The organism is Flavobacterium sp. (assembly GCF_027483985.1).
GTDB lineage: Bacteria > Bacteroidota > Bacteroidia > Flavobacteriales > Flavobacteriaceae > Flavobacterium.
The window spans coordinates 1-115,343 of record NZ_JAIXTJ010000034.1 but is presented as its reverse complement, the minus strand read 5'-3'; the positions used below and the strand labels follow the sequence as shown (position 1 = coordinate 115,343).

The following is a 115,343-nucleotide window of genomic DNA, read 5'->3' as shown; positions in this document are numbered from 1 at the left end:
TCTCCTTCGGTTACGGAAGCATCGCCAAGAGAACAAACAACAAATGGTTTTTCTTGATTAGTTTCTTGAATTCCTATATTTTCTTTGTACCAAAATCCCATCGCTGCACCTGTAGCCGGAATCGCTTGCATTCCTGTAGCTGATGATTGATGTGGAATTTTAGGTTTATCAGCATCTTTCAAACTCGGATGACAATAATAAGTTCGTCCGCCCGAAAACGGATCGTCTTTTTTTGCCATCAATTGCAACATCAAATCGTAAGGTTGCATTCCGATTCCCAACATCATAGCATCATCACGATAATAAGGAAACGCATAATCTTGTGGTAAAAGTTGCATCGCCATCGCAATTTGAATCGCTTCGTGTCCGCGTGAAGTTGCATGTACGTACTTAGAAACTATTTTGAAATTATCTTCATACAAGGTTGCCATTGCTTTGGCAGTTGCCATTGTTGAAAATGCTTTTTCTAGTATTTTTTTATCTAACATTTTTAAATCTTTTTTGCTAAAAGCTATTAGCTGTCAGCTATTTCGCTTCTACAATCCAACCAAAGTCGTCTTTTATATCTTGCACTTTAATCGCATTCAAAGTATCATTTACCATTACAGAAACTGGATTTTCGTCTGGGAATTTAATAGACAAATCGTTGTTTCCGATTTCTTCTACCATTGCGATTCCAACTGCTGTTCCTGTTCCGAATGCTTCTTCTAGAGTTCCGTTTTTGGATGCTTCAATAATTTCTGAAATGGTGATTGGTCTTTCAGTTACTTCAAAACCTTTACTTCTCAACAAATCGATTACACTCATTCTGGTAATTCCAGATAAAATCGAACCTGTTAAACTTGGAGTAATGAATTTTCCATCAATTTTGAAGAAAATATTCATTGTTCCCACTTCTTGAATGTATTCAAAATCTTGGGCGTCTAACCATAAAACTTGATCAAAACCTTTGGCTTTTGCATATTCTGTTGGACGAATGGCTGCTGCGTAATTTCCGGCTGCTTTGGCTTCTCCAGTTCCACCATTTACAGCACGAACATATTTTTTTTCAGCGTATAATTTGATTTTTCTACTAAAAAATGGTCCGGCTGGCGATGCCATTACGATGAATTTGAAACTCGTTGCGGCACGCATTCCGATAAACGCTTCATCAGCATACATAAACGGACGCAAATACAAAGCGCTTCCTGTTGAAGTTGGAATCCAATTTTTCTCTAAAGCAGTGAATTGTTTTAATGCTTCTACAAACAAATCTTCTGGAAAGGAAGGCATTCCCATTCGGTCAGCACTAAAATTCATTCGTTTTGCGTTTTCATCAGGACGAAATAATAGTGGTGTTCCATCTTTTCCTAAAGTTGCTTTCATTCCTTCAAAAATCGCTTGTCCATAATGTAAAGCCATAGCTGCAGGATGTGTTGGAATCAATGCTAGAGGTTCAATTCTTGGATTTTGCCATTCGCCATTTTCATAATCACAAATAAACATATGATCGGTGAAATTAGTTCCCATTGTGATGTTTTCAAGATTCACTTCTGAAACTCTTGATTGTGAAACTTTAGTTATTTTTATTGCTTGTGTCATTACTGTTTCCATAATGTTATATTGTTGTGTTTGTGTCAAATTGTTCTAAGTAATCGCCTACTTTTCGTAAGAATGAACCTCCTAAAAATCCGTCCACTACTCTATGGTCGAACGACAAAGAAAGATACATCATACTTCTGATGGTAATTTCGTCACCTTTTTCAGTTGTGATGACTTCGGGACGTTTTTTGATAATTCCAAGTGCTAAAATTGCTACTTCAGGTTGGTTGATAATTGGTGTTCCCATCAAACTTCCAAAAGTTCCTACGTTGGAAATCGTGAACGTACTTCCTTGAATTTGTTCGGGTTTTAATTTGTTATTTCTTGAAGCTTCCGCCAAATTATTCACATCTTTTGCTAAAGCAACTAAATCTTTTTCGTTGGCATTTTTCACCACAGGAACTATCAAATTCCCTGATGGTAATGCGGTTGCCATTCCGATATTGATATCGTTGTGAACAATGATGTTTTTCTCATCCACAGAAACATTAATCATTGGAAAATCGGCTACAGCTTTTGCTACAGCTTGAACGAATACTGGCGTAAACGTTAATTTTTCATTGTGCTTTTCTTGAAATTTATCTTTGTTTTCGTTTCTCCAATTTACCAAATTTGTGACATCAACTTCAATGTAAGAAGTTACGTGAGGTGAAGTTTGTTTAGAATACACCATATGATCCGCAATCATTTTGCGCATTCTGTCCATTTCTACAATTCGATCTTTTCCTTCTACAAAATTGATTTTTGGTTTTGGATAGGAAGAAGTCGTCGGTTGTCGGTTGTCAGCTATCGGTTTAGATTGTATAGGATATTTTCGATTCTTTAGATAATTAAAAACATCACTTTTTTGTAATCTTCCTTCGGCTCCTGAACCTGGAATGGTTTGTAATTCTTCAATTGAAAGGTTTTCTTTTTGGGCAATTGAAATGATTAACGGACTTAAAAAGTTGTCGGTTGTCGGTTGTCGGTTGTTGGTTTTTGGTTGTTGTACTTCGACTGTGCTCGGTTTTACACTACTTTTTTCTACAACTTCTTGCTTCTGACTTCTTGCTTCTTGAACTCCTTCAGAATCTATCAAAGCCAAAACGATTCCAACTTCAACGACGTCATCTTTCTGAAAACGAATTTCAGTAATGACACCCGAAACTGGCGCAGGAACATCACTATCGACTTTATCGGTAGCGACTTCTAAAATAGTTTCTTCGGCTTCAACAAAATCACCCACGTTTTTTAACCAACTGATTATTGTTGCTTCGGATATACTTTCACCCATTTTGGGCATTTTGAATTCTGTTATCATTTTTTTGAGATGAAAGAGAATAGAGTATAGAAAATAGACTTACAATCGGTCTATATTCTTTTCTCTATTTTCTATTTTCTTTTAATTTAAATTCTTCTAATGTTTTATAAAATGCTTCTTGCGTTGGTCGATTGGCTGGAATTTCTCGCAAAGGTTCCACTGCTTTTAATGTTTCGTAACATTCTTTTGGCAATTGCTGATATAAAGCAGTTCCTTTGGTTTTCCAATCAATCATTTCATCGGAAACATCTTTTATAATTGTTGCTGGATTTCCCACTACCATTTTTCGGTTTGGAATTTGCATTCCGGCTTTTATGAAACTTAATGCTCCAATAATACATTCATCTCCAACATTTACGTCATCCATAATTACAGCGTTCATTCCGACCAAACAATTTTTCCCAATATTTGCTCCGTGAATAATTGCTCCGTGACCAATGTGTGCACCAGCTTTCAAAACCATTGATTTACCGGGAAACATATGAATCGTACAATTTTCTTGAACGTTACAGCCGTCTTCAATAATGATTTCGCCCCAATCGCCACGAATCGCTGCGCCTGGACCAACGTATACGTTTTTTCCAATAATCACATTACCTGTAACCGCAGCTTGCGGATGGATAAAACTACTTTCGTGTATTACTGGGATGAACCCTTTGAATTCGTATATCATTTTTTTAGATTATAGATGAAAGACCGCTTCGCTGCAAGATGAAAGACAGGCTTATATGAAATTTTTCTTGCCTCTATCTTCTTGCCTCTATCTTCTTACTTAAACTTTTTCAACGTTTCTTTTGTAAAATCAGACAAAACTAATCTTCCGCTTATTGCTGCTCTTTCGGCAAGTAAATTGTCCCAATCTTCTGTTCCTCTCCAAAAAACTTTTTTCATTTCGGTCATCGCTTCTGGATTGTAAGTGCATAAATGTTGGGCGAATTTTTGAACGGCTTCGTCCATTTCTTCTATATTTTCAAATACTTGAGCAAACAATCCTTTTTCCTTTGCCCAATTAGCTTCATAAAATGTGTTGGCGTCGATTGCGATTTGTGACATTGCCGAAACTCCCATTTTTCTCTCGATGGCTGGAGAAACTACAAATGGTCCGATTCCGACGTTTAATTCTGATAATTTTATTGCTGCAAATTTTGTTGCCATACAATAATCGGTTGATGCTGCTATTCCTACTCCGCCACCAACTGTTTTTCCTTGAATTCTTCCGATGATGAATTTTGGACATTTTCGCATTGCGTTGATTACGTTGGCAAATCCTGAGAAAAATACTTTTCCGGTTGCAGCATCGTTGATGGAAATTAGTTCTTGAAAACTGGCTCCGGCGCAAAAAGTTCGGTCACCACCACTTTTTAGGATGATTACTTTTACTTCTGAATTATTTCCAACTTCTGTTATTGTGTTGGCTAATTGTGCTAATATATCGCTTGGCAAGGAGTTTTGTTCTGGATGAAAGAACTCTATGGTGGCGATGTTGTTTTGAATGTTTTGTTTTACGTATGCTTCCATATTTTTATTTAACTGCAAAGTCGCGAGGTTATCGCAAGGTTCGCGATGTTTGTTTCTCGCAAAGACGCTAAGGCGCAAAGCTTTAGTTATTTTTAATATATTTTTTTTCGTTACTACTTATTCCTAGCCCTGATAGTAGCGGCATCCTTTTTCTTTTTTCTTTAAAAAGGAAAAGATATAGCGGATAGCAGGATTAGCTTCTAATCATTATTCTACAAAATATTAAACTGTTCAAAATGATGATTTAAGTGCTTTCTTTCTAATAGATAAGAAGCGTATTTATTCATTTCTCCGAAAACCATATTCTTTAAAACCGCTTCAGGATTTTCTTTGAAAAAGGTTTTATATTGTTCTCTGGCTTCGAAAAATTTGGCCTTGGCAGTTTCAAAATCGGGATGGATTAAATCTTCCAATTCGTCTTTTTTCATCGTTGGAAACTTGGTTCCCATTGGGAATTTATCGTAATTGTATAACGAATTATGAACTTTGTCCAAAATCTTTTCGGGTGTGGCAATTTCGAAATCTTGAATTTCACCTGACATAATTCGGTAGCCTTCTTCCAAATGTTCTAACAAATGTTGTGGCGTTAGAATTCCCCAACTTGGTTTTGAATTTTCAGTTAATTTATTCAGACATTCCGATACTTTTTCATCGGTCATTTCAACGAAAACCTCTTGTTTTTTCTGCACCATTGTTAAAATTGTTGCTACTGCAACCAATTCGTTTTCGGTGTCAAAAACTTCTACAAACCATTTTACAATTCCGCTTGGATGTTCAGCTGAAGCTACATCTCTATCGACTTTTTGTTTGCACGTTAAACGTACATAAACCGTATCATTGTGGTAAATTGGTCGTAAGAAACGACATTCTTCTAATCCGTAATTAGCGGCAACTGGACCTTTATTTGGATATACAAACAAACCAGCAGCAGCAGCTAAAATGAAGTAACCGTGAGCGGTTCTTTTCTTAAAAATACTTCCGTCAAGTGATGTAATATCGGTATGTGCATAAAAATGATCCCAAGTGATATTGGCAAAATTAATGATGTCGGTATCGGTAACCGTTCTGTTGTGCGTTCGTAATGACATTCCGGGTTGGATGTCTTCCCAATGGTATTGGAACGGATGTTGCGTGATTTCTTTGTACGCCGAATTCGCTTGATAAATTCCTGTGATTTCGGTTAAAGTTGTAGGCGAACCTTGAATTGCACAACGTTGCATATAATGTTTGATTCCGCGAACGCCACCCATTTCTTCTCCACCACCAGCACGACCTGGACCACCGTGAACCAATAATGGCAATGGCGAACCGTGGCCTGTGCTTTGCTTGGCATTTTCACGATTTAGAACTAAAATTCTTCCGTGGTGTGATGCTGCGTTTACTACATATTCTTTAGCAATTTCATCTGAATTGGTTACGATAGATGATACTAACGAACCTTTACCCATTTGGGCTAATTCGATTGCTTCGTCTAAATTCTTATAAGGCATTATTGTTGAAACCGGGCCAAATGCTTCGGTTTCGTGTACGGCTATATTTGTAAATGGATTGTCTTCTCGAAGTATTATTGGGCTAATGAAAGCGCCTTTTTCATCGGATCCGATTATGTTGGTTTTTTCTAAATCGCCGTAAACTATTTTGGCAGATTTTGATAATTCTTGAACTCTTCCTTTTAGAACATCGACTTGGTCTTTACTTACCAATGCGCCCATTCGTACTTCTTTTAATCTTGGATCACCAATAGCAACTTTATCTAACGATTTTGAAAGAGCAGTTTGAACATCGTCCATCAATTTTTCTGGGACAATCATACGACGGATTGCTGTACATTTTTGTCCAGCTTTTACGGTGATTTCGCTTCGAGCTTGGTTGATGAATAAATCGAACTCTGGAGTTCCTGGAACGGCATCTTCTCCTAAAATAGATGCGTTTAATGAATCGGCTTCCATCGTAAACGGAACCGATTCTTGGATTAATCTTGGATGTGATTTTAGTAATCTTCCTGTGGTTGCCGAACCTGTAAATGTGATTACGTCTTGACTTTCAACTGTGTCGAAAATGTTTCTAGCTGTTCCAGAAATTAGTTGCAATGCGCCTTCTGGTAAAATATTTGATGCTATGATTTCACGAACAACAGCTTCTGTTAGATAAGCTGTAACTGGCGCTGGTAAAACAACCGCTGGCATTCCTGCCATCCAATTGCAGGCACATTTTTCTAACATTCCCCAAATTGGGAAATTGAAAGCGTTGATGTGAATCGCTACTCCTTTTTTTGGAACCAAAATATGATGCGCCATAAATCGACCGCCTTTCGACAAATCAATAGGATCGCCTTCTACATGATACGGTTGGTTTGGGAATAATTTTCGTAAGGATGCATTGGCATATAAATTTCCGAATCCGCCTTCGATATCAATCCACGAATCGATGCGAGTTGCTCCGGTTCTATAACTGATTTCGTAGAAAGCTTCTTTACGTTTAGTTAAATACATCGCCAAACTTTTTATCATATTACCGCGTTCTTGGAAGGTCATTTTGCGGAGTTTTTCGCCGCCTATTGTTCTTCCGTAATGTAAAATGGCTGGAATATCTAATCCTTCGACAGAGGTTTCTGCGATGAATTCGCCGGTAACTGCATCGTAAGAAGGTTTTCCTTCTCCGGTTGCAGATGTCCATTTTCCTTGTACGTAATGTTGTGTTTTGCTCATAATGATTTGTTTGATTTTTGATTAACGATTTTTGACCCGAGAGCTTTGCTCGAATTGGCGAAGCATTTTTGAACTTCTTAAATCAACAATCAAATATCGTTAATCGTTAATCTATACTCTTTCTATAATTGCTGCGTAGCCTTGACCAACTCCAATGCACATTGTTATTAATGCATATCGTTTTCCCGTTAGTTGTAATTCTAATGCTGCTGAATACGCTATTCTTGCTCCGGTTACCCCTAATGGATGACCAATTGCGATTGCTCCACCGTTTGGATTTATTCTTGGATCGTTGTCTTTTAATCCTAATTCGCGGATGCACGCGATACTTTGTGCTGCGAAGGCTTCGTTTAATTCTATTATGTCGATTTGGTCTAATGTTAAACCTGCTTTTTCTAGTGCTTTTTTGGTGGCTTCTACAGGACCAATTCCCATTATTCTTGGTTCTACTCCTACTACGGATGAACTTACTATTCGAGCTATTGGTTTTAGGTTGTATTTTTTTACAGCTTCTTCTGATGCAATGATTGTTGCACAAGCTCCGTCATTTAATCCTGAAGCGTTTCCTGCAGTTACACTTCCGTCTTTTTTGAAAGCAGGACGTAATTTGGCTAAACCTTCCATTGAAGTGGTTGGCTTTATGAATTCGTCTTTTGAGAATTGAATCGCATCGCCTTTTCTTTGTGGAATTTCTACCGTTACTATTTCTTTGGCTAATCTTCCTGAAGTTTGGGCTGCTGTTGCTTTTTGTTGACTATTTAAAGCAAACGCATCTTGGTCTTCACGAGTAATATTATATTTTTCTACTAGATTTTCGGCAGTTTCACCCATTGCATCCGTACCGTACATTTCGTGTAGTTTTGGATTTATAAAACGCCATCCGAAACTGGTGTCGTACATTTTAGAATCGGTTCCATAAGCTGATGATGGTTTGGAAACCACTAATGGTCCGCGAGTCATATTTTCGATTCCGCCTGCTATAAAAATGTGTCCGTCTCCAGCTTTTATGGCGCGATTGGCGTGGATTATGGCTGATAACCCTGAACTACACAAACGATTTACGGTTTCACCTGGAACTGTGTATGGTAATCCAGCTAATAAAAGAGACATTCTAGCTACATTACGATTGTCTTCTCCGGCTTGATTTGCGCAACCTATGATTACGTCGTCGTAAGCTTCTTTTGGAATGTTTGGATTATTTTCTACTACGGATTTGATAACCAAAGCTCCTAAATCATCTGGACGAACCGATGCTAATGTTCCTTGGTAACTTCCTATTGGAGTTCTTACTCCGTCTATTATGTATGCTTCCATGTTTGATTGTTGATTGTTGATTGTTGATTGTTGATTGTTGATTTAGATTAGTTCTAAAATCAAAAATCGTTAATCTTCAATCGTTAATCCCTTTTTTTATTCTATTTTCTATTCAATACAATTACTATTTAGCCCTGATTGGAGAGGAAAGCTCCCGATTTTTTCGGGACTTGGAACGGAAAGCAGGAATTGCCATTACTGAAAATGCCCGAGCCATTCGCTCATAATGATTTATTTGATTGTTGATTAACGATTTTTGATTGCAGAGCTTTATGAAACTTCAAAAATCAAAAATCTATATTCTTCAATCGTTAATCTTATTCTTCCCAATCTTTTTGTGTGCGATAAACTACGCCTTTGAAAAGTGCTACCAATTCGTTGCCTCGTTTTACTTCTATAATATTGAATGCCAGTTTGTTATTTACTTTTTCTATTACTGATTCGGCGGTTAAATAATCTCCTTCGTTTACGGCTTCGATGTGATTTATTGAGGTTTCGATGGAAACGGAAAATTTACCGTGCGTGTTGGCGGCGAATCCAAAAGCGGTGTCGGCCAACGAATAGGTGATTCCGCCGTGGGCTTTGAACATACTGTTGAGCATTTCTTTGCGAACCGTCATAGCTACTTTGCAACGACCAATTTCGCATTCGAGAATTTCGATGCCGAGCCATTGGCTGTAGGCGTCTTGACTTAACATTTTGTATGGTATTTTTGTTCCTTCCATTTTTTAAACCATTAAGGTATTAAGATTCATTAAGTTTTCTCTCGCAAAGATGCAGAGTCGCAAAGTTTTTGGTTAATAAAAATTTTTATTTTCTTTAGCCATCCTTCTTAATATTGGACTGCAACGGTATCTATCTTCGTGGTATTCGTTGTAGAGTTCGTCTAGTTTTTCTACACACCAATTGATTCCTAGTTCGTCTGCCCAAGCTAGTAATCCTTTTGGGTAATTTACTCCTTTGGTCATGGCGTTGTCGATGTCTTTGGCTGATGCTATGTTTAAAAAGAATGTGTCAGCAGCTTCGTTGATTAGCATTACTACTACTCTTTCGAAAATTGCTTTTGCTAAAGTCAAATCCTCAGTTGGTTTTGGTAATTCTTGATAGTAATTGTAAAATCCGCGACCTGATTTTCTTCCTAAAAACCCTGCTTCCAACAATCTTTTTTGTGTGAATGATGGTTTGAATTTTGGATCGAAATAGAAGGCTGTGAATACGGTTTCAGTAACTATATAATTTACATCGTGACCTATCATATCCATTAATTCGAATGGTCCCATTCTGAATCCGCCGATGGTTTTTAAAGCCCAATCTAATGTTGCAAAATCAGCAACTCCTTCATCATAAATTCGTAAACTTTCGCTGTAAAAAGGTCTTGCTACACGGTTTACTATAAATCCTGGTGTGTCTTTAGCAACGGCTACTACTTTTTTCCAATCGGAGATAATTTGCACTGATTTTTGAAGTACTTCTTCGCTGGTTTGAACCGCTGGAATTACCTCAACCAATTGCATTAATGGCGCTGGATTAAAAAAGTGAATTCCAATGACGCGTTCTGGTTTTTGACAAGAAGCAGCAATGGAAGCTATTGATAAGGAAGATGTATTGGATGCTAAAATGGTTTCGGGCGAGACGTAATTTTCTAATTCAGAAAATAATTTTCGCTTGATTTCCATATTTTCAATTATGGCCTCGATCACTAAATCGGAATGCGATAATTCTCCTAATGTGTGTGCGTAGGAAATATTGTTTTCGATTCGGGATTTTTCGTGCTCGTCTATTTTTGCTTTTTCGACTAATTTAGATAGCGTATTTTCGATATTGGATTTGCTTTTGGCAAGCGCCTCGAGATTGGTGTCGTAAATTTTTACTTCACAACCTGCTGTTGCGGCTACCTGTGCGATGCCACTTCCCATTGTTCCCGAACCTATTATTGCAATATTAATTAACGATTGTTGATTAACGATTGTTGATTTTTGATTTTTTTCGTCCATTTTAAAATACACATCTATTTTTTTGAAGAAGCCGTTTTTACACTTGCAACAAAAATTGAAATTAGCTCATCATTTTCTTTTAACAATTTATTTAATGAATCAATATCGGTGACTAATTCAGCTCCTTTTTGGATTTTCATATTGATAAAACTTTCTCTCAATTCTTTTAAACAAATTTTCATTTTGTTAAGAAAATCATTTGTTGATTCTCCACTTCTAGCCTCTCCATAATTTAAAGCAGAAGAAGTTGCAGAACGAATTAATTGTTTTGCTAAATGTTCAGAAGCAAAAGATTTATCAATTTTCTTACACATTATAATCACATCAACTGCAAACTGAATTAATCTATCTTCAATTTATTTGTTTCATAATGATTTATTTGATTGTTTTTGATTAACGATTGCTGATTTTTGAACTTTATTATCTTTAAAATCAAAAATCGTTACTTAATGTTTATAGTTAAATATTTTCTATTTTTTTTATTGTTCTTTTCTAAAATCAACAATCAAAATTCGTTAATCGTTAATCAATTCCCTTTGAATTCGGGTTTTCTTTTTTCTACGAAAGCGGTTACTCCTTCTTTGTAATCGTTGGATGAACTTGCTTCGATTTGTAAATCTGATTCTAAAGCTAGTTGTTGTTCTAGATTATTTGTCATTGATTGATTTAATAATCTTTTGGTTAAACCGATTGCTTTTGTTGGCATTTGAGCTAAAGTTGTTGCTAAAGTCATTACTTCTTCTTCAAATAATCCGGTAGGGAAAATTTTGTAAATCATTCCCATATTTAAGGCTTCTACTGCAGAAACCTTATCGCCTAACATCATTAATGCTGATGCTTTTTGGAAACCAATTAAACGAGGTAAAAAGAATGTTCCTGCGCTGTCTGGAATTAATCCAATTTTGCTGAAGGCTTGAATGAACGCTGCGCTTTCGGAAGCTACAACTATATCACAAGCTAAAGCGATGTTTGCTCCTGCTCCAGCAGCAACACCATTTACAGCTCCAATAATTGGTTTTTCTATGTTTCTGATTTTTTGGATAATTGGATTATAGTGTTCTTCCAATATTTTTCTGAAACCTGGATTTAATTCAGGATCGGTTACTTCTTTTAGGTCTTGTCCGGCGCAAAATGCTTTTCCGTTTCCTGTGATTACTATTGCTCGTATATTTGTATCGTTCTCACAATTATCTAGAGTTTCTTGTAACAGAAACGCCATTTCACGATTGAAACTATTGAAAACTTCGGGTCTGTTGAGTGAAATCCACGCGATATTGTTTTCAATTTTTAGTTCTATTGAATTATTGCTCATACCTTATTTATTGAAGATTGAAGAATAACGATTTTTGATTTTAGAACTTTTAAACTTCATAAATCAAAAATCAACATTCAGCAATCGTTAATCTTATTATTTTAAACATTTAAAGTAGTCGAATGGTTCTAAACAATCTTCACATTGGAAAAATGCTTTGCACGCTGTGGAACCAAATTGACTTACTAATTTTGTGTTGAATGAACCGCATTGCGGACATTTTACAACTTTTTTATTTCCAAGAAGTGCTTCTTTATCAGCTGATTCTGATAATGGTGAAGCAATTCCGTATTTTTCTAATGCTAATCGGCCTTTTGGAGTAATCCAATCGGTTGTCCACGCTGGCGAAAGAATTAGCTCTATTTTGGCTTCGTAGCCTTTTTGTTTGAATGCTGCTTTTATATCATCTCCAATTACATCCATTGCTGGGCAACCGCTGTAGGTTGGAGTGATTTGAACTTCAACAATTCCGTTTATTATTTTGGCAGAACGCACTACTCCCATTTCCATTATTGATAATACTGGAATTTCTGGATCGGATACTGTTTCTAGTATTTCGAAGAGATTTTGGTCGATATTTGTAAATTGTTCTGTCATATAGATTTATTTGATTGAAGATTAACGATTTTTGATTTTTGAAGTGAAAAAATTCAGAAATCAAAATTCAGAAATCGACAATCGTTAATCATTTACCAATTCATATTTGGATAAGCTAATTGCATGTATTGCATTTGTGCTAAAAGATATCCCATATGTTCGCTGTGAATTCCTTGTTTTCCTCCTTTTTGGAAGTATTCTATTGTTGGAATTTGCAATGTTGCTTCTTCTAAAACTTCATTTACTTTTTTAAAATAATTTGCTTTTAAAAGTGTTACGTCTACTCCAATTCCTTCAATTACCATTGCTTTATCTGCATCGGTTTGGTGGAAAAGTTCGTCTGTGAAAATCCATAAATCGTTGATTGCTGTTTGGATTCTGTTATGGCTTTCTTCGGTTCCGTCGCCTAATCTTCTAATCCAATCGGAAGAAAATCTTGTGTGATAAGAAACTTCTTTGATGCTTTTTTTGGCTATAGCTGATAAGGTTTCGTCTTTACTATTTTGCAATTCTTCTAATACTAATAAATGATAGACATCGAATAGAAATTGTCTTGCTATTGAATTGGCAAAATCTTGATTGGGTTGTTCAACCAACAAAACGTTTTTATAATCTCTTTCTTTTCTCAAGAAAGCGATTGTATCTTCTGTGGCATCGCCTCCGATTAATTTGGCTGCATATTGAAAGTAACTACGCACTTGACCGAATAAATCTAGAGAAATATTGGTCATAGCAATATCGGTTTCTAGACTTGGTCCATGACCGCATAGTTCACCGAGACGTTGTCCTAGAATTAGAGAATTATCTGCAATTCCGTATATGTATTGAATTAAATTGTTGTTCATTTTGAAAAGGTTGTAGGTTGATAGGTTGTAGGTTGTAGGTTGTAGGAAATTCATTTTTTCCTAATACCAAAAACCAAATACCTATCACCTAATTACATATGTTTTAACTCGTCAGGCAATTCATAGAATGTTGGATGACGGTAGGCTTTGTCCTTTGCAGGATCGAAAAGTTCGGCGCTGTCGTCCGGATTTGAGGCTGTGATTTGTGCTGATGGAACTACCCAAATACTTACACCTTCCATTCGTCTTGTGTAAACATCGCGTGCATTTTCTAATGCCATTGTTGCATCGCTTGCGTGTAAACTTCCGCAATGGCGGTGTTCTAATCCGTTTTTACTTCTTATAAATACTTCCCAAAGTGGCCAGTTTTTCATAGTTTTAAGGTTGTAGGTTGTAGGTTGTAGGTTGTAGGAAACTTCTAAGACCTACCACCCAATACCTAACACCTAATTTATATTGCTTGTTTTACTTCTTTGTTTGCTTGTTTTTCGGCGTAAGCCATTGCAGCGTCACGAACCCATTTTCCTTTTTCCCAAGCGTTTACTCTTGCTGAGATTCGTTGTTTGTTACACGGTCCGTGGCCTTTTACAACTTGCCAAAATTCGTCCCAATTCATTTCGCCAAAATCATAAGATTGCTTTTCTTCGTTCCATTTTAAATCTGGATCTGGAATGGTTAAGCCAATCATTTTTGCTTGAGGAACGGTTTGGTCTACAAATTGTTGACGCAAATCGTCGTTACTTTTACGCTTTAGTTTCCATTTCATTGATTGCTCGGTGTGAACTGATTCGGCATCTAATGGTCCGAGCATCATTAATGCTGGCCACCACCAACGGTTTAATGCATCTTGTGCCATTTCTTTTTGCTCTGGAGTTCCTTCTGCTAAGGTCATCATAATTTGAAAACCTTGTCTTTGATGAAAACTTTCTTCTTTGCAAACACGAACCATTGCTCTCGCGTATGGTCCGAAAGATGTTGAACATAAAGGCACTTGATTGATAATAGCAGCGCCATCAACTAGCCAGCCAATTGCGCCCATATCAGCCCAAGTTAATGTTGGATAATTGAAAATACTGGAATATTTTGCTTTTCCTGAATGTAATTGTTCGTATAATTCTTCGCGTGATACGCCTAAAGTTTCACAAGCAGAATATAGGTATAATCCGTGTCCGGCTTCGTCTTGGATTTTAGCCAAAAGCGCTACTTTACGTTTTAACGACGGTGCACGTGTTATCCAATTTCCTTCGGGTAGCATTCCTACGATTTCGGAATGTGCGTGTTGGGAAATTTGACGAATGTGTGTTTGACGGTATTTTTCTGGCATCCAATCTTTGGGCTCGATTTTTTCGTCTCTTGCAATTCGTGCATCGAAGATTTCTTCTAAATTTTTTACTTCTTTTTCTGACATACTTTTTTGAATTAGTGTTCAGTGTTCAGTCGCCGTAATATTCTACTTTGCAGTAACTTTGAACGATTATTATTTTTTTTCTTTTGAACCATTAAGTTATTAAGGTTCATTAAGATTTTGTTGTTTTATATTTCTAAATTTTATTCAACTCGTTTGCTTTCTAGCCCTGATTGGAGCAAGTATCCTTTTTTGCAAAAAAAGATACTGCGGAAAGCAGGAAAATGGATTGCAAAAATGCCCAAACCATTCGCTCCTGACTTCGACAAGCTCAGCCTGACATTACACGCCAAAATCGACTACTACTTTGTCGGTTGTTGGAACGGCTTGACAGCTTAAAACCAATCCTTTGGCGACTTCGTGTGCGTCGAGTGCGTAATTGACTTTCATTTCGACTTCGCCTTCTAAAACTTTGCATTTGCACGTGCTGCATACACCGCCTTTGCAGGCAAATGGTAAATCGGCTCCGGCTGCTAATGCGCCATCTAGAATGTTGTCGTAGGCTTCGTCCATCACGAAATGGAATTCTTTTCCGCCGTCGATGATGGTGATGTCGGTTCCGTTTACTTTATTTTCAACTATTCTTTGAATTCGTTTTTTGTCTTCTTCGGAAATTCCGGAGGTGAACAACTCGTAATGTATTTTATCGCTATCTAATCCGGCAGCTGTTAATTCGTCGCGTAATAGGAAAATCATATCTTCTGGTCCGCAGATGAAACAATCGTCGGTTGCTGGAATGTCGATTATTTTTTCGGTCAACACCTGAATTTTTTCTTGGGTAAATCTTCCATTAAACAATTCGGATGCTCGATGTTCTTTGGTTAGGAAATGAAAAATTTCTAAACGATTGAAGTACAAGTTTTTAAGCTGTTCAATTTCTTCCTTAAAGATAATGGATTTTACGGAACGATTTAAATAAAATAATTTAAATGTGCTGTTTGGCTCTGATTTTAAATGTGTTTTTATGATAGACAGAATTGGCGTAATTCCGCTTCCTGCTGCGAATGCTATGTAATTTTTGGCTTTTTGGGTATCGATTTCTACGTTGAACTTTCCGCTTGGTGGCATTATTTCTAAGACATCACCTCTTTTTAGCGTTTCGTTTACATAGGTTGAAAACAATCCGCCATTGATTTTTTTAACGGCTACTTTCCATTTGTCTTCGATTGGAGACGAACATAATGAATAAGAACGACGGACATCTTCACCATCAATCATCGCTTTTAGCGTGAGATGTTGTCCTGGTTTGTATTGAAATTCTTGCTTTAATTCTTGTGGGATTTCAAAAGAAAGTACGGAACAATCTTTGGTTTCCTTGTAAATATCGGCAATTTTTATGCTGTGAAATTTTGACATAACCACTGAATAATTTTTAACTAACACTTGTTAGTTTGTTATGCAAATTTAGTGAAAATTTTGATATGTTACGAAAACGTTATATTTTTTTTGTTCTAAACCATTAAGGCATTAAGGTTCATTAAGTTTTAGGTTTGGAACACAAATTTGAGAAATCTAAGAAATTATACAATTCCATTGAGTAAAACTTGAATCATAGTTGCTTTTAGTACTTCGGGTTTGATTGTTTTTTTCTTTCCGTACCAAAGGTAAAGCGTTCTTAATGTTGAAAGAGTTGAGAAAATTATTACTTCGATGTTTAGGTTTTTTATTTCGCCGTTGGCTATTCCAGTTTTGATTATTTGTCGGAAACTTTCTTCGTAGTCGTTTCGCATTTTGATGAAATATATTAAATCATCGTCGGTTAAGTGCATCCAATCGTTGTTTAGACAAGCTAATGCATCGGAATTTCTTAATGTGATATCGATGTGAAGTTGGATAACTCGTTCGATTTTTTGGATAGTTGTGACATTCGAAGCAAGGATTTCATCGATTACAGAAGTAAATTCTTCGGCAATTTCGATGATGATTAAAACTAAAATTTCTTGTTTGGACTTGATGTGATTGTACAAACTTGCGGCTTTGATATCCATAGCCTGAGCGATGTCACGCATTGTCACAGCGCTATATCCTTTTTCTTTGAAAAGTTGTGCTGCTACGTTTATAATTTCGGTTTTTCTATCGGTAATCTTCATTGGTGTCAAATATATAGAATATTTTTAGTTGGGTAACTTTTGTTACAAATTTGTGTTTGAGATTAGATTAGTTTTGTGGTGTTCTTTGTTTTTGGGAACACAGATATAAGCCCTTCGACTAAGCTCAGGGTAAAAAATTTAAAAAATACAATTATGGGATTATTAAGTATGTTGGTTTTTGGTGGGAAATCGGAAAATATTAAAAATTTCGTTGAAAAAGGAGCCGTTATTATTGACGTTAGAACTCCTGGCGAATTTCAAGGCGGTCATATTAAAGGTTCTAAAAATATTCCGTTGAATACTATTGGAAATCAAATTGAAAGCATTAAAAAATTGAATAAACCTGTGATCGCTTGTTGTGCAAGTGGAATGCGAAGTGCGCAAGCGACATCAATTTTGAAAAGCAATGGAATTGATGCAATGAATGGTGGCGGTTGGAGTAGCTTGGAAAATAAATTGTAGTTTTTGGATTTTGGAAAATAAAAAAACCATCTCGAATTAACGAGATGGTTTCAAAAAACTAAACTATAAAAACTACTTACTACTTTTTAATTACTTTAAAGATTTTAACCTTATCATCAACTAAAACTCTAACAATATAAGAACCCGAAGAATATCTTGACATTTCTATTGTTGTTTCATTTTCGTTTACCGATTTTGAAAAGACAATTTGACCAAGTATATTCACAACTTCTAAATTCGTCATCATTTCTGTTGAGGAAATAGTCACAATATCAACTACTGGATTTGGGTATAATTTGATAACATTTGTTATAAATTCCTCAGTTCCTAAACATCCACCTAATGTCATTGTAACTGCCAATCTTGTTGGACTTTCACATCCTGTAACTGTTTGCGAAGCATAATAAGTTGTTCCCGAAACTAAAGCTGTTCCTGGTGGAATTACATTTCCGCTTGACGGTGCATCATACCAAATTATGTTTGAACCTGTGACAGATATTAATCCGACAGTTTCGCCTGCGCAAAACGTTTGATTTGCAAATCCGGTTGGTGCAGCTGTTGGACTTATTGAAGCCGTAACAGCAACTCTCGATGTTGTACAATCACCATTTGTTGCTTCAACATAATACGTTGTAGAAACCGAAATACTTGGCGTTGTAAAACTTGAACCTGTTGCTAATAGTGTTCCGCCAGAAGCATTTGCATACCAATTTAATGTTCCGAAACCTTGTGTTGTTGCACTTAAAGTTAGCGTTCCTGCATCGCATCTACTTGCTGGAGTTGTTGAAAGAACTGTTACTGCTGTAAAAATAGTTGCAGTAATTGGAGTTCTTGCCGAAGTACACGTTCCGTTTGTCACCTCAACATAATACGTTGTTGAAGTTGCTAAACTTGGTGTGTTGAATATTCCACCAGTAGTTAATGCTGTTCCTCCACTTGCATTAGCAAACCAACTTATAGTTCCCACATTTGATGTTGCTTGTAATTGAACACTTCCAGTTCCGCATCTACTTGCTGGAGTTGTTGATGTTATTGTTGGAATATCAAAAACAGTAGCCGTAATTGCAGTTCTGATTGAAGAAATACATCCGTTGTTTACTGCTTCAACATAATAAGTTGTAGTTGTTGCAATACTTGGAGTTGTAAAACTTGAACCTGTTGCAATTGCAGTTCCACCACTTGGAACACTATACCAATTGATTGTTCCAATAGTATAAGTCGCGCCTAATGTTACTGTTCCTGTTCCGCAACGACTTGCAGGAGTTAGCGTCGTATTGAATGGTCTATCATTAACAGTCACAACAACAGGAATTCTTGCTGATTGACAACTTCCATCAGTTGCTTGAACATAAAACGTTGTTGTAGCTGCCCAATTACTTAACGAAAAGCTGTTTCCTGTTCCTTGAACAATTCCTCCTGTTGGAACATTGTACCAAGCTAAAGTTCCTGCACTTGCAGTTGCCGATATTGTAAATGTATCGCCACCACAAATGGTTGTTGGAGTTGTTGAAGTTATAGTTGGACTAGGATTAATTGTTGCAATAACTGCCGTTCTTGTTCCAGTTGCACAACTTCCGTTTACTGCTTCTACATAATAAGTTGTAGTTGTTGAAATACTTGGTGTTGTAAAACTATTGGTCGTTGCCAAAGCTGTTCCACCAGATGCATTTGCATACCAAACTACATTTCCTGCACTTGAAGCAGCTGATAAAGTTACCGATCCAGCATCGCATCTACTACTTGGTGTAGTTGAAGTTATTGTTGGAGTAACATTTATAGTTGCAGTAACAGCAGTTCTTGAAGAAGTACAACTTCCGTTAGAAGCTTCAACATAATAGGTTGTAGAAACTGAAATACTTGGAGTTGTAAAACTTGTTCCAGTTGCTAAACTTGTTCCGCCAGTTGGCGTTGCAAACCAATTAATAGTTCCAGAATTGGCTGTTGCAGCTAATATTACTGTTCCAGCATCACAACGACTGTTTGGTGTAGTTGCTGTAATAATTGGTGTTGTATTTACAGTTGCAATTACCGCTGTTCTTGGCGACGTACAACTTCCTGTCGACGCTTCTACATAGTAAGTTGTTGTTGCACTTATACTTGGAGTTACAAAACTATTTGTTGTTGCCAAAGGAGTTCCACCTGTTGGATTTGCATACCATATTGTATTTCCTGCACTTGATGTAGCATTTAATGTTACACTTCCTGCATCACAACGACTTGCTGGTGTTGTTGATGTTATTGTTGGTGTAGTATTTACTGTAGCAATTACTGGAACTCTTGTAGAAGTACAAACTCCGTTAATAGATTCAACATAATACGTTGTATTTGTTGAAATACTTGGCGTTGTAAAACTCACTCCAGTTGCAATAGCAGTTCCACCAGTTGGATTAGCATACCAATTTAATGTTCCAACATTAGTTGTAGCTTGTAAAGTTACTGTTCCTGCATCACATCTACTTGCAGGCGTTGTGCTTGTAACAGATGGATTTGCATAAACGGTTATGTAAGAATTTAAAGTTACTGTACCAGTTCCGTTGTAGTTTGCAGCTACTAATGTCACTGCGTAACTTCCGGCTGTATTATATGTTATTACAGGATTTTGAACCGTTGAACTGTTTGGAGTTCCACCAGTAAATGTCCACGTCCAAGCCGATGGAATATTGGTTGATGTATCTGTAAATGTTACTGATTGACCAATACAAATTTCGGTAGCCGAAGCTGTAAAACTTGCAACTGGTGGTGCTGTTGGACAAATTTGAGGCGTTGCATCAACAACTGCACCATCATTATCTCCACCAAAATAAGCATAAAATGATGGAGGAAAAGGACATACTCCTACAATCGTTTCATCTGTTGCTGCTCCGTCGTTATCGCCACCCATATAGGCAAAGAACGAAGGAGGAATTCCGCAAGTTGTAGCCGACAATTCATCGACTGCTGTACCATCATTGTCGCCACCTAAGTAGGCAAAATACGATGGTGGAATTCCACACGCTGTATTACTTAATTCATCTACTGTTGCTCCGTCATTATTTCCTCCAAAATATGCGTTAAAATGCGCAGGTATTCCGCAGGATGTTAAACTCAATTCTTCCGAAAAAGATCCAGAGGAACTTCCTCCATTGTATTGAGCAAACGATGACAAATGAGACAAAAAGATTATTAAGAATACAACTATATAATTTTTAGTTGTTTTCATCTAATTTGATTTTAAAATTGTTAAATAATTTTGATTTAGAAACGAACTTTTTTGATTTCATTTCTTTCAAATTAGATTATTATCTCACGCCACGACCACCAAAAGTGTAATTTCTTGTAGTGTTAACTGTTGTGATATTTGCTCTATCAGATACTTTTACTCTATCTACAACATTTACATAATCACCACCTCTAAAACCTACGCCAACTGCTGTTGTTGGATCTGGCCAAGTTGCTTGATTTGCAAGACCATTTGCCGCAATTGTTCCGTCACCTAAAGTTCCATTGAATGCTGTTCCTGTAGCATTTGAAGTTGTAATACAACGTTCTGATACATTTCCACCAAGTTCCATTGCACCATAATAAGAAGCTCCAGCAGAAGCTCTTCCAGAAGTACCTGTTGCAAAAGCACCAACTTTAACCGGACCATAAATTCCAGATGCAGATCCAATTCCGGCAGCACAAGTTCCGTTAGTTGCTGGTGTCCAAGTTTCATTTGCTAAATAATCATTTATTAATCCCGGTAATTGCGTGTAAATTGCGTTCATTTCGGTTGTTCCCCAAGGATATTCATTTGCAACACGATTTACAGGTCCGCGACATACTTTTTCAAATTCCATTTCGGTCATTGGACGTAAAGCTGCCCAATCTAAATAAGCCGAAACATCGCTCCAGCTAAGATTATTCATTGCCGTTCCTTGTCCATCATCACTATTATTTTCTACACCTGCCGTTGCATCACAAACATAAACTGCTGGAATTGCACCGTTATTTCCTGGAGTTGAAATTCTGATTCCGTTTCTATAGATGAAACCGGTAAACATTGCATAAGTTCCTATAGCGCTGATTGGATCATTAGCAACGTGTGCCGCTTGTTGATCGTAAGTTAAAGAATTCAAATATTCTACATATTGTAATTGAGAAATTTCATATTTCATACAATAAAAAGCGTTGTATCCCATTGGGAAAGTTGCAGGAACATTCGTTGCTGCACCACCTAATGTAGCAGAAGTTAGCCCAGAAGATTGCGTTGCTGCTGTAATATTAATGCTGTTAAAAGTTGAAACGCTATTTCCATCTCCTATTTGAAAATTGCTTTGAGGCACATTAACCATTTCGATTCCAAAAACTTTATAATTGAAAGTTCCAGCTGGAATAGTCATTTTTAAGGTTACTGATGTTGGTGCTACTGTTCCTCCACCAACTGCGCTTCTGCGAATAAAAACGCCACGTCCGTCAGCAACTGGATCTACTTGCAAAGGTGATGCTGTTGAATGATCAGTTGCTAGTGTACTCAAACCTGCGTGTGCCCAAAGTCTTGTATTACAATCTTGATATTTGATAAAAACCCAAACGGCATCCCAATTGTTTGGAGCGACTGACGCATTCCAACTGTTGTCCCAAGAAATATTAAAAGTAATATTAGAACCCGAAACTGATGTTCCTGTAATTTGTACATTATTTGCAGAAGCATTAATTGCAAATAATAAAAATAATGCCGAAGCAATTTTAGTAAAATAATTTTTTGATTTCATCGTATTGATTGTTAAAGTTATAAGGCAAACTTAGTTCACAACAAAACATAAAAAAATACGCTAAAATGCGTATTTTTAAGAATTCAATAATCTGATTTTCAAAATATTATATTAATTTATTGCTTTTTGCTTTTTGAATAGCTTCTAGTTTATTGTGGACTTGCAGTTTATTGTAAATATTCTCAACGTGTTTTCGAATTGTTCCCACAGATAAAAATAAATTATCGGCTATGGCATTGTATTTTAATCCTTTGCTTAACTGTTCTAAGACTTCAACTTCTCTGTTGGTTAAATTGATTTCTTCGCAAGGTTCACAATTATCAAAGACCATTGGCTCTCGTAATAATTTTAGAGTTTTTAATGCAATTGATGGCGTCATTGCTGCTCCACCATTTAGAGTTTCAATAATAGCATTGTATAAATCTTGCGGATTTACTTCTTTTAGAAAATAACCATCGGCACCAGCTTTTATCGATTTAAAGATGTTTTCGTCATTATCAAAAACGGTAAGCATAATGATTTTGATTTGCGGATATTTATTTTTTACTGCCTCAGTTGCTTCGATGCCGTTCATTTTTGGCATTTCGATATCCATCAAAATTAAATCTAAGTTGTGATTTTTTTCTAATTTTTCTAATAAATCTTGACCGTGATTGGCTTTGAATTTTATGTCAATATCATCAAAAAAAGCAAGCTTATCTTGAATGGCTTTTTGTAAAAAAGTGTTATCGTCAACTATGGCTACTTTTATCATAATTTTAAATTTTTGGAATTTCAAATCTAATTTTGGTTCCTCTATCAATTAAAGAATTGATTTCAAAAGTTCCATCAATTTCTTCTATTCGTTTTTTCATATTGTGTAATCCGTTTCCGAAGTCGGTGTTTTCTATGTCAAATCCTTTTCCGTTGTCTTGAATTTCTATTTGAATTTTATTAGAAACATTTTTAACCTCAACGAGTATTTCATTTGCATCAGCATATTTAACGGCATTATTTACTGATTCTTGAATGGTTCTATAAAGATTTATCCCTACAATTGAAGAAAATTTTAAATCTTGTAACGATTCGTAAACATTGAATTTAAAGTCCACATCTTCTTTGGCTGATTTTGCTTTTTCGATAAAATTAAAAATTCGTGAACGCAAATCTTCAAATGAAAATTCATTATTGTTCATCGCCCAAATAGTGTCGCGAAGTTCGATGATGGTTGACTTAGTAAAATCGCTAATTTTGGTTAATTGATTGGTTATCTTGTTATCTGTAATTTGATTTCCGTGTTTTAAATTGTCTACTGATGAAATTACAAATGTTAGTTGCGCTCCGATATTATCGTGCAAATCTCGTGAAATTGAAAGTCGTTGTTCTTGCAATTGATTTTGAGATTCAATTTCTTTGATGGCCGATTTTAATTGGAATTCTTGTTCTTGTTGTTTGTTTTTAAGTTTTTGTTGACGGTAAATTAAAAATCCTATTAAACCTATGAATAGTGCTAATGATGAAACGGCTATTAGTTTATCTCGGGTGTTTTTTACTTCGATTTCTTTTTGAAGTAAAAGTTTTTCTTTTTCATTAGTTTCAAATTTTACTTCAAGTTCGGCTATTGCTGCATTGGTTTCTTTATTGATAATACTGTCTTTAAATTGAGCATAATTTTTAAAATTCTTTAATGCTAAATTAGTATTTCCTTGCAATTCATAGCATTCTGAAAGTTTTTTGTAACTGTATTGAAGCAAATCAACATAATTAGATTTCAAAGTGTTATCAGCGGTTTTTTGATAGAAATTTATGGCTTGATTGTATTGTTTTTGAGCTAAATATAAATCACCAAAATAAGAGAGATTTTCTGAAACACCTATTTGATCTTTCAATTTTTGACGAATATCTAATGCTTTCTGATAGTTAATCTTAGCTTTTTCATATTGTTTTCTAATTAGATAAACTCCTGCAATATTATTTAGACTATAAGGAATTCCGAGACTATCTCTAATTTTTTCTTTTAACTCTAATCCTTCATTATAAAAAAACAACGCACTATCCAATTGATTTTGCATTTCTTTTAGAACGCCATAATTGTTATAAATACTTAAAAGTGGTTTTTGTAAATTATTTTTTTGTGCAATGCTCATTCCTTTTTGAAGATATTTCTGCGCTTTTAGAAGGTCTCTTTTCTTCATTCTATAACCCAATTCTCCGAATTCGATGGCTAATTTTTCTTTATCATTCATTTTTTCAAATGCTGCAATGGCCTTCAAAGAATAAAAAAGATCTTTTTCATATTTGCCTTGGTAATAATAAACAAGACTCAAGTTACTATAACTCTGAGCTTCGCCTAAAGAATAATTACATTTTTTAGCATCCTCACTATTTTTAAGAAATACCTCAACTAAAAGCGATGCCTTTTGCTGTTTTTGCTCAAACGGAATTGCATTAATCGAATCAATACTTTTTTTATTTTGTGAAAAACATAAAAGTGGAACTATAATCAATGTTAATAAAATTCTGATCCTCATTTTATTTATCAATATTTATATTAATTACCGTTCCTTTACCTACTATGGAATTAACTTCAAATTCACCATCAATTTCTTCTATTCGCTTTTTCATATTATTTAAACCATTGCCGAAATCAACGTTTTCTATATCAAATCCTTTTCCGTTATCTTGAATATTGATTTGAATTTTATCCTGAAAACTTTTTACATCAACACTAATTTTTGAACTTTCAGAATATTTAATTGCATTATTGAGTGCTTCTTGAATGGTTCTGTAAATATTTATTCCGACCAAAGACGAAAGTTTAATTGACACTAAATTTTCATCAATATTAAACTCAAATTGTATGTTTTCTTTTGCAATTTTAGCTTTTTCGATAAAATTAAAAATTCGTGAACGCAAATCTTCAAATGAAAATTCGTTGTTGTTCATTGCCCAAATCGTGTCTCGCAACTCGATAATCGTTGACTTTGTAAAATCGCTAATTTTTGTAAGTTGGTTTTCAATTTTAGCATCATTAATTTGATTTCCGAACTTTAAATTGTCTACAGACGAAATTACAAAGGTTAGTTGTGCGCCAATATTGTCGTGTAAATCTCTTGAAATTGAAAGTCGTTGTTCTTGCAATTGATTTTGGGTTTCTATTTCTTTTATTGCTGATTTTAGTTCAAACTCTTGTTCGCGTTGTTTATTTTTAAGTTTTTGTTGACGGTAAATTAAATATCCAATTGTAATTAATGCGATTAAAATTAAAGCCAAAATTTGAAACTGGGTGTTTTTCTTTTTTATTTGAAGCTCGTTTTTTGCGATTTCAACTTTGGATAGAAGAAGTTCTTTTTCTTTTTTTTCAACTTCATATTTTGTTTCAATTTCTGTAATTGCTTTTTGAACATCAAGACTGTTTAAATTGGCTTGAATAGAATCTTTTGCTTTAGAATAAGTGTAGGCTTTTTCAAAATCTTTTTCTAATAGAGCGATTTTTTCGTAGTATTTGATGCAATTTAATTTGGAAATAGCTTCATTTAATTCGGTTGCAATAGAAAAAGTAAGCGCATTAAATTCCTTTGCTTTTTTTAAATTATTTGTTTTTATAAAATAATCTGTAAAACCACTGTAAGCATAAATCAAATTGGTTTTAGAATCTAATTTTTTAGCAATAGCAACCGATTCATTTAAACATTGCAAAGCCTCAGCATAATTTTTATCTTTTATTAAAACAGACGCTAAATTATTATTGACGGTTGACAATCCGTTTTGGTCATCAATTTTTCTTTTTATGGCAATAGCTTTTTTATAATTTTCAATTGATTTATTTCTATCCAATTGATTCTCGTACAAATTACCAAGATTAACATAGCAAACAGAAACGCCATAGTCGTCTTTTATTTCTTTTCGTATTTTGAGCGACTGCATTATATAATTATACGAATTTTTAAAATCGTGTAAACGTTCATAAACCAAACTAATATTGCTTAATGCGTTGGCTTGGCCTTCTTTATCATCAATTTTTTCAAAGATTTTTAATGCTTTAATATAGTAATTTATGGCATTAGTATATTTACCCGAATTGTAATCAAGTAAACCCAAATTATTATTTATCGATGCTTCTGTTATGGGTAATTTTACTTTTTTGACGTGATATTGTGCTTTGTAATAGCAATAATAGGAACTATCAATATTACCATTAATATCGTGAATAATGCCGCGAAGGTTGTAGCTTTTTGCGAGTCCGAAATCGAGTTTGCTTTTGCGAGATAACGCGTAACATTCTTTATTAAAACGAAGTGTTTTCTTCAAATCGCTATTTAAAAAACTTACACCAAGTTTGTGCAGTGCATCAATTTTTACAGAATCGCTAGCTTTTCCGTAAGCAATAGTTTTTAAACTGTCGATGTTTTGAGCCGAAAGAATATTAGGAAACAAAAAGACAAGCAAAAGTATTTTTTTAATCATAAAAAAGATAATTGTTTGGTCTAAAGTTACTTATAATTTCTATTGGAAATGATATCGATAAAAACTTTTTGAAGTTTTACAACCTCATCACCCAATGATTTCATATCTTTTGAATAATTGGAGCTGTATTCGTTAGAAATTATAACTTTTTCGTTCAGCATTTTTTGTTTGTGATGCAATGAATAAATTATCTCTTTAAGTACTTGAATGTTTTGCGCGTGTTTTTCTCTAATCTTTTTATTTTCTAAAAACAAAAAGATGATTGTAGCAAGCATCATCAGAATTAATAAAACTAGAATATAAATCATAAAAAAAGTCATTAAACCATTTACAAAAATGACTTAATGACTGCTTTAAAACAATACGTATTTATGCGTATTTATCCTTTTATTTTTTGAGTAAATTCTTTATCCGAATTCACCGTTTCTCCGTTGTATTGTAATTTCCAACCCATTGAATTTGTGAGAATTAAAATTTTAGACAATTCACTAATTAATCTATTTTTGGCATTTGATTTTAGAGTTGATTTATCTATTTTCTTTTTCAAATTTTCTCTAGCTAACTTATTGATTTTGTTATAATCATCACCTGTAAATTCATTAAAAGTAGAGGATTCAGTATTGTAATATTTAATATCGGGACTAATTTTTATTTCTTCTTGTGGAATGGTTAAAATGGTTACCGTTTTATTTTTGGCATCAATATCATATTGTACTTTGCTTAAATCAAAAGCCACGGTAACATCAGCATTAATAACAACCAATGCTTTTTTATCAAAACTCAAACCTGGAATGTAGGTTTCTTTTTTGTCCTTGTAGGTTAAAATTTCAGCAAAATGACCTTCGGTTACAACCAATTTCCCAACATTCTTAATTTGCTCTTGAATTAAATTGGTATCATATTCTATTGAAGATGTTTCGCTTTTGGTAGTAAAAAATTTGTATCCAAAAAACAAAACTAAAGCAATTAATATAAGAACTGCCCATTTTCTGAATTCAGACAAAGCGCCAAAAAAGCCAACTCGTGTCGAAGTATGTTGTGTCATAAATAATTATTTGACAACGAAGATATAAAATCAATTCTTTTTAAATAGTAGCTCTTTAGAAATTTTAATTTTATTGATTTGATTAATGCCATCAACAGCGGTTAAATAGTATAAAATTTCATTAGTTTCATCATAAAAAGGTTGTCCGTCAAACTCTGGAGTATTGATTTTTGTGCCCAAATTAATTGGTTCGCTCCAGTTTTTCCAAGTATCATCCTGACGATAGGAAAGAAATAAATCATAATTTCCAAGTGTACTAAATCCGTTGGAAGCAAATAAAAGTGTTTTTCCGTCAGACAATAACTGCGGCGTAAATTCATCGGATGCACTATTCAAAGTCTTACCCATATTTTGAAGCATTCCATAAGTTCCGTCTTCTTTTTTAGTGGTAAAATATAGATCAACGCCACCTTGAGTGAAGTCGGTTTCTATAGCAACAATTAAAATCTTACCATCATTAGTGCAAGTAATATCAGCAAAATCACCATAATTGCTATACGCCGGAATTTTAATTTGACCTTCTAATTGATACCTTTCATTTGAAAATTTAAAAAGTTCAAATCCCGTTTCATTAGAACCTAGTTTATAATTAGAACCACCTTTAATTAAAAAATCCGGATTAATAACGTCAATAAAATTATAGTAATCACCTGTATTTAAACCAGTTTCAATTGTTTTATTTGTCCAATTTCCATTTTGATTTGTGAAAGAAATAATTTCTTCTTTATCATTAACATTGATAGATGTAAACAACTTCTTCCCATCTTCTGAAATACAAATGGAAGACGGAATTAAATCTTGTAATTCTACTTTTTGGGAAACCGATAAATTTTCAAATTCGGATTTTGAATTAATAGTAACTTCTATAGGAGTTTCAGTATCGGAAATTCCAATAGCATCCACTTGCTTTTGTCCTGGAAGAAGAGCAAAATTAAATTCTACTTTGACCGCTATCACTCCAGAAACTGCAGTATCAAGAATAATATGTTCAATTCCTGGATTAAAAACATTTGGAACCTCTTGTATTTTTCTTCTTTTTCTTCCAAAATAATAAGCTCTGTCTAAGTTTAGCGTATGTTTATAAACAGGAGTTTTATAATCAAGCTTTCTAAACCAAACCGATTGAAATTTTTCACCATCTGTAGAAACTGAAATAGCAACGACACAACCAGCATTTAGGTTTTCGAATACTGCAATTTGTTTGACCAACTGTGCTTTTTCAAACCCAACAATGATAACTTCTCTTCCGTCAAGGGCTTTTTTGGGTGACCAAGCATTAGCACTATAACCACCTTGCGGAAAAACATCAGGCTTACCTAAAATTCTTTTTATTCCGAATTGTTTTCCACCTAAATCAGAGGAATATTTAATTAATTTTGATGCCCATTGCACTTGTTGTGCCTCAATAGAATTTAGAATAATAAAGAATAGAATTATAAATCGAAATTTTTTCATTACTTAAAATTGTTATTGTTTAAACATATAAAAGCAAAGGTTTTATTTAACAAAAAAATCATTTTGCTTCAGATAAATTTCAGTGATAAAAGAGGTAAGTTAGCAGTACTTCTTAAAATTTGTTTACTTTGAAATACTAAAAAAATGGGCTGCAACAACGTCACAGCCCAAGCAACAAAGTGTAATAACCTCTAATTATTTACTTTGATTTTTTCTACTTTTTTTCCTTTAAAAGCAAAGATAAATTCGCCATCGGTTGTGATGTCAATTCCTGCGCCATATTTTGGACTTCCACCTTTACCTTTAGATTGCACCGAACCTTTGGTTTCACCATTAGTCATATCGATTCCGTATATGATATTTTTGCTATTTCTTTGGTCTCTTAGATAGTAATTTCCTTCTATTTCATAAAAGAAATCAACTCCTCTAATTTTATCAGTTGCATAAGCTCGAGTGCCATCTTTTTTATTGTAGGATGCCAAACCTTTTTCAGAAAGAACTACTACTCTATCTCCAAAATCAATTACATCAGATGCTTTTCCGACTCCAGCATCATTGTGTTTTACATCAAATAATTGTTTGCCCGACGCTATATCATATCCGTAAAATTCATCGCCATCACCAACAAAAGCGGTTTTATCTTGATCGATAATTATATCAGTAATTCTCTTGTCAAATTTTTCAGAACGCCAAGATGTTAAACCTGTTTTGTCATCAATAGCCAAAACACCATTTTTTTGCGCTTTATAATCCCAATAGATATAAGGAACGCTCTCTCGATAAGTTCCACCCATTGGTGAAGATCTTGTTTCCATTCTGTACTCTTGGACTTGCACTTTACCTCCAATTTGTAACACTATTTTATCACCTGCTTTGTAAAGATTCGGCATACTAAAAGCTCCAGTAATTTTTTCGGATGCCCACAATAATTTACCTGATTCTAAATCGTGTTTTTCAATATATTTAGTTCGATCTCTAGTTCCTAACATTACCAAATAAACAGCATTTTCCTCAAAAATTGGGTCGGCAATTGTTCTGTAATATTTTTTGTTTTTAGTATTAGAGAACAAACCTTTTCCGCCATCCATATCGTTTTCATAGATGGCTTCCCAAAGTTTTTGACCATTATTAATATTGTAAACTTGCAATCCATTTAAATACATATAAATTTTATCACCTTTGATCCATAAATCTAAGATTGCTCTTCTGGTTACTAATTCTTTTTCAACAGTTCCCATAAAAGTTGCATCCCACAAAACTTCACCATTAAGCGCATTGATTTTTACTAGTTGATTTTTAAATCCTGCAAAAAGTGCACCCAATGCGGTTGGCTTAAAATTCACCATTATGATTTCATTTCTTTTGGCATCATAAATATATTTTCCAACGCCACCTTTAAAGCGATTGGTTTCCCAAACTTTCTCTCCAGTATTAGCTTTTACTAAAATAACAGAAGCTCTTTGTGAAATTAAAAAAGCGTCTAATTCGGTGATGTATTTTACGGTTTCCAACTCGCCTTCGTCGGCACCATCTTCAGATTTTGTTCCTTTTGGCATCAAATTTTGATATTCTTCAGAATTCCATAATTCTTTTCCATTTGCAATATCAATTACCGCAACTCTATCGGTTCCCATTTTTCTTTCGTCGAATAAAAACAAGTATCCACCTTTTGGTTTCCAAATTACATATTGATATTCACACTTATTGGTTTTATTGGTAGTGATTTTTTTGTAGTCACCACTCCAAACCATTTTTCCGTTGGCATCTAAAACGGTTGCTGAATTGTCGTCGGTTCCCAAAATATAAGTTCCATCGCCATCATTAACGGCTAAACGAGTAGCTTTGTTATCGAATTCAGATTCCCAAACGGTTGTGAAATTTCCTGATTTTTTACCTGCCGATTTTCCGCCGCCAGTAACTTTGCCTAATAATTTTCCAAATTGAGCATTGGATTGTAATGTTCCCATCAAACAAATGGAAAGCATTAAAATGGATAATTTTTTCATTTAAATAATGTTTAGAGGTTTATTAAAAAGTAATAGTGTAACGAATTTTGTAGCGCTGTTGCTTTTGCAATTTGAACTGAAACTTGTGGTCTAGAATGTAAGAAGACATAAAATTGATAAAATCGATGTTCTTGATATCACTATCGACTTTGAAAAAAGTGGATACTTTACCGTTTTGAACAACACCAATATCAATGACCATCGTGCCTTTTACATCAGAAAATTTTTTGTTCTTCTTTTTAGAAAACTCTTGAGATTTGAAGACTTCATCAATTTCTTTAGTTACTGTTTCAGCCACGACTTCTTCGTCGGTTAAAACCGGTTTTTGAGCATTGATTACTGGAGAAATTAGTAGTAAAAATGTTAATCCTAAAACTAGCCTAATAATTCGCATTATAAATTTGTTTACTGTTACAAGGCAAACTTATAACTTAAACTAAGCGAAGGAAATACGACAAAATACGTATTTTAAGAAAATGTAATAAAAGGATGTTTACTTTGAACTTGAGTTATCTTATCTTTTAAATTAGATAAAAACTTTAAATGACTTGGCGACTCAGGATTAAATGGTCGGTGTTTCAAAGCGCGTTGTATTTCACAAACTTGATTCATAAGTCCAAATTGTGATTCTGAAATATAGTTTTCAAAGAATTTAATCCAGATATAATCAATAGCTGTTTGACTTGGATGCAACATATCATCAGCATAATACCGATAATCGCGAAGTTCATCCATCATTATTTCATAGGAAGGAAAATAATTTACAGATTGTTCATAATCAATAACTGCTTGAACTGCTGAAATTAAATGTGCTTTACTCCTTTGATTTTCAATAAATCCGTCTTTAATATGTCGCACCGGAGAAACCGTGAAAATAAAATTGCAATTTGGATTTAGCTGACGAATTAAATTGATAGTATTTTGAATTGATTTTTCAATTATCGCTGCAGAAAGTATTTGTTTATCAAATTGATTTTGTGGCACTTTATGACAATTTGCAACAATAGCATTGGCATTAGATTGAAACTCTCGTTGTTTATAAACCCAACTTGTTCCATAAGTCAAAATAAAATGAGTTGCTTCCGTTAATTGATTGTGAGTTAGACGCAAAACCTCATTTAAACTATGTAAAAATTCTTCTTTATTAGGATTTGATAATTGAGAATGCACCTCAAAACAATGCCACAAATCGTGGTGAAAAAAGATATCGTTTTCAGTAAATGCAACTTTATTTACTACTCGATCAATCAACTTTTCTATTGATACTGGATTGAAAATAATCCCAAAAGGATTGACTACGTTTTGAAATTTAAAATAACTAAATTTCTCACCCATATTATCGGCAAAACAAGAACCAAAAGATACAATTTTAGAATTATAATCTATCGGGTTTTGGTATTTACCTATCGGAACTTTGGTAGAGAAATTCATTATTTATTTTAATTTTTATCAAAAATACGAAATGATTAATTAACCTTAAAATCATTCTATTCTTATATATAGTAATACAATCAAAATTTAATCTTCGACGCCATTTTATTTTCTACTTTTGCACTTCAACAAATACATTTAAATGAAACTACTATATTCCTATCTTAAAAAACATAAACTTTTGCTATTTTTCGCCTTATTGATGGCTGCTATAAACATCTGTTTTAGTTTATCAGACTCTATTATTACTGGTAAATTGATGCAAGATTGTGGCGTCGGAATTGGCAAGTATAAAGGCAACGAAGTGGGTTTTATAAAATCGGTTGCTTTTTGGTTAGGATTATCACTTGGCGCTGCAATGATTTCTCGAATTACCAAAAATTTTCAAGATTATTTCACCAATATTGTCATCCAAAGAACTGGTGCTGAAATGTATACTGATGGAATCAAAAAGTCTTTAGATTTACCTTATGAAGAATTTGAAGACCAAAGAAGCGGTGAAACATTGAGCAAATTAACAAAAGTTCGAATTGATTCTGAAAAATTGATTACGCTTTCCATTTCATTGATTTTTCAAACCGTAATCGGATTTGTTTTTGTCATTGTTTATGTCTCTCGCATTGATTATCGCATATCGATTATTTTCTTAATTACGGCACCAATTATTGCCTTGGTTAGTTCCTATCTTGGAAAGAAAATAAAAGTCGTTTCACGAAAAATCGTTACCCAAACCAACGCATTGGCGGGTTCAACGACTGAAAGTTTGAGAAATATTGAATTGGTAAAAAGTTTAGGATTGACTTATCAAGAAGAAAAACGTTTGAACTTAAATACTTTCAAAATCCTTCAATTGGAATTACAAAAAATTCGTTTCATTAGAAGTTTGAGTTTTATTCAAGGAACAACCGTTCATTTTTTAAGAACTTGCGTGGTATTTACTTTGTATTACTTTTTATTTGGAGGCAAAATTATCGTTGGTGATTTATTGACAATGGTCTTTTTTACCTTCTTTATTTTTGGTCCATTACAAGAATTAGGTTCTTTTATCATTGCATTGAATGAAACCAAAGTTTCTATGGAAAACTTTAAAGAATTATTGAATGCTCCTAAAGAATTCCGTCCTAAAAATGCCAGAAATATTGGCGCGATTAAATCGTTACATTTTTCTAATGTAAGCTTCAAACATAAATCAGCGAAACACAATGCAGTTGAAAATATCGCTTTTGATATTAAACAAGGCGAAACCGTTGCTTTTGTTGGACCATCGGGCGCAGGAAAAACAACCTTAGTAAAACTACTTGTTGGATTATATCCGCCAGCAAAAGGAAACGTAAAATACAATGAAATTGATTCTACAGAAATTGATTTATTAGATTTGAGAAAACAACTCGGATTTGTAACTCAAGATGCCCAATTATTTAGTGGAACAATTCGTGAAAATTTACTTTTTGTAAAACCATCTGCGACCGATGAAGAACTGCTTGAAGTATTGCACAAAGCAAGTTGTGATAGATTACTAGAACGTGCAGAAGACGGATTAAATTCAACTATTGGTGAAGGCGGAATAAAAGTTTCTGGTGGAGAAAAACAACGTTTATCGATTGCAAGAGCCATTTTAAGAAATCCAAATTTATTAATTTTTGATGAAGCTACTTCGGCTTTAGATTCTATTACCGAAGAAGAAATTAATGCGACCATCAGAAACATTTCTGATAAAAATAGAATTACAGTTTTAATTGCGCACCGATTATCAACCGTAATGCACGCTGACAAAATCTTTGTCTTAGAGCAAGGCAAAATCATCGAACAAGGCAAACATGAAGCATTGTTAAATGAAAAAGGTTTGTATTATGCTATGTGGAGACAACAAATTGGGGAACGCAAAAAAGAATAATGATGTTACAAAAAGAATACATTCAACCTAACGAAGGTTTCTCTCAAGTTGTTGTAGTTGAAACTGAAACGACTAAAACACTGCATATTTCAGGACAAATTGGAGCAGGAAACGATTTAGAATCGCAAACAATTGCAACCTTTAAAAATTTGGGAGAAATGTTGCAAGAAGGTAATGCAACTTTTAATGATGTTGTAAAAATGAATACTTATATCGTAAACTTTAATCCCGAAGTTGATTTACCAATTTTCAGAAAAGTACGAAAAGATTTTCTTGGAGAACAAAATTATCCAGCCAGTACTTTAGTTGGTGTCACTGTTTTAGGCAATAGAAATTGGCTTATTGAAATTGATGCTGTGGCTGTTATTGAGAAGAAATAGCATAAAAAAACTGTCAAGTTATAATTTGACAGTTTTTTTGAAACGATTTTTAACGCAATTTAAAATTCAAAAAGCATTCTTGATTGACTGTTTTTCGAGGCTTCAATAGGGAAATCATTAGTACCATATTGATAGTTAATAGAATTACTGATTCCTTCTGATGCCAAATAACCATTATAAAATAGTTTAATTTGCAACGTTGTTAAATTATTTTTTCCTCCTGGATAAATTCCAAAACCTTCAAAATTGTAAAATTGTCCAAAATAAAAAGCATTATAAAGATTCAAGTTTCTGAATCCGATGACATCAGAAAAAATATGTTTTTTTGAATCATAATTCATATAATTTTCTTCTGCTGAACTATTGTAATTAGGATTAAAATTGTTTTTTACTAGTTTAGTAACATTATTTTGATCAAATGTTATAGTGCCATTATAATTCTCAAATAAAGAAGCGTAATTGAAATTTGCATTATTGTTATTAGTATAGGAAAAATCGACCGTAATATCAATTCCGGGTTGAGATGCCGGATTTTGATCAGCTTCAAACTTGACTAATCTCTCTTGCGCATCATAGAAAAAATCTACACTCAAATAAAAAGTTGGTTGTTGGTTTACCCTAATATACTTATCAACGCGTGAAATTAAATTATTAGTATAAAAAAAATCAACTTTAAGACCTGTTCCATCTGAATAACTAGTTAATTTTCCATTTTCATATTGAAAATTAATTTCGTGATTTTCAAAATCATTATTCCAATTTGCACCAACAAACTTCATTTTTTTCACAATAGTTCCAGGAACATTTATAGAACTATTTTCTTCATTACTACAACTTGAAAAAAATAATGTCAATGAAAGTATTATTACTAAAAGGGAACGATTTTTCATAACTTATGTTGTTGAGCTATTTTTATTTTACTTCACAAAATCAACAGCTTTTTCCAAAGCTTCTTTAATTCCATCTACATTTTTACCTTTTCCTGATGCGAAAAATGGTTGTCCACCGCCATTTCCATCAATATATTTTCCTAATTCTCTAATTACATTTCCTGCGTTTAAAGATTTTTCAGCAACTAATTCTTTTGAAATATAACAGTGCATATTTGGAGCATTATCTTCAATAGAAGCTAAAAACACGAATGCATTTGGTTTAGATGTTCCGATAGCTTGTGCTAAATCTTTAGTAGAACTCATTGACAAATCAACTTGTTTAGCTAAAAAGTTGATACCATTTATTTCCTGAAAATCGGAAGCTAACGAATGCTTCAAGCCGTCGATTTTTTCTTTTAATAATTGCTCAATTTGTTTTTTTAATTTAGCATTATCATCTTGTAAACTTGAAACCGATTTTAAAATATCCTGAGGATTTTTCAAAGTTTCTTTGATTTCAGCTAAAGTATTTTCTTGATTTTTATAGAAATCTTTAACAGCATCGCCTGTAATTGCTTCGATACGACGAATTCCAGCAGCCACTGCACCTTCAGAAATGATCTTAAAATGCCAAATTTCTGCGGTGTTTTTCACGTGAATTCCACCACAAAGCTCCTTGCTTTCGCCAAATTCTATCATTCGAACTGCATCGCCATATTTCTCTCCAAATAAAGCCATCGCTCCTTTATCCAATGCTTCTTGAATTGGAATATTTCTATGTTCAACCAATTGCAATTGAGCTTCGATTTGTGCATTGACACTTGCTTCAACTTGACGTAATTCTTCATCAGAAACTTTACTAAAATGCGAAAAGTCAAAACGCAAATAATTTGGATTCACCAGCGAACCTTTTTGCTCTACGTGTGTTCCTAAAACAGTTCTCAGAGCCAAATGCATTAAATGCGTAGCCGAGTGATTTTTGGAGGTTGAAGTTCTTAAATCGGTGTTTACTTTGGCTACAAATCCAGCTTCAATATTTTCTGGAAGTTGTTTTGCAAAATGTAATATTAAGTTGTTTTCTTTCTTGGTATCAATAATAGCAATCGTTTCGTTAGCAGAAACCAAAGTTCCTTTATCGCCAACTTGTCCGCCACCTTCTGGATAAAATGGTGTATTGTCTAAAACAATTTGGTATAATATTCCGTCTTTTTTAGAATCAACTTTACGAATACGAGTGATTTTTACTTCGTTTTCTATTTGATCGTACCCAACAAATGTTTCTACATTTCCTGGAACTACTACTTTCCAATCTTCTGTCGAAACTTCAGATGCTGCGCGCGAACGTGCTTTTTGTTTTTGTAATTCCGATTCAAATTCTTCTTCGTTATAGGAATATCCTTTTTCTTTAAGAATCAAAGCCGTTAAATCTTTCGGAAATCCGAATGTGTCATACAATTCAAAAACTTTTGCACCTGAAACTTCTGTTCCTGATGTTTCGACAACTACTTTATCTAATAATTGTAATCCTTGATCTAAAGTTCTCAAAAACGAAGCTTCTTCTTCACGAATAACATTAGTAACCAATTGTTGTTGCGACTTGATTTCCGGAAAAAATTCTCCCATTTGATTTGCTAAAACTTCAACCAACTTATTGATAAAAGGTTCTTTGGTATTCAAAAAGGTAAATCCGTAACGTATAGCACGACGCAAAATTCTACGAATTACATAACCCGCACCAGTGTTAGATGGTAATTGTCCGTCAGCAATAGCAAAAGCCACAGCACGAACGTGATCAACAATTACACGAATGGCAATGTTGGTTTTATTTTGTTCTTCTGATATATTTTTAACTTCGTTGGAAGTATATTTTAATCCGGTAATTTGTTCTACTTTCGCAATAAGCGGTGTAAAAACATCCGTATCATAATTAGAAGTTACATTTTGCATTGCCATACACAAACGCTCAAAACCCATTCCGGTATCAACGTGTTGTGCTGGTAATTTTTCTAAAGAACCGTCGGCTTTACGGTTGAATTCCATAAAAACGTTATTCCAAATTTCAACTACTTGCGGATGATCAGCGTTTACTAATTCACGACCTGAAACTGCAGCGCGTTCAGCGTCGGTTCTTAAATCTATATGAATTTCTGAACACGGACCACACGGACCTTGATCGCCCATTTCCCAAAAATTATCTTTTTTATTTCCTAAAATAATTCGGTCTTCTGACACGTATTGTTTCCAAATATCGAAGGCTTCTTGATCAAACGGAACATTTTCGGCAGGATTTCCTTCAAAAACAGAAACGTATAAACGGTCTTTATCTAGCTTTAAAACTTCGGTTAGAAATTGCCAAGCCCAAGCCAATGCTTCTTTTTTGAAATAGTCACCAAACGACCAATTTCCGAGCATTTCAAACATGGTATGATGATAAGTATCAAAACCTACATCTTCTAAATCATTGTGTTTTCCTGAAACACGAAGACATTTTTGTGTATCGGCTATTCTTTTGCTCTTAGGTGTTCCATTTCCTAAAAAATATTCTTTGAATTGCGCCATTCCTGAGTTATTAAACATCAAGGTTGGATCATCTTTAAGAACAATTGGTGCAGACGGAACGATTAAATGTTCGTTACTTTCAAAGAAATTAAGGTAAGCTTTACGAATGTCTTGTGATTTCATTATATTTTATTTTCTTATATTTTAACTACGTTGAAACTTACTTTTGATGTTTTTAAAATCATTTCACTTTACAGCAAAAGACAGTTTCTAAATTAGTTTTTAACTTTAATTATTATTCTGATATTTTTTTTAATTCTTGCAATGCCAACGGAAATTTTTCTTTCATATAATTGATATAATCTGCAACACAATCAATTTCAGCAATTACGGTTGTAACGCCATCAATTTCATTTAATTTGTATGTTTCAAAACTACCGGTCCATTTTTCAGATTCGGCATCCAAAGGTACTTCTTTCAAATCTTTTAGATTTCCAATATGCTTAAAAATTAGCAACTTATTTGGAATTAAATAAAAAACATCGCTGTACATACCTTCAAAACTTGGCGCGATGAAATGAATTCTACTTCCTTGTTCAATTTCACCTGTGTAATAAGTACCTGCGCAAAATGGTGTTGTCCAATCGGAATACGATTTTTTATCCCACATTTTACTCCAAATGTGTTCTGCAGCAGCATTGATTTCAACCTCAAAAACTAACTTCTGAATGTTGTACAGATAGTTTCTTAAATTGGTTTTTACCAAAGCATCCCAACCCATTTGATAATTAGCTGGAGTAAAGTTAGGTCCGGCATCGGCAAACGATTCTACTCCTTCGTGGGTTAATGTAACTTCTACTTTATTATTTTCAATCTCAACAATAGTCCAAGTAACGGTGGAACTTCCTTTAGATTGTTCTGGATGATTCCAGGTATGTTGCAAAATTTTATTTTGTTCAACTTTTAAAATTTCGCCAGTATGCAAGTACTCTTTTCTGTCACTTTCATAAAATGAAAATTGATTTCCGATAGTAAGATTGAAATCTGAAATATCGAAATACCAAATCTTCATAGTTTGCGGATTAGTAATGGCATCCCAAACTTTTTCTTTGGTTGACTCAAATACTGATTTTGTACTGATTACACTCATCTTTTGAATTTAAAAAGTTGTGTTTAGAAATAAAAAGTTAATTAGTTTGAAACATTTCTTAAATTTGTTCGTATAACTACTGTTATTCTTAAAACGATTACAAAAATAGTATAATTTAAGAAATGTCGAAGAAAGTTAAGTATTATTACGATCCAGAAAGTTTGGCTTACCGAATAATTAGTCCTCAAAAAAGGAAAAAATTTGGATATGCCTTGTTATTCCTAATCGCATCGGCTTTATTTGGATTTCTATGCTTTGTGATTTTGATGAATACACCTTATTTTGAAACGCCAAAAGATAAAATTCAGGCAAGAGAAATTGAAAATTTAAAATTGAGTTATGCTCTTTTGAATAAAAAAATTGAAAATATTGATCAAGTTGCTGCTGATTTAGAAGAACGTGATAATAATTTATACAGAGTCTATTTTAATTCAGCCCCAATTTCAAATGAAAAGCGTCGTGGCATCATTGATCGATCAAGATATAAAGAATTAGAAGGATTCAATAACTCTGAACTGGTAATTAGCACTGCAGAAAAAGTTGATGGAATTTCAAAAGCATTGGCATTTCAATCAAAATCATTAGATCAAATATTAAAATTAGCTAAAGCAAAAGATAAATTATTGGGTGCTGTGCCTGCAATTCAACCCGTGAAAAATGAAGATTTGAAGCATATGGCATCAGGTTTTGGCTATAGAACCGATCCGTTTACCAAAGCACGAAAAATGCACGAAGGAATGGATTTTACGGCATCAACTGGAACACCAATTTATGCCACTGGCGATGGCGTAGTAACCAAAGCAGATAATTCTTTGTCAGGTTACGGAAATCATATTGAGATCAATCACGGATTTGGTTATTTAACTTTATATGCTCATTTAAGCAAATACAAAGCCCGTCCGGGACAACGCGTAAAACGAGGTGATATCATTGGTTATGTTGGAAGTACAGGAAGAAGTCAGGCACCACATTTGCATTATGAAGTTCATAAAGATGGAAAGGTAGTCAATCCGATTAATTTTTATTATGGAAATATTTCGGCAGCCGAATATGTGGCCATTTCTAAAATAGCGAACCAAGAAAATCAGTCGTTGGATTAACGATTTAAGATTGATGATTTTTGAATTTTGATTTTAAAATATAATTACAAAACAAGAAGATTAATTTGGAATTTAAAACTTATGCATATAGAATTATCTAAAGACAAATTGTATTTCAGTATTGGTGAAGTCGCCGAAGCATTTGATGTGAATGCCTCGCTGATTCGTTTTTGGGACAAAGAATTTGACATTCTTAAACCAAAGAAAAATGCCAAAGGCAACAGAATGTTTACACAAGAAGATGTAAAAAATTTGCAACTGATTTATCATTTAGTAAAAGAACGCGGATTTACTCTTGAAGGTGCAAAAACACATTTAAAAGAAGGTCAGAAAAAAACGCTTGATAAATTTGACATCATATCAAAATTGGAAGGAATAAAAGCAGAATTAGCCAACATTAAAAATAATTTATAATTATGAAAAAAGACAAAATCGTTAGCATTAGTTTTATCATATCTTTTGTTTTTTCGATATTGGGTGCGTTATTAAAAATAATGCATTGGGGAAATTCAACCCTTCTATTAGTAATCGGAATAATCGCATTAGGAGTTTTCATTTTTGCTTCACTTTATGAGATTTTTCAATCGAATAGAATACGATCTAACGAAAAATTTATGTGGCTCGTCGGATTTCTGACCTTAGGTTGGTTTGCCGGAATTGTTTACCTCTTGTTAGGAAGAAAAAGAATCGTTTAAATTGGCATACAAATTGTAAAAAAGAACTAAATATAAATTAATAAATAAACTTAAAAACAAATAGAAATTATGAGAAAATTTTTGCCTTGGATAATTTTAGCTGCTGTAGTTTTAATTGGATTCAGCTATTTTAAAGGAATTAACAATACTGCGGTTACGCTTGAGCAAGATGTCAAAGAATCTTGGGGAAATGTTCAAACATCTTATCAAAGAAGAAATGACCTTATCGGGAATTTAGTAAAAACCGTTCAAGGTGCGGCTGAATTTGAAAAAGGAACTTTAACAGCTGTTATTGAAGCGCGTTCTAAAGCTACTTCAATGACTATTGACCCTACTAATATCACTCCTGAACAATTAGCACAATTCAACCAAGTTCAAGGTGGGATGAGCAGCGCTTTATCACGATTATTGGTAACTGTAGAGCAATATCCAAGTTTGAAAGCAAATGAAAACTTCTTGAAATTACAAGATGAATTGGCTAGTACAGAAAATCAAATTCTAACAGCAAGAACTCGTTATAATGAGGCTATTAAACCGTACAATAATCACGTAAAAGTGTTCCCAAATAATATTTTTGCAGGTTGGTTTGGATTCAAAGAAAAACCATTTTTCGAAGCTGTTGCTGGAGCAGATAAAGCACCAGAAGTAGAATTTAATTTTGATAAAAAAGAAGATAAAAAATAATGTCTAAAGTTGAAGATTTTTTAACAAAAGCCGAAGAAGAAGAGGTAGTTGAAGCTATTCGTTTGGCTGAAAAAAATACTTCTGGCGAACTTCGTGTACATATAGAAAAGGAAACATCCATAGCTCCAATTGACAGAGCTGTGGAGGTTTTCAATCTTCTCGAAATGGAAAACACAAAAGATCGAAATGGTGTTATTATCTATGTAGCAGTAAAAAGCAGACAATTTGCTATTTATGGTGACAAGGGTATAAATGAAAAAGTCAGTGATGATTTTTGGAATTGCACCAAAGATATAATGCTTAACCATTTCAAAAATGGTAACAATAAACAAGCATTAGTCGATGGAATTAATAATGCTGGTGAACAACTGAAAAAGTTCTTCCCATTTCAAGACGATGACACAGATGAACTTTCTAACGAAATATCAAAAGGATGATACAACTAGTTTTTAGAATCGTAAAATTCTTGATGATTGCGTCACTTTTATTGTTACATCAACTTGGTTTTGCACAATATACTATTCCGCCTAAACCTGAATTTCAAACATCAGTTTATGATTATGCAAACCTTTTAACTGCATCAGAGAAAGCAAGTTTAGAAAACAAATTAGTGAAATATTCTGATTCTACAACTACGCAGATTGTTGTTATCACAATTGAGGATTTGAAAAATGAGGATATCGGTTTACTTACACCAAAGTGGTTAACAGAATGGGGAATTGGTCAAGCTAAAAAAGATAATGGAGTTTTAATTCTCTTGTCTAAAAATGATCGTAAAATTTGGATATCTCCTGGATATGGTGTCGAAGATCGATTAGTAGCTGGAATTGTAGGTGAAATAACAAGAAAAATAATTATACCCGAATTTAAAGCAGGTAGTTATTATAATGGTTTAGATAAAGGTTCCGATGCAATTTTTGAAGTTTTAAAGGGAAAATATAAAGGCACAAGAATAAAAGACAAAAATGAAGATAGTATATTCCCCATACTACTTTTCATAATTATTTTTGTGGTAATTATGATTATAGCTTCCAAGAGTAAAGGCGGCGGAAGTTCAGGAAATTCATCAGGAGGACCAAGTTTACTAGATATTATCATATTAAGCAATTTAGGACGAAGTTCTGGCGGTGGTAGTTTTGGTGGTGGATTTGGAGGATCATCTGGCGGAGGTTTCGGAGATGGTGGATTTGGCGGAGGTTTTGGCGGCGGCGGCGCTTCTGGTGGTGGAGCTGGCGGCGATTGGTAACCAAAAACTAAAATCATTGATATAAAAAAAAGGCTTTCTACATATTAGAAAGCCTATTTTTATTCTTTAAAACCACATCATTCCACCAGATTTCTTTTCTTTTCCTGCGAATTTTTCTAGTTTGTAGGTTAATGAAAACATTACATAACGTTTTAAAACTACATTCTCTTCATCTCTAATTGATGTTGCAGTAATGCTTCTTGTTGCGTTTTGATTTTGATTCAACATATCATACACTTTTACTTTTGCCATTAATTTCTTTTGAAAAAAACTATAAGACAAACTAGTGTTCCACAGGTAAAAATCTTTTTTAAATCCGCTGGCTATATTGGAGTTGTATGTGTAACCAAAGTCATTACCAAACGTCCAGTTTTTTGGCCAAAAACTAGTTACTTGCAGGTTTAACTTGTGCGTAAAATTAGAAGCCGATGCAATCACATAATTTGTAAAATCGGTTTTATTGTAAGTATAAGAATAAGATGGATTAACCGTTAACAATTCGCCGTATTCATAAGTAAAATTGGCTCTTGGACTGAAAGATAATGTTTTTGCACTAAACAATTCGCCATCAGTAAATCCTTTGGATAAACCAAAATTATTATTTGATCTTAATTCAAAACGGTATTTGTGAGCTTCTTTTTTAATTGATTTATTCCAATAAAAACCTATCCAAGAGTTGTACGTTCCTGAAACATTTTCATAAGAAGTGGTACGTTTTCTGTTAGCATCAAAAGTCGTTGACGAAACAATCTGATTATCATAGAAATTCCCACCAGCATATGTTCCATAACCTGAGCGTGTAGCATAATCAAAATCTCTATATGAAAAATAAATTCCGTGATTTTGATTTAAATCTAAATTAGAATTTCCGATAATAGTATTCAGCGGATTGGCTAAATCTTCAACAGGAAGAATTTGTCTGGCCGTTGGAAGTGTATAAGAATAGTTATAATTCACCCAAATGTTCTTACTTTTTGAAAAACGATAACCTCCATAAGCATTGATATAAGGCAAAACGTATTCTTTTTCTAACGTAGTTTTGACATTTAAATAATCAGAATCATTATCATAGTTTATTAAAGTTGTTCCCACATTAATATTCAAATTCATCTTTTTACTGTTGTATGCCATTCCAGTATTTGGAGTAACTGTTCTTTCAAGCGAATTAAAAGCATTAGATAACTCATTATTCACAGTAGAATAAGTGCCAGTTGTGGTATCAAAATCAAATGAATTTCTTCTGTCTTTATTCCTATCAATTTTATATTCTACTCCTAATTTTACTTGAAGTGAATCGGTTATGGGTTGAAAATATTCTATTTCTGTTCTATAATTTTCGCTCCGATTTCTAGAATTGTTTGTTTGATCTCTTACATCATCAGGATCAGTTCCTTGATAGAAAATAGTATTGGATTTTACAATTTCATTTTCGTTGGTATTTGCATTTTCATTTTCAAAAACTAAACTTAATGATTTCCCTTTTCTTTTAAATGATTTAGAGAAAGACAAAGTATTGTTGAACGTGTCGTTATCATTTTCATAAAAATTGTTTGAATTACTTTCGTTAAGTAACGCATTAGTTGCATCAAAAGAAGTTTGAGAAGAAAGATTCCTGTTTTTATTATTTGATTTTGTAAAATTTGGCTCTATCGAAATTGTTGTCAAAGAATCAATTTTATATTCAAATAAAGAAGAAACATTATGCACGTATCTATCTTCAATAGTATTTGAATTGGAATTAGTGGTAAAATTTCCTGATGGTAAGAAATTAGTTAAACTAGTTCTATTCGTATTTTTAGAATTGGCACCCGAATAGAAATAACTTAAAGACGTTTCAGCATCTTTAAACCAATCATCAGAATAATTTATTCCTACTAAATTGGATTCTGTAATTCCTTTGTTTCCACCGAAGTTTCTTCCGTTTATTCCAAAAGAACCATTATCACCTACCCAAACGCTTCTATTTCGTCCGCCACCCATATTATCAAAGACTTCATCCATAGAAAAACCAGTAGCATTGATATTATTTGACGATGCTAAAACACTAATTTTCTGTTTATTTTTAAAATAATTAACCAACGTGCTGGCTTCATAACGTTTATCTGAACCTGTTCCGCCCATAAATTTACCAAAAAAGCCTTTGTTCTTATTTTCGTCAATGGTAAGATTTATACTGGCTGTATTAGCACTTGCCGCAGCACCTGTTTGCTCCTCTTTTTTAGTCTTGGTATCAGAGACTTGTACTTTATTGATAATATCGGAAGGTAAATTTTGTAGCGCAATTTTACCGTCTTTATCAAAAAATGGTTTTCCGTTTACTAAAATTTGGTTTACTTCTTTTCCGTTTACGGTGATTTTTCCTTCAGTATCTATTTCTACACCAGGTAATTGTTTCAACAACGACTCGACATTAGCATCTGGACGCACTTTAAACGAAGCCGCATTAAACTCTAAAGTATCTTTTTTAATTCGTATTGGCGGTGTTTCTTTTTTAATAATAACTTCATCAAGATTATTGATGGCCACTTTCATAGCAATTGTGCCAAAATCTCTATCAGCAGCAACATTATCAAGATTAATTTTGTATTCATCATAAGTCACAAAAGAAACTTTAAGATAAACTGGCTTATCATTTTTTTTAATTTTAAAATCAAATTTCCCAAATTTATCGGTAATGGTGTAATCAATCAGCGTAGAATCTTTGGTGGAAGATAAATAAACCGTAGCCGATTCGATTGGAAGTTTTGTGACATCATCAATTATTTTTCCTTTTAAATTGATTGAATTTTGTGCAAAAGAAATGGTGCAAAATAATACTGCAACAATTGAGTAGAACGTTTTTGGCATAAAAATATATTGGTTAGTTTTTAAAATAACTGCGAATTAAACACTTTAGTATTCAAAGTAATAATTTCTTACAAAACTTTAACATATAAGCAAAAAAAAACGCCCAATTTCTTGGACGTTTTCTATTGTACTATTTTTTCTTTTTAGTTGTTTTCTTAACAACTTTAGTTTTAGTTGTAGTAACTTTAGTTTCAGGAATTGTGGGTTCCGAAGCTCATTTTAAAGCTTTTAAAGACTCTAAAGCATAGGCATTAGTTGGATCTAAAGCTATGGTTTTATTAAAGAATTCTTTAGCTTTAACTTTATCGGTGTTAGCAAAATGTGCACCAATACTGTTGTATGATTCAGTAACTTTTCCTTTATTTTTAGCAATTTCTTCGTCACCTTTTGGTAATACGATATCTAAATATTTTTGGTAAGTAGCTGCCATAACATCATCTTTATCTAAAGTGCTATTAATTCTTGCTTTATACAAGTAAGCTTCTTGATAAGTAGGTGAAGATGTGATTACATTATCCATAGCCTTATCTGCTTTTTCTAAACTTGCTACATCAATTGTTTTAGCATCTTTACCTCTATTGATTGTGAATACTGAAAGACCATAGTAAACGTTGTCTTCAAGATAATTTTTAGAAGTTGGATTTAATATAGCAGCCTCAAAAATAGCTGAAGCAACATCATATAACTTTTGACCAAAATATTTTTTTCCAATTTCATTTAATCCATTTGACAATAATGGCTCCATTGTCACTGCTTTCTGAATTTCGGCAGCTCCATTTTTCAACAAAGTTGCATCAATCGTTTTACCGTCAGCACCAATTGACTTTTTCACAAGAGCTAATCCTAAGTAATAGTAATCACCAGGAATCACTTTAGTTCCTTTAGCGATAAACTCATTTAAAGCTGTGATAGCTGCATCAGTATTACCGTTTTCATAAGCTGAATAACCTAAGTAACGCAGGATTCTTGGATTTACTTTATCCAATTTTTTCATTTCATTAGCTTCTGCTTCAAGAGCAACATAATCTTTTGCAAGAATCAAGAAATCAGCGTGACGCATACGAGATGTTAACGAATAATCTGTTAAACGCATGTACTCATTATAATTATCAAGTGCTTTTTTGATATTCTCAGTATAAGTTGATGGCTTATTGTTTGCCCACAAATAGTAAGTTTCAGCTAATTCTCTGTAAACTGGACCATAAGTTTTAGTGATAGCAGTTACTTCATCATAAGCTTTAATCGCTTCAGCATAAGCTTTTGCGCCTTTTAATAAAACACCCAATTGCATTTTAGCTCTGATTAATGAACTATCAGATTGATAAGCGTTTCTATAAGCAGCATAAGCATCATTTTGATTTTTTTCACCATAATAAGCATCACCTAAAGCCAATTGAATATAAGCATTAGTTGGATTAGCCGCTTTAGCTTTGTTTAACACCTCAATCGCAGCTTTATAATCTGGTTTGTCAGCATTCATATAAGCTTTTGCAATGTAGATGTATTCTTCAACATCTTTCTTTTTAAGATCTTTGGTAACAAGATCAAATTTAGATTTTGCACCAGCAACATTTCCGCTATTCAATTCTAGTTGACCTAAACCAATGTTATTGATTTTACCTTCTTCTGAAGATAATCCTTTATCAAATGCGAATTTCGCAGAATCCTCAATGTTTTGAGTTAGATATATATTTCCTAAAAGAAATGATGCTCTACCATTAGCTTTAGTTTGAATTATACTCTTTAATAATGACTTAGCTTTTTCATACTGTTCAGCATCAATTGCTTTTCTAGCTTGATCTAAGTCTTGTGCTTGGCTTACTGCGGCAGAAGCCAACAAAGCAATACTGAAAATTTTAAATTTGCTCATCTTATTGTAATTTATTACTTGTTTTCTATTTTGTTTCTAATGTTAAAACTTCGGCTTGGTTCTCTTACGGGAGCAAGTCCTGATTGTGCAATTATTTTTTGTCCTATTTCTCCGGCTATGAATGATGCAAAGCCCATTCCTAAACCATTATAACCTTGACAATTGATAATATACAAAACACGTGCCAAAGGATATTTTCTTGAACCAATGTTATCTTGTGTTGGATAAACATACTTGTTATCAGCAGTTTTAACACTTAACACATTTACTTTATCAATATATTCTTTCATTGCTGGCTTTGGTTGGGTTAACCAATTAATACCAACAACACCAATCATTCCCTCATTTTCGGAAATATGTTTAATAACTTCGTCATTTGTTTTGAACGAAAAAACACCTTCTGTTGGTAATGATTCAATTTTGGCTAACTTACATAAATAGGTAGCGGTACTCGAATTGGGATTATCAAAAACCAATCCTTTTATATTATTTTTAGTTCCTTTTAAAAAATCTAAAACCTCTTTTACATCTATTAAAGTATCATTTGATTTTGAATTTTTAATAAAAGTAATCGCATCTATGGCAAATGGTGTAGCTCTTGGAGTAATTCTGTTATTCTTAAAAAAAGTAAACTCTTCTTTGGTTAAATCTCTCGATAGGACAACAATACCTGATTTCTTATTAGTAAACTCTTTTATAATTTCTTTTTCAGATTTTGGAATCAAGGTTATTTTCGCATCATATTCCGATTGAAAGATAGTAACTTGATCGTCAACAATTGGCAACAAAGTTTCATCAACAAGAATAGAAGTTTGCCCTTCAATAATGGAATCAGAATTCGCTTTGTTTTTGTCTTTATTTTCGCAAGCCAAAGACACCGCTAAAACAATCAACGGAAGCAAAACAAAATATACTATTCTTTTATTCTTCATTATTGCTGGTATTAATATTTCTAAAAAACCTAAAAAAACCGTAAACAATTAATATGACTCCTAATGCTATTCTATATTTTGGTTGCAATCTTAATGGAAAATTTGTCCAAAAAATCACGATAATTCCAAATGTTAAATAAATCAAAAAAAACAAAATACCTATAAATAGAAGAAATCGCTCGTTAAGCGATTTCTTCTTATAGTTTGAAATTAATTTCTTAATCATTACTATTCATCTTGTGGAGCTTGAAGCGTAATAGGTAATTGGTAAGAACATCTTACTTTTTTACCATTTTGCTCAGCTGGCGTCCATTTAGGTGACTTTCTTAATACTCTTTCCGCCTCTTTTCCAGTTCCGTAACCAATATCTCTTAGTACTTTGATATCAGTTAATGAACCATCTTTTTCAACAACGAATTGAATAAAAACTTTTCCACCTGGACTATCAGAAGGTACGTTATAATTGTTTTCGATGAATTTATAAAACTTGGCCATACCACCTGGAAATTCAGGTTTTACCTCAATACCAGCAGAATTATAAATTGTATTATCTTCTTCAACTACCGCTGGACCTTTTGGACCATCTCCTGGAGGAGTTAACACTAAATCAGCATCTGGATCACCTTTAATATCCTCTTTACCAAGATTTTTGTCTTTAATTTCCTCTACTTTAGGTGGTTCTTCTGTAACCTCGTTTGTCTTTGCCACAACTGGCTTAACGAACTTCACCTGATCCACTTTTGGTGGTGGCGGTGGTGGCGGTGGAAGATTTTCTTTTGGTTTCTCTTCTTTCGGAGGTAACTTGATACTAGTAATTTTTTCATTAAATACTTGATCATCATCTGATGAATCAGGTAACATATTGATGATTACTGGCGCAGCAACTCCTAAAGAAAAAATAAAAGCTCCGATTAAGAATGCGCGAACATTGGTACTAGTGTTTTTCTTACGCAATTCGTAAGCACCATAACTTTTGTTACGACCTTCAAAAACGATATCAATCCATTTATTATTTAATAAATCTAATTTCATTTTTATCTAGTTTTATAGCACTATTCAGCACTTTTATTAAGTTCATCTGCTAATTTATTTTCTTCAGGAGAAAAATCATTAACAATTGCATTAGTAGGCACTTTACAAATTGCCATCTCATCTAATATATCTACTAAATTTTTGTAAGTAGATTTTTTAGTTGGTTTAATAATTACGATTAAACCTTTGTCCTTATCACCTGTAACTTGAGGAATAGATGCTACTCTTGATAGCAATACTTTACGAATTCCTTCTTTACCGTAACCAGTTGTTTGTGGTTTTCCATTAACTTCAGGAGCTTCAAGAAGTCCGTGAAACCATTTGATTTGATCATTAGCGCCAAGGATAACAGTAACTGTTCTTCTTTGGTCGGTTTTGATAATTACATCATCCTTTTTCTCGTCTTCTTTATCTGGTAAACCTAAATCCATAGATTTTGGTTTTGACAACGATGTGGTTAACATAAAGAAAGTGATTAATAAAAACGCTAAATCCACCATTGCTGTTAAGTCAACTTTAGAATTTTGTTTTTTACTTCTTACCTTGCCTCCGCCTTTTTTACCACCACCGTCGCCGGTATTTAATTCTGCCATTTTGCTAAATAATTAAATATTAAAAATCTTTACCTCTAGAACCAGTAACTAAATTAAAGCTATTGATTTTTTGGTCTTGTAAAATATCCATAACCTTTTTGATTTTTGGATATTCTTGTTTAGCATCACCTTTGATAGCAAAGTCTAGATCTTTATCTTTTCCAAGCTCAATATTAGCTTGACGCGCCGTATAAATCCAATCTTTCAATTGGTTATTTAAAGAATCCAATGGTATACCAGGTTGTAATCCTTCTTTATTTCTATCTGCTGATTTCATCGCAATAATTTGTTTAAGGGCTTCGATTGGCACACCAAACTCTTCAATTAAACTAAATTGTGCTGATTCTTCAGGAGTAAATGATAACTTATATTTTGCTGCCATTAACTCAAGTGTTTTTACACGAATATCTCTATCCTTCATTCCAAAAAACACTTTGTCTTTACCTTCACTTTTTCCGATGGTTAACGTTACTAAACCTGTATCTGGAAGTTTAACTTCAACAGTTGATGCAGGAGTTGTAACAGGTAACGCTTCTGGAGTTTTAGCTGTTGCAGTTAAGATAAAGAACGTGAGCAAAAGGAAAGCTACATCACACATAGCCGTCATATCAATTGACGCTGCGTTTTTAGACATTTTTATTTTTGCCATTTGTTGTTTTGTTAGTATTCAATAATCTGACTTAAGTCAAACATTAAATAATTACTATTATTTTAAACTCCCTCTTAATCTTCTGTACGTGTTTACGATAGAAGTACCTGCCTCATCAATAGAGTAAGTTAAAGAGTCAATTTTAGAATTGAAGAAATTGTACATTACAATTGCTAATGCAGAAGTTGCAATACCAGTTGCAGTGTTGATAAGTGCTTCAGAGATACCTGTTGCAAGAGCCGCTTGATCTGGAGTTCCTGATGAAGCTAACGCACCAAACGCTTTAATCATACCTGATACTGTTCCTAATAATCCACCTAATGTTCCTAAAGATACTAAAGTAGAAAGAATGGTCATGTGTTTTTCTAACATTGGCATTTCTAAAGTTGTAGCTTCTTCGATTTCTTTGTGAATCATTTCAGCAGCTTCTTCGCTATTGAATCCTTCTTTCTTAACATCTTGGAATTTTACTAAAGCTGATTTAATTGCATTTGCAACAGAACCTTTTTGTTTGTCACATGCATCGATAGCGTCTTCGATTCTTCCTTCTTTAATGTGACCTTGTACTGTATTCATGAATTTGTCAAGGTTAGCTTTTCCTGCCGCTTTTGAAATAACTGCAAATCTTTCAAATGAGAAAACAATTACCATTAACAACATACCTAATAATATCGGTACAATAAATCCACCCATGTATACCATACCTAAAGTGTTGATTGGTTTTGGATGTTCTGTGTTGAAACTTCCTGGCTCAAAATTAGATTCAGCACCCATGATGAATTTCCACACCAAAGTACCTACTAAAATACATGCTACAATGATAATTCCTGTTATCATTCCTCCTCCGTTTGAACCGTTTTCTTTTTTAACGTTTGCCATTTTTTAAAATTTTAAGTTTTTAATAATTTATAAGTTTTAGTTGTATGTAAACTTGAATAGGAGCAAATTTAATTTTTTAGTTTAAATAAAAAAACTTTTTTTGTTATTTATAACATAATATTAAATCATACAAATTGATAGAATTTAATCTAACGAAGTATTAATATTATTGTTAAAAATTTAACATTTCCTAACAATATCACTCAAAAACCACATAAATCTTATTTTTAATAACGCTTATCTACTAGCGTTTATTATTAGTAAAGAGATAAAAAATTGATAAAAGGTTGGAAAGTGTGAAAAAAAATGCGCCATTATTGGTATTCAAGAGATATTAAAATGTAGTATATTCGCTTTAATTTAAACAATGACATTCTAATATCTATATGATGAATACAAAAGAGAACTTCATTCAGCACATCAACGAAGGATATACTTCAAAAGGAGAAAGCATAATTCTTGGCGCAGCAATTTTAAATAATGAACCCGTTGGAGAAACTCAAGTTAAAATTCCATTAAAAACTTTAAACCGACACGGATTGATTGCTGGAGCAACTGGAACAGGTAAAACTAAAACGATTCAAGTTTTGTCGGAACAACTATCTTCTTTTGGAATTCCTGTATTAATGATGGATATTAAAGGTGATTTTTCGGGTATTGCTACAGAAGGTGAAGAAAAATCTTTCATAACAGAACGACATACCAAAATTAATATACCTTATAATGTAGCATCCTTTCCTGTTGAATTGATGACACTATCAGCTCAAGATGGTGTAAGAATGAGAGCGACTGTCTCTGAATTTGGTCCGGTTTTATTTTCAAGAATTTTGGATTTGAACGATACTCAAGCTGGAGTTATGGCGGTAATCTTCAAATATTGTGATGACAACAAAATGCCTTTACTAGATTTGAAAGACATCAAAAAAGTCCTTAATTATATCACAGAAGAAGGAAAAGAGGAGATTTCAGAAAATTATGGCAAGATTTCAACAGCTACAACTGGAACAATGCTTAGAAAAATAATAGAACTTGAACAACAAGGTGGTGACTTCTTTTTTGGTGAAAAATCATTTGAAATTGATGATTTAATGCGCATCGATGAAAACGGTAAAGGCTACGTTAATATCTTACGTTTAACCGATATCCAAGACAAACCAAAATTGTTCTCGACATTTATGTTGAGTTTACTAGCTGAAATTTACCAACAAATGCCAGAAAAAGGTGATGTTGATCAACCTGAATTGGTTTTATTTATCGATGAAGCCCATTTAATATTTGACGAAGCAAGCAAAGTTTTGCTAGATCAAATTGAAACTATAATTAAATTAATTCGCTCTAAAGGAATTGGTGTTTACTTTGTAACGCAAAACCCAATGGATATTCCGAAAGGTGTTTTAGCACAATTAGGATTAAAAATCCAACACGCATTGCGTGCTTTTACTGCCAATGATAGACAAGCTATCAAACAAACCGCCGATAATTATCCAACATCAGACTTTTACAAAACCGATGAAGTTTTAACCTCATTAGGAATTGGTGAAGCTTTTGTTACAGCATTGAATGAAAAAGGAATTCCGACACCTTTGGCTGCAACAATGCTACGCGCACCGCAAAGCCGAATGGACATTTTAGACGATTCTGAAATTGAAGCTATCAATACAAAATCGAAACTTGTAAAAAAATATGCCGAAGAAATTGACAGAGAAAGTGCTTATGAAATTCTTAATAAAAAAATTGAAGAAGCGTTTGAACAAGCTGAAGAAACTGAAGTTGAAGAAAAGAAAAGTAGCGAACCAAGTACGGCAGAAGTTATTGGTAAATCAGTAACAAAAGTAGTAACTAGTGCTAGCTTTATTCGCGGTGTCTTTGGAATATTAATGAAGCTTTTCAAAAAGTAATTGCTAATGAAAGCTTATATTACAGTCGGATTATTAGTGCTTTCTAATATTTTTATGACTTTGGCTTGGTACGGACATTTAAAATTTAAAGAACTAAAATGGTTTGAAAATGCAGGCTTGATAACAATTGTTTTAATTAGTTGGGGTTTAGCATTATTTGAATATTGTTTTCAAGTGCCAGCAAACAAAATTGGATATGAAGGTAACGGTGGACCATTTTCATTATTACAATTAAAAGTGATTCAAGAAGTCATCACATTAATTATTTTTGTGGCATTTTCAATGCTGTTTTTTAAAAATGAAACTTTAAAATGGAACCATATTATAGGAATGTGCTTTTTAGTTTTAGCCGTTTACTTCATTTTTAAAAAATAACAACCTTGCATCTTTACATAGACTAATAACTAACATTTATGAAAAAATATCTAATCCAAAAAACTCCATTTGTAGTTCCAACTACTGATGGTAAATTAATTGAAGAACACCACGGAAAGGTTGCCACTAACAATGATGCCATCTCAATTGCACACATGATTGCTCCGCCAAAATGGAGCGAACCTTTTCAGACACCTGAATTTGAAGAGTATACTTATATAATTTCAGGTAAAAAGCAATTTATTATCGAAGACGAAACCATTGTATTAGAAACCGGACAATCCATTAAAATTGAAGCTAATACAAGAGTACAATATTCAAATCCGTTTGACGAACCTTGTGAATATATTGCAATTTGTAAACCTGCTTTTGATTTTGAAAAAGTACATAGAGAATAAAATTCCAATCTTTAAATTCCAAATTCCGACTGAAATACGCAACGGAATTTGGAATTTTTATTTAGAATTCAATAATTCAAGAATCAAATTTTCAACTTGTTCACTGTTCCAATTTTCTTCGATATTCGGAATTTGCATTACTTCTTCCATAATCTTATTTTGAAAATCACCAATAGCCAAAGCTTCCGAATAAGGTTGTAAACTAAAAGTTACTCGACTGTAAAGTGGCATCCATTTATCTGGATGTTTATCTGAAAACCATTTTTCGATTTTCTTTTGAAGTAAGAATTTTTCGTCGGCTGTTTTTGAACTCATTTCCATAAAATTTCTATAGGATAGTTCTGCAATCGCATCAGCATTAGGTTTTCTTGAATTTTCATATTCATTCAAAAGATTGGCCCAATCATCGCCATATTTCTCCAACATTTGTTCTAAAACAGTTATGTCTTCAAAACCAGCGTTCATTCCGTGTCCGTAAAAAGGCACAATTGCGTGACAAGCATCACCAATTAGAGCTACTTTATCACTAAATGTCCAAGGAAAACACTTCATTGTTACCAAATAACTAGTAGGATTCTTAAAGAAATCTTCTACTAAATTAGGTATAACCTCTTTAGTATCTGGAAAATGTTTAGCAAAAAATGCTACCAATTGCTCTGTAGTTTTTAGAGATTCAAAAGAATTTTCGCCGTCGTGTGGCATAAATAACGTACAAGTAAACGTTCCGTCTAAATTGGCTAAAGCCATTAGCATAAACTTGCCTCTTGGCCAAATATGTAGTGAGTTTTTATCTAATTTATGAGAACCATCGGCATTAGCAGGAATATGTAATTCTTTATAGCCAATTTCTAAAAATTCTTGAGAATAATTAAACATACTCTGACGTTGCATTCTATGTCTAATTCTTGAAAAAGCACCATCAGCACCAAAGGTTAAATCATAATCTTTAGTAATCCATTCGCCTCGTTCAGTTTCACCGATTGAAATGGTTGCGGTGGTTAAATCAACGTCCCAAACTTTTTCTTCAAAGAAAAATTCAACACCTGCTTGTTCCGCTAGATCAACCATTTTTTTATTCAGCAAACCTCTTGATAGCGAATAAATAACTTCGCCATCTTTACCATAAAATTGCTCATTAACCGTATTTTCACCTACGTGAATGGCTCGCTTTTCAACCGGAATACCTATTCCTAAAACCTCTTTTTCTAAGCCAACATCAGTCAAAGCTTTAACACCTCGATCTGACAAAACTAAGTTTATTGATCTTCCAGAGAAATTAATTTTTCTAATATCAGGACTTCTGTCATAAATATGAACCGTATGTCCTCTTCTTTTAAGATAAATTCCTAATAAAGTTCCGACTAATCCTGAGCCTACAATGGCAATTTTTTTGGGAGTTTGCATTTAATAATTACGAATTACGAATTAAAAATAACGAATTAAAACAGTAATATGCATCACCTATTTAAGACTACAAAGATGCGGCAAATTATTTAGCTTTAAAAACCAATTTAGTAGAAGTTTTTATAATCTCCTGTTTATTCATTTTCATTTTTCTGAATTTGCCTTTATTATACATTTTGGCTTGATCATTATAATGTTTACTCATAGGATTTCCTGAATTTCCGGTTGGCAAAATGCTAACACTATTTTCAACATCTGAAAAATCGATAATTCTTCTAGTTGAAGGTCCAGCTTTTACTTCATAAATTCCATTGGATGGAAATCCGAACATTAAATTATTTATCACTTCATTACTTCCGGCAACTTCAAATTTACCAACGTTAAAAAACGGTGCTAACATTTTTATTTGACCCATTGGATGATTGTGTTCGAGTGTGTGCACTCGATTCCAAGTCCATTTACTTAAATCACTTCCGAGTTGTTTTTCAAGTTCGGCAATGGACTGTCTAAATGATTTTGTGAAAATTTCTCGTCGAGTTTCAATTTTATCTTTTGTAGCAACATCATCCCACCAAACCGAATTTTGATTTGCTGTTTGACTTTCAATGATTTGCTTAATAATGTGTGTTGAAAGCAATGCCGAAAATTTGTCTTTACCCAATTCGTCTTGAAACGTATTTTCTAAATATCTGTATATAAATTTATTATAAACTACAGATTGAATGGTAGTCAATTCATTTTGTCCATCCCAATTAACTAGCGAATACATAGCATCTTTTTCTAATCTTGAAAAATCATTTGTATTCAAATCAGCAACTAGTTGAATGGCAATTTTTTCTGCATTGGTTGAAGTATTATCTAATAACATTTTTTCAACATCAGATACTGTCCAATCGTTTTTAGCAACCAAAAAACTTTCTATTCGCATTGCTCTGTCTTTGGGTAAATAATAACCTGGATATAAATAACCATCAACAGCTTCTGTTTGATTATTAGAAGAATACACATAATTCCACTTCGGATTTAATGCCGATGGATTTTTAGAGAAATCAAGAAACTCCTTTTTATCATCTTCACCATTGCTTCCATTTAAAATGAAATTTGGGTTGACATTTTTTGGTAATTTAAATAATTTCCCTGCGGCTGTCCACGAGATATTATTTTGAGCATCGCCATACATGATATTCAATCCTGGCGCGTGAATAAGTTCAATATTTTTTCTAAAATCAGTTACATTTTTTGAATGAGAAAGATAGTATACTGCATCTAAAATTTGATTTTTTTGTTGCGTATAAATCCACGACATTGCAATTGGCTTTTTATTTGAAATGGTATTCAAAATTCCGTTCATAATCGGACCGTGAATACTTTCTTTGGTATTTATGACAATATCAGCGCTGTCTTTTACTTTGATAGTTTTGGTTCGGGTTTTAAACTCTAAAAAATTATTTTTATATAAATACTGATTTGGATTTTTTGGATTTACTTCTTCTTCAAACAAATCAATATCATCATTTTCAAACATCGTTAAACCATAAGCATAATCTCGGTTGTGAGCCAAAAGCGGAAACGGTGTTCCTGCCAAATAATAACCATAAACTTCATAATCTGGGCAAGAAATGTGTGCTTCATACCAAGTACAAGGTTGCGAAAAACCAATGTGTGGATCGTTGGCAAAAATAACTTTGCCTTTTTTAGTTTTTTGCGCACCAATGACCCAACTATTACTTCCAATAAACGCTGGAACAGGAGAATTTTCTAACAAACTTGCAACTTGTGTAGCAATTTCAGAATAATCAGCAACTTTTCCGTTATAACTTTTTATTTGAACAGCACCAAGTGAACCATCAAGTCCAAAATCTTTTAGATAATTTTGACCTAAATTAGCTCTAATATCAGTCATTAAAGGATCGGTTTTTTGAGCCATCGCAAAACTAAATGACATATATCCGAAGATATTATAAACATCTTTAAGAGTAAATGGTTTTTTTTCTAAACCTAATAGCGTGAACTCAATTGGAGTTTTACCATTTTCTAAGTATTGATTTATTCCATCTAAATAAGCATTTGCTAAAATATAAGATGGTGAATTTTTATCTAATTGAGCTATGGCATTTTCAGAATTTTCATCAATTCCTAAACCTGCAAAAAACATATCGGTCTTAGAAACTTTATTTCCAAAAAGTTCTGATAATCTGCCAGCTGCAATGCGACGCATTAGTTCCATTTGCCATAACCTGTCTTGCGCATGTACATAGCCTAAAACAACTTGAGCTTCTTTTTGATTTACGGCATAAATATGAGGAATACCATAATCATCAAAATAGACTTCGGTATTTTTAGAGATATTTTTTATGGCAATTTCACCTTCATATTGCGGTTTTGTAGATTGTAAATAAATATAAATTACTGCTGATAGAATTACAATAAGTAAAAGTAGTAGTAATGCTATTTTTTTAATTATTTTCATTTGATGTTAAATTGAACTCAAATATAAATAAAAAAGCCTGCAAAAAATAAGATTTTTGCAAGCTTTTACCTAACCTAAACTAAACCAATTTTTATTTTTTCTTTCCGTCAATTATAGCACCTGTACCAGCACCAACTCCAGCGCCGGCTAAACCTCCTATAATGGCACCTTCACCTTTTTTCTTGCTGATAGCCGCTCCAGTTATTGCTCCAACTCCTGCACCAATTACGGCACCTTTTGCAGCACCACTCCAACCTTTTCTCTTTGTTGTAGTTGTAGTTGTCGTTGAAGAATTTCCGTTTTGATTTACATAAACGACTTCTTTTTGTTTCTCGATTTTAGAAGCTTCTACTTTCATTGAGTCGATGATTCTTTGTTTTTCTGCAACAACTTTCATTGAATCAATTGTTGCTTGTTTTTCGTCTTTAACAACTCCCATTGCATCATTATTTTTGCAAGAAGAAACTGCTAAACCTATTAGTATCGATAGTGTAATTGCTAAATTTTTCATGAGTATATTTGTTTTGTATTATTATGTTACAAAGTTAAGTTATCACTATCTACTGCGACTTATATAATTTTCATTTAGTATTATATAATTTTTATCAAGCAAAAAAAAGCTTTTCTAAAAGGTATAGAAAAGCTTTTTTTATTATGAATGAATTTTATTATTGTCTTGGAAACTGAATTTTCTGTCCCACATTCAGTCCGTTGTTTTTAGCTAAAACGCCGCACATGTGAAACAACATTCTGGCACCTACATTTCCATCCCAGTCGTCGTTTTCACCTGGAGCAACCTCAACTAGATCAAAACCGATGATATCTTTACCGCTTTCGGCCAATTTATTAAACAGATAAGTTGCTTGTTCAAATGAAAATCCGCCTGGCACTGGAGTTCCAGTATTTGGGCAATACCACGGATACATTCCGTCAATATCAAAAGAGATGTAAACTTTTTGCGGTAGAGAGGCAATGATTGCATCACATTGTTGTAACCAATTCTTTCCTTCGAAAGTTTCTTTTTTCAAATCAGCATCAGTGTGTACTAAAACTCTTCCGTTTTCAGAATGTACGACATCAACTTCTTGTTCGCAAAAATCACGAATTCCGACTTGAACGATTTTGGAAATTTGCGGAATTTGCAATGCGTTGTACATTATTGATGCATGCGAATAGGTAAAGCCTTCATAAGCAATTCGCAAATCCATATGTGCATCAAGATGAAGGATTCCGAAATTGTCGTGCTTTGTTGCTAAAGCTTCATAATAACCCAATGGCGTAGAATGATCGCCACCAAGTAGCACAACCTTTTTACCTTGGTTCATCCAATGCAATACCGTTTCTTTAACTTCGGTATGTAAGTCACGGCAAACCTTATTTATTTTTTCTAAATCAGATTGTAAAGCAGGAATTTCGGCAACATTTTGTCCGTCTTCTAAAGCTTCAATAATAGGTTGAGCAAGTGCTTTGTATTTATCAGAATTAGATTTCCAAGTCTCTGGAACTTCGGCATAATACATTCCTAGTTTCCATAATTCAGGAAAATCTTGATGGTTTAAATCAACTTGAAAAGAAGCGTCAAGAACAGCTTCTGGACCATCAGACGCACCAGCACCGTAACTTACGGTAACTTCCCAAGGTACAGGAATGATAATAATTTCTGACTGTTCTGCTGAAAATGGTAATCCGAAAATAGTGGCATCAGCCAATCCTGGTTGTGAAGGATCAAACGTATTTATAATTTCTTGTTTTGTCATTTTATTTAATTTTGAAAATAGAAAGATGTATCAAAAGAAAAACGATTCATTCTTTAGTCTATCAATTATTTTATCTTTTTATCCTTTTAAAAGTATTCCTTGTTTTAAAATTTGTCCAAAGTTGTACATATCTTCGTAAGAAGTATATAATGGAACTGGCGCTAGACGAATTACATTAGGTTCACGCCAATCTGTAATAACACCGTTACTCATTAAGTATTCGAATAAACTTCGGCCTTCACCGTGAAGAAAAACAGACAATTGGCAAGCTCTTTCCTCTTGATTAGAAGGTGTAATTATTTCAAAAGTGCTATTTACTTCTTTATCAATTTCGTGCAGAATAAATTCTAAATAAGCTGTGATTTGATTTCTTTTGGTAATTAGTTTGTCCATTCCGACTTCGGCGAATAGTTCAACCGATGCTAAATATGGAGCTAAAGACAAAATTGGTAGATTAGAAACCTGCCATCCATCAGCACCATGAACTGGATCAAAAGAAGGTTCCATTTTAAAACGTCGTTCTTTATTGTGTCCCCACCAACCTGCAAATCTAGGCAGATTAGAATGATGATGTTTTTCGTGAACAAAGATACCAGAGGCATTTCCTGGTCCGGAGTTCATGTATTTATAAGAACACCAAGCAGCGAAGTCAACATTCCAATCGTGTAATTCAAGTTTGATATTTCCTGCCGCGTGTGCAAGGTCAAAACCTACGTAAGCTCCAACTTTATGTCCGGCTTCTGTGATGGTTTTCATATCAAAAACTTGTCCTGTGTAATAGTTTACGCCGCCAAATAAAACTAATGCTAATTCATCACCAACTTCTTCAATTTTAGCTAAAATATCCTCTATGCGGATGTTGTGTTCGCCTTCACGACGTTTAATTTCAACAATTGCCTCTTCGGGTTTAAAGCCGTGGTGATTGACTTGAGATTGAAACATGTATTGGTCGGAAGGAAATGCTTTTTCTTCGCAAATGATTTTGTATCTAGTTGTAGTTGGACGATAAAACGACACCATCAATAAATGTAGGTTGATAGTTAAAGTATTCATTACTGAAACTTCAGAAGGTTTTGTTCCCATAATTTTACTTAATGGTTCTGCAAAACGCTCGTGGTAATCCCACCATGGTTTATCGGCATAAAAATGACCTTCGACCGCAAGATTTGCCCAATCGTTCATTACTTCGTCAACATAATTTTTAGCTGATTTTGGCTGAAGTCCAAGAGAATTTCCAGTAAAATAAATCACATCTTTACCGTTGTGCTGCGGAAAAATGAATTGTTGTCTGTAGTTTTTTAATTCGTCTTGAGCATCTAATTGTTGCGCGAATTGAAGATTATTTTGAAAAGTCATTGTGTGATTTGTTTGTGGTGTAAATGTAGAGAAAAGTTTAAAAGTTTAAAAGTTTAGTTGTTTAAATGTTTGTGTTGTTTCAGTTGATTTTATGTAAGACAATGGCCAACTAGCCCTGATGCTGAAATTGTTTGAGCTCTTTTTCTAATGTTGGCTTCGAGAATCTAAGGCAACATTAGAAAAAAGCGAGTTTCAGCAGCAGGATAATGGTTTGTAATAACGCCTAGTGATTCGCTCCTAATGAGATTCCTGCGGAATGACAAAATTGTGGATAAAAAAAATCTCACCATTACTGATGAGATTTTAAATTATTGAAAATAGTAGATTACAATATTAGCATTGCATCACCATAAGAGTAGAATTTATATCCTTCTTTGATAGCTTCTTCGTAAGCTTTTTTCATTAAATCGTGTCCACAAAAAGCTGAAATCATCATCAATAATGTTGATTTTGGTGTGTGGAAATTGGTAATCATTGCGTCAGCGATACTAAAATCGTAAGGTGGAAAAATGAATTTATTAGTCCAACCGTCAAACGGATTAAGTGTTCTTTGTGAAGAAACTGAACTTTCAACGGCACGCATTGAAGTTGTTCCTACTACACAGATTTTTTTCTTTTTAGCTTTGGCATTATTAACAATATCACAAGCTGCTTGAGTAATTTTTAATTCCTCAGAATCCATTTTGTGTTTAGATAAATCTTCAACTTCAACTGGATTGAAAGTTCCTAAACCAACGTGAAGTGTTACTTCTGCAAAATCAACACCTTTAATCTCTAGTCTTTTTAATAGATGTTTAGAAAAGTGTAAACCTGCCGTTGGAGCTGCAACAGCACCTTCTTCTTTGGCATAAATGGTTTGGTAACGCTCAGCATCTTCTTCGTTAACCTCGCGGTTGATGTATTTTGGAATAGGCGTTTCACCAAGTTCGGTTAATTTATTTCTGAACTCTTCGTAAGAACCGTCGTAAAGAAAACGCAAAGTTCTTCCACGAGAAGTTGTATTGTCGATAACTTCGGCTACTAATGAGTCGTCATCACCAAAATATAATTTGTTTCCAATTCTAATTTTTCGTGCAGGATCAACTAAAACATCCCAAAGACGTTGTTCAGCGTTAAGTTCTCTTAATAAAAAAACTTCGATTCTTGCACCTGTTTTTTCTTTATTACCATACATACGAGCTGGAAAAACTTTGGTGTTGTTCAGAATCATAACGTCACCATCACCGAAATAATCGATAACGTCTTTGAACATTTTGTGTTCGATGGTTCCTTTTTTTCTGTCGATCACCATTAAACGAGATTCGTCACGGTTTTCTGCTGGATATTCAGCTAATAATTCTGTTGGTAAATTGAATTGAAAATGAGATAATTTCATTTGAAAAAGTTATGAGTTATGAGTTATAAGTTATGAGTTTTTTTAAAACTAACTTGTAACGCGTGCAAATATACGATTGTGAAATAGGCGTTGTCAAGTGTTTTGCCGTTTATTTTTAGTTTTGCCACAAAGACGCTAAGTCACACTGTTTATTATTGATTTTCAACTTGAAATCCTACGCTTTGTAAATCGTCCCAAAACGTTGGATATGATTTAGAAACTACTTCGGCATCTTGAATATTTAATGATGTTTTTAAGGCTAAAGGCGCAAAAGCCATTGCCATTCGATGATCTTGATAGGTTGCTATTTTTACATCTGCAATTAAATGATTAGAAGTCTCCATTGTTAGCGCATCATTTGTTACAGAAATGGTTGCTCCAAGTTTTGTTAATTCATTTTTTAAAGCTTCTAGCCTATCGGTTTCTTTGATTTTTAAAGTGTGTAAACCTGTTAGATGACAACCAATTCCTAATCCGAAGCAAGTTACCGCAATTGTTTGTGCAATATCTGGAGAGTTGTTTAGGTTATAGGTTGTAGGTTGTGGGTTGTGGGTTGCTATTTTAGTAATAGTAATTGAATTGTTGCTATTAAAAACTGTTTCAACTCCGAAGTTTTTATAGATTTCTGCTAATGCTGAGTCGCCTTGAAGGCTATTCGCTTTGTAACTTGAAAGCGTAATTTGCGTACCCATATCCGACAATGCTACTATTGAATACCAATAAGAAGCTGATGACCAATCACTTTCAATTGTTGATTGCTGATTAACGATTTTTGATTTTTGATTAATTTTGATTACATTTTTTACAAATGAAGTTTCAACTCCAATTTCATTTAACAAAGCTAAAGTCATTTTGATGTATGGCACAGATGTTATTTCGCCTTCTAAGGTTAATTCTAAGCCGTTTTCTAATTTTGGTGCGATTAACAAAAGAGCGGAAATATATTGGCTACTAACATTTGCTGGCAGTGAAACCTTATTTTGCGTGAGCTTTTTACCTTTGATATTTATGGGTGGAAATCCTTCGTTTTCTTCATAAGTTATTTCAGCTCCGAGTTGTTTTAAAGCTTCTACTAAAATTTTTATGGGACGTTCTTTCATTCGAGAAGAACCAGTAAGTACAACTTCTTTTCCTTCTTGCATAGCAAAAAAAGCGGTTAGAAATCGCATAGCTGTTCCTGCGTGGTGAACGTTAACGATTACCGATTTTTGATCTGTGATTTTTGATTTTTGAAGTGCATCAGCCATAACTTCAGAATCATCTGAATTGGATGTGTTTTCTAAAGTTAAATTTGGATACAATGCTTGCAACAAAAGCAATCTGTTGGTTTCCGATTTGGAACCAGTGATTTTTATTGTTGATTGTTGATAGTTAATTGTTGAATGTTGAAGTCTTAAATCCAATTTTTTGAAGTCTTAATTCTTAATACTCTAGTCTTAATACTACTTAAGTTTCTCATTATTTTGATGTCTATCGTGGTCGCGATTAGTTTTTAAATCTAATTTTTTATCGAAAGCCGCCTGAAGGTCAATTCCGGTTTGGTTTGCGAGGCACAAAACTACAAAAACTACATCGGCTAATTCTTCTCCAAGATCTTTATTTTTATCGCTTTCTTTTTCAGACTGTTCGCCATAACGACGCGCAATAATTCGTGCTACTTCTCCTACTTCTTCAGTAAGTTGTGCCATATTTGTTAACTCGTTGAAGTAACGAACTCCGTGGTTTTTTATCCAGTTGTCGACTTCTAGTTGGGAATTTTTTAGGTTCATTTTATATCTTTTTTAGTACAATTTTTTCTGTTTGTTTGTCAATTACAACTTTGAAAAACTCTTTTAGTGCGTCATAATAACTAGATTGAACAACCGAAGTATTAAATTCTAAAGTTGAAGAAACTGTAATTTGATTGGCAGTTCTTGAAATAGAATATACAAAGTTTATTAGTTTATCAACCATTGCAATACTGATTGATTTTGGCATACTTTCAACCTCATATCCATCGGGAATTGTTATTACTACTTGATATTTATCCTTGTTTGGAAATGCAAAATCTACTGGATATTGTCGGTTTTCTTGTTTAAATGGATTTTGGTTTATAGCAAAATGCAATAAAGGCGAGAAAAACAGTTTGTTTCCTATAACTTCGACAGCATTTGAACTCTTAAAATTATAAGACTCGGTTAAAGGTTCGTTTACAGCCCTTTCATTTTTTATTTCATAATTTTCAACTTCTAATCCGGTGTTGTCTTTTTCTAGTTTTTCTAAATAATTATCTCTTGAAATACCCAAATATTTTTTTCTAAAATTCAACGCATTATAGTCCAAATAATTCTGTCTAATTTGTCCTGAAACTTGACCTGACGCATCAACGGCAGCCATCATATTGGTTGATTTTAATGAATTTTCTTTCGGCATTAAATCAATTTCAATCGAACTTCCGTCTTGTTTTATCAATCGTCCTTTGTTGTTTAAATCTCTTGTTGGAAGACATTTTGGAGTGGCTAATTTTTCTGTTGCGTCTAGTAAGATTTGTTTTCCGTCTAAATTTACAGCGGCAATCACATAATTAAATTTAGATCTGTTCGGAAATAATGCCACACCATTGTCTCTTGTACTTAGCAATACCGGATCAGCATCTAAGCCAGCCATTTTGAGCATTGATGTCAAAATCAAATTAATTTCTGCAACATTTCCTGTGCTTTCATTGTAGGCAGCTTCAACACCTTTTTTGGTGTAGTAACCGTATTTTCCGTTCCAAGTCATTTTGTTTCTTACAAACTCATAAACAGCATTTAATCGCTCTGCTTTAGATTCAATTTTGTCTGTGATTAATTTAATATTGTTTATAAAGTAATTATTTTTCTTTAATTCGGGACCAAATTCTTTATCTTCAAAAATGGATTTGGCAACGCTTTCCCATGTTGTTGCAATTTGTTTAGGTTCTTTATCTGCAAAACGAATTAACTGCAACTCTTGTTGAATTTTGCCATAATAATCATCAATATTACTAACGTAGTCTTCTTCTATTAAAGCAGGAACTTCAGCAACTTCATACAATGCTTTTATCTGCTGAAAAGCTAAATAATTTATTGCATTATATTTATCATTGTATGAAATAGAAGTGTGTTCCATAACATCATTATGCGTAACATTAACATAACCTGATTTTATGGCTTTGTAGATATAAAATTCTGGAATTTCTGTTTGCAATTGCGCATAATCAACTGGAATATTATATTGAAATTGAAACGTTGGCAATTCTGCTAAATTTGGTGATCTTAGTTCATATTCTAATTCAAGAATGGAACCTTCTTTTATGTTTGGAAATGTTATCACTTTTGTCTGCCACAAGTCACTAACTTTTTCTACAAATTTACCTTCGCTGGTAACTCTTTGCTTATCAATTTTACCATTTTCAAGATTGTAGGTAAAGGCTTTGTTGATAAAAACTTGTTCGTCATTTAATTGTTCATAGCCAACATAATAAGGTATTTCGAAGTTTGCCCAGCTAAAACCTTCTTTTTTATATATTTTAAGTTTAATAGAAAATTTTGTTCTGCACTCAAAACCATCCTTGTAACTGTAAGTAAAAAAAGTTTTTGCTTTTTTAAAGATAAAAGCCGCGGCAGCCGAAGTATCAATTGGATGCACTTTTACCTCTAGTTCTTTTTTAGTGACTTTTCCTAATTCAAGATTTTGCGCAGAAAGATTTTCTACTAATGAAATAAGGAACAATAGGATTACAAAATAAACTCTCATAATTTTATATTTTTTTTAGAATTATCTTTTCTTTTTGTTTTTCGATTACAACTTTGAAAAATTCTTTTAGCATTTCATAATCTTTTGGTGGAATAATGGTTGTAGCTATATCTAAAACTAATTTAAATTGAATTTTTTCATTTTCATCTATGATTGAATAAGTAAAACCTCCATAGTTATTATCCATCACGATTGCTACATTTTCTGGTAAACTTTCAATTTTATAACCCTCTGGAATTTTAATGCTTATGTTGTATTTTTCTTTAAATGGAAAAGTAAAATCTATAGGATACTCTCTAAATTCTTGTTTGAAAGGATTTTCAGATAATTCAAAATGCATCATTGGTGAAAAATATAACTTATTACCAATAGTTTCAACCGAATTATTTTCAGTAATAGAATACTTTTCTACTATCATTTCATCGGTTTTTTTGTCATTAATTAAATTATAATCCGAGACCTCGATGCCTTTATATTTTTTTTCAATTCTTTGAATTAGAAAATCATTGGTTTGATCTGAGTAATCCTCTCTAAACTTCATTGCTTCATAATCTAAATATTGTTCCCTTACATTACCAGAAACTTTTCCTTCGCTATCAACAGTTACAACATAATTAACCACATCTAATGATGCATCTTTAGCAATAATATCGACTAAATCAGATGAACCATCATTCTTAACCAACCTCCCAAACCAGTTTAAATCATCCGTAGGAAGTATTCCAACAGATGAATCTTTACTCGTTGCATCTAAAAACAAAAGTTTACCATCTATTACTACAGAGGCAACTACAATATTAAATGCCTTCCTACTTGGAAAAATTGCGATACCATTTGATTTTGTACTAATTAAAACAGGATTGGCTTCAAGATTAGCATATCGCAACATAGCAACTAACATTAAATTTACTTCAGCATAGTTTCCGACTTTATTTTGATAAGCTTTTTTCACACCATCTTTGCAATAATAACCGTAATATTCATTCCACTTCATTCTCGATTGGACGAAACTAAATATTACGCCAACTTTTTCGTTAGCCGTTGAAGCAGCAACTAATAATGGATTTAATTCTTCTTCGAAATAATTTAGTTTGTTGATTTGTTGCCCAAAATTCTCACTTTCATTTATACTTTTTACAATTTCCTCCCATGAATTTGAAATTGCCTTAAAAGAATTATCTTTGAATTTAATGCCTGCTATTTCGTGTACGATTGCTGAGCTATAATTTTCAATATTATTAACAAATAATTCTTCTTTAATCGCTGGAATATTTTCAAGACTATAGACCGTTCTATTGTCTAAATAACTCAACTGATCAACTTTATGATTATAAGGATTTACCATCGAGTTATACCTATATGTGCTATTACTTTTATTTTCATTAGAGCTAATAAACTTACTAATTTTGTCTTTAGTTTCTGTAAATAAAAGAGTTCCTTTCGTGTGAACATTATAGAATAAATATTCAGGAATATCAGTTATAAATTGAGAAAATTTCACTGGAATTCTTTTTTGAAAAGCCCAGTCTCGTATACTTGTTATATAAGGAGTTGTAATTTTATATTTATATTCAATTATTGATCCTTCTTTAACATTGGGCATAGTCAATTTTTTTATTTTGAACGATTGATTCCTTTCTTCTGTAAATTGATTTTCAGCTTTTGCTTTTGTAATTTGTATTTCATTATTTACTAAATTGTAAGTCAATGCATTTGAAAAATTTACTGTTTCAATTTCAGAATTTCCAGTGAAAAATGGAATTTGTTCATTAGCCCAAATATACCCTTCTTTTTTATAGATTTTAATTTTTACTTCCACTTCGGTAATCATTTCTAAAGCACCACTGATATCAAAACTTACTTTGCCCTTATTAATTAAAATGGCAGCAACAGCAGAAGAATCATTTGGATAAAATTTTTCTTCTAATTCTGCTTTGGTAACTTTTCCTAATTCTCTATTTTGAGCTAAACTAGAACTAATCTGCGCAATGAAAGAAACTAAAATCACAAAATAAACTCTCATAATTTTATATTTTCTTTAAAACTATCTTTTCGTTTTGTTTTTCTATTAGCACTTTGAAAAATTCTTTTAAAGTTTCATAATCTTCTGATGGAATAATAGAGGTATTGACTGTAAAACTTACTACTACTTGTATGTTTTTATCAGTATTGCTAAGATTCATTGAATAAGCTCCATAATTATTTGCCATTGAAAAAGCAGCCGATTTTGGTAAACTTTCAATTTGATATCCTTCAGGAATAGTGATATTTACCATATATTTATCTTTAAATGGAAAAGAGAAATCAACCGGATATTCGCGATTTTCTTGCTTGAATGGATTCTCTGCTTGTGTAAAATAAAGTAACGGTTCAAAATAAAGTTTGTCACCAATTTTTTCCACCAAATTACTGTTTTTAATAGTATATTTTTCTATAACTGGTTCACTCAAAATCTTGTCATTTGTCAATTCAAATTCAGAAACTTCAAGTCCTTGATGTCTTTTTTCAAGATTTTCTAGATAACTTTCTCTGGTTAATCCAAGATATTTATCTCTGTAACTCAATGCTGCATAATCAAAATATTGCTCTTTTACTTTTCCTGTTACTACACCTTCGGCATCAATTGTTACCAGCATATTGATTACATCATCAGACAAAGCTTTTGGCATTAAATCTAACATTTCGGAAGTGCCGTCTTTTTTAACCAATCTTCCAAACCAATTTAAGTCATAAAGTGGTAAAACATTTGGTCTTGAAATTTTACTTGTAGCATCCATCAAAGTAACACCATTGTCGGTTACAACCGAAGCAATGACAAAATTAAAAGCCGATCGACTAGGAAAAAGTGGAATTCCGTTAGATCGAGTACTAACTAAAACCGGATTCGCATCTAAACCAATGTGTCGCAACATTGCAACCAACATTAAATTAATTTCAGCCGCATTTCCTGTTTTATCTTGATACGCTTTTTTAACTCCGCCATCACAATAATAACCACTAAACTGATTCCAGGTCATTCTATTTTGAACAAAATTTAATAGGACAGCAATTTTTTCTTCTCTAGTTCCTAAATCTTTTGTGATAGCATTTACATCTTCTTCAAAATAATTGGATTTAGTTAATTGGGTTCCGAAATCATCATTTTCATAGATTTTTTTAGTTACATCTTCCCAAGTTGCTGAATAAAACTCGGCCACAGATTGTGGTAATCGCTTTGATGCCAACTCGTGATAAATCGATGCTCTGTAGTTATCAATATTATTAACAAATGCTTCTTCTTTAAGTGCAGGAACATTTTCTAACTTATATGTTACTACTTGTTCAGAATAAGTAAACGAATTCATTGATCTTTCGTACTTAATCGCAGCACCATTTTTTACTAAATTACGGTCACTTGTTGCGACCGTTTTACTTACAATATTTTTTATTTCAACTGGTTGAAGACTTCCTTTTCTGTAAACATTATAACCGTAATATTCAGGAATAAGTGTTTGATATTCAGAATAATTAACCGGAATGTCATTTTGAAAACTCCATTCAGGAAATGTTGAAATAAAAGGCGTTTTTATTTCATATTTAAATTCAATAATGGTTCCTTCCTTTACATTAGGCATTGTTATTTTTTTTCTTGACCAAAATTTATTTATATTTTCTGTAAACTCACCTTCGCTTTTTAGTTTTGTTTTTTCAATTTGACCGTTTACCAAATTATAACTTACTGCTTTAGAAAAAGATACCGTTTCCTTTGTAGAATTTCCTACATAAAATCTGACCGATTTATTAGCATAATCATAACCTTCTTTTTTATAGATTTTAATTTTAGCCTGGACTTCTGTAATTACAAAAAAACCATCTTCTTGGGAGTATTCAAAATAGGTTTTTCCTTTTTCAAATAAAACTGCAGCAACTGCAGACGAATCTTTTGGATGTACCGTTTCTTTTAATTCGTCAACAGTAACGGCGCCTAATTCTCTTTTTTGAGCAAAATTTATTTGCATTCCTAAAATGAAAAAGGTGGTGATGATTAGGATTTTTTTCATTGGTTTGAGTTTAATGGTTTCAAATTATTTTTGGTTTTAAAAACTACTTTTTGTGATAAAAAAATAGGAGACTAAGCTTTAACTATAACAATTTTAGAATTATCGGTTTTGGCAATTTGTTCTCTAAATTTTCTATAATTTTCGTATTCTGATTTTTCATACATTCCTTTTTTTAGAAGAAACGAACGCTTATAGATTAATTTAGAAGGATTTACTGCAATTAGTTCCATTTTATAACTACCGAATTTATCATCAATAACAACATTTTCTGGTTTTGCATCAACAACATATCCTGCCGGAAGATTCACCTCAACCTCATCTTCATCATAAAAACCTCTTGAAATTTCGAGTTGATTTTTTCGATTTCTATAACGTTGTGGCACGTTTGGATTTTGATTAAAAACGTTAATTGGCAACATCATCATCGTGCCATTTTTACTGGCATAACCCACAGCATTAATCTGTAAATCTTCCGTAAAATCTACGCTTTCTTTATTATTACTGAACTTAATCTTGTCCATTTTAAGGTTGTTGATCCAGAAAAAAGTTGTTTTGTAATACTCATCAACTTCTTCTTTAGATTTATTTTCTATTAAATAGCGATTGTCATATTGAATGCCTTTAGAAACTATTTTCACCGTTGCTGTTAAATCACCATTTTCATTTATAGTATAACTTCCTTTTATATACTGCGGACTCGCTTTGTCATTATAATTATTTGTTTTAACAATCTCACCTTTATCTGGTTTGACAATTAATGCATATCGATCATCGGTAAAATCGCCTTCAAATCCGAATGGTTTTACTTGACTTGTACATTCTAAAAAGCTCAATTTATCATTAACTGGCAGCGCCAAAACAACATGATTTCCTTGCATTGAAACAAAATCTTGATTCAAACTTCGGCTACTATCATCGCCGTAAATGATGGTATAATAAGATTCAACACCAACTACTTTTAACAACACTCTGGTATAATTAGAAAGCGCTTTGCAATCACCATAGCCTAATCTATCAACATCTTTGGCCAACATTGGTTTCCAACCGCCAATACCCAATTGAATACTTACATATCGCGTTTTATCTTGAACATACTGATAAATAATTTTTGCTTTTTTTAGAGGATCAGTTTCTTTTCCTACCAATTCTTTTATTTTCAATTTTGTCTCATCAGAAATATCTTCAGTATCAGACAATAAACTGGAATACATCCATTTACCAAATTCAGACCAACTTTTCGCAGTTCCTTGAACGCCTTCTAGATTAAATTTTTCTAGACTAAAAAACACCATAGGAACAATTTTATCAAATGATGGTGAATTATCTTCGGGTTTTTCGGCTACTAAATTTTCGGCTACATAAGAAAGCGCGTTTTCTTTTTCTGTTTTAACAACTAGTTTGTCATTAAAATTCAACTCTTTGTATTTAAAACCTAAACCTGATGGATAACTAATTGTGTATTCTGATTTTTCTACACTTTCAAAATAATCATCAGTAGGATACCAAGGCATAATAAAAGCTGTATTTGATGTTTGACATTCACTTTCATAAACCACAGTAAATGGATATTCAGTTGGTGTATAATCAAGATATACTTTTCTATCATCACTATATATCGAAAAACCATCGGCAACACTTTGATGAACAAAATCTTTTCGTTTAATTTTTTTAATTTCTTTACCTAAAGCATTGTAAACAGTAGCTTCAATTGACAACACTTTATTGGAGCGATCATAATATTCAATTGCATCAACATTGTTTTGACCTCTTTTATTTAATACGGTAATGACTTTTCTTTTTTTAACATTCATTTGCCTTTCAGAAGAAATCGAAATATTTATCGCTTGAAATCGTACCACACTATTGGCATTTTCTTTTAAATTTTCTGGAATTAAAAGCGAAGTATAAGTATTTTGTGCCGTTAAAGAAATGGTTGAAAAGCATAGTAAAAATAGGTACAGCTTAGCGTTCATAGAATATTGTTTTTAGTAAATTATTCTTTGTTTTTTGTATCAATAATTATTGTAACCGGACCATCATTTATCAAAGCTACTTTCATATCAGCTCCAAATTGACCTGTTTGAATGTTTTTACCCACTTCAAATTTCATCTGTTGTACAAAAGATTCATAAAGCGGAATAGCAATTTCGGGTTTTGATGCTTTGATATAACTTGGTCTGTTTCCTTTTTTTGTAAGCGCGTGAAGCGTGAATTGACTTACTACAATAACATCACCATTCACGTCTTTGAGAGATAAATTCATCACATCATTTTCATCACTAAAAATGCGAAGATTTGCAATTTTAGACGTCAACCAATCAATATCGTCTTTAGTATCGGCATCTTCAATACCCACAAGAATTAATAATCCAGCGCTGATTTCGGCTACAATTTTACCTTCAATTGCTACTGATGCTGATGAAACTCTTTGGATTACCGCTTTCATTTTTTGAAAAATAGGTTATTCATCAAATATAAAAGTTCTTTTTTTATTCACTTTACGGTTTTCCACATTTTTTTAATTTTTTTTAAAAAAAGTTAGAAAAAAGTTTCAAAGATTAAATAAATATCAAATTTAGGTTACCAAAAAATACATTTTTAGGAAGTTGGAAAACTTTAAAAGAAAAGTTTCGGTTGTACCACAAAAAACAAACCGTTTTAACTCAAACTTTAAAACTTTCAGAAAAAAAATAAAACTATAACTATTTATTGTTTGTTTCTCGTTGCATCGCTGGCAATTCGATCATCATTATAAATATCTGTTCTATAATGTTCGTCATCGCCTTCTAGTATTTTAAGATAACTATTGTAGCGTGTCCACGAAATTTCATCTTTTTCTAGAGCTTCTTTGATGGCACATTTTGGTTCTTCTTTATGCAAACAATTATTGAATTTGCATTGGTCTTTAAGTTTGAAAAACTCCGGAAAATAACCACTTATTTCCTCTTTTTCCATGTCAACAATTCCGAAACCTTTGATTCCAGGCGTGTCAATAATTTTTGCTCCAAACGACAAGTCGTACATTTCTGCAAAAGTAGTGGTGTGCTGACCTTGCATACTTTGTTCCGATATTGTTTTAGTTTTTAGATGCAAACTTGGTTCAAGTGCATTAACCAAAGTAGATTTTCCGACACCTGAATGACCCGAAAACATTGTTGTTTTTCCAACCATTAGTTCCTTTAGCTCTTCAATTCCTTTTCCTTGAGTTGAAGAAACACGCAAACATTTGTATCCGATTTGTTGATAAACGTGTTGCATGTAAAGTTGGTCGTCTAAAGTTACCTCATCTAAGGTGTCTATTTTATTAAAAACTAAAATGGTTTCTATACCATAAGCTTCGGCTGTAACTAAAAAACGATCAATAAAATTAAAGGTCGTTGGCGGATTATTGACTGTTATTAAAAGAAAAACATAATCTACATTGGATGCAATAATGTGCATTTGATGGGACAAATTCACCGATTTTCTCACTATATAGTTTTTTCTATCGTGAATGGCATTTATTACACCAATGGTTGTATCGGAAGTTTCATCAAGTTCAAAATCTACAACATCACCAACAGCAATTGGATTCGTACTTTTGATTCCTTTAATACGGAATTTACCCTTGATTCGGCATTCGATAAAAGTGCCTTCATTAGATTTTACTGTGTACCAACTTCCTGTAGATTTATAAACTAATCCTGTCATTCAATTTCAGATTTAAAATTTGAGATTTCAGATGCATTCTGAATCTAAAACTTTATAATTTACAAAAGTAGAAAAAAGAGTTAAGAAGTCATTTAAGATTATCATTTTACTTTAAACAAAAAAGACTGCTTAAATTAATAAACAGTCTTTTTAAATTCTTAGACTTATGCTGGATTAATCAACTAGAATCATTCGGCCCAATTTATCTTTCGATTTTCTTGAGGCATAGATAATAAACTCATTATCAGATTTTCTGTTATAAACTCCTGGACGAATCACTAACTCTTCTTTTACTACTTCTTCAGGATCTTTTCTTGTGATGTTTCCTTTGTCATCAAATACAAAAAGAGTTGGTACTGCATTATTGTAATTACCTAACGCTTTAATTTCTTCGATATCAGTAACGCCTTTGTTTTTTACATTATCATTAAATAAAATGTTTAAAACTCCATTTCTATAAATTGGAATTACACTCAAATATTCAGGACCTTTTCCCATAACTGCTAACGGAATTGATAGTCCAACCGCTACATTAAAACTTCCTCCGCCACCTACACCAAAGAGGTTAAATGAAGCCACAGTAACCGTTGCCGATTGTTCTTTAGCAACAACATTACTCCATTCTAGAGATCCATCTGGTTTTAAGCAAGTAACAATCATTTCATTGGTTGTGTAGGTAATTGGTTGAATTCCTAACGGACCAATTCCTTGTTTTTGTCCTACATAAATCATTTGATATTCAGACAGTACTATCAATCCGCCATCATTTTTCTCGATAATTGTATGGATGTTGTAATATGGTTTTACATCTTTTCCTTTTTTGGCTCTTCGTTCACCAAGTAATTTAACTTTGGTAGCATAATCAAATTCGTTGAACTTTACATTTTCAGCTTTATTATTAGCCAAATTAATGGTCATATTATATACACCTTTAAGTTCTTTATTGGCTTTACCGTTTTCACGTACGCTAGAATAAAACCCTGTTAATTGAATAGTGTTTTTGCTGGTTGCCAACATTTTGCAGTTAATAATCTCTTCATCGACAATGTCAATTTTAACCACTTCTTTTTTATAATTCATATCTTTTTTGAAAATATGAACCTCTACTTTTTCAACTTTTTCTTTCTTCTTTTTATCACGATATCCTTCGTTAACCACTAAGAAAATATCATCTTTATAATTTACATCAAAATCTGAAATTGTAAATTGGTAATCTTTTTTATTATCATCATACGCCACTTTATCTTCGGTAGAAAAAGCTGTTTTTAAAGTTTCGTCAAAGAACTTTATTTCATATTTCATTGCATCTTCTTTTTCAAAAAGAGCGGTATGCATAATTAACAACATTCTATTATCAGGTGACTTTCTAAAATAAAACGCGCCTTTGTCTGAGCTATTTGCAACAGTAGATTCAAAAAGTGTGATAACATCAGAGCTCAATACGCCACTTTCTGAAACTGGAATACCAACTAACGTATATTTTTTTTCTTTTCTATAATACACACTACCAATAGCATATAATTTATCATTTAATAATACAATTTCTTCAAATTCTAAATCTTTATCTTTTACTTCTGGAAAAATGATTTCATTATTTGCAATTTGTTTCATTGCTTTAGAATCAAAGATTTTAAGGTAGTAATTAGATTTACCTTTCAAAAGCAAGGTGTATACTTTGTTGTTGGCTTCTCCGATAATTTTGATGATTTTTCCTTTATCATCGGTTATTTCTTCACCATAAGTGATGTTGATTTTGTCTATTTTGTTTTGAGCAGAAACAAAGGTACCGCACAAAACAAAAAAGACTGCAGCTAGTAAGCAGTTCTTCATTGTAATAATTTTAGAGGTTATTTTTGGCAATGATACAAAAAAAACCTACAAATATTTTTGTAGGTTTTAATTAATATTCTAAGAAAAGTTAATTGTTTATTTATTATTAAAAATTTTCTCTTGATGCGATATACTTTCTTGATGAATTGCCTTAAAAAATTGAATAATAAAATCTTCACTCAATCCTTTTTGACCTCCATCATTTACCATTTTTTCTAGAATATCATTCCAGCGTTTGTTTTGTAAAACTGCCACATTTTTTTCTTTTTTCAAGGCACCAATATCTTCGGCAACTTTCATTCTTTTTCCAATTACTTCAAGAAGTTTGGCATCATATTCGTCGATTTTACCTCTTAATTTTGATAATCTACTTTGATAATCATCGGCTTCATCGGTTTCTTTTCTTATGGTCAAGTCGATAAAAATTTGTTTTAAACGATCAGGTGTAACTTGCTGCGCGGCATCGCTCCAAGCATTATCTGGATCGCAATGGGTTTCGATAATCATTCCGTCATAATTTAAATCAAGTGCTTCTTGAGTTACTTGAAAAATCATATCACGATTTCCTGTAATGTGTGAAGGATCAATGATTAATGGAATATCTGGGAATTTATGTTGAAAATCAATTGCAATTTGCCATTCCGGATTATTGCGGTATTTGGTTTTTTCATAAGTTGAAAATCCTCTGTGAATAACACCTAATTTCTTAATATTAGCATTATACAATCGTTCCACACCGCCAATCCAAAGCGCTAGATCAGGATTAACAGGGTTTTTTACTAAAACAATTTTATCTGTATTTTGTAAAGCATCAGCTATTTCTTGAACTGCAAATGGATTTACGGTTGTTCGTGCGCCAATCCACAATACATCAATATCGTGTTCTAAGGCTAATTTTACGTGTGCAGCAGTTGCTACTTCGGTTGCCATTAACAAACCCGTTTCGGCTTTAGCTTTCTGCAACCATTTCAATCCTATTTCGCCTACACCTTCAAATCCACCTGGGCGCGTTCGAGGTTTCCAAATTCCGGCTCTATAAATTGAAACGTCAGAGTTTTTTAATTCGTGTGCGATTTTTAATACTTGATCTTCTGTTTCAGCACTGCAAGGTCCAGCAATTACTAGCGGATGAGTTAAATTGAAATCATTTAACCACGTTCTCATTTCTTTTTTATTTTCCATTTTCTTTTGTTGTCGGTTGTCAGTTGTTTGTTGTCAGTTTTGCAACCGATAACAGATAACTGACAACAATTTTTATTTTAATATTTCTTTAATTCGATTTGTATTTTGCATTTCATTAAAAACTTCATCATAATTATCTTCTTCTAATAATTGTTTGAAATTAGATAAATTTTGAATGTATTCTTCTAATGATTCAATGACTTGTTTTTTATTTTGTTTGAAAATTGGCGTCCACATTGCAGGTGAACTTTTGGCTAAACGAACGGTACTTTCGAATCCTGAACCAGCCATATCAAAAATATCTTGTTCGTCTTTTTCTTTTTCGATTACGGTTTTTCCTAACATAAACGAACTTATGTGCGATAAATGTGAAACATAAGCGATGTGCTTGTCGTGTGACTTTGCATCCATATATCTAATGCGCATTCCTAATTTTTTAAACAAATCCATTGCTTTTTCTTGCAATTTAAAAGTTGTTTTTTCGACTTCACAGATGATATTGGTTTTACCTTCATACAATCCTTTGATAGCTGCGCTTGGTCCTGAAAATTCGGTTCCTGCGATGGGATGACAAGCTAAAAAATTTCTCCTTTTCGGATGGTGCTCAAGTGCTTCACAAATCGGATTTTTAGTTGAACCAACGTCAAAAACTAATGTGTTTTCTCCTATTTCGTTTAATATTTCTGGCAAAATTACCAAAGCCACATCAACTGGCACTGAAACTATTACTAAATCTGCGTTAATTAAATCAGTAAGGCTTGCTTGTTGATCGATTATGCCGAAATTTTGGGCGTCATCTAAATGTTTTTTGTTAGAATCTATACCAAAAATCGTTGCATCATCATAAATAGATTTAATGTCTAAGGCCATTGAACCTCCAATTAATCCTATTCCTATTACGTATACATTCATTTTATATTTCTTTTTTAACCAATGGTTTAATTTTACTTTTTTTAGACCCGATGAATTGTGTCTCTATGAAAAACGGTTAATGGCTTTAATAATATTTTCTTCTTTAACGCATAATGAAAATCGGATGTAACCTTCGCCATTGCTGCCAAAAATTGTTCCTGGCGTTAAAAATATATGTTTCTCATATAACAAATTATCAATGAATTCTTCTGATGCTATTCCAGTTGGTAATTTTGCCCAAACAAATAATCCTACTGCGTTTGTATCAAAGGTGCAATGCATTTTTTTAGCCAATTCAAAAATTAGATTTCTTCTTTTTGTATAAATAATATTCTGACTTTCAAACCAATCTTTTCCTAATTTTAATGCTGCGATAGCACCTTTTTGAATTCCATAAAACATTCCTGAATCCATATTGCTTTTTACTTTTAAAACAGCATCAATCAGTGTTTTGTTTCCTAAAACCATTCCAACACGCCAACCTGCCATATTAAATGTTTTACTTAAGGAATTTAACTCCAATGCGATTTCTTTTGAACCATCAACTTGAAAAATAGACATCGGATTGTCGTTTAAAACAAAACTATATGGATTATCATTTACAATTAAAATTTGATGTTTTTTACCGAACGCAATTAGTTTTTGATACAATTCTAAAGTGGCATTGGTTCCCGAAGGCATGTGCGGATAATTTACCCACATTAACTTCACTTTAGACAAATCTTGTTGTTCTAATTTTTCGAAATCAGGTTGCCAATTCGTTGCTTCATTTAAATCATAAAAAACGGATTTGGCTTGAACTAATTCGGTAACCGAAGCATAAGTTGGATAACCCGGATTCGGAATCAAAACTTCATCATCTTCATTTAAAAAAGCAAGTGCGATATGCATAATTCCTTCTTTACTTCCCATTAAGGGCAAAATCTCTGAATTAAAATCAAATTCAACCTTAAACTGATTTGCATAAAAATTTGCCATTCCTTTTCTCAAATCAGGTAAGCCTTGATAACTTTGATATTCGTGTGCTTGGTCATCAAACATTGCGTTTTGAATGGCTTCAATCACTGAAGAATGTGGCGCCAAATCTGGACTTCCAATTCCCATATTGATAATCGGTTTTCCTTCAGACATAAGTTGTCTTACTTCTTTCAATTTTCTTGAAAAGTAGTACTCTTGAACGGTTTCTAATCTTTTTGCTGTTGTAATCATATTTTTACACGAATTGCACGAATTTTCACGAATTCATACTTTTAAAAATTTCACTAATTGAAATTGCTATTGTTTTTTGCTCTTGTATTCTCCCAAAACCTTGAAATGATTGGTCATAATTTCTAAAATCTTAGTGGCTTTTTCATAATGCTTGTATTTTTCAAAAACTACATCTACAAAAAAGGAATACTGAAAAGGCGTTTCAATTATTGGCATAGATTGAATTTTGGTTAAATTTAATTTGCAATTAGTCATCACGTTTAAAACAGTTGCCAAACTTCCTGGTGTGTCGTCTAGTTCAAATTTTAATGATGCTTTGTTGATTTCTTCTTTTGAAACTTGACTTTTTTCTTTGCTCAAAATAAAAAATCGCGTCATATTGTTATTAATCGTTTGAATTTCGGGTGCAATAATATTTAAATCATATAATTCTGCGGCAACTTTACTTCCTATGGCAGCAATGTTTTTTAGCTGACTTTGATGAATTCTTCTTGCTGTTTCTGCTGTATCTTTATCTTCAACTAATTTTATATTCGGATATTTTTTCAAAAAATCCATACATTGCAATAAAGCCATTGGATGCGAATGAACTTCTTGAATCTCTTCAAAATCTTGATCTTTTAAAACCATTAAATTTTGAACAATATCTAAATAATATTCTCCAATAATGTGCAAATTATTCTTATCAATCAAAGCGTAATTCGGAATAATGGAACCTGCGATAGAATTCTCAATAGCCATAACTGCCATTTGCGCATTGTTGTTCAGCAAACTATCAACTAACGAATCAAACGATAGACATTCATCAACAATCACATTAGCATTAAAATATTCTAAAGCTACTTGATGGTGAAACGATCCTTTAATTCCTTGTATGGCTATTTTATCTTTCATTTTATTGCAAAAAAAAATCCCGATTTGCATCGGGATTGAATATTAATGTTTTCTATATAAATTACTTTTTTACATAACACAATAACAATCCCTGTTTCTTCCAGAAAAAGAAATAAGAAAAGTTGTTATAATATGTTGCGAAAATTGCGCTCATTGTTGTTTTTATGTTTTGCTAAAGTATAAAAAAAAATTATACCTCGTAATTTTATTTAAAAAAAGTTACGGAAACGTTTTCGTGAAACTTAATTATTTCTAAGCTTTTTAACTCTAGTTGGTGTGTCAACTCCTTTAATAATCGATTCTGAACTGATGGCTATTGCTTTTATAATTTCAGTCATATTGTCTAAATCTAATGTAGAAACCTCATCACTTAGTCTATGATAATTGGCTTCAGAATCCATTTTAGAAGTCGAAATAGTATGTGCAGGAACACCTAAAGCGGCCAATCTTGCATTATCCGAACGATAAAACAATTGTTCTCTTGGATAAGGATCTTCGTAAAAATTAAAATTGGAACCTTTTAAATTCTTTTGTAAAATGGTTCCAAAATCAGATTTTTCAAAACCTGTAATGTAAGCCGAATTTTTATTCCACTTACTTTCTGTACCAATCATTTCTATATTAAACATTGCGATCACTTTGTCGGCATCAATATTTTTAGAGAAAAACCCAGAACCAAATCCGCCTACTTCTTCACCAGTAAATGCTACAAAAATGATCGTGCGTTCGTTAGCATTTAATTCTTTAAAATACTTACCCAAAGCAATAACAGCCGTAACACCTGAAGCATCGTCATTGGCGCCATTATATACTTTATCAGTTCCTGAATCATCCGTGCCTAGATGGTCAAAATGAGCAGAAAATATTACAAATTCCTCGGGTTTAGACTTTCCAGGAAGTATACCAATTACGTTGTTGGCTGGTTTACCTTTAGCAATAAAATCTTGACGATAATTTTTTAAATCTTTAAAATAAGAAAGTCCGATTTTGGCAAATTCTTTCTCTATAAATACCGAAGCCGAATCTATTCCTGGCGTAAAAATCGCTCTTCCTTGCATTTTATCCGATGCTAATTCAGTTTCGATTCTCACCACTTCTTCTTTTAGGATTTTTGGTTTATCTTGAGCTTGCACTGACAATCCTACTACTAACAATAACAGACTTAGTTTTTTCATAAATTGGTTTTACTTTATAAGTAGTAAATATAGAAAGGATATTTAAAAAAATAACTAATGTGAGGAGAAAAACAATAATTCAAAAATTTTTCTGTTTACATTTGCTACAAATATCAAGTTATGTCAATAGAAGTTCAAAATATTTCGAAAAGTTATGGTGCTCAAAAAGCGCTAGACAACGTTTCATTTTCTTTAAAAAAAGGAGAAATTGTTGGTTTCCTTGGTCCAAATGGTGCCGGAAAATCTACTTTAATGAAAATATTAACGACCTACATCAACGCTGATGAAGGAGTTGCTTCTGTTAATGGAAATGACGTAAACACCAATCAAAAAGCAGTACAAAAATCGGTTGGTTATTTGCCAGAGCACAATCCGTTGTACTTAGATTTGTATGTGCGTGAGTATTTAGAATTTAATGCTGATGTATATAAAGTTGCAAAATCTAGAATTGAAGAAGTAATTGAACTCACAGGATTATCGCCTGAAAGTCACAAAAAAATTGGACAACTATCTAAAGGTTACCGCCAACGTGTTGGTTTAGCTACGGCTTTGTTGCACAATCCTGACGTATTAATTCTGGACGAACCAACGACTGGTTTAGATCCAAATCAGTTGGTTGAAATTAGAAATGTGATTAAAAACGTTGGTAAAAACAAAACTGTTTTTCTTTCAACACACATTATGCAAGAAGTAGAAGCCATTTGTGACCGCGTTATCATCATCAATAACGGAAAAATTGTTACCGATAAAAAATTAGATAAATTAGTTTCAGATATTGTTGAACAAGTTATTGAAGTTGAATTTGACAAAGAAGTTTCAGAAACTTTATTTTCAAAATTATCTGATTTGAAATCAGTTAAAAACACTAGTGGTAAAATATGGGAATTAACATTTGAAACCGAAGTTGACAAACGACCATCGGTATTTGATTTTGCGCAAGAAAATGGTTTGCGTGCTTTACAATTAACTCTGAAAAGCAAAAACTTAGAACAAATTTTTAGAGAAAAAACTGCTAAGAAGTAATTTAATTATAAATGATTTGCCCTTGGTATAACTGCTCGACATCAACAATTGGTGGATTATTTTTTAGAATAATATTGCCAGTACTGACCATTTTTCCTTTAATGCTTTGAATTGGTTTTACAATCATATCGTTTGAACCACGATGAAAGACTTTAACCGTTTGCGCAGTTAAATTTGAAGCATCCAATCTGCCATCGCCTGCATAGAAATTTATAATAGCCTCATTTGTAGTTCCTGAAATAAAATAGCGAGCCAAACTATTATTTTCAACAACAAGTTGATTGTTATTTATAGTAAGATGAAAATCACTTGTTCCTGCACCATCTTTTCCGTCGGCATCTTTATCAAGTGCGAATAATCTTAAAACAGGATAAGTCAAAACGCCGTTAGAAGATATATTTCGTTCACTTTTAGAATAAATTTCTTCAATGTTGGGTGCTGTAATATAAATTTTATTTTGTCCGTAATCTCGAACCCAATTACACGATGAATTATTAATTAATTTAAGTACATTTCCTTCTTGCTTTACCTCAACGTTTTCAATAATATTCTCGCCTGAAACAATTTCTAATTTATATGCTGCGCCTTGTGTGACTATCAACTCGATTCCGGTATAAACCTCAACTCTTGTAAAGGGTTGTATTTCAACCGATTTTGTTACAATATTCCCATCAGACTCGATGCATTCACTAGGTTTTTCACAAGAAATTGTCAAAATAAAAAGTGTAAAAAAAGCAACTATTTTTTTCATCTATGTAAAATTTGATTTGTTAGAGGTCATATACCTATCTGAAGACAAGCAGGTGGTATTGCCTTCTTGTTTATTTGGTATTTGCTTACGCACATTTGTTGTTAATGGTGACTTCATAATTATAGTGATTTATAAGCGCACACCAACTCCAAATTCTAAGGCTTCAGCAAGAAACAAATGAGTTTTTATAGTAAAACCTGCAAAAAATTTATTTGAAAAATAATACTTCATTCCTACCCTATCATAGATGGACATTTCATTTTTAAACGGATCATACACATAATAACCTATTTGGGCTTCAAGTGAAATTTTGTTGACGAAAAGTTCGTGCCCGATGAACACTCCAACTCGCTTATAATCCGTATTTGGGTCAATTGCGAGCTCTGGATAAGCATTTGATTTATACTTTATATAATCTTTAAAACTTGTTGTTAAGAAAACTTCGGTACCTAACTGCAAAGCACTTTTTCTATTCAATCGTTTATCAGCATAAAAACCAACATGATAAAACGGATGTTGCCCACTACCAATCACAGGACTTTCGTTGACACCACTTCTAAACACAAAATTAAATTTTATTGGTTCTTTGTAACTTACTTTTGTTAAAGTGGTATCTACACTATTTGTTTTAGTAGCTTCTAAATTGTAATTAATTCCGAGATTTACTCCATAAGTATTCACACCGCTATTTGGAGATTTAGTTCTACCGTTAGAATAATGCGTGAATAAAATTCCGGCTTCAAGACCAAATCTATCAATGATATTTTCTTTTTTATAAAAAAGTCCGAGATTGGTATTTGCTAAAATTTTGGAGCCAAAAGCTTTGTTTTTACTATTCTCAACCCTATCATATGGATTGGTAGTCATCGCCACACCTTGAGACAATAACAACTTTAAATTTCTTTTCAAAAAATAAAAATTATACAATGCTCCAACTGAATAATTACTACCTATATAAGGATTATTGAAATTTTGATAAAGAAAAAAAGCACCATAATCTGGAAAATTATAAGCCGAATGCCACTCATTTTTACCGTGTGTTTGCTTTACAAAATCTATCATTACACCAGTCGGATGGCCTTGTAAATGATATAAGTCAGGTGTATGAGGAAGTACATTTCCCCTAAAATATTTAACGCTAATTGCCGGAGTATCATTATTGTTTTGCGAAAAACAAAAAGTCGAAATCAACAAAAACAAATATAAAAATCTCCTCATTTTAAAGAATTTATTCGCACAAATATAAAAGAATATGTTGAAGAATTAAATTTTTAATTTGGAGCGAATCGTTAGGTAATTTTTGGTTTCCTTATTCCTGCTGTACATTACAATCTCGTCTCGTTCCAAAAAAACGAGACGAGATTTTCATTGCCATCAGGGCTAGTTAGTTTTTGTCTTTTGTAAATTGTAGTTTTAAAAAACTTCTTTTGCAATAGCTTTGATATTTTCTGCTCTACCCATTGAATAATAGTGCAAAACAGGAATTCCGGCAGCAACCAACTCTTTACTTTGTTGAATGCACCATTCTATCCCAATTTGTTTTACGGCATCATTGTCTTTAGCTTTAACAACTTCCATAATTAAATCGTCAGGTAATTCTAATGAAAACCTATGCGGAATTAAATTCAACTGTTTCTTGGTTGCAATTGGTTTTAGCCCAGGAATAATTGGTACTGTGATTCCTGCAGCACGACATTTAGCAACATAATCAAAGAATTTTTTATTGTCAAAAAACATTTGAGTTATGATGTAATCAGCACCATTTTTTATTTTTTGTTTCAAGAAATGAATATCACTGTCTAGACTTGGCGCTTCCATATGTTTTTCAGGATAACCAGCTACACCAATACAAAAATTAGTACACGACGAATTTTGCAAATCTTCATCTAAGTAAATGCCTTTATTCAAATTATCTATTTGCAAAACTAAATCGGTAGCATATTCATTTCCTTCGCGCTCTGGTCTAAAATAGGTTTCATTTTTCAACGCGTCACCTCTTAAAGCTACAACATTATTGATACCAAGAAAATCTAAATCGATTAACAAATTCTCGGTATCTTCTTTGTTAAAACCACCACAAAGAATATGCGGAATAGCATCTACATCATATTTATTTTGAATTCCGGCACAAATTCCAACTGTTCCCGGACGTTTTTTTACAATTTTCTTTTGCAACAAACCGCTTGGCAATTCCTTAAATTCATATTCTTCACGATGATAAGTCACATCAATAAAAGGCGGATTGAATTCCATCAACGGATCAATACTATCAAATATTGATTGAATATTTTGTCCTTTCAAAGGCGGAAGAATTTCGAATGAAAATAATGGTTTCCCATTGGCGTTTTCAATATGTTCTGTTACTTTCATTTTTTTTAGGTTGTTGATTGTTGGTTGTAGGTTGTAGGTTTGGACTTCTATTACCAAATACCTATCACCTACTACCAAAAACCTGTTTTTAATCTGCTATATTCGGCGAAAGCCATTTCGTTGCCATTTCGGTAGAAATTCCTCTACGTTTGGCATAATCTACTATTTGATCTTCTTTAATTTTTCCTAAACCAAAATATTTACTTTGTGGATTAGCAAAATAATATCCTGAAACCGATGATGCTGGCCACATTGCCATACTTTCGGTAAGTTTTACTCCTATTTCTTGCTCAACATTTAGTACTTTCCAAATGGTTGGTTTTTCTAAATGGTCAGGACAAGCAGGATAACCTGGTGCAGGTCTAATTCCTGCGTAATTTTCTTTTATCAAATCATCATTTGACAATTGTTCTTCTAAAGCATATCCCCAAATTTCTTTACGCACTTTTAAATGCAAATATTCTGCAAAAGCTTCGGCAAGTCTGTCGCCAAGTGCTTTTATCAAAATAGCGTTGTAATCGTCTAATTGTTGTTCAAATTCCGATGCTTTTTCATCAACTCCAAAACCAGTTGTTACACAAAAGCATCCTATAAAATCTTGTTTTCCTGAATCTTTTGGTGCAATAAAATCGGCCAAAGCAATATTTGGCGCACCAGCAGTTTTTTGGGATTGCTGTCTGAGAGTTAGAAAAGTTGTGGGTTGGACTTCCGCAAGCTCAGTCTGACAAATTTGAATATCGTCGTCATTAATGGTATTAGCTGGAAAAATCCCTAGAATTCCTTTGGCTATTAACCACTTTTCTGAAACAATTTGGTGTAACATTTTTTGAGCATCAGCAAACAATTCTGTTGCTTGTATACCTACAACTTCATCGGTTAAAATCGCTGGAAACTTTCCATACAATTCCCAAGAATTAAAAAATGGTGTCCAATCGATAAAATCAACTAGTTCAGCGAGTTCAACTTCAATAGTTTTAGTTCCTATAAAATTTGGCTTCAAAGGCGTGAAATTATCCCAATCTAATTTCAGTTTATTTTTTCTTGCCTCTTCAATTGAATGGAAATTTTTATCACGACTTCTGTTCAGATATCCTTCTCGCAATGCATCGTATTCCTCACGAATTGCTTTAACATAGCTGCCTTTGGTCTCTTTTTGAAGTAAATTACTAGCGACGGTAACGGCACGTGAAGCATCATTAACGTGGACAACTGTTTCTTTATATTCAGGTGCAATTTTCACAGCAGTATGAGCACGAGAAGTAGTTGCGCCACCAATCATTATCGGAATTTTGATGTTTAATTTATCCATTTCTTTGGCTAAATAAACCATTTCGTCAAGCGAAGGCGTAATCAATCCGCTTAAACCAATTATATCTACATTGTGTTCTACTGCTGCTTGAATAATTTTTTCTGGCGGAACCATCACTCCTAAATCAATAATTTCAAAATTATTACATCCCAAAACAACAGCTACAATATTTTTACCAATATCGTGTACATCACCTTTTACAGTCGCCATTAAAACTTTACCTGCAGAAGATGATTTTCCAGTTTTTTGCGCTTCAATAAAAGGAAGCAAATAAGCAACCGCTTTTTTCATAACACGCGCCGACTTGACTACTTGAGGTAAAAACATTTTTCCACTTCCAAATAAATCGCCAACTACATTCATTCCGGTCATTAAATTGACTTCAATAACTTCAATAGCTTTGGTTGAATTGACTCTTGCTTCTTCAACATCAATTTCAATAAACTCATCAATTCCTTTCACAAGCGAATGTGTTAATCGCTCTTGCACAGAACCATTTCGCCATTCGGCAATTTCTTTTTCAGTGGCTTTAAATTCACCTTTAAAGGTTTCTGCTAAATCTAAAAGGCGTTCTGTTGCATCATCTCTTCTATTTAAAAGAACATCTTCAACGTGTTCTAGTAAAGTTTTATCAATTTCATCATAAATCTCTAACATTTCAGGATTTACGATACCCATTGTCATTCCGTTTTGAATGGCGTGATACAAAAACGCCGAATGCATTGCTTCACGAACTTTGTCATTGCCACGAAACGAAAACGATACATTACTAACGCCACCAGAAATATTGGCATAAGGAAGGTTTTCGCGAATCCATTTGGTTGCTCTAAAAAAATCTAATGCATTTAATTTATGTTCCTCCATTCCGGTTGCTACTGGAAAAATATTGGGATCAAAAATTATGTCTTGTGGCGGAAAATTAACTTCGTTGACCAAGATGTCATAACTTCTTTTACAAATTTCAATCCGTCTTTCATAAGTATCGGCTTGACCATTTTCATCAAAAGCCATTACAATTACAGCAGCGCCATATCTTTTTATCAACTTGGCGTGATGAATAAATGTTTCTTTTCCTTCTTTTAAAGAAATAGAATTCACTACTCCTTTTCCTTGAATTACTTTTAATCCGGCCTCAATAATTTCCCATTTAGAGCTATCAATCATTACTGGCACTCTAGCTATATCGGGTTCGGCGGCAATCAGGTTAAGGAATTTGGTCATTGCATAAACGCCATCTAGCATTCCTTCATCCATATTGACGTCGATGATTTGTGCTCCACCTTCAACTTGTTGTCGGGCAATATCCAGAGCTTCTTCATAATTTTCTTCTTTTATCAAACGAAGAAATTTACGAGAACCAGTTACATTTGTGCGTTCACCGACGTTTACGAAAACCGACTCTTCTGTAATAAAAAGTGGTTCTAATCCTGATAATTGTAAATTTATTTTATTTGTTCTTGACATTTTTATTTTTCTAATACTGCAAGGTTTTTAAAACCTTGTAGGTTTGTATTATTATCCTGAAATTCTAAAAATTATACCTATAAGGTTTTAGAAACCTTGCAGGAAAACGGTTATTTGATTTAAGACGTAATGAATTGCGTTTCTACAGTTCGTGGTTTGAATTGTGCTGCTACTTCTGCAATTGCTTTGATGTGTTCTGGTGTTGTACCACAACAACCACCAATTATATTGATTAAATTATCTTGTAAATATTCTTTAATTAAGGCTTGCATTTCGGAAGCTGTTTGATCGTACTGTCCAAAAGCATTTGGCAATCCGGCATTTGGATGTGCTGAGATATTGACTTGAGTATTGTGAGCCAATCGTTTTAAATAAGGTTTTAATTGATCGGCGCCAAGTGCGCAATTGAAACCAATACTTAATAAATCAATGTGTTGAATTGATATTAAAAAAGCCTCAACTGTTTGACCTGAAAGTGTGCGACCTGAAGCATCAGTAATTGTTCCTGAAACCATAACTGGAATGTCTAGATTGCGTTCTTCTTTTACTTCTTCGATAGCGAAAAGCGCTGCTTTTGCGTTAAGAGTATCAAAAATAGTTTCTACTAATAACACATCACAACCGCCATCGATTAAAGCTTCGACTTGTTGCTTGTAGGCGATTCGCAATTCATCAAAAGTTACAGCACGAAAACCTGGATCATTTACATCAGGTGACATTGATGCAGTTCGGTTTGTTGGTCCAATTGAACCTGCAACGAAACGCGGTTTGTCTGTAAATTCGTCAGCTACTTCTCTTGCTATTTTGGCAGATTGATAATTTAATTCGTAAACTAAATCTTCTAAATGATAATCTGCCATTCCGATGGTTGTTCCTGAAAAGGTATTAGTCTCTACAATATCAGCTCCAGCTTGAAAATAAAGTCTGTGGACTTCCTTAACGGCTTCGGGTTGTGTTATAGATAGTAAATCATTGTTCCCTTTTAACGGATGTGGAAAATCCTTAAAACGTTCGCCACGGAAATCTTCTTCAGAGAAATTATTTCGTTGTAGCATCGTTCCCATTGCTCCATCGAGAACTAGGATTCTTTCTTGAATTGCTTGGTTTATTTTTGACATAATTTTATTGCCACGAAGGCGCTAAGTCACTAAGTTTATTTTTAATTTCTCGCAAAGACGCTAAGGCGCAAAGCTTTATTTTTGTTTTTAAACCATTAAGAAAATTAAGTTTATTAAAAAATAGTTCTTTTGAAACTTGATTTCACAAAAATGGAATACCCTTTAGCCCTGATTGAAGAGGAAATCCTTTTACTTTTTTCTTTAAAAAGTAAAAGATTGCATCGAAAAGCAGGATTATGGATTGCTTAAATGCGCAAGCCATTCGCTCTTGATACTGAAACAAGTTCAATATGACAAGTTGCTTTAAAATTTATTTATGTTATTGTGAAAGTGAGAGAAAATTCTCGTGGTTATCTTTGCTTAAATTTACTTTAAACTAGAATGTAGCACCTTCTACAGTTGTAGGGTTGCTAAGCCTTCATCGAGTCTAATCTCTCCAGCTTTCGTGATAACAATCAATAAGTTTATGAACACTGCAAAGTAATGACATAGAATTTAGAATTACAAAAAAAAATGACACTATTTATTAAAATGTCAAATTCACTTAATGCCATAAAAAAAGGAGCCGTTAAGCTCCTTTTAGTAAACAAAATATTTTTTTTTATTATTTTTTGATAATTTTAGATGTTCCAACACCAAGGTCTGATTGTACTCTTACGAAATATACACCAGAATTTAAGTCAGAAACATTTACTTGTAAAGCCTCAGTTGTTGAAGCATTTACTTGGCTAACTACTCTTCCGTTGATGTCTACTACTTCAACTTTCTCGATAGAAACACCATTTTTAGCTGACAAGGTAAATACATCATTTACTGGATTTGGTTGAATTGCAAAGTTTCCAGCAAAGAAATCTTGAGTGTTAGCTACTGGTCTATCAACAGAAACAGCATCGATAGCAACATAATCAGAATTAGCTCCACTAATACCTCCATTTGTAACAAAATATCTAAAAGCCACTCTACAATCAGTTGGTCCTGTCAAACCTGAAACTGTATATGAAAACAAAGTCCAATTTGTAGGATAATCAACAGTATTTAATGCTGGATTGATTGTTAATGCTAAAGTTGTATAATCACCTAAACCAGTTGCGCCCACTGGATCAGCACTAAATGCGCCATTAGTACTTAATCGCATCTCAAGTCTATCAGCATAAACAGTAGCACCTCCACTTAAACCTTTTCTGCTGTAAAATGAAATTATATCTCCATTTTGAAGCGATATTGATGGCGTTATTAGCCAATTACTTATAGTTCCAACGTTATTTACACTTTGAAAAAATGAAAAAGCATAAGAAGTATCTGCATTACCGTTAAAAGCACCGCCAGCAAAATATGCATTTTGTGCTGCTGTTGCTGCACCCCAATTATTAGTTCCTACAGGCGAACTTTGATTTGTTTTTGTCCAAGTTGTAGGAAATACATCAAAATTTTCAGTAAACAAGTTTTGCGCGTTACTTGCGCTTAAACCACAAATTAAAGAAATAGAAAGTAAAAGTTTTTTCATAAGGATACTTTTTTTAAGTTAATTAAAAACAAATATACAAAATTTATAAATTAATATAGTTTTTACATAAAACTTTTCTAAATTTGCACCACAAATAATGAGGAAAAATTTGAACTGATTGCAACCTCTATTCGAACTTGAATCTATATAAAGATTTATAAACAAGTTTAGGATAAAAAAATGCTAAAGCAGAACCACTTCTTTAGTTTGCACTTGCAATTCATTTTTTCTTCACAACTAGTATTAACAGAGTCTGAAACATTTCAGATTAAAAAAATTATATTATGGCTTATTTATTTACGTCAGAGTCAGTAAGTGAAGGACATCCAGACAAAGTTGCTGATCAAATTAGTGATGCGTTAATTGATAACTTTTTAGCATTTGATGCTTCTTCTAAGGTGGCTTGCGAAACTTTAGTAACAACAGGTCAAGTAATTCTTGCTGGTGAGGTTAAATCAAATACTTACTTAGATGTTCAACAAATTGCAAGAGATGTAATCAAGAAAATTGGTTATACCAAAAGTGAATACATGTTTGATGCTGATTCTTGCGGAATACTTTCGGCAATTCACGAACAATCTGCAGATATTAATCAAGGTGTTGACCGAGCTAACAAAGAAGAGCAAGGTGCAGGTGACCAAGGAATGATGTTTGGTTATGCAACAAATGAAACAGAAAACTATATGCCTTTGGCGTTAGATTTATCGCACGCTTTGTTGATTGAATTGGCAAATTTGAGAAGAGAAAATAATGAAATTACTTATTTGCGTCCTGATGCTAAATCTCAAGTAACTTTAGAATATTCTGACGATAATAAACCACAACGTATTGATGCTATTGTAATCTCAACACAACACGATGATTTCGTTAAGCCTAAATCTAACTCAAGAGAAGATAAAGACAAGGCTAATGATGAGATGTTAGTTAAAATTAAAAGTGATTTAGTTTCTATTTTAATCCCAAGAATTAAAGCTAAATATCCTCAATATGCTCATTTATTTAATGAGAACATCACTTATCACATTAACCCAACTGGTGTTTTTGTAATTGGTGGACCACACGGAGATACTGGCTTAACAGGAAGAAAAATTATTGTTGATACTTATGGAGGAAAAGGTGCTCACGGTGGTGGTGCATTTTCAGGAAAAGATCCAAGTAAAGTAGACCGTTCAGCTGCATATGCAACTCGTCATATTGCTAAAAACTTGGTTGCAGCAGGATTGTGCGACGAAGTTTTAGTTCAAGTTTCTTATGCAATTGGTGTTGCTAAACCTACTTCAATTAATGTGGTAACTTATGGTACTTCAAAAGTTGCTTTGACGGATGGAGAAATTAGTAAAGTAGTTGAAAAAGTATTTGATATGCGTCCGTACTTTATTGAACAACGTTTGAAATTAAGAAATCCAATTTATAGCGAAACTGCTGCTTACGGTCATATGGGAAGAACTCCTGAAACGGTTACTAAAACTTTTCAACTTCCAAATGGCGAACCTAAAACTGTTACTGTTGAGTTATTCACTTGGGAAAAATTAGATTTTGTAGATCAAGTGAAAGCTGCGTTTGGATTGTAATATTTTAGATGTAGATATATATTTATTAAGATTCTGAAATAAGTTAATTTAGATTCTGAAATAAATTCATTTAGATTCTGAAATAAATTCAGAATAAAAAACCTGACTATTTCTAGTCAGGTTTTTTGTTTTATAAATTATACTTCAAACTAAATATTAAATATCTTGGTTGAACAGTATATTGCGATGTTCTTGTTGAGAATTGAGAAAAACTATCGTCATTCAAAGATTTTGTATTCAAAATATTGGTAGCTGCAATTTTATATTCCCATTTACTGTCTTTTGTTTTTTGATAAATTAAACTTGCAGATAGGAAATCATATTCATTTTCGACTGATTTGTCTTTATTATAATAATGATAGAATTCATACTCCGACACAAAAGAAAAGCTTTTTAAGAAGTAATAATCCAATCTAACGAACGGTTTGTCTGTAAAGAATTTGGCATTATTATAATCATTAACCGTATAAGAATATCCTAATTCAACGTTTGGCGCGTTTTTATAATTAGTTGAAGCTGTTAATGTATGAGTTTGAGTAAAACTCTCTGCACTTGCAAAAACTCCATTTTGGATATTGTTAAATTTAGACCAATTTAGTCGCGTATTGAAAGCAGCCTTATAATTTTTAGAAAAGGAACGACCATAACTACCAAAGCCCGAAATTAACTCCTCAGCAAAATCAGAATTGAAAGGTGCTGATGTTTGATTCACACCAACAAAATTAGCTCTAAGTTTTAATGCATCGATTGTTCTTGTATAAGTAATAGCTCCAGTAATATTTTCAAAATTGAACATATTGTACTTAAAATAGCGCAGCGAATGAGTTTGCTGTGTAGCATTTTCAAGTGTTCTACTTCCTCTTGACAAACTATTATATCCGTTTAACACAAAACCTTCGGTTAATCTGTTGATGTCAGTAAAACTGTTGGTCATTGCGTAATTATAGGTCAATGTTTCTGCTTTTTTTATTTGATACAAAGCAAGGAAATCTGGTAAAACTCTAAAGAAATTTAGTGAAAAATCAGTTCCTAATTGACTATTTGTCATATTGTAAGCGTGTAAACTTACACCTGGTGTAAACGTGAACTTTCCACTCAAAATTTTGTAATGCAATCCTAAGAAAGCATCATTAAAATTATATCTAACATTATTAGTGGTCGAAGGATCAGTTAGGTTATTTTGAGTTCCATTATCTAATATTTGGTAAATTGATGAATCAAAACTTTGAAATGAATAAGTATTTCCTAAGGTTATATTGATGTTACTCTTTTGAGTCAACATATAGTAATAATCTAATTTTGTATCTAACTTGTTAGTTTTTACAAAACGTGTTTGATTAATATCATTTCTATTTTGACCTGACAAATAACCATTTAAAACGAAAGGCTGTGTTTGCAAATTTGCATTGTAGAATGGATCTTCTTCTTGATACAAATGTTGCATTTCTAGTGCAAAAATATTTTTATCGTTGTGCGTGTAATAAAAACTCAAATTCTGGTTTACCGATTTAGGATCTTGTCTTTTTGCAGTGAAAATATTTTCGGTAGTTGAATTACTACCCACAATTGATTGTCTTAGCAATGAATTATCTTCATCTTGTTTAGAGAATTTTGATAAAATATCATAATCAAATTGGAATCGTGCACTTGGTTTGTAGCTAGAACTCAATTTAAATAGTGCCAAATTACTTTTTTGATGTGCAACTTCATTACGATTTTCGGTTGAAGCGACATTCGAAGAATTGGGTTGTAAAAAATTATTTTGAGACTTGGTTTCTAAATCAGTTGTTGAAGAAGATAAAATTCCGAAACCACTTAGAGTCCAAGATTTTGTTGGATTATAAGAAAAATTTGTAGCTCCGAATTGCGTTTCAATTTCTTTAGCACGATTATTTCTTAGTAACGAAATCCCTAAATCATTAGAAGCGACATTAAAATTAGAACCACCTTTAGCCATCATACTTCTAAAACCACCAGTAAATTTGAAATAATCTTGCACCGTTAAAGGTAATTCTCCAATATTATTAAAATTTGAAATCAAATTAATACTGTACTTTGGATTGTAGTAAAACAACTTCGGATTAATTAAATAACGATCATAGTTATTATCATCGGCTGTTCCGCCACCAGCAGTCATATCACCAAACCAAAAGTTTTTCTTTCCGTCCTTCAATTTGATGTTCATTGCCAAATTATCCTGATTATTTTCGACACCTTTCAAGATAGAATTTTCGTTATAATTTCTTAAAACTTGAATTTTATCAATAGCATCTGCGGGAATATTTTTTACACCAAGCTTGGTATCACCGTCAAAAAAGTCTTTGCCTTCTACCATCAATTTGGTTACTTTTTTCCCTTCTACTTCAACTTCACCATCGGCATTTACTTCAACTCCTGGTAATTTTTTTAAGACATCTTCAAGCTTTCTTTCGGTTCCTGATTTAAAAGAATCGGCATTGTAAACGATGGTATCACCTTTGATAGAAACTGGCATTTCACGCACAATTTCAACACCATCAAGCTGAATTCCGCCTGGTTCCATCGAAATATTTTGAGTTATATTTTCTGTTTTGGTTTCAACGGTAATTTGTTTGTTTTCCATTCCAATGTAACTCAATTTTATTAAGTACGTTGAATTGGGTTTAAGATTCAATACAAATTTACCTTTATCATTAGTGATGGCATAACCATCCATTCCTTTTGTGACTTGATTTACAGCCATAACATTGGCCATTTCAAGAGGTGTTTTTCCTGATTCAAGAATAACACCTTCAAAACGAATAGTTTGAGAAAATGAGATAGTTGAAATTAAAAATAAGGCGAATAAAAATATTTTGTTCATAAGTATAAACTATTGCTAATGTATTTATTTTAAAAGAATTATCTACCCATTCTCATTTGCATTCCACCTCTTCCTTGACCTTGATTCATTTCCATCATTTCTTCCATTTTTTTGGTAACAATGTCATCATACTCTTTTTGAGTCACAACTTTACCATTACTTGGCGCTTTGATTTCGGTTTTTTCTTTAGGATTGATCACAATTTTAGAACATAAAATAGTTGTTTTTCCGTCGTTAACTTCAAGAATCAACCCTGGCAAACCCCAATATCCTTCAGGACCTTGATTTACTGGAATATCCATCGTGTACCAAGCAGTGATGGTTATGTCTTTTGGCATTTCAATTTCGTCAAAAAAACTTGTTTTCTTTTCTTTTTTATCTTCCGATTTTGTTTCGGCCGTTTTATCACCTTCTTTTTTAGCTTCTTCTTCTTTTTTCTTTAAATCTTCTTCTTTTTTAGGTCTGAAATTTCTAAAATCAGTTTTGCTTGCCGGAACTACAGCGGTTGCTTTGTAGCAAGTATAACCACCAATTTCTCTGGTTTCGCCTTCCATTTTCCATTTGTAGTTTCTTAAAGTATCTTTTAAAAGAAACTCTTTTCCCATAAATTCTTTATCAACTGTAAACGTTTTTTCTTTAGCATTTTTATAATAGGTTCCACCGCCACCCATCATTGAGGACATCATTCTAAAACCACCTTGACCTTGACCTGGCGCATCCAATTTTTCTTCTTCTTTATAAATCGAAGAGGTTTTGTCGAAATTTAATATAAATGTTTTCTCGAACATTTTTTTCATTCGTTCTTCAATCATTTTTTGCATTTCTGGAGTGATGTCTTTATTTCCAGACATTCTTGATTTAAAATCGGACGTACTTGTTTTAGATTCATAAACAGCCATACCTTGAAAATCCTTTTGAGCATTGGAAATCATAACCACTAATAAAAGTGCTAGAGTGAACGTTAATTTTTTCATTTGAAGTATCTTAAATATTTTTCGTAACAAATATGACGATTGAAATTGTGTTTTGTTACCAAAGATTTGTTAAATATTTTTTGTAAGACATTCTATATTTCAAATAGTTTAATGTAATTTAGCATCAAGATGAAAAAAATAATTTATTTCTTATTTATTTTACAAATTGCAACGAGTTTTGCTCAAGAAGTCAAACTTAAAGCAACAAGGCTTGATTCTATTGGAGTCAAAGCTGATTTTTTTGTTGGATTTGACGGATTTAATAATTGTATCTATTTAAAAAACAATGTTCTTTTTAAAAAAATAGACCAATCTATAATTCAATATCAAAATCTTGGTTTGGGGAAAATAACGAAAGTTGATATTACAAATCCGTTAAAAATCATCATTTTTTATGAAGAATTTAATTCCGTCATTGTCTTGGATAATCAATTAAATGAGATACAAAAAATTGAGTTTTCGCGATTAGAACAGCCGGTTTTAGCTTCAGCCATCGGAATTTCTGGACAAAATAAACTTTGGGTTTTTAATTCTTTAAGCCAACAAATTGGTTTATATGATTTAACAACGGGTATTTATGAAAACAAAAGCAATCCGTTGAATCAACCTATTGCATTTTATCAAACAGATTTTAATTATTTTCATTGGATTGACAAAGATAAAATTTGGTATACGGCCACAATTTTTGGTAGAATTATAACCAATGGAAATGTAGAAGTATCCAGTGATTTATTATTACTTCCGCAAAATAAAATACTATTTTCTAAAGACAATAAACTCTTTATCAGAGACCGAAATATCAATAAATTGTATGAAATTGAAATTGTTGAGAAAACGTTTAAAAAATTCTATTACAAAGAGCAAATTTTATCTATTTTTACCAACCAAGGAATTACGAATTATAAAATTATAATACCATAATGCATATAGCAGTAGCAGGAAATATAGGCGCAGGAAAAACTACATTAACACGTTTTTTAGCGAAACATTTTAAATGGGAACCTCATTTTGAAGATGTAGTTGACAATCCGTATTTAGATGATTTTTATCATCAAATGGAGCGCTGGTCTTTTAACTTGCAGATTTATTTTTTAAACAGCCGTTTCAGACAAGTATTGCAAATTCGTGAAAGCGGAAAAAAAATCATTCAAGATAGAACGATTTATGAAGATGCGCATATTTTTGCACCCAACCTTCACGCAATGGGATTAATGACCAATCGTGATTTTGAAAACTACAAATCACTTTTTGAATTGATGGAAAGTTTGGTTGAAGCTCCTGATTTGTTGATTTATTTAAGAAGTTCTATTCCGAATCTTGTTGGTCAAATCCATAAGAGAGGTCGTGACTACGAAAATACCATATCTATTGATTATTTAAGCAGATTAAACGAAAGATATGAAGCTTGGATTACAACTTACAACAAAGGAAAATTATTAATTATCGACGTAGATGATATTGATTTCGTGAATAATCCAGAAGATTTAGGAATGATTATTAACAGAATTGATGCCGAAATAAACGGATTGTTCTAAAATACAAAGCACTTCAATTGAGGTACTTTTTTTATACAAATACATAATTTAGTCTACGAACAAAGATGTAAAAATTTCATCTGATGTAGTTTGCATTAGTGTAACACCATCTTTCAATATGATTTGTGATTGATTGACACTATTACTTGCGTGTAAATTTAGTAAATAAAGTGAATTGTTTTTAAAATCAAAACTTTCAATGCCAAAATTATTTGGAGTTGTATATAAAATAACACCATTTTTATATACATTCAATTCATTTACAGCATAAACATCGCCATTATCAAAACACATTTTATAAATTGGCACATAAATAGATGGTAAATTTGTCTGTACATTAGTTCCTATACTTTTGTAAAAAGAACTACCCAACACCGAACTAACATAAGATCTGCCATATAAATAAACATCAGTACTTGAGGAATTAACACCGCAAATAAAATCAGTGGAAGGATAGTTGATACCATTAACATAATAAGCTTCGTTCGTAGTAACATAAATAGTGTTATTATTCACCTTTATACAAATTAAATGAACTGGCTCAGTAGTAAACGAATCAACAATATATTTTACTCCATTCCTCCAATAAACCAAGGCATAAGTATTGGGTATAACACTTATGTCTTGAATTATTCCAGCAAAATAAACATCATTATTATCAACATCCATAGAGCAAATAGTTGCAATCTCAGTTGACGTAGAAAAAGTGTCCGTCAGATTGGTAAGCACATTGTTTTTCCAATATAGCGTTTTAACATTTCCTCCAATATAACCAGTACCTAAAATATGAATATCATTATTCCTCACAATTAAACTATCAGCACTTGATGAAGAAAAACCTACATCTGCTAATGGTGATAAAATATTATTTTTCCAATAAGTAGCATGACTAGCTTTCGAGCCTGAAACATACACATCGCTAACCAGTGCATTTCTTTGAATTTCTTCAGACGTGCACGAAATTAAAATTATTGCAAGAAAACTAGCAAACAATCTTAGTAGCTTATTTCTCATAAAGGATTTTATCAAGTAGATACAAAAAAGTCAAAATGGTTGCGTCGACAATATTTTAATTACTCAATTGATTTTTTAAAGGAATGAAAAAGTAACGAGATTTAATCTAAACTATTGTAAAAATTAAACACTGAAACACAAATTGTAAATTAATTTGAATTAAAACAAAATAATTATCAAATTTAAAAACATTAACTCAGTAGGTAATTCCAAAGAGTTAGAAATGATTATCAACAGAATTGATGCCGAAATAAACGGATTGTTCTAAAAAAATACAAAAATCCTTATAATTTAAAATTATGAGGATTTTTTTTGTAAACATTAATAATTCTATAAATTTAAAATCACGTATTCCAAAATTAAACCAGCGTTGCCAATATTTCCGTTAGTATGATTATGAAAAGTTGTATAATAGATTGTTCCACTATTGTTTGTACTATTACATGACCCTAATGAATCGCCATGCTGTTGATGGGCTGGTAAATCTGAATCATCAATAGTAATTGTTATTAAATTTGCAGACTCATCTGTATGACAAATGGTTACAAGTCCATCATTTACATTTCCACCAACAGGAGTAGAAACAATTCCTGAAGTGAAGTTTGTTGTTTTAATCATTAATGGTTGATTGGAAGAAGGATCACTAATCATAACCTCCCAATAAGCAGCATCATAACTGAATATCTTATCCCATAAACCTATGTTGTATTGTATGTTGAGTGATGTAAAACCCAGTGCTGCAGCTAAACTAGAATTGCTCACTTGTGCTCCATTAATTGTTGTCGCAGTTCCATTATTTTTTGTACACAGTTTACTGTCTGGAATAAAACCTCCTGCTTCTCCACAATTTTGCGAATTGACGCTTCCACCAGTTAGATAAGCTACAGCATAGTCCGATGCGTAAAGACTACCACCATTGGTAACAAATTGAGCTAAATTAGCATCAATAATTGCATCATTGCTGCTAGTCTGCTTAGCTCCACAGTTTAAAAATAAAATATCATATTGAGAAATAGTTAAATAGTTAGCTAAATCAGAATTCGTAATTTGAGTTATACTGTATCCTAAGCCTACAACTATATCTTGAATTTCATCGAAATCACCATCAACATAAGCCATATTAGCTACTTGATTTAATCTAGACAATGAATTGTCAACAGTAATTGTTTGATTTCTAGCAACTGTTATTGGAATTGTAGTCCTGAAATTAGAACCATTTCCAGTTTGAAACTGTAAAATTCTATTTCCAATTGGAACTTTTAAGTTATAATCGCCATTGGCTAATGTATAAGTAAAATGCAATTTATTTTCATCATCTAAAACAAAAACTAATGCACCGCCTACTGGTTTTGAACCATTCTTAACAAGGAGTTTTCCTTTTACAATTCCGACATCCGACTTTTGAGCTAAATTTTCATCTTTGCTACAACTTGCGGCAATAAAGAAAAAGACTGAGAAGGTTACAAATAAAGATTTAATTTTCATTGGTTAGAAGATTTAATTAATAATTAACTGGTTTTGTTTTGATTACTAACTTGAAACATAATTATGACTAGCAACGACAACTATTTTAAATTTTATGGAATCTATAATAACTCACTTATAAAATAAGAAAACTAAAAAGTATTTTTAACCTATATTTTTTGTGGGAGTATTTAATTAAAGATGCAAAAAAATCAAAAGGTTGCGTAGAAAATATTTTAATTTTTCACTTTACTTTCTCTCTTAAAAGAAATTCAGTAAAAGTTGACCTAAACAATTTATTACGCGTAGATAACAGCTAGAAAAAACTATAGTGAGGTCTATAATAAAATTAATAGTTGGTTTTAGTATTCATAATTTTCCAATTAAATATTTTTTTTTAAATAAAGTTACTCGTTTAAAACATCAAACAAGGAAATCATCTTAATGCTTTCTGATGCTTTATCTACTTTTATGATTTTTGGATTTCCTGTTACTAAATCAAAGTAGTTTTCTTTAAAAAAAGTATTGTTTGCTTGTAAATACAAATTTTTAACTAGCGTATTTGCTTTAAGTTCAATAAGCGTTTCACCTACAATTTTCATTTCAATAGTTGGCTTTTCTAGTTGCAGTTCTTTTGGTTTAACAAAATAATGATAGGCAACAGTTTTCTTGTTTTTGCAAATAAATTCTACTTGCAATAGCGTTTTTTCTTTTACAAATATTGGTATATCTGAAAAGAGAATATCCAAACAATTGGTGTTTATTTCAGTAGCAAGTGAGCATTGTTTTGAAATTGTCCAAAGTTCTATTCCTGAAAAATCAATCAGTTTTGCAGTAATGATTCCTGTTTGTGTTTCGATAGTGTCATTAGTTCCAAAAACTGAAAGTCCACTGGCATTTTCTTTTACAATCAAAAGTGTTGGCGCAAAACTTTCCTTAACTTGATAATGAGAAGCTTTCCATTTTCCATAATAATCTAAAGTGCTCCAAGAAGTTACAGGCCAACAATCATTCAGTTGCCAATATAATGTGCCCATACAATACGGTTTCGCAAGTCGATGCGCTTCGATAGCGATTTTCATTCCGTGAGCTTGCAGAATTTGGGATACATAATTATATTTTTCAAAAGATTTTGGTACCGGAAAATCACGTGCCATATATTCATTTATGGTTTCAAAACCTGTGGGATGCTTTTGATGGTTTTTAAAGGCTTCGGAAGTAAAATTCAAATCTTCTTTTTGGATGACTTTTTCTAATGTTTCTAAATTTGGCATTCCTTGAAAACCATATTCACTCATAAAGCGACCTACTTTTTTCTTGTAAATTTCAAAAGGTTCTTTTCCCCACCAAACACCCCAATAATGCGAATCGCCTTGCGTCAAACTTTCTTTTTTGCCCCAACCAATTGATGGTGATGAAGGCCAATATCGATTTTCTTTTTTTGACAATAAACTGTCTAATGTATTGGGAATTAATTCGTGAAATACCGTTTGATAATCATTCCAAATTTGAGTAGAATCTTGCTTTGAATAATTGAATTGTTTTTGCCAACCCCAATTTTTCCAACCTTCATCATTTTCATTATTTCCGCACCAAAGTGCGATACTTGGATGATTTTGGAGGCGATTCACATTATCTATAACTTCATTTTTAACATTATCAAGAAAATCGGAATCACCGGGATACATCGCACAAGCAAACATAAAATCTTGCCAAACTAGAATTCCATTTTTATCACATTCATCATAAAACGCATCGTTTTCATATATTCCTCCGCCCCAAACACGAAGCATGTTCATATTAGCATCAACGGCATTTTTGACAAGAGTTTTGTAATTTTGACTCGAAATTCGTGGCAAAAAACTATCAGCCGGAACGTAATTAGCACCTTTCATAAAGACTGGTTTTCCGTTTAATTTGAAATAAAAACTTTTGCCAATATTGTCATTTTCTTGAACCAATTCAATAGTTCTTAATCCAATATTCAATTTTTTAATAGATAATTGAACATTACTTTTGGATAAACTAATTTCAAATGGGTAGAGATTTGCCTTTCCTAAACCATTTGTCCACCAAAGTTTCGGATTTTTAATTTCGTAAGGAAAAACGATAGTATTCGCTCCTTTTTTAAGTTCTACCGCTTTTTGCGTTTCATTTATTTTGAAAATGTAATTGCCTTCTTTTTGACAATTTATAGTTGTTCGAAAATTCAATTTTGCAATGGTTTCGTTCAACTCTTCTTGATCATATTTTACATGTTCAATAGTTGCATCGTTCCAAAAAACCAACTTAACTGGTTTCCATATTCCCGCAGTTACAAATCTTGGTGCCCAATCCCAACCAAATTGATACTGTGCTTTTCTTATAAAAATACGCTCTTTTTCAGGCAAAGTATAAGGTAGTTTTTTAGCCTCTTCTTTACCAATTTCAACTGCTGATTTAAAAACAATTTTTAAATTATTTTTACCAACTTTCAAGTGATTTTTGATAGATACTTTCCACGTACGAAACATATTGTTGGCTTCTAAAATAGTTTTTCCGTTTAAAGAAACATTGGCATAAGTATCTAAACCATCAAACTGCAAAACAATATTTTGATTTTTTAACTCCTCTTTCGAAACCTTAAAACTTAATTGATATTCCCAATCTTCATCTTCAATCCATTGCAATTGTTTTTCATTACTTCCAAAAAAAGGATTTGGGATGATTTTGTTAGTAAATAAATCGGTGTGAACCGTTCCTGGAACTTCCGCCGGAAGCCAATCAGCATCGGATGTTTTTTTAAAGCTCCACTTTTCTGAATTCAAATTTCGTTCCGATTTTTGCGACCATAACATCAATGGTAGCAGGAATAGAATCAAAAATTTAAATAGTTTTATCATTACTTTAAATTGACTTTCAGATTAAAAATTTCTGTTGGGTTCGCAATTTGAGTTCCATCAACAATGGCAGAAGAGTGATAAAAAACAGCTTGAGTTACTTCTTGAATATCAATAACATTCGTTGAACGTAATCCGCCGCCTGGCATAATTGTAATTCTATTATCAGCTTGTACGATTAACTGTCGCAAAATTTCTTTTCCTTGAGTGACATTAGCCTTTGTTCCTGAAGTTAAAATAGTCGAAAAACCACAAGAAATAATTTCTTCTAAAGCTTGTTCAAAATTTATAATTTCGTCAAAAGCACGATGAAATGTGCAAGGAAAAGGCGAAGCTAAATCGACTAATTCAGTATTTCTTTTTACATCAACTTTATTATTTTGATCTAAAATTCCGAAAACAAATCCGTTGACATTTAATTTTTTAAATTCGGATAGTTCTGATTTCATTCGTTCAAATTCACCATCAGAATAAACGAAATTTCCACCACGAGGACGAATCATTACATTCAAATCGATATCGATTAATTGTCTTACTTTAGTAGTGATTTCAAAGTTTGGCGTGGTTCCACCAAATTCAATTCCGGCGCACAACTCCACTCTATCAGCGCCATTTTGTTGTGCAATTACGGCCGATTCTAAATTAAAACAAGCAATCTCTAATTGATTCATTATTTTAAAAAATAAGGTGCATCCAACAATTTACTACCAGAATCATCGTGCACCGCATAGTTAAAACCGCCTTGAATGCAATAAGCTCCGTATTGTCCTTTTTTATTTAAGGCGATAAAACCTACTTGAATATCCTTTAGTTCTTTACCTCTATTTTTGGTTAATTTTACAATTCTTGCAACTGCTTCTTCACAAGCTTTTTGAGGTGATTTTCCTTGACGCATCAATTCTACAACAAGATGACTGCCTGTAATTCTAATCACTTCTTCGCCGTGACCTGTTGCAGTTGCAGCTCCAATTTCGTTATCAACATACAATCCGGCGCCAATAATTGGCGAATCACCAACTCGTCCGTGCATTTTAAAAGCCATACCACTAGTTGTACACGCACCAGATAAATTGCCATTGCTGTCTAGAGCAATCATTCCGATAGTATCGTGATTTTCTATATTGGCTTTTGGCAAATATTCACTTGTTTTAAGCCATTCTTTCCATTCTTTTTCTGAGGCTTCTACTAACAAATTTTCTTTATTGAAACCTTGAGAAAGCGCAAATTGTAAGGCACCATCACCTACTAACATTACGTGTGGCGTTTTTTCCATAACCGCTCTTGCCACAGAAATTGGATGTTTGATATGTTCCAAACAAGCCACCGAACCAATATTTGAGAACTCATCCATTATGCATGAATCCAGTGTAACTCTTCCGTCTCTATCTGGTCTTCCGCCATAGCCTACACTTCTTTCGTTCGGATCACCTTCTGGAATTTTTACTCCAGCTTCAACAGCATCTAAAGCGCGACCGTTATTTTTAAGAATTTCCCAAGCAGCAGCATTGGCTTGAACACCAAAATTCCAAGTAGAAAGTACAATTGGTTTTTTTACCGCAACGGCCGAAACGATTTCGTCTTCATCATTAGACTTGAACGAATTTAGTGCTATTGCAACGGAACCTACAGCTGCTGTTTTTATAAAATTTCTACGATTTGACATACTACTACTTTTTATTCTACACCGATTTCATCAATAAACAACCAAGCATTGGAGCCTGCGCCAGGATTTCCTTCTGGAATTTTACCCAAATTGGAAGCAATCACTTTAATAAATTTTGCCTTTTCAGACTTTAACTCGATACTAATTTCACCTTTTTTTTCTAGAATTTCTTTCGCTGAAATTGATTGCACACTTTTAAAATTTACACCATCATTAGATAGTAAAAATTCTATATTTTTTGGAAAATAAATCCAACTTCCTTCATTAGCTAAACTACTTATAGAAATTTTATTTATAACCACAACTTTTCCTAAATCGATGATTGCAACCATATCTTTACCTGAAAATCCGAGCCAATCTCGACCAAACTTTTGTCTATCACCAATGACACCATCAACTAAGGTAAATGCGCCATTTGCTGCATAACTTTCGCTAGGTTGATTTAGTAAAGAAATCTTTTTGCCAGTTGCTTTGTTTATAGAAAATGATTGTTCGATTGTGGCGCTTTTCTGTTGTCCATTTTCAAAATAAGCTGCTTTAACGGTTTGACTTTCAGTAATTACTATCGGATTTTCATATCGATTAGAATTTAAACTTGGATTAGAACCATCAGTTGTATATCGGATGCCTTCTTGATTTTTAGATGATTTTATAGAAAACAGAATACTTTTATCAATATCAGACTGGCCTATTTTGGAAGTTAATTCGAAAATTGCCTTGCTGTAATTAATTTTATTCTCTTCAAAATATTGAAAATGCTGTATCATTCTATCCTGAAACTCTTTATATTTTTCGGTATTAGAAGTACCCCAAAGTACTTCTGAAAGCGCTAGCATTCTTGGAAAAATCATGTATTCAACTTTATTAGCATCTTCCATATATTCGGTCCAAACATTTCCTTGAACGCCCAAAATGTATTTAGCTTCATTTTTACTTAAGGACGTTGGAGTTGGATTAAATCCGTATACTTTTTCGACAGTTGTAAAACCACCGATAGCTAAGGGTTCGTTTTTAGGTTCGCCTTGATAATGGTCAAAATAGCAATGTGAACCAGGTGTCATTACTACAAAATGATTTTGTTTAGCAGCTTCTATTCCGCCTTTTGTACCGCGCCAACTCATTACGGCCGCATTTGGTGCCAAACCACCTTCGAGAATTTCATCCCAACCCATTATTTTTCTTCCTTTGCTGTTTACAAATTTTTCAATTCGTCGAATAAAATAACTTTGAAGTTCGTGTTCGTCTTTTAATCCTTCGCGTTTAATAACCGATTGACAATTGGCACATTTTTTCCAACGTGTTTTCGGACATTCATCGCCACCAATATGGATATAATCGGATGGAAATAAAGCTATCACTTCGGATAAAATATTTTCTAGAAATTCAAAAGTTTCTTCTTTTGGACAAAACACATCATCTAAAACACCCCATTTTAAAGCTACTTCAAATGGTCCGCCAGTACACGAATATTGCGGATAAGAAGCTAATGCTGCTAATGCATGTCCAGGCATTTCAATTTCAGGAACAACTGTAATGTGACGTTCCGTTGCATAAGCTACAATTTCTTTAATTTCCTCTTGAGTGTAGAAACCACCATACGGTTTGTTATCAAATTTTTGTTCTCTGTAATGACCAATCATCGAACCTTTTCGCCAAGCTCCAACCTCGGTTAGTTTTGGATATTTTTTTATTTCAATGCGCCAACCTTGATCATCGGTTAAATGCCAATGGAAAACGTTCATTTTATATCTTGCTACATAATCAATATACTTTTTGATGAATTCCTTTGGAAAGAAATGTCGGCTTACATCAAGATGCATTCCGCGCCATTTGTATTTTGAGTAATCATTTATTTGCAAACAAGGTATTGAGATTTTATTCTTTTCATCTGAAGGAATTAATTGTAAAAGTGTTTGAATTCCATAAAAAAGACCTTGATTTGAAAAAGCTGTTATTGTGATTTTACTATTTGAAACATTTAATTCATAGTGTTCTTTATCAAAATTTATAGTATCTGGAAGTTTCATTAGAAGCTGAATACTATTTGAACCATAAACTTCACTTATACTTAAATCTAATCCTGATTTTGATTTAATTATTTCTTTCAAATATTTTGCTTCAAAAGAATTTTCAGAAGCTTGTATTGTAGTTTTATCGCTAAATACAAAACTTCCTGAGCCTAACTCTACTTGAGAAGGATATGGAATTATAGGTAATTGATTTTGCGAAAAAATAGAGTTAAAAATCAATAGTAGTAAAAATAGAAATTTCTTTTTCATGCAGTTTTGAATTTATCAATGGCTAAATTTACATAAAAAAAGTCAAAAAAAATGCCCCACTTTCGTGAGGCATTTTATATAAAACATTTTACTCTATTATTTTAAACCGTCAACTTTAGCTTTTACTTCAGCTTCAGTTCCTTCAAAAATTTCTTCGGTTACTTTACCATTAACGGTATTGGAAACAGTAGCTTTAAATTTACCATCAGCAGTTTTTTCCATAAAAACCATTTTAGTAACTTCTTTTTTAACTTCTCCAATGAATTTTCCACTTTCATCATACATTGCCATACATTTAGCTTTGTCTTCTGCAGAACAACCATTTTTATCGCACATTGCTGCACATTCTTCTTTAGTCATTGTTGCGCATTTGCTCATATCGCAAGTTCCTGCTTTAGCGTCTTTCATTTCGCAAGTGGCATTAGTACAACCTTTTTCTTTGCACTCTGCTGCACTCATTGAAGTACACTGCTCTGTTTTAGCGCAACAAGAAGCTTTCGCAGCATCGGAATGACCGTTTCCTAAAATTGGAGCTATAACTAAACCAATTAAACAAGTTAATTTGATTAAGATGTTCATTGATGGACCAGAAGTATCTTTAAATGGATCTCCAACAGTATCTCCAGTTACCGCCGCTTTGTGAGCATCAGAACCTTTGTAAGTCATTTCGCCGTTGATTTCAACACCAGCTTCAAACGATTTTTTAGCGTTATCCCAAGCACCACCAGCATTGTTTTGGAACACAGCCCAAAGTACACCAGAAACAGTAACTCCAGCCATATAACCACCTAACATTTCAGCAATTAATTGGTTGTTATCTCCATAAACTAGCTTTCCTAAAAGTACAATTGCAATTGGGAATCCGATAGTTAAAACACCTGGCAACATCATTTCACGCAATGCTGCTTTTGTAGAAATTTCAACACATTTACCATATTCAGGTTTTCCTGTACCTTCCATAATTCCCGGAATTTCTTTGAACTGACGACGTACTTCATATACCATATCCATTGCAGCTTTACCAACAGAATTCATTGCTAAAGCAGAGAAAACTACAGGAATCATACCTCCAACAAATAACATTGCTAATACTGGAGCTTTGAAGATGTTGATACCGTCAATTCCTGTAAAAGTTACATACGCAGCAAATAACGCTAATGAAGTTAATGCCGCAGAAGCGATTGCAAAACCTTTTCCTGTTGCAGCGGTTGTGTTACCAACTGAATCTAAAATATCTGTACGCGTACGAACTTCTTTTGGTAATTCACTCATTTCAGCGATTCCACCAGCGTTATCAGAAATTGGTCCGAAAGCATCGATTGCTAATTGCATTGCAGTAGTAGCCATCATTGCAGAAGCAGCAAGAGCAACACCATAGAAACCAGCGAAAGCATAAGAAGCCCAAATAGCACCAGCAAATAATAATACTGTTGGGAATGTAGAAATCATTCCGGTTGCTAAACCAGCGATTACGTTAGTTCCTGCACCTGTTGAAGATTTTTGTACGATTGCCAAAACTGGTTTTGTACCTAAACCTGTGTAATATTCAGTTACAGAAGAGATAACTCCACCAACTACTAAACCAACGATCGTTGCATAGAAAACTCTCATTGAAGAAATTTCTTTTAATCCTTCACCGTAGAATTCCATTTGCATTACTTCTGGTAACATATATTTTACCAAAGCAAAACACGAAACAGCCGTTAAAGCAATAGAAACCCAGTTTCCGATATTTAATGCGCCTTGAACTTGTTTTTCTTTAGCGTCATCACTTGAAATTTTAACCAACATTGTACCGATGATTGAGAATAAAATTCCGAAACCAGCGATTGCCATTGGTAATAAGATTGGTCCGATTCCACCGAAAGCATCTTGAATACTTCCGCCCATATCTTTGATAACATAATTACCTAAAACCATGGCAGCCAAAACGGTTGCTACATAAGAACCAAATAAATCGGCACCCATACCAGCCACGTCACCTACGTTGTCTCCAACGTTATCTGCAATTGTAGCAGGGTTTCTAGGATCATCTTCTGGAATTCCAGCTTCAACTTTTCCTACTAAATCAGCACCAACATCGGCAGCTTTTGTATAAATACCACCACCAACACGAGCAAACAAAGCAATAGATTCAGCTCCAAGAGAGAAACCAGCTAAAGTTTCAAGAACGATAGTCATGTCTTCTGTTGAAGTCCAAACACCTTTCATAAAATATTGAAATAATATGATAAAGAAACCTGTTAAACCAAGAACTGCAAGACCTGCAACTCCTAATCCCATAACGGTTCCACCACCAAAAGAAACTTTTAAAGCTTGAGGCAAACTTGTTCGCGCAGCTTGCGTAGTTCTAACATTGGTTTTTGTTGCGATTTTCATACCCATATTTCCTGCCAAAGCCGAAAAGAAAGCACCGAAAACAAAGGCAACCACAATTAATATGTGTGTTGTTGGAACTATAAAAGAAATTCCGGCCAACACGATGCTTGCTCCTACCACGAAGAAAGCTAATAATCGGTATTCTGCTTTTAAGAACGCTAATGCGCCTTCGTAAATGTAATCTGAAATTTCTTTCATTTTGCCATCGCCAGCATCTTGCTTTAAAACCCAAGATCTTTTGACTGCCATAAAAGCTAATCCTATTAATGCCATAACTATTGGCACATAAATCATAAATTCATTCATAATAAACTAATTAGATAGGTTGTTAATGTTTGTTAATATTAACAAACATATAAAAAAAAAGACAATTTAAATTTAACTAAATTGTCTTTTATTAATAATGTTATTAACTTTTTATACTAAATAATCCTTTTGGACGGTCAGGTATCGCTTCAAAACGATCGATACATTCTTTAATGATTCGGTAGGCTTCAGTAACGTCTCCCCAACCTTCAACATCTACTTGTTTGTTTTCTAAGTCTTTATAAACTTGGAAGAAATGTTCAATTTCTTTTAATAAGTGCGGATTGATATCAGATAAATTTTCTAAAGTATTCCAAATTGGATCTGAAACTGGTACACAAATAATTTTCTCATCTGGACCTTTATCATCTGCCATATGAAAAACTCCAATTGGTTTTACTTCGATTACACAACCTGGAAAAGTTGGCTCGTTAATTAAAACTAATACATCTAACGGATCACCATCAAGTGCTAATGTTTGCGGAATAAAACCATAATCTGCTGGATACATCATCGATGAGAATAACATTCTATCGAAACGCATTCTTTTTATAGCAAAATCATATTCATATTTATTTCTACTTCCTCTTGGAATTTCGATTAAAACATCGAACGTTTTTAATTTATCTGCTGTCATTATATTCAAATTTTTTTGGAGTGCAAAAGTACGTAAACATTAGGGTTTTACAATAAAAAATCCTAAAAATTATGTGTTTTTGAAAGTAATTTTTTGATTTTAAGAACACTATTGATTTTAAGATAATCAAAAAGATACTATATTTGTTTTACAACTAACTCTTTAAGTCTGAATTTTAGACTTTTATAAAACTTAAAAACTAATGAAAAAACTAAAACTATTTTCGGTACAACCTCTAAACATGGATTTAGGATTATTATTTATCAGAGTAATTATCGGACTCATAATGGCCTTTGTTGGTTATGAAAAATTAATTCATTTCAGTGAAATGGCTGCATCCGATTTTTGGATAAAAAATGTAAGTTTCTTAGGAATGAATGGCGCTGTTCCGTTGGCATTAACTGTTTTTGCAGAATTTTTCTGTAGTGTTTTATTGATTGTGGGCTTGTTTACTCGCGTGAGTTCATTTTTTCTTTTATTCTGTATGGGATATATATTCACTGTTATTTTTCCTGGAGCAATTTTGGACAAAGGAGAACACGGATATGAATTTAATACTGCCTTTACTTATTTTATGATTTACTTAGGCTTATTTTTTACTGGACCAGGAAAGTACAGTTTAGATGCTAAATTTTTGAAAAAGTAATTTAAATTTTACCTCTTTTCTTTAAGTAATAATGCCAAATAATAAAAGACGCTAAAGTTCGAAAGGGTTTCCAGTTATCGGAAACTTGCTGCATTTCTTCTATTGTTTGGCATCCGTATAATTCAATTAAAGTATTTTTTATAGCAATATCTCCAAGCGGAATTATATCGGGTGATTGAAGGCAAAACATTAAGTAAACTTCAATACTCCAATTTCCTACGCCTTTAATTTTTATTAATTCTTCTCGAATTTGGCTTTCGCTTTTGACTGAAAAATGATTAAAATTAATTTCGTTAGCGATTACTTTGGATGCTAAATCTTTGAGATAAATAGTTTTTTGTCTTGAAAGTCCGCAATTTCGTAATTCTTCATCACTGCAATTTTGAATTATTTGCGGAGTTATTTCACCAAAATAGTTCTTAAGTTTAACATAACAAGCTTTGGCAGATGCTATTGAAACTTGTTGCTCAAGAATGATGTGACACATAGATGCAAAACCTTCTTCGCGCTTTTGAATGGTTGGAATACCAAAATTTTCCAAAATGAATTGTAGCGTGGTATCTTTTGAAATTAAAAACTCTATTGCTTGCTGCATGTTGTAGCCCAGATAATAATGAAAAGCAATTTATTGAAATTGGCTAATTTTTGTTGAAGTAAAAAAGCGACCCTAGAAGCTCTTTTTACTTCTTACAAAATAGCTATTTTGGTAAATTCTTGTAATGGATAGCTGGAAATAGCTTCAAATTTAGAATATGAAACAAACGGCATTAAATTCAGTTTTAGAGTTCAGATTACATTAAAAATAAAACCCAAATTCACCTTTTATTGTGAAGTTATTTGTGCCTGGAACATCTTTATAATTTCCTCTCCAACTTGCATCAATTCGGAATACCTTAAAAATATTTCCTATTCCGACGCTGTATTCCCAATAAGGTTGTTTTGGTGCTTTGTATACTAATCCTGAAGCATTAATAAGTTGGTTTTCGTTAGAAATTGTACCATAAACACCTCTAATTCCGATAATTTCTCTCCAATTTAATTTTCGCATCAACGGAATTCTAGATAGCAAACGTCCTTGAAAATTATGATCCCATTGTAAAGTTGCATATTCATCAGACACAAACTCGTAGAAATTTAAATTACTGAAGGTATTTCCGATAACAAAATAGGTTTGATTTCCCGGAATCACACTCAACAATCCGAGTGGTACTTGACCGAACGTTTTACCTAGTTCCATTGTTAAATTGGTTCGTCCTAATGGACCGATAGTAATTGGTTGCTTGTAGTATAATTGCAATTTACTATAATCAAAATCACTACCGATTAAGCCTTTAAAACCTTGGCTGTAATTCACAAAGAAACGACTAAATGGACTGTCTACACTCAAACGCTCAACGCCATAGCCAACAAATTTTCGGCGTGGTGTATATTCAATTTGAAGGTTAACTTCTGATTGTTTTACTTGGCTTTTGGTTGTGGTGTAAGTATTGTCGGCAAAGTAATCTAAACTAAAAATTGGCGATGCTGACTCAAGTGTTCGATAAGAAAAACCTGTTTGTAAAATTAAGTTTTTAATAGGTTCAATTTCTATAGAAGCGGTTGTTAAATTGATGTTGGTTAATTTACCATTACTACCCGAACTAAACAAACTAGAGGATGCAAAACTTCGTCCTAAAACATCATTGGTAGTGGTTAAACTTGCACCAATTTGCTCTACATCTCTACGATTTCCGGCGGTGATGATAACTCGATTTTTAGAATTTACCATCCACTTACCTGATAAACCATATTTGAATTTGTTATCGTCAAAACCGTAAGCAGTGTAACCTTGTAATCGCCATTTATCATTGGGTCCAAAATAGGTTCGACCACCAACTCTAACACGAATTCCTTCAACTACATTGTATCCGAATGTTGAAAAAATAGGTCCGAAATCGATGTTTCCTTTTTGAATGTATCCACTGCCCAAAATGGTGACGATGTTATATATTTGCTTAAACCTTTTGACGGTTTTTAAAGTATCTAGCATTTTGTAAACACCAATTTCGTCTTTGTTTAATTTTTCAAATCGATTTTCTTCCCAATAACTATCGTCTTTATTATAAACTGCATTGTCTACAAAATTGACTTCTTCTTTATAAAATTTGTCCGGTTTGACTTGATTAAATTTGTGATTTCTCACAAGAGTTGTACGTTTACCATAGACACCTTTAGATTCTTCTTTTTTATTAAGTGCAAAATCAGACATCATGTAATCGCGCGTTAGCAGAAAAACAGAATCATTTACAACTTCAAATTCTTGCTCGATATAAATATCTTTGACCCAGTTGATATTAGCACTTTTAGAAACTGCCATATTTATGGTTTTGATGGCATAAGTAGAATCATTTACCCAAAAATCACCTTTAAAAGTTAATTCATTTTTTCTGCGAGGATAAAATACAATGTTGTAGCACCACTTATTATCAATAAACGAACTGTCTCTTAAAACATAATTATAAACATCAATTCCAGTTGTTGACAAAGGACTTGTGAAACTTTTGTCAAAAAAAGTTAAATGATTGTTGTAGATATTATAGTCGTTGTATAAATCTTTGATAAAAGTATTTACACCATCGCCATTTCCTAAGCCTGAATTTTTATTGGCTTTAATGATGGATTTTTCCTTTTTTAATTTGTTATCACCATAAACATCATACATTGATTCGTTTATGAAAATAGGCAAATAAGTCTTGCCGGTAACTTTAGAAGTATCGACTTTATCGAAAACAAACTCCATTCCTTTGAATATTTTTTGTTTTCTAAAAGCACTGTCGATTGTATTTAAGTCAAATTCTACCTTTTCGTATTTTTCATATTGGTATTGGTCGAACATTCGCAAACCATTCTTCCTTTTACGTTCCCAAATTTTTCTCAGAATATCAATCGCAGGATTGTTTTTTTTAGATGTTTTACCTTTATAAATCACCACTTCCTGAAGCATTTCTTCTTCATTTAAGACGATTTTCATATTGTAATTAACTGGATTTTCAAGATCGACATCTTTGGTAGTAAAACCAACAAATGCAACCACAAGAGTCTTGTAATCTTTTGGAGATTCTAAATAAAATTTACCATTTTCATCACTAACTGTTCCCTCATTAGAACCTTTAAATACAATATTGGCGTAAGAAACAGGTTGGTTTTTTTTGTCGTAAACAACACCACTTACTTTGGTTTGTGAAAAAACAAAAGTAGTGCCGGCAAAAAAAAGCATTAATAAAAGTATTTTATCCTTCATATTTCAAATTTGAGGTAAAAAAAAAGCTTCATCAAGATTTCTCCGATGAAGCTTCAAATATAGTAGTTTATATTATTTGTACATTACTTTTTTCACCGCTTTAACAACATCTTGTGCGTTTGGCAACCATTCTTTTAATAATGTAGGAGAATATGGCGCTGGAGTATCGGCAGTTGTGATTCTTTGAACTGGTGCATCAAGGTAATCAAATGCTCTTTCTTGAACCATATAAGTAATCTCTGAAGCCACACTTGCAAAAGGCCAAGCTTCTTCAAGAACAACTAAACGGTTAGTTTTCTTTACCGAATTAATGATTGCATCATAATCCATTGGGCGAACCGTTCTTAAGTCAACAATTTCGCAAGAAATTCCTTCTTTAGCCAATTCGTCGGCAGCGATGAATGCTTCTTTGATGATTTTTCCGAAAGAAACGATAGTTACATCAGTTCCTTCTCTTTTAATATCGGCAACTCCTAGTGGAATGATGTATTCACCATCAGGCACTTCACCTTTATCACCATACATTTGTTCTGATTCCATAAAAATTACAGGATCATTATCACGGATGGCAGCTTTTAATAAACCTTTAGCATCATAAACAGTCGATGGAACTACCACTTTTAGACCTGGCGTATTTGCAAACCAATTTTCAAAAGCTTGTGAGTGTGTTGCACCTAATTGTCCAGCAGAAGCTGTTGGTCCACGAAAAACCATCGGCATTGGAAATTGTCCGGCCGACATTTGACGCATTTTAGCAGCATTATTTATGATTTGGTCAATCCCAACCAATGAAAAGTTGAATGTCATGTATTCTACAATTGGACGACAACCGTTCATAGCTGAACCTACTGCAATTCCTGCAAAACCTAACTCAGCAATTGGAGTATCGATAACTCTTTTTGGTCCGAACTCGTCAAGCATTCCTTTTGATGCTTTGTAGGCACCATTATATTCGGCAACTTCTTCACCCATTAAATATACGGCTTCATCGCGACGCATTTCTTCACTCATCGCTTCGGCAATCGCTTCTCTAAATTGTATCGTTCTCAT

At 32.9% G+C, this 115,343-nt stretch carries 94 protein-coding genes and 1 riboswitch (1 of these 95 running past the window's edge); of the genes, 17 read left to right on the top strand and 77 right to left on the bottom strand.

The features are described 5' to 3' along the window. The 17 genes from Q0050_RS09240 to Q0050_RS09160 all read right to left on the bottom strand — a co-directional run. Positions 1 to 488, bottom strand: partial view of a thiamine pyrophosphate-dependent enzyme gene (locus tag Q0050_RS09240; RefSeq protein ID WP_298394588.1) — the 5' end (the start) only. 1,558 nt of this gene lie to the left of the window's left edge; 488 of the gene's 2,046 nt are visible here — the first part of the coding sequence; the start codon lies at positions 486 to 488; its stop codon lies beyond the left edge, outside the window. 37 nt (positions 489 to 525) lie between these two features. Further along, the gene (locus Q0050_RS09235) at positions 526 to 1,593 is read right to left on the bottom strand and encodes a branched-chain amino acid aminotransferase (protein ID WP_367277167.1); all 1,068 of its coding nucleotides are present in this window, start codon (positions 1,591 to 1,593) and stop codon (positions 526 to 528) included. Positions 1,594 to 1,597: 4 nt separating this feature from the next. Next, a complete protein-coding gene (locus Q0050_RS09230; RefSeq protein ID WP_298394585.1) occupies positions 1,598 to 2,881 on the bottom strand; it encodes a dihydrolipoamide acetyltransferase family protein in 1,284 nt (427 codons plus the stop codon). A 64-nt stretch (positions 2,882 to 2,945) separates the two neighbouring features. Beyond that, the gene (locus Q0050_RS09225) at positions 2,946 to 3,554 is read right to left on the bottom strand and encodes a transferase hexapeptide repeat family protein (protein ID WP_298394583.1); all 609 of its coding nucleotides are present in this window, start codon (positions 3,552 to 3,554) and stop codon (positions 2,946 to 2,948) included. A 95-nt stretch (positions 3,555 to 3,649) separates the two neighbouring features. Further along, a complete protein-coding gene (locus Q0050_RS09220) occupies positions 3,650 to 4,399 on the bottom strand; it encodes an enoyl-CoA hydratase/isomerase family protein (protein ID WP_298394580.1) in 750 nt (249 codons plus the stop codon). Between the two features lie 212 nt (positions 4,400 to 4,611). Beyond that, positions 4,612 to 7,107, bottom strand: coding sequence for a phenylacetic acid degradation bifunctional protein PaaZ (paaZ, locus tag Q0050_RS09215; RefSeq protein WP_298394577.1), 2,496 nt, complete (start codon positions 7,105 to 7,107; stop codon positions 4,612 to 4,614). 111 nt (positions 7,108 to 7,218) lie between these two features. After that, positions 7,219 to 8,421: a 3-oxoadipyl-CoA thiolase gene (gene pcaF, locus Q0050_RS09210; RefSeq protein WP_298394575.1), complete on the bottom strand. Its 1,203-nt coding sequence runs from the start codon at positions 8,419 to 8,421 to the stop codon at positions 7,219 to 7,221. A 317-nt stretch (positions 8,422 to 8,738) separates the two neighbouring features. Then, the gene (locus Q0050_RS09205) at positions 8,739 to 9,146 is read right to left on the bottom strand and encodes a PaaI family thioesterase (protein ID WP_298394572.1); all 408 of its coding nucleotides are present in this window, start codon (positions 9,144 to 9,146) and stop codon (positions 8,739 to 8,741) included. A 72-nt stretch (positions 9,147 to 9,218) separates the two neighbouring features. Next, positions 9,219 to 10,415: a 3-hydroxyacyl-CoA dehydrogenase NAD-binding domain-containing protein gene (locus Q0050_RS09200; protein ID WP_298394569.1), complete on the bottom strand. Its 1,197-nt coding sequence runs from the start codon at positions 10,413 to 10,415 to the stop codon at positions 9,219 to 9,221. 14 nt (positions 10,416 to 10,429) lie between these two features. Then, complete coding sequence (locus Q0050_RS09195; RefSeq protein ID WP_298394655.1) at positions 10,430 to 10,756, bottom strand: four helix bundle protein; 327 nt, start codon at positions 10,754 to 10,756, stop codon at positions 10,430 to 10,432. Between the two features lie 185 nt (positions 10,757 to 10,941). Further along, positions 10,942 to 11,727 (bottom strand): enoyl-CoA hydratase-related protein, encoded by a 786-nt coding sequence (locus tag Q0050_RS09190; protein ID WP_298394566.1) that lies wholly within the window; start codon positions 11,725 to 11,727, stop codon positions 10,942 to 10,944. A 96-nt stretch (positions 11,728 to 11,823) separates the two neighbouring features. Then, on the bottom strand, positions 11,824 to 12,324 hold the full coding sequence (gene paaD / locus Q0050_RS09185; protein ID WP_298394563.1) for a 1,2-phenylacetyl-CoA epoxidase subunit PaaD: 501 nt from the start codon (positions 12,322 to 12,324) through the stop codon (positions 11,824 to 11,826). A 92-nt stretch (positions 12,325 to 12,416) separates the two neighbouring features. Continuing rightward, the gene (gene paaC / locus Q0050_RS09180) at positions 12,417 to 13,169 is read right to left on the bottom strand and encodes a 1,2-phenylacetyl-CoA epoxidase subunit PaaC (protein WP_298394652.1); all 753 of its coding nucleotides are present in this window, start codon (positions 13,167 to 13,169) and stop codon (positions 12,417 to 12,419) included. Positions 13,170 to 13,261: 92 nt separating this feature from the next. Further along, a complete protein-coding gene (paaB, locus tag Q0050_RS09175; protein WP_298177646.1) occupies positions 13,262 to 13,543 on the bottom strand; it encodes a 1,2-phenylacetyl-CoA epoxidase subunit PaaB in 282 nt (93 codons plus the stop codon). A 77-nt stretch (positions 13,544 to 13,620) separates the two neighbouring features. Then, on the bottom strand, positions 13,621 to 14,577 hold the full coding sequence (gene paaA / locus Q0050_RS09170) for a 1,2-phenylacetyl-CoA epoxidase subunit PaaA (protein WP_298394561.1): 957 nt from the start codon (positions 14,575 to 14,577) through the stop codon (positions 13,621 to 13,623). A gap of 279 nt (positions 14,578 to 14,856) precedes the next feature. Next, on the bottom strand, positions 14,857 to 15,930 hold the full coding sequence (paaE, locus tag Q0050_RS09165; protein WP_298394559.1) for a 1,2-phenylacetyl-CoA epoxidase subunit PaaE: 1,074 nt from the start codon (positions 15,928 to 15,930) through the stop codon (positions 14,857 to 14,859). 164 nt (positions 15,931 to 16,094) lie between these two features. Further along, on the bottom strand, positions 16,095 to 16,664 hold the full coding sequence (locus Q0050_RS09160) for a TetR/AcrR family transcriptional regulator (protein WP_298394556.1): 570 nt from the start codon (positions 16,662 to 16,664) through the stop codon (positions 16,095 to 16,097). Positions 16,665 to 16,817: 153 nt separating this feature from the next. Between Q0050_RS09160 and Q0050_RS09155 the strand changes: the two genes are divergently transcribed. After that, complete coding sequence (locus Q0050_RS09155) at positions 16,818 to 17,126, top strand: rhodanese-like domain-containing protein (protein WP_298394554.1); 309 nt, start codon at positions 16,818 to 16,820, stop codon at positions 17,124 to 17,126. Positions 17,127 to 17,205: 79 nt separating this feature from the next. Here Q0050_RS09155 and Q0050_RS09150 read toward each other — a convergent pair whose 3' ends face one another. From Q0050_RS09150 to Q0050_RS09100, 11 genes are all read right to left on the bottom strand, one after another. Further along, positions 17,206 to 20,325 (bottom strand): T9SS type A sorting domain-containing protein, encoded by a 3,120-nt coding sequence (locus tag Q0050_RS09150; RefSeq protein WP_298394551.1) that lies wholly within the window; start codon positions 20,323 to 20,325, stop codon positions 17,206 to 17,208. Positions 20,326 to 20,404: 79 nt separating this feature from the next. Continuing rightward, on the bottom strand, positions 20,405 to 21,859 hold the full coding sequence (locus Q0050_RS09145; RefSeq protein ID WP_298394548.1) for an SUMF1/EgtB/PvdO family nonheme iron enzyme: 1,455 nt from the start codon (positions 21,857 to 21,859) through the stop codon (positions 20,405 to 20,407). A 106-nt stretch (positions 21,860 to 21,965) separates the two neighbouring features. Then, a complete protein-coding gene (locus tag Q0050_RS09140) occupies positions 21,966 to 22,616 on the bottom strand; it encodes a response regulator transcription factor (protein WP_298394649.1) in 651 nt (216 codons plus the stop codon). A gap of 1 nt (position 22,617) precedes the next feature. Continuing rightward, entirely contained in the window at positions 22,618 to 24,369 is a 1,752-nt protein-coding gene (locus Q0050_RS09135; RefSeq protein ID WP_298394545.1) for a sensor histidine kinase, read from the bottom strand. Between the two features lies 1 nt (position 24,370). Continuing rightward, a complete protein-coding gene (locus Q0050_RS09130; protein WP_298394542.1) occupies positions 24,371 to 26,305 on the bottom strand; it encodes a sensor histidine kinase in 1,935 nt (644 codons plus the stop codon). 26 nt (positions 26,306 to 26,331) lie between these two features. Then, the gene (locus Q0050_RS09125; protein WP_298394539.1) at positions 26,332 to 26,613 is read right to left on the bottom strand and encodes a hypothetical protein; all 282 of its coding nucleotides are present in this window, start codon (positions 26,611 to 26,613) and stop codon (positions 26,332 to 26,334) included. A 71-nt stretch (positions 26,614 to 26,684) separates the two neighbouring features. Further along, on the bottom strand, positions 26,685 to 27,350 hold the full coding sequence (locus tag Q0050_RS09120; protein ID WP_298394537.1) for a DUF4230 domain-containing protein: 666 nt from the start codon (positions 27,348 to 27,350) through the stop codon (positions 26,685 to 26,687). Between the two features lie 30 nt (positions 27,351 to 27,380). Then, a complete protein-coding gene (locus Q0050_RS09115) occupies positions 27,381 to 28,805 on the bottom strand; it encodes a hypothetical protein (RefSeq protein WP_298394535.1) in 1,425 nt (474 codons plus the stop codon). A 191-nt stretch (positions 28,806 to 28,996) separates the two neighbouring features. After that, complete coding sequence (locus Q0050_RS09110; protein WP_298394533.1) at positions 28,997 to 30,811, bottom strand: PQQ-binding-like beta-propeller repeat protein; 1,815 nt, start codon at positions 30,809 to 30,811, stop codon at positions 28,997 to 28,999. A gap of 22 nt (positions 30,812 to 30,833) precedes the next feature. Next, complete coding sequence (locus Q0050_RS09105; protein WP_298394529.1) at positions 30,834 to 31,205, bottom strand: hypothetical protein; 372 nt, start codon at positions 31,203 to 31,205, stop codon at positions 30,834 to 30,836. A 74-nt stretch (positions 31,206 to 31,279) separates the two neighbouring features. Next, positions 31,280 to 32,242, bottom strand: coding sequence for a GSCFA domain-containing protein (locus Q0050_RS09100; protein WP_298394526.1), 963 nt, complete (start codon positions 32,240 to 32,242; stop codon positions 31,280 to 31,282). 142 nt (positions 32,243 to 32,384) lie between these two features. Between Q0050_RS09100 and Q0050_RS09095 the strand changes: the two genes are divergently transcribed. Both Q0050_RS09095 and Q0050_RS09090 read left to right on the top strand, forming a co-directional pair. Further along, positions 32,385 to 34,136, top strand: coding sequence for an ABC transporter ATP-binding protein (locus Q0050_RS09095; protein ID WP_298394523.1), 1,752 nt, complete (start codon positions 32,385 to 32,387; stop codon positions 34,134 to 34,136). Next, positions 34,136 to 34,516: a RidA family protein gene (locus Q0050_RS09090; RefSeq protein WP_298394520.1), complete on the top strand. Its 381-nt coding sequence runs from the start codon at positions 34,136 to 34,138 to the stop codon at positions 34,514 to 34,516. The genes Q0050_RS09095 and Q0050_RS09090 overlap by 1 nt, the downstream gene beginning before the upstream one ends. A gap of 59 nt (positions 34,517 to 34,575) precedes the next feature. Here Q0050_RS09090 and Q0050_RS09085 read toward each other — a convergent pair whose 3' ends face one another. From Q0050_RS09085 to Q0050_RS09075, 3 genes are all read right to left on the bottom strand, one after another. Then, positions 34,576 to 35,406 (bottom strand): hypothetical protein, encoded by an 831-nt coding sequence (locus tag Q0050_RS09085; RefSeq protein WP_298394517.1) that lies wholly within the window; start codon positions 35,404 to 35,406, stop codon positions 34,576 to 34,578. A gap of 27 nt (positions 35,407 to 35,433) precedes the next feature. Then, positions 35,434 to 38,070 carry an alanine--tRNA ligase gene (gene alaS, locus Q0050_RS09080; RefSeq protein WP_298394514.1) on the bottom strand — a complete coding sequence of 879 codons (2,637 nt, stop codon included), beginning with the start codon at positions 38,068 to 38,070 and terminating at the stop codon, positions 35,434 to 35,436. A 112-nt stretch (positions 38,071 to 38,182) separates the two neighbouring features. After that, positions 38,183 to 39,037 carry an SRPBCC domain-containing protein gene (locus Q0050_RS09075; protein ID WP_298394510.1) on the bottom strand — a complete coding sequence of 285 codons (855 nt, stop codon included), beginning with the start codon at positions 39,035 to 39,037 and terminating at the stop codon, positions 38,183 to 38,185. A gap of 122 nt (positions 39,038 to 39,159) precedes the next feature. Between Q0050_RS09075 and Q0050_RS09070 the strand changes: the two genes are divergently transcribed. The 6 genes from Q0050_RS09070 to Q0050_RS09045 all read left to right on the top strand — a co-directional run bounded on the left by Q0050_RS09070 (position 39,160) and on the right by Q0050_RS09045 (position 42,762). Continuing rightward, on the top strand, positions 39,160 to 40,137 hold the full coding sequence (locus tag Q0050_RS09070) for a M23 family metallopeptidase (RefSeq protein ID WP_298394507.1): 978 nt from the start codon (positions 39,160 to 39,162) through the stop codon (positions 40,135 to 40,137). Between the two features lie 81 nt (positions 40,138 to 40,218). Beyond that, entirely contained in the window at positions 40,219 to 40,551 is a 333-nt protein-coding gene (locus tag Q0050_RS09065) for a MerR family transcriptional regulator (protein WP_298394505.1), read from the top strand. Between the two features lie 2 nt (positions 40,552 to 40,553). Further along, positions 40,554 to 40,832 (top strand): PLDc N-terminal domain-containing protein, encoded by a 279-nt coding sequence (locus Q0050_RS09060; RefSeq protein WP_298394503.1) that lies wholly within the window; start codon positions 40,554 to 40,556, stop codon positions 40,830 to 40,832. A 69-nt stretch (positions 40,833 to 40,901) separates the two neighbouring features. After that, positions 40,902 to 41,516 carry a LemA family protein gene (locus Q0050_RS09055; protein ID WP_298394501.1) on the top strand — a complete coding sequence of 205 codons (615 nt, stop codon included), beginning with the start codon at positions 40,902 to 40,904 and terminating at the stop codon, positions 41,514 to 41,516. Then, complete coding sequence (locus tag Q0050_RS09050; RefSeq protein ID WP_298394498.1) at positions 41,516 to 41,953, top strand: TPM domain-containing protein; 438 nt, start codon at positions 41,516 to 41,518, stop codon at positions 41,951 to 41,953. Before Q0050_RS09055 ends, Q0050_RS09050 begins: the two co-directional genes overlap by 1 nt. Then, a complete protein-coding gene (locus Q0050_RS09045) occupies positions 41,950 to 42,762 on the top strand; it encodes a YgcG family protein (protein ID WP_298394497.1) in 813 nt (270 codons plus the stop codon). The genes Q0050_RS09050 and Q0050_RS09045 overlap by 4 nt, the downstream gene beginning before the upstream one ends. A 66-nt stretch (positions 42,763 to 42,828) precedes the next feature. Here the strand turns inward: Q0050_RS09045 and Q0050_RS09040 are convergent, their stop codons facing one another. The 7 genes from Q0050_RS09040 to Q0050_RS09005 form a co-directional block, all read right to left on the bottom strand. Then, positions 42,829 to 45,609, bottom strand: a complete 2,781-nt coding sequence (locus Q0050_RS09040; RefSeq protein WP_298394494.1) for an outer membrane beta-barrel protein — start codon at positions 45,607 to 45,609, stop codon at positions 42,829 to 42,831. A gap of 214 nt (positions 45,610 to 45,823) precedes the next feature. Next, positions 45,824 to 47,479 carry a hypothetical protein gene (locus Q0050_RS09035; RefSeq protein WP_298394491.1) on the bottom strand — a complete coding sequence of 552 codons (1,656 nt, stop codon included), beginning with the start codon at positions 47,477 to 47,479 and terminating at the stop codon, positions 45,824 to 45,826. A gap of 14 nt (positions 47,480 to 47,493) precedes the next feature. Next, positions 47,494 to 48,411: a PstS family phosphate ABC transporter substrate-binding protein gene (locus tag Q0050_RS09030; protein ID WP_298394489.1), complete on the bottom strand. Its 918-nt coding sequence runs from the start codon at positions 48,409 to 48,411 to the stop codon at positions 47,494 to 47,496. A gap of 228 nt (positions 48,412 to 48,639) precedes the next feature. Then, positions 48,640 to 49,443: an energy transducer TonB gene (locus Q0050_RS09020; protein WP_298394485.1), complete on the bottom strand. Its 804-nt coding sequence runs from the start codon at positions 49,441 to 49,443 to the stop codon at positions 48,640 to 48,642. Positions 49,444 to 49,463: 20 nt separating this feature from the next. Then, positions 49,464 to 50,036 carry a biopolymer transporter ExbD gene (locus tag Q0050_RS09015; protein ID WP_298394481.1) on the bottom strand — a complete coding sequence of 191 codons (573 nt, stop codon included), beginning with the start codon at positions 50,034 to 50,036 and terminating at the stop codon, positions 49,464 to 49,466. 19 nt (positions 50,037 to 50,055) lie between these two features. Beyond that, positions 50,056 to 50,685: a biopolymer transporter ExbD gene (locus Q0050_RS09010; protein WP_298394478.1), complete on the bottom strand. Its 630-nt coding sequence runs from the start codon at positions 50,683 to 50,685 to the stop codon at positions 50,056 to 50,058. A 57-nt stretch (positions 50,686 to 50,742) separates the two neighbouring features. Continuing rightward, positions 50,743 to 51,564, bottom strand: a complete 822-nt coding sequence (locus Q0050_RS09005) for a MotA/TolQ/ExbB proton channel family protein (protein ID WP_298394475.1) — start codon at positions 51,562 to 51,564, stop codon at positions 50,743 to 50,745. A 389-nt stretch (positions 51,565 to 51,953) separates the two neighbouring features. Between Q0050_RS09005 and Q0050_RS09000 the strand changes: the two genes are divergently transcribed. The 3 genes from Q0050_RS09000 to Q0050_RS08990 are packed head-to-tail and all read left to right on the top strand — an operon-like array spanning position 51,954 to position 54,235. Next, positions 51,954 to 53,462 carry a helicase HerA-like domain-containing protein gene (locus tag Q0050_RS09000; RefSeq protein ID WP_298394646.1) on the top strand — a complete coding sequence of 503 codons (1,509 nt, stop codon included), beginning with the start codon at positions 51,954 to 51,956 and terminating at the stop codon, positions 53,460 to 53,462. A gap of 6 nt (positions 53,463 to 53,468) precedes the next feature. Then, positions 53,469 to 53,837, top strand: coding sequence for a DMT family protein (locus Q0050_RS08995; protein WP_298394472.1), 369 nt, complete (start codon positions 53,469 to 53,471; stop codon positions 53,835 to 53,837). 38 nt (positions 53,838 to 53,875) lie between these two features. Continuing rightward, positions 53,876 to 54,235, top strand: coding sequence for a cupin domain-containing protein (locus tag Q0050_RS08990; RefSeq protein ID WP_298394469.1), 360 nt, complete (start codon positions 53,876 to 53,878; stop codon positions 54,233 to 54,235). A gap of 57 nt (positions 54,236 to 54,292) precedes the next feature. Here the strand turns inward: Q0050_RS08990 and Q0050_RS08985 are convergent, their stop codons facing one another. The 20 genes from Q0050_RS08985 to Q0050_RS08890 form a co-directional block, all read right to left on the bottom strand. Then, entirely contained in the window at positions 54,293 to 55,639 is a 1,347-nt protein-coding gene (locus Q0050_RS08985) for an NAD(P)/FAD-dependent oxidoreductase (protein ID WP_298394466.1), read from the bottom strand. Positions 55,640 to 55,724: 85 nt separating this feature from the next. Further along, the gene (locus Q0050_RS08980) at positions 55,725 to 58,109 is read right to left on the bottom strand and encodes a penicillin acylase family protein (RefSeq protein WP_298394463.1); all 2,385 of its coding nucleotides are present in this window, start codon (positions 58,107 to 58,109) and stop codon (positions 55,725 to 55,727) included. 91 nt (positions 58,110 to 58,200) lie between these two features. Next, the gene (locus Q0050_RS08975; RefSeq protein ID WP_298394460.1) at positions 58,201 to 58,620 is read right to left on the bottom strand and encodes a glycine zipper family protein; all 420 of its coding nucleotides are present in this window, start codon (positions 58,618 to 58,620) and stop codon (positions 58,201 to 58,203) included. A gap of 157 nt (positions 58,621 to 58,777) precedes the next feature. Continuing rightward, positions 58,778 to 59,866 (bottom strand): agmatinase family protein, encoded by a 1,089-nt coding sequence (locus Q0050_RS08970; protein WP_298394457.1) that lies wholly within the window; start codon positions 59,864 to 59,866, stop codon positions 58,778 to 58,780. A 78-nt stretch (positions 59,867 to 59,944) separates the two neighbouring features. Further along, the gene (kynU, locus tag Q0050_RS08965; protein ID WP_298394454.1) at positions 59,945 to 61,222 is read right to left on the bottom strand and encodes a kynureninase; all 1,278 of its coding nucleotides are present in this window, start codon (positions 61,220 to 61,222) and stop codon (positions 59,945 to 59,947) included. A gap of 325 nt (positions 61,223 to 61,547) precedes the next feature. Next, positions 61,548 to 62,597, bottom strand: coding sequence for a tRNA preQ1(34) S-adenosylmethionine ribosyltransferase-isomerase QueA (gene queA, locus Q0050_RS08960; RefSeq protein WP_298394451.1), 1,050 nt, complete (start codon positions 62,595 to 62,597; stop codon positions 61,548 to 61,550). 152 nt (positions 62,598 to 62,749) lie between these two features. Next, entirely contained in the window at positions 62,750 to 64,000 is a 1,251-nt protein-coding gene (gene aroA, locus Q0050_RS08955) for a 3-phosphoshikimate 1-carboxyvinyltransferase (protein WP_298394448.1), read from the bottom strand. Positions 64,001 to 64,039: 39 nt separating this feature from the next. After that, complete coding sequence (locus Q0050_RS08950) at positions 64,040 to 64,366, bottom strand: nucleotide pyrophosphohydrolase (RefSeq protein ID WP_290832593.1); 327 nt, start codon at positions 64,364 to 64,366, stop codon at positions 64,040 to 64,042. Between the two features lies 1 nt (position 64,367). Beyond that, positions 64,368 to 66,353: a hypothetical protein gene (locus Q0050_RS08945; protein ID WP_298394441.1), complete on the bottom strand. Its 1,986-nt coding sequence runs from the start codon at positions 66,351 to 66,353 to the stop codon at positions 64,368 to 64,370. A 4-nt stretch (positions 66,354 to 66,357) separates the two neighbouring features. Next, entirely contained in the window at positions 66,358 to 68,376 is a 2,019-nt protein-coding gene (locus tag Q0050_RS08940) for a DUF3858 domain-containing protein (protein ID WP_298394439.1), read from the bottom strand. A 4-nt stretch (positions 68,377 to 68,380) separates the two neighbouring features. Next, on the bottom strand, positions 68,381 to 70,393 hold the full coding sequence (locus Q0050_RS08935; RefSeq protein ID WP_298394437.1) for a DUF3857 domain-containing protein: 2,013 nt from the start codon (positions 70,391 to 70,393) through the stop codon (positions 68,381 to 68,383). Positions 70,394 to 70,464: 71 nt separating this feature from the next. Continuing rightward, complete coding sequence (locus Q0050_RS08930; RefSeq protein ID WP_298394435.1) at positions 70,465 to 72,366, bottom strand: DUF3857 domain-containing protein; 1,902 nt, start codon at positions 72,364 to 72,366, stop codon at positions 70,465 to 70,467. A 20-nt stretch (positions 72,367 to 72,386) separates the two neighbouring features. Further along, positions 72,387 to 72,839 carry a D-aminoacyl-tRNA deacylase gene (gene dtd / locus Q0050_RS08925; protein WP_298394432.1) on the bottom strand — a complete coding sequence of 151 codons (453 nt, stop codon included), beginning with the start codon at positions 72,837 to 72,839 and terminating at the stop codon, positions 72,387 to 72,389. A gap of 260 nt (positions 72,840 to 73,099) precedes the next feature. Continuing rightward, the gene (gene rsgA / locus Q0050_RS08920; RefSeq protein WP_298394429.1) at positions 73,100 to 74,083 is read right to left on the bottom strand and encodes a ribosome small subunit-dependent GTPase A; all 984 of its coding nucleotides are present in this window, start codon (positions 74,081 to 74,083) and stop codon (positions 73,100 to 73,102) included. Positions 74,084 to 74,257: 174 nt separating this feature from the next. Then, a complete protein-coding gene (locus Q0050_RS08915) occupies positions 74,258 to 75,913 on the bottom strand; it encodes a hypothetical protein (RefSeq protein WP_298394427.1) in 1,656 nt (551 codons plus the stop codon). Between the two features lie 96 nt (positions 75,914 to 76,009). Beyond that, entirely contained in the window at positions 76,010 to 77,095 is a 1,086-nt protein-coding gene (locus Q0050_RS08910) for a bifunctional 3-deoxy-7-phosphoheptulonate synthase/chorismate mutase type II (protein WP_298394424.1), read from the bottom strand. A 72-nt stretch (positions 77,096 to 77,167) separates the two neighbouring features. Further along, positions 77,168 to 78,007 carry a prephenate dehydrogenase gene (locus tag Q0050_RS08905; RefSeq protein ID WP_298394421.1) on the bottom strand — a complete coding sequence of 280 codons (840 nt, stop codon included), beginning with the start codon at positions 78,005 to 78,007 and terminating at the stop codon, positions 77,168 to 77,170. Between the two features lie 63 nt (positions 78,008 to 78,070). Then, complete coding sequence (locus tag Q0050_RS08900) at positions 78,071 to 79,216, bottom strand: aminotransferase class I/II-fold pyridoxal phosphate-dependent enzyme (RefSeq protein WP_298394418.1); 1,146 nt, start codon at positions 79,214 to 79,216, stop codon at positions 78,071 to 78,073. 66 nt (positions 79,217 to 79,282) lie between these two features. Beyond that, positions 79,283 to 80,110 carry a prephenate dehydratase gene (locus Q0050_RS08895; RefSeq protein ID WP_298394415.1) on the bottom strand — a complete coding sequence of 276 codons (828 nt, stop codon included), beginning with the start codon at positions 80,108 to 80,110 and terminating at the stop codon, positions 79,283 to 79,285. A 242-nt stretch (positions 80,111 to 80,352) separates the two neighbouring features. Further along, entirely contained in the window at positions 80,353 to 81,285 is a 933-nt protein-coding gene (locus tag Q0050_RS08890) for a M28 family peptidase (protein ID WP_298394412.1), read from the bottom strand. A gap of 120 nt (positions 81,286 to 81,405) precedes the next feature. Here Q0050_RS08890 and gldA point away from each other — a divergent pair, with 120 nt between their 5' ends. Next, on the top strand, positions 81,406 to 82,308 hold the full coding sequence (gene gldA, locus Q0050_RS08885) for a gliding motility-associated ABC transporter ATP-binding subunit GldA (RefSeq protein WP_298394409.1): 903 nt from the start codon (positions 81,406 to 81,408) through the stop codon (positions 82,306 to 82,308). Between the two features lies 1 nt (position 82,309). Here the strand turns inward: gldA and Q0050_RS08880 are convergent, their stop codons facing one another. The 6 genes from Q0050_RS08880 to Q0050_RS08855 form a co-directional block, all read right to left on the bottom strand. Further along, positions 82,310 to 83,059 carry a head GIN domain-containing protein gene (locus Q0050_RS08880; protein WP_298394406.1) on the bottom strand — a complete coding sequence of 250 codons (750 nt, stop codon included), beginning with the start codon at positions 83,057 to 83,059 and terminating at the stop codon, positions 82,310 to 82,312. A gap of 129 nt (positions 83,060 to 83,188) precedes the next feature. Beyond that, a complete protein-coding gene (locus Q0050_RS08875) occupies positions 83,189 to 84,277 on the bottom strand; it encodes an acyloxyacyl hydrolase (protein ID WP_298394403.1) in 1,089 nt (362 codons plus the stop codon). A gap of 195 nt (positions 84,278 to 84,472) precedes the next feature. Next, positions 84,473 to 85,429 carry a methylenetetrahydrofolate reductase [NAD(P)H] gene (metF, locus tag Q0050_RS08870; RefSeq protein WP_298394400.1) on the bottom strand — a complete coding sequence of 319 codons (957 nt, stop codon included), beginning with the start codon at positions 85,427 to 85,429 and terminating at the stop codon, positions 84,473 to 84,475. Between the two features lie 88 nt (positions 85,430 to 85,517). After that, the gene (gene metH, locus Q0050_RS08865; RefSeq protein WP_298394398.1) at positions 85,518 to 88,202 is read right to left on the bottom strand and encodes a methionine synthase; all 2,685 of its coding nucleotides are present in this window, start codon (positions 88,200 to 88,202) and stop codon (positions 85,518 to 85,520) included. A gap of 119 nt (positions 88,203 to 88,321) precedes the next feature. Beyond that, positions 88,322 to 89,320: a homocysteine S-methyltransferase family protein gene (locus tag Q0050_RS08860; protein ID WP_298394396.1), complete on the bottom strand. Its 999-nt coding sequence runs from the start codon at positions 89,318 to 89,320 to the stop codon at positions 88,322 to 88,324. Positions 89,321 to 89,667: 347 nt separating this feature from the next. After that, a riboswitch (SAM riboswitch) is annotated at positions 89,668 to 89,775 on the bottom strand. Positions 89,776 to 89,924: 149 nt separating this feature from the next. Further along, the gene (locus Q0050_RS08855; RefSeq protein ID WP_298394395.1) at positions 89,925 to 90,824 is read right to left on the bottom strand and encodes a choice-of-anchor J domain-containing protein; all 900 of its coding nucleotides are present in this window, start codon (positions 90,822 to 90,824) and stop codon (positions 89,925 to 89,927) included. A gap of 284 nt (positions 90,825 to 91,108) precedes the next feature. Here Q0050_RS08855 and metK point away from each other — a divergent pair, with 284 nt between their 5' ends. Next, complete coding sequence (metK, locus tag Q0050_RS08850; protein ID WP_298394394.1) at positions 91,109 to 92,395, top strand: methionine adenosyltransferase; 1,287 nt, start codon at positions 91,109 to 91,111, stop codon at positions 92,393 to 92,395. 130 nt (positions 92,396 to 92,525) lie between these two features. Here metK and Q0050_RS08845 read toward each other — a convergent pair whose 3' ends face one another. Next, positions 92,526 to 95,237 carry a carboxypeptidase-like regulatory domain-containing protein gene (locus Q0050_RS08845; protein WP_298394392.1) on the bottom strand — a complete coding sequence of 904 codons (2,712 nt, stop codon included), beginning with the start codon at positions 95,235 to 95,237 and terminating at the stop codon, positions 92,526 to 92,528. 38 nt (positions 95,238 to 95,275) lie between these two features. After that, the gene (locus Q0050_RS08840; protein WP_298394391.1) at positions 95,276 to 96,211 is read right to left on the bottom strand and encodes a GLPGLI family protein; all 936 of its coding nucleotides are present in this window, start codon (positions 96,209 to 96,211) and stop codon (positions 95,276 to 95,278) included. A 129-nt stretch (positions 96,212 to 96,340) separates the two neighbouring features. Between Q0050_RS08840 and Q0050_RS08835 the strand changes: the two genes are divergently transcribed. Continuing rightward, a complete protein-coding gene (locus Q0050_RS08835; RefSeq protein WP_298394390.1) occupies positions 96,341 to 97,132 on the top strand; it encodes a hypothetical protein in 792 nt (263 codons plus the stop codon). Then, positions 97,132 to 97,746 carry a deoxynucleoside kinase gene (locus Q0050_RS08830; RefSeq protein WP_298394388.1) on the top strand — a complete coding sequence of 205 codons (615 nt, stop codon included), beginning with the start codon at positions 97,132 to 97,134 and terminating at the stop codon, positions 97,744 to 97,746. Before Q0050_RS08835 ends, Q0050_RS08830 begins: the two co-directional genes overlap by 1 nt. A 48-nt stretch (positions 97,747 to 97,794) precedes the next feature. On the opposite strand, the gene Q0050_RS08825 is transcribed toward Q0050_RS08830, so the two are convergent. The 8 genes from Q0050_RS08825 to Q0050_RS08790 all read right to left on the bottom strand — a co-directional run bounded on the left by Q0050_RS08825 (position 97,795) and on the right by Q0050_RS08790 (position 110,367). Further along, positions 97,795 to 98,760 carry a hypothetical protein gene (locus Q0050_RS08825; protein ID WP_298394386.1) on the bottom strand — a complete coding sequence of 322 codons (966 nt, stop codon included), beginning with the start codon at positions 98,758 to 98,760 and terminating at the stop codon, positions 97,795 to 97,797. 330 nt (positions 98,761 to 99,090) lie between these two features. After that, complete coding sequence (locus Q0050_RS08820; RefSeq protein WP_298394385.1) at positions 99,091 to 100,245, bottom strand: hypothetical protein; 1,155 nt, start codon at positions 100,243 to 100,245, stop codon at positions 99,091 to 99,093. 386 nt (positions 100,246 to 100,631) lie between these two features. Next, on the bottom strand, positions 100,632 to 103,106 hold the full coding sequence (locus Q0050_RS08815) for a glycoside hydrolase family 2 protein (protein WP_298394383.1): 2,475 nt from the start codon (positions 103,104 to 103,106) through the stop codon (positions 100,632 to 100,634). Continuing rightward, entirely contained in the window at positions 103,106 to 103,774 is a 669-nt protein-coding gene (locus Q0050_RS08810; protein ID WP_298394382.1) for a copper homeostasis protein CutC, read from the bottom strand. Before Q0050_RS08810 ends, Q0050_RS08815 begins: the two co-directional genes overlap by 1 nt. Beyond that, on the bottom strand, positions 103,774 to 104,766 hold the full coding sequence (locus tag Q0050_RS08805) for an isoaspartyl peptidase/L-asparaginase family protein (RefSeq protein ID WP_298394380.1): 993 nt from the start codon (positions 104,764 to 104,766) through the stop codon (positions 103,774 to 103,776). The genes Q0050_RS08810 and Q0050_RS08805 overlap by 1 nt, the downstream gene beginning before the upstream one ends. 11 nt (positions 104,767 to 104,777) lie before the next feature. Continuing rightward, complete coding sequence (locus Q0050_RS08800) at positions 104,778 to 107,045, bottom strand: family 20 glycosylhydrolase (RefSeq protein WP_298394378.1); 2,268 nt, start codon at positions 107,043 to 107,045, stop codon at positions 104,778 to 104,780. Between the two features lie 96 nt (positions 107,046 to 107,141). Continuing rightward, positions 107,142 to 109,730, bottom strand: a complete 2,589-nt coding sequence (locus Q0050_RS08795; protein WP_298394376.1) for a sodium-translocating pyrophosphatase — start codon at positions 109,728 to 109,730, stop codon at positions 107,142 to 107,144. A gap of 103 nt (positions 109,731 to 109,833) precedes the next feature. After that, a complete protein-coding gene (locus Q0050_RS08790; RefSeq protein WP_298394374.1) occupies positions 109,834 to 110,367 on the bottom strand; it encodes an inorganic diphosphatase in 534 nt (177 codons plus the stop codon). A 202-nt stretch (positions 110,368 to 110,569) separates the two neighbouring features. On the opposite strand from Q0050_RS08790, the gene Q0050_RS08785 reads away from it, so the two are divergent. Beyond that, positions 110,570 to 111,013, top strand: coding sequence for a DoxX family protein (locus Q0050_RS08785; RefSeq protein WP_298394372.1), 444 nt, complete (start codon positions 110,570 to 110,572; stop codon positions 111,011 to 111,013). Position 111,014: 1 nt separating this feature from the next. On the opposite strand, the gene Q0050_RS08780 is transcribed toward Q0050_RS08785, so the two are convergent. From Q0050_RS08780 to Q0050_RS08770, 3 genes are all read right to left on the bottom strand, one after another. Beyond that, the gene (locus Q0050_RS08780; RefSeq protein ID WP_298394370.1) at positions 111,015 to 111,608 is read right to left on the bottom strand and encodes a DNA-3-methyladenine glycosylase 2 family protein; all 594 of its coding nucleotides are present in this window, start codon (positions 111,606 to 111,608) and stop codon (positions 111,015 to 111,017) included. 201 nt (positions 111,609 to 111,809) lie between these two features. After that, positions 111,810 to 114,293, bottom strand: a complete 2,484-nt coding sequence (locus Q0050_RS08775; RefSeq protein WP_298394368.1) for a DUF5686 and carboxypeptidase-like regulatory domain-containing protein — start codon at positions 114,291 to 114,293, stop codon at positions 111,810 to 111,812. A 72-nt stretch (positions 114,294 to 114,365) separates the two neighbouring features. Next, complete coding sequence (locus tag Q0050_RS08770) at positions 114,366 to 115,343, bottom strand: pyruvate dehydrogenase complex E1 component subunit beta (RefSeq protein ID WP_298394366.1); 978 nt, start codon at positions 115,341 to 115,343, stop codon at positions 114,366 to 114,368.

What these genes read in the sequence shown, in the direction of transcription:
- Q0050_RS09235 (WP_367277167.1), bottom strand. Translation starts at nt 1,593, where the DNA reads ATGGAAACAGTAATGACACAAGCAATAAAAATAACTAAAGTTTCACAA.
- Q0050_RS09230 (WP_298394585.1), bottom strand. Translation starts at nt 2,881, where the DNA reads ATGATAACAGAATTCAAAATGCCCAAAATGGGTGAAAGTATATCCGAA.
- Q0050_RS09225 (WP_298394583.1), bottom strand. Translation starts at nt 3,554, where the DNA reads ATGATATACGAATTCAAAGGGTTCATCCCAGTAATACACGAAAGTAGT.
- Q0050_RS09220 (WP_298394580.1), bottom strand. Translation starts at nt 4,399, where the DNA reads ATGGAAGCATACGTAAAACAAAACATTCAAAACAACATCGCCACCATA.
- paaZ (WP_298394577.1), bottom strand. Translation starts at nt 7,107, where the DNA reads ATGAGCAAAACACAACATTACGTACAAGGAAAATGGACATCTGCAACC.
- pcaF (WP_298394575.1), bottom strand. Translation starts at nt 8,421, where the DNA reads ATGGAAGCATACATAATAGACGGAGTAAGAACTCCAATAGGAAGTTAC.
- Q0050_RS09205 (WP_298394572.1), bottom strand. Translation starts at nt 9,146, where the DNA reads ATGGAAGGAACAAAAATACCATACAAAATGTTAAGTCAAGACGCCTAC.
- Q0050_RS09200 (WP_298394569.1), bottom strand. Translation starts at nt 10,415, where the DNA reads ATGGACGAAAAAAATCAAAAATCAACAATCGTTAATCAACAATCGTTA.
- Q0050_RS09190 (WP_298394566.1), bottom strand. Translation starts at nt 11,727, where the DNA reads ATGAGCAATAATTCAATAGAACTAAAAATTGAAAACAATATCGCGTGG.
- paaD (WP_298394563.1), bottom strand. Translation starts at nt 12,324, where the DNA reads ATGACAGAACAATTTACAAATATCGACCAAAATCTCTTCGAAATACTA.
- paaC (WP_298394652.1), bottom strand. Translation starts at nt 13,169, where the DNA reads ATGAACAACAATTTAATTCAATACATATACGGAATTGCAGATAATTCT.
- paaB (WP_298177646.1), bottom strand. Translation starts at nt 13,543, where the DNA reads ATGAAAAACTGGCCACTTTGGGAAGTATTTATAAGAAGTAAAAACGGA.
- paaA (WP_298394561.1), bottom strand. Translation starts at nt 14,577, where the DNA reads ATGTCAGAAAAAGAAGTAAAAAATTTAGAAGAAATCTTCGATGCACGA.
- paaE (WP_298394559.1), bottom strand. Translation starts at nt 15,930, where the DNA reads ATGTCAAAATTTCACAGCATAAAAATTGCCGATATTTACAAGGAAACC.
- Q0050_RS09160 (WP_298394556.1), bottom strand. Translation starts at nt 16,664, where the DNA reads ATGAAGATTACCGATAGAAAAACCGAAATTATAAACGTAGCAGCACAA.
- Q0050_RS09155 (WP_298394554.1), top strand. Translation starts at nt 16,818, where the DNA reads ATGGGATTATTAAGTATGTTGGTTTTTGGTGGGAAATCGGAAAATATT.
- Q0050_RS09150 (WP_298394551.1), bottom strand. Translation starts at nt 20,325, where the DNA reads ATGAAAACAACTAAAAATTATATAGTTGTATTCTTAATAATCTTTTTG.
- Q0050_RS09145 (WP_298394548.1), bottom strand. Translation starts at nt 21,859, where the DNA reads ATGAAATCAAAAAATTATTTTACTAAAATTGCTTCGGCATTATTTTTA.
- Q0050_RS09135 (WP_298394545.1), bottom strand. Translation starts at nt 24,369, where the DNA reads ATGAGGATCAGAATTTTATTAACATTGATTATAGTTCCACTTTTATGT.
- Q0050_RS09130 (WP_298394542.1), bottom strand. Translation starts at nt 26,305, where the DNA reads ATGATTAAAAAAATACTTTTGCTTGTCTTTTTGTTTCCTAATATTCTT.
- Q0050_RS09125 (WP_298394539.1), bottom strand. Translation starts at nt 26,613, where the DNA reads ATGATTTATATTCTAGTTTTATTAATTCTGATGATGCTTGCTACAATC.
- Q0050_RS09120 (WP_298394537.1), bottom strand. Translation starts at nt 27,350, where the DNA reads ATGACACAACATACTTCGACACGAGTTGGCTTTTTTGGCGCTTTGTCT.
- Q0050_RS09115 (WP_298394535.1), bottom strand. Translation starts at nt 28,805, where the DNA reads ATGAAAAAATTTCGATTTATAATTCTATTCTTTATTATTCTAAATTCT.
- Q0050_RS09110 (WP_298394533.1), bottom strand. Translation starts at nt 30,811, where the DNA reads ATGAAAAAATTATCCATTTTAATGCTTTCCATTTGTTTGATGGGAACA.
- Q0050_RS09105 (WP_298394529.1), bottom strand. Translation starts at nt 31,205, where the DNA reads ATGCGAATTATTAGGCTAGTTTTAGGATTAACATTTTTACTACTAATT.
- Q0050_RS09100 (WP_298394526.1), bottom strand. Translation starts at nt 32,242, where the DNA reads ATGAATTTCTCTACCAAAGTTCCGATAGGTAAATACCAAAACCCGATA.
- Q0050_RS09095 (WP_298394523.1), top strand. Translation starts at nt 32,385, where the DNA reads ATGAAACTACTATATTCCTATCTTAAAAAACATAAACTTTTGCTATTT.
- Q0050_RS09090 (WP_298394520.1), top strand. Translation starts at nt 34,136, where the DNA reads ATGATGTTACAAAAAGAATACATTCAACCTAACGAAGGTTTCTCTCAA.
- Q0050_RS09085 (WP_298394517.1), bottom strand. Translation starts at nt 35,406, where the DNA reads ATGAAAAATCGTTCCCTTTTAGTAATAATACTTTCATTGACATTATTT.
- alaS (WP_298394514.1), bottom strand. Translation starts at nt 38,070, where the DNA reads ATGAAATCACAAGACATTCGTAAAGCTTACCTTAATTTCTTTGAAAGT.
- Q0050_RS09075 (WP_298394510.1), bottom strand. Translation starts at nt 39,037, where the DNA reads ATGAGTGTAATCAGTACAAAATCAGTATTTGAGTCAACCAAAGAAAAA.
- Q0050_RS09070 (WP_298394507.1), top strand. Translation starts at nt 39,160, where the DNA reads ATGTCGAAGAAAGTTAAGTATTATTACGATCCAGAAAGTTTGGCTTAC.
- Q0050_RS09065 (WP_298394505.1), top strand. Translation starts at nt 40,219, where the DNA reads ATGCATATAGAATTATCTAAAGACAAATTGTATTTCAGTATTGGTGAA.
- Q0050_RS09060 (WP_298394503.1), top strand. Translation starts at nt 40,554, where the DNA reads ATGAAAAAAGACAAAATCGTTAGCATTAGTTTTATCATATCTTTTGTT.
- Q0050_RS09055 (WP_298394501.1), top strand. Translation starts at nt 40,902, where the DNA reads ATGAGAAAATTTTTGCCTTGGATAATTTTAGCTGCTGTAGTTTTAATT.
- Q0050_RS09050 (WP_298394498.1), top strand. Translation starts at nt 41,516, where the DNA reads ATGTCTAAAGTTGAAGATTTTTTAACAAAAGCCGAAGAAGAAGAGGTA.
- Q0050_RS09045 (WP_298394497.1), top strand. Translation starts at nt 41,950, where the DNA reads ATGATACAACTAGTTTTTAGAATCGTAAAATTCTTGATGATTGCGTCA.
- Q0050_RS09040 (WP_298394494.1), bottom strand. Translation starts at nt 45,609, where the DNA reads ATGCCAAAAACGTTCTACTCAATTGTTGCAGTATTATTTTGCACCATT.
- Q0050_RS09035 (WP_298394491.1), bottom strand. Translation starts at nt 47,479, where the DNA reads ATGAGCAAATTTAAAATTTTCAGTATTGCTTTGTTGGCTTCTGCCGCA.
- Q0050_RS09030 (WP_298394489.1), bottom strand. Translation starts at nt 48,411, where the DNA reads ATGAAGAATAAAAGAATAGTATATTTTGTTTTGCTTCCGTTGATTGTT.
- Q0050_RS09020 (WP_298394485.1), bottom strand. Translation starts at nt 49,443, where the DNA reads ATGAAATTAGATTTATTAAATAATAAATGGATTGATATCGTTTTTGAA.
- Q0050_RS09015 (WP_298394481.1), bottom strand. Translation starts at nt 50,036, where the DNA reads ATGGCAGAATTAAATACCGGCGACGGTGGTGGTAAAAAAGGCGGAGGC.
- Q0050_RS09010 (WP_298394478.1), bottom strand. Translation starts at nt 50,685, where the DNA reads ATGGCAAAAATAAAAATGTCTAAAAACGCAGCGTCAATTGATATGACG.
- Q0050_RS09005 (WP_298394475.1), bottom strand. Translation starts at nt 51,564, where the DNA reads ATGGCAAACGTTAAAAAAGAAAACGGTTCAAACGGAGGAGGAATGATA.
- Q0050_RS09000 (WP_298394646.1), top strand. Translation starts at nt 51,954, where the DNA reads ATGAATACAAAAGAGAACTTCATTCAGCACATCAACGAAGGATATACT.
- Q0050_RS08995 (WP_298394472.1), top strand. Translation starts at nt 53,469, where the DNA reads ATGAAAGCTTATATTACAGTCGGATTATTAGTGCTTTCTAATATTTTT.
- Q0050_RS08990 (WP_298394469.1), top strand. Translation starts at nt 53,876, where the DNA reads ATGAAAAAATATCTAATCCAAAAAACTCCATTTGTAGTTCCAACTACT.
- Q0050_RS08985 (WP_298394466.1), bottom strand. Translation starts at nt 55,639, where the DNA reads ATGCAAACTCCCAAAAAAATTGCCATTGTAGGCTCAGGATTAGTCGGA.
- Q0050_RS08980 (WP_298394463.1), bottom strand. Translation starts at nt 58,109, where the DNA reads ATGAAAATAATTAAAAAAATAGCATTACTACTACTTTTACTTATTGTA.
- Q0050_RS08975 (WP_298394460.1), bottom strand. Translation starts at nt 58,620, where the DNA reads ATGAAAAATTTAGCAATTACACTATCGATACTAATAGGTTTAGCAGTT.
- Q0050_RS08970 (WP_298394457.1), bottom strand. Translation starts at nt 59,866, where the DNA reads ATGACAAAACAAGAAATTATAAATACGTTTGATCCTTCACAACCAGGA.
- kynU (WP_298394454.1), bottom strand. Translation starts at nt 61,222, where the DNA reads ATGACTTTTCAAAATAATCTTCAATTCGCGCAACAATTAGATGCTCAA.
- queA (WP_298394451.1), bottom strand. Translation starts at nt 62,597, where the DNA reads ATGAAATTATCTCATTTTCAATTCAATTTACCAACAGAATTATTAGCT.
- Q0050_RS08950 (WP_290832593.1), bottom strand. Translation starts at nt 64,366, where the DNA reads ATGAACCTAAAAAATTCCCAACTAGAAGTCGACAACTGGATAAAAAAC.
- Q0050_RS08945 (WP_298394441.1), bottom strand. Translation starts at nt 66,353, where the DNA reads ATGAGAGTTTATTTTGTAATCCTATTGTTCCTTATTTCATTAGTAGAA.
- Q0050_RS08940 (WP_298394439.1), bottom strand. Translation starts at nt 68,376, where the DNA reads ATGAGAGTTTATTTTGTGATTTTAGTTTCTTTCATTGCGCAGATTAGT.
- Q0050_RS08935 (WP_298394437.1), bottom strand. Translation starts at nt 70,393, where the DNA reads ATGAAAAAAATCCTAATCATCACCACCTTTTTCATTTTAGGAATGCAA.
- Q0050_RS08930 (WP_298394435.1), bottom strand. Translation starts at nt 72,366, where the DNA reads ATGAACGCTAAGCTGTACCTATTTTTACTATGCTTTTCAACCATTTCT.
- dtd (WP_298394432.1), bottom strand. Translation starts at nt 72,839, where the DNA reads ATGAAAGCGGTAATCCAAAGAGTTTCATCAGCATCAGTAGCAATTGAA.
- rsgA (WP_298394429.1), bottom strand. Translation starts at nt 74,083, where the DNA reads ATGACAGGATTAGTTTATAAATCTACAGGAAGTTGGTACACAGTAAAA.
- Q0050_RS08915 (WP_298394427.1), bottom strand. Translation starts at nt 75,913, where the DNA reads ATGAAGAACTGCTTACTAGCTGCAGTCTTTTTTGTTTTGTGCGGTACC.
- Q0050_RS08910 (WP_298394424.1), bottom strand. Translation starts at nt 77,095, where the DNA reads ATGGAAAATAAAAAAGAAATGAGAACGTGGTTAAATGATTTCAATTTA.
- Q0050_RS08905 (WP_298394421.1), bottom strand. Translation starts at nt 78,007, where the DNA reads ATGAATGTATACGTAATAGGAATAGGATTAATTGGAGGTTCAATGGCC.
- Q0050_RS08900 (WP_298394418.1), bottom strand. Translation starts at nt 79,216, where the DNA reads ATGATTACAACAGCAAAAAGATTAGAAACCGTTCAAGAGTACTACTTT.
- Q0050_RS08895 (WP_298394415.1), bottom strand. Translation starts at nt 80,110, where the DNA reads ATGAAAGATAAAATAGCCATACAAGGAATTAAAGGATCGTTTCACCAT.
- Q0050_RS08890 (WP_298394412.1), bottom strand. Translation starts at nt 81,285, where the DNA reads ATGAAAAAACTAAGTCTGTTATTGTTAGTAGTAGGATTGTCAGTGCAA.
- gldA (WP_298394409.1), top strand. Translation starts at nt 81,406, where the DNA reads ATGTCAATAGAAGTTCAAAATATTTCGAAAAGTTATGGTGCTCAAAAA.
- Q0050_RS08880 (WP_298394406.1), bottom strand. Translation starts at nt 83,059, where the DNA reads ATGAAAAAAATAGTTGCTTTTTTTACACTTTTTATTTTGACAATTTCT.
- Q0050_RS08875 (WP_298394403.1), bottom strand. Translation starts at nt 84,277, where the DNA reads ATGAGGAGATTTTTATATTTGTTTTTGTTGATTTCGACTTTTTGTTTT.
- metF (WP_298394400.1), bottom strand. Translation starts at nt 85,429, where the DNA reads ATGAAAGTAACAGAACATATTGAAAACGCCAATGGGAAACCATTATTT.
- metH (WP_298394398.1), bottom strand. Translation starts at nt 88,202, where the DNA reads ATGTCAAGAACAAATAAAATAAATTTACAATTATCAGGATTAGAACCA.
- Q0050_RS08860 (WP_298394396.1), bottom strand. Translation starts at nt 89,320, where the DNA reads ATGTCAAAAATAAACCAAGCAATTCAAGAAAGAATCCTAGTTCTCGAT.
- Q0050_RS08855 (WP_298394395.1), bottom strand. Translation starts at nt 90,824, where the DNA reads ATGAAAAAACTTTTACTTTCTATTTCTTTAATTTGTGGTTTAAGCGCA.
- metK (WP_298394394.1), top strand. Translation starts at nt 91,109, where the DNA reads ATGGCTTATTTATTTACGTCAGAGTCAGTAAGTGAAGGACATCCAGAC.
- Q0050_RS08845 (WP_298394392.1), bottom strand. Translation starts at nt 95,237, where the DNA reads ATGAACAAAATATTTTTATTCGCCTTATTTTTAATTTCAACTATCTCA.
- Q0050_RS08840 (WP_298394391.1), bottom strand. Translation starts at nt 96,211, where the DNA reads ATGAAAAAATTAACGTTCACTCTAGCACTTTTATTAGTGGTTATGATT.
- Q0050_RS08835 (WP_298394390.1), top strand. Translation starts at nt 96,341, where the DNA reads ATGAAAAAAATAATTTATTTCTTATTTATTTTACAAATTGCAACGAGT.
- Q0050_RS08830 (WP_298394388.1), top strand. Translation starts at nt 97,132, where the DNA reads ATGCATATAGCAGTAGCAGGAAATATAGGCGCAGGAAAAACTACATTA.
- Q0050_RS08825 (WP_298394386.1), bottom strand. Translation starts at nt 98,760, where the DNA reads ATGAGAAATAAGCTACTAAGATTGTTTGCTAGTTTTCTTGCAATAATT.
- Q0050_RS08820 (WP_298394385.1), bottom strand. Translation starts at nt 100,245, where the DNA reads ATGAAAATTAAATCTTTATTTGTAACCTTCTCAGTCTTTTTCTTTATT.
- Q0050_RS08815 (WP_298394383.1), bottom strand. Translation starts at nt 103,106, where the DNA reads ATGATAAAACTATTTAAATTTTTGATTCTATTCCTGCTACCATTGATG.
- Q0050_RS08810 (WP_298394382.1), bottom strand. Translation starts at nt 103,774, where the DNA reads ATGAATCAATTAGAGATTGCTTGTTTTAATTTAGAATCGGCCGTAATT.
- Q0050_RS08805 (WP_298394380.1), bottom strand. Translation starts at nt 104,766, where the DNA reads ATGTCAAATCGTAGAAATTTTATAAAAACAGCAGCTGTAGGTTCCGTT.
- Q0050_RS08800 (WP_298394378.1), bottom strand. Translation starts at nt 107,045, where the DNA reads ATGAAAAAGAAATTTCTATTTTTACTACTATTGATTTTTAACTCTATT.
- Q0050_RS08795 (WP_298394376.1), bottom strand. Translation starts at nt 109,730, where the DNA reads ATGAATGAATTTATGATTTATGTGCCAATAGTTATGGCATTAATAGGA.
- Q0050_RS08790 (WP_298394374.1), bottom strand. Translation starts at nt 110,367, where the DNA reads ATGACAGCAGATAAATTAAAAACGTTCGATGTTTTAATCGAAATTCCA.
- Q0050_RS08785 (WP_298394372.1), top strand. Translation starts at nt 110,570, where the DNA reads ATGAAAAAACTAAAACTATTTTCGGTACAACCTCTAAACATGGATTTA.
- Q0050_RS08780 (WP_298394370.1), bottom strand. Translation starts at nt 111,608, where the DNA reads ATGCAGCAAGCAATAGAGTTTTTAATTTCAAAAGATACCACGCTACAA.
- Q0050_RS08775 (WP_298394368.1), bottom strand. Translation starts at nt 114,293, where the DNA reads ATGAAGGATAAAATACTTTTATTAATGCTTTTTTTTGCCGGCACTACT.
- Q0050_RS08770 (WP_298394366.1), bottom strand. Translation starts at nt 115,343, where the DNA reads ATGAGAACGATACAATTTAGAGAAGCGATTGCCGAAGCGATGAGTGAA.